Source organism: Pandoraea sp. NPDC087047 (assembly GCF_044745225.1).
Lineage (GTDB): Bacteria > Pseudomonadota > Gammaproteobacteria > Burkholderiales > Burkholderiaceae > Pandoraea.
Genome location: NZ_JBIUZU010000009.1, coordinates 113,228 through 227,658, shown reverse-complemented (window position 1 = coordinate 227,658; position 114,431 = coordinate 113,228). Strand labels below are relative to the sequence as shown.

Annotated in this window: 105 protein-coding genes, 1 tRNA gene and 2 pseudogenes (2 of these 108 running past the window's edge); 48 read left to right on the top strand and 60 right to left on the bottom strand. The window is 63.2% G+C overall.

Annotated elements, in window-relative coordinates; all coding sequences use genetic code 11:
* The 4 genes from secA to ACIPHM_RS18890 form a co-directional block, all read left to right on the top strand.
* Positions 1-1,763, top strand: partial view of a preprotein translocase subunit SecA gene (secA, locus tag ACIPHM_RS18905; protein ID WP_400331406.1) — the 3' portion only. The gene continues 1,033 nt to the left of window position 1, outside the view; 1,763 of the gene's 2,796 nt are visible here — the last part of the coding sequence; the start codon falls outside the window, past its left edge; it ends in the stop codon at positions 1,761-1,763.
* Positions 1,764-1,927: 164 nt separating this feature from the next.
* Positions 1,928-3,157 carry a bifunctional glutamate N-acetyltransferase/amino-acid acetyltransferase ArgJ gene (gene argJ, locus ACIPHM_RS18900; protein WP_400331403.1) on the top strand — a complete coding sequence of 410 codons (1,230 nt, stop codon included), beginning with the start codon at positions 1,928-1,930 and terminating at the stop codon, positions 3,155-3,157.
* A 234-nt stretch (positions 3,158-3,391) separates the two neighbouring features.
* Positions 3,392-4,276, top strand: coding sequence for an ATP-binding protein (locus ACIPHM_RS18895; protein WP_400331401.1), 885 nt, complete (start codon positions 3,392-3,394; stop codon positions 4,274-4,276).
* Positions 4,277-4,343: 67 nt separating this feature from the next.
* A complete protein-coding gene (locus tag ACIPHM_RS18890) occupies positions 4,344-4,778 on the top strand; it encodes an NUDIX domain-containing protein (RefSeq protein ID WP_400331398.1) in 435 nt (144 codons plus the stop codon).
* 159 nt (positions 4,779-4,937) lie between these two features.
* Here ACIPHM_RS18890 and yacG read toward each other — a convergent pair whose 3' ends face one another.
* The 9 genes from yacG to ACIPHM_RS18845 form a co-directional block, all read right to left on the bottom strand.
* Positions 4,938-5,132: a DNA gyrase inhibitor YacG gene (gene yacG / locus ACIPHM_RS18885; RefSeq protein WP_400331395.1), complete on the bottom strand. Its 195-nt coding sequence runs from the start codon at positions 5,130-5,132 to the stop codon at positions 4,938-4,940.
* A 3-nt stretch (positions 5,133-5,135) separates the two neighbouring features.
* Positions 5,136-5,891: a cell division protein ZapD gene (gene zapD / locus ACIPHM_RS18880; protein ID WP_400331392.1), complete on the bottom strand. Its 756-nt coding sequence runs from the start codon at positions 5,889-5,891 to the stop codon at positions 5,136-5,138.
* 161 nt (positions 5,892-6,052) lie between these two features.
* Complete coding sequence (gene coaE, locus ACIPHM_RS18875; protein ID WP_400331390.1) at positions 6,053-6,667, bottom strand: dephospho-CoA kinase; 615 nt, start codon at positions 6,665-6,667, stop codon at positions 6,053-6,055.
* Positions 6,664-7,563: a prepilin peptidase gene (locus ACIPHM_RS18870; RefSeq protein ID WP_400331388.1), complete on the bottom strand. Its 900-nt coding sequence runs from the start codon at positions 7,561-7,563 to the stop codon at positions 6,664-6,666. The genes coaE and ACIPHM_RS18870 overlap by 4 nt, the downstream gene beginning before the upstream one ends.
* Positions 7,560-8,804 carry a type II secretion system F family protein gene (locus ACIPHM_RS18865; RefSeq protein WP_400331385.1) on the bottom strand — a complete coding sequence of 415 codons (1,245 nt, stop codon included), beginning with the start codon at positions 8,802-8,804 and terminating at the stop codon, positions 7,560-7,562. Before ACIPHM_RS18865 ends, ACIPHM_RS18870 begins: the two co-directional genes overlap by 4 nt.
* A 117-nt stretch (positions 8,805-8,921) precedes the next feature.
* Positions 8,922-10,145 (bottom strand): GspE/PulE family protein, encoded by a 1,224-nt coding sequence (locus ACIPHM_RS18860; RefSeq protein ID WP_400331382.1) that lies wholly within the window; start codon positions 10,143-10,145, stop codon positions 8,922-8,924.
* A 115-nt stretch (positions 10,146-10,260) separates the two neighbouring features.
* Positions 10,261-11,553 carry an HlyC/CorC family transporter gene (locus tag ACIPHM_RS18855; protein ID WP_400331379.1) on the bottom strand — a complete coding sequence of 431 codons (1,293 nt, stop codon included), beginning with the start codon at positions 11,551-11,553 and terminating at the stop codon, positions 10,261-10,263.
* A 223-nt stretch (positions 11,554-11,776) separates the two neighbouring features.
* A tRNA-Pro gene (locus tag ACIPHM_RS18850) sits at positions 11,777-11,853 on the bottom strand.
* A 19-nt stretch (positions 11,854-11,872) separates the two neighbouring features.
* Positions 11,873-12,802: a polyprenyl synthetase family protein gene (locus ACIPHM_RS18845; RefSeq protein WP_400331501.1), complete on the bottom strand. Its 930-nt coding sequence runs from the start codon at positions 12,800-12,802 to the stop codon at positions 11,873-11,875.
* Between the two features lie 328 nt (positions 12,803-13,130).
* Here ACIPHM_RS18845 and rplU point away from each other — a divergent pair, with 328 nt between their 5' ends.
* From rplU to proB, 4 genes are all read left to right on the top strand, one after another.
* A complete protein-coding gene (rplU, locus tag ACIPHM_RS18840) occupies positions 13,131-13,442 on the top strand; it encodes a 50S ribosomal protein L21 (protein ID WP_010803930.1) in 312 nt (103 codons plus the stop codon).
* Between the two features lie 28 nt (positions 13,443-13,470).
* Positions 13,471-13,731 carry a 50S ribosomal protein L27 gene (gene rpmA, locus ACIPHM_RS18835; RefSeq protein WP_017234735.1) on the top strand — a complete coding sequence of 87 codons (261 nt, stop codon included), beginning with the start codon at positions 13,471-13,473 and terminating at the stop codon, positions 13,729-13,731.
* Positions 13,732-13,880: 149 nt separating this feature from the next.
* Entirely contained in the window at positions 13,881-15,023 is a 1,143-nt protein-coding gene (gene cgtA, locus ACIPHM_RS18830) for an Obg family GTPase CgtA (RefSeq protein WP_400331376.1), read from the top strand.
* 176 nt (positions 15,024-15,199) lie between these two features.
* The gene (gene proB / locus ACIPHM_RS18825) at positions 15,200-16,333 is read left to right on the top strand and encodes a glutamate 5-kinase (protein ID WP_400331374.1); all 1,134 of its coding nucleotides are present in this window, start codon (positions 15,200-15,202) and stop codon (positions 16,331-16,333) included.
* A gap of 154 nt (positions 16,334-16,487) precedes the next feature.
* Here proB and ACIPHM_RS18820 read toward each other — a convergent pair whose 3' ends face one another.
* The gene (locus ACIPHM_RS18820; RefSeq protein ID WP_400331372.1) at positions 16,488-17,063 is read right to left on the bottom strand and encodes a CNP1-like family protein; all 576 of its coding nucleotides are present in this window, start codon (positions 17,061-17,063) and stop codon (positions 16,488-16,490) included.
* A 145-nt stretch (positions 17,064-17,208) separates the two neighbouring features.
* Positions 17,209-17,883: an RNA pyrophosphohydrolase gene (locus tag ACIPHM_RS18815; RefSeq protein ID WP_400331370.1), complete on the bottom strand. Its 675-nt coding sequence runs from the start codon at positions 17,881-17,883 to the stop codon at positions 17,209-17,211.
* Positions 17,884-18,107: 224 nt separating this feature from the next.
* Between ACIPHM_RS18815 and ACIPHM_RS18810 the strand changes: the two genes are divergently transcribed.
* Together ACIPHM_RS18810 and ACIPHM_RS18805 are read left to right on the top strand one after the other, a co-directional pair.
* Positions 18,108-19,847: a proline--tRNA ligase gene (locus ACIPHM_RS18810; protein WP_400331369.1), complete on the top strand. Its 1,740-nt coding sequence runs from the start codon at positions 18,108-18,110 to the stop codon at positions 19,845-19,847.
* Between the two features lie 129 nt (positions 19,848-19,976).
* The gene (locus tag ACIPHM_RS18805) at positions 19,977-20,570 is read left to right on the top strand and encodes a MarC family protein (protein ID WP_400331368.1); all 594 of its coding nucleotides are present in this window, start codon (positions 19,977-19,979) and stop codon (positions 20,568-20,570) included.
* 114 nt (positions 20,571-20,684) lie between these two features.
* Here the strand turns inward: ACIPHM_RS18805 and ACIPHM_RS18800 are convergent, their stop codons facing one another.
* Both ACIPHM_RS18800 and ffh read right to left on the bottom strand, forming a co-directional pair.
* Positions 20,685-21,233 (bottom strand): hypoxanthine-guanine phosphoribosyltransferase, encoded by a 549-nt coding sequence (locus ACIPHM_RS18800; protein ID WP_400331365.1) that lies wholly within the window; start codon positions 21,231-21,233, stop codon positions 20,685-20,687.
* A gap of 120 nt (positions 21,234-21,353) precedes the next feature.
* The gene (gene ffh, locus ACIPHM_RS18795) at positions 21,354-22,718 is read right to left on the bottom strand and encodes a signal recognition particle protein (RefSeq protein WP_400331364.1); all 1,365 of its coding nucleotides are present in this window, start codon (positions 22,716-22,718) and stop codon (positions 21,354-21,356) included.
* Positions 22,719-22,830: 112 nt separating this feature from the next.
* Between ffh and ACIPHM_RS18790 the strand changes: the two genes are divergently transcribed.
* From ACIPHM_RS18790 to ACIPHM_RS18770, 5 genes are all read left to right on the top strand, one after another.
* Positions 22,831-23,715, top strand: a complete 885-nt coding sequence (locus tag ACIPHM_RS18790) for an inner membrane protein YpjD (protein ID WP_400331363.1) — start codon at positions 22,831-22,833, stop codon at positions 23,713-23,715.
* Between the two features lie 6 nt (positions 23,716-23,721).
* Positions 23,722-24,018: a PP0621 family protein gene (locus tag ACIPHM_RS18785; RefSeq protein ID WP_400331361.1), complete on the top strand. Its 297-nt coding sequence runs from the start codon at positions 23,722-23,724 to the stop codon at positions 24,016-24,018.
* A 215-nt stretch (positions 24,019-24,233) separates the two neighbouring features.
* On the top strand, positions 24,234-24,746 hold the full coding sequence (locus ACIPHM_RS18780) for a DUF1269 domain-containing protein (protein WP_400331498.1): 513 nt from the start codon (positions 24,234-24,236) through the stop codon (positions 24,744-24,746).
* 442 nt (positions 24,747-25,188) lie between these two features.
* Positions 25,189-25,788 (top strand): 1,6-anhydro-N-acetylmuramyl-L-alanine amidase AmpD, encoded by a 600-nt coding sequence (ampD, locus tag ACIPHM_RS18775; protein ID WP_400331359.1) that lies wholly within the window; start codon positions 25,189-25,191, stop codon positions 25,786-25,788.
* 365 nt (positions 25,789-26,153) lie between these two features.
* Entirely contained in the window at positions 26,154-29,105 is a 2,952-nt protein-coding gene (locus ACIPHM_RS18770) for a ribonucleoside-diphosphate reductase subunit alpha (RefSeq protein ID WP_400331356.1), read from the top strand.
* A 142-nt stretch (positions 29,106-29,247) separates the two neighbouring features.
* Here the strand turns inward: ACIPHM_RS18770 and ACIPHM_RS18765 are convergent, their stop codons facing one another.
* Positions 29,248-30,204, bottom strand: a complete 957-nt coding sequence (locus ACIPHM_RS18765; RefSeq protein ID WP_400331353.1) for a hypothetical protein — start codon at positions 30,202-30,204, stop codon at positions 29,248-29,250.
* A 566-nt stretch (positions 30,205-30,770) separates the two neighbouring features.
* Here ACIPHM_RS18765 and ACIPHM_RS18760 point away from each other — a divergent pair.
* From ACIPHM_RS18760 to ACIPHM_RS18750, 3 genes are all read left to right on the top strand, one after another.
* Positions 30,771-31,901 (top strand): ribonucleotide-diphosphate reductase subunit beta, encoded by a 1,131-nt coding sequence (locus ACIPHM_RS18760; RefSeq protein WP_400331350.1) that lies wholly within the window; start codon positions 30,771-30,773, stop codon positions 31,899-31,901.
* Positions 31,902-32,285: 384 nt separating this feature from the next.
* A complete protein-coding gene (locus ACIPHM_RS18755) occupies positions 32,286-32,591 on the top strand; it encodes a hypothetical protein (protein WP_400331348.1) in 306 nt (101 codons plus the stop codon).
* Positions 32,592-32,615: 24 nt separating this feature from the next.
* Complete coding sequence (locus ACIPHM_RS18750; protein WP_400331345.1) at positions 32,616-33,248, top strand: histone H1-like DNA-binding protein; 633 nt, start codon at positions 32,616-32,618, stop codon at positions 33,246-33,248.
* A gap of 259 nt (positions 33,249-33,507) precedes the next feature.
* On the opposite strand, the gene ACIPHM_RS18745 is transcribed toward ACIPHM_RS18750, so the two are convergent.
* From ACIPHM_RS18745 to ACIPHM_RS18700, 10 genes are all read right to left on the bottom strand, one after another.
* Entirely contained in the window at positions 33,508-33,987 is a 480-nt protein-coding gene (locus tag ACIPHM_RS18745; protein WP_400331342.1) for a hypothetical protein, read from the bottom strand.
* 19 nt (positions 33,988-34,006) lie between these two features.
* Entirely contained in the window at positions 34,007-34,942 is a 936-nt protein-coding gene (locus ACIPHM_RS18740; protein WP_400331339.1) for a carbohydrate kinase family protein, read from the bottom strand.
* Positions 34,943-35,198: 256 nt separating this feature from the next.
* The gene (tpx, locus tag ACIPHM_RS18735) at positions 35,199-35,699 is read right to left on the bottom strand and encodes a thiol peroxidase (RefSeq protein ID WP_400331336.1); all 501 of its coding nucleotides are present in this window, start codon (positions 35,697-35,699) and stop codon (positions 35,199-35,201) included.
* Between the two features lie 32 nt (positions 35,700-35,731).
* Positions 35,732-36,928 (bottom strand): DUF3426 domain-containing protein, encoded by a 1,197-nt coding sequence (locus ACIPHM_RS18730; RefSeq protein WP_400331333.1) that lies wholly within the window; start codon positions 36,926-36,928, stop codon positions 35,732-35,734.
* A 33-nt stretch (positions 36,929-36,961) separates the two neighbouring features.
* Entirely contained in the window at positions 36,962-37,855 is an 894-nt protein-coding gene (prmA, locus tag ACIPHM_RS18725; RefSeq protein WP_400331331.1) for a 50S ribosomal protein L11 methyltransferase, read from the bottom strand.
* Between the two features lie 24 nt (positions 37,856-37,879).
* Positions 37,880-39,241, bottom strand: coding sequence for an acetyl-CoA carboxylase biotin carboxylase subunit (gene accC / locus ACIPHM_RS18720; protein WP_400331328.1), 1,362 nt, complete (start codon positions 39,239-39,241; stop codon positions 37,880-37,882).
* A 100-nt stretch (positions 39,242-39,341) separates the two neighbouring features.
* Positions 39,342-39,797 (bottom strand): acetyl-CoA carboxylase biotin carboxyl carrier protein, encoded by a 456-nt coding sequence (gene accB, locus ACIPHM_RS18715; RefSeq protein WP_400331325.1) that lies wholly within the window; start codon positions 39,795-39,797, stop codon positions 39,342-39,344.
* Between the two features lie 71 nt (positions 39,798-39,868).
* A complete protein-coding gene (gene aroQ, locus ACIPHM_RS18710; RefSeq protein WP_400331495.1) occupies positions 39,869-40,315 on the bottom strand; it encodes a type II 3-dehydroquinate dehydratase in 447 nt (148 codons plus the stop codon).
* Positions 40,316-40,447: 132 nt separating this feature from the next.
* Entirely contained in the window at positions 40,448-40,972 is a 525-nt protein-coding gene (locus ACIPHM_RS18705) for a TlpA family protein disulfide reductase (RefSeq protein WP_400331322.1), read from the bottom strand.
* A gap of 119 nt (positions 40,973-41,091) precedes the next feature.
* Positions 41,092-41,748 (bottom strand): UDP-N-acetylmuramate--alanine ligase, encoded by a 657-nt coding sequence (locus tag ACIPHM_RS18700; RefSeq protein WP_400331319.1) that lies wholly within the window; start codon positions 41,746-41,748, stop codon positions 41,092-41,094.
* Between ACIPHM_RS18700 and mpl the strand changes: the two genes are divergently transcribed.
* From mpl to mtgA, 7 genes are all read left to right on the top strand, one after another.
* Complete coding sequence (mpl, locus tag ACIPHM_RS18695; protein ID WP_400331316.1) at positions 41,747-43,249, top strand: UDP-N-acetylmuramate:L-alanyl-gamma-D-glutamyl-meso-diaminopimelate ligase; 1,503 nt, start codon at positions 41,747-41,749, stop codon at positions 43,247-43,249. The genes ACIPHM_RS18700 and mpl overlap by 2 nt on opposite strands.
* Positions 43,250-43,313: 64 nt before the next feature.
* Positions 43,314-43,925, top strand: coding sequence for a YqiA/YcfP family alpha/beta fold hydrolase (locus ACIPHM_RS18690; RefSeq protein WP_400331313.1), 612 nt, complete (start codon positions 43,314-43,316; stop codon positions 43,923-43,925).
* Between the two features lie 85 nt (positions 43,926-44,010).
* The gene (locus ACIPHM_RS18685; protein WP_400331310.1) at positions 44,011-46,239 is read left to right on the top strand and encodes a ribonuclease catalytic domain-containing protein; all 2,229 of its coding nucleotides are present in this window, start codon (positions 44,011-44,013) and stop codon (positions 46,237-46,239) included.
* A complete protein-coding gene (locus ACIPHM_RS18680; protein ID WP_400331307.1) occupies positions 46,233-47,192 on the top strand; it encodes an energy transducer TonB in 960 nt (319 codons plus the stop codon). Before ACIPHM_RS18685 ends, ACIPHM_RS18680 begins: the two co-directional genes overlap by 7 nt.
* A gap of 141 nt (positions 47,193-47,333) precedes the next feature.
* Complete coding sequence (gene lpxO, locus ACIPHM_RS18675) at positions 47,334-48,230, top strand: lipid A hydroxylase LpxO (protein ID WP_400331304.1); 897 nt, start codon at positions 47,334-47,336, stop codon at positions 48,228-48,230.
* Between the two features lie 91 nt (positions 48,231-48,321).
* The gene (aroE, locus tag ACIPHM_RS18670) at positions 48,322-49,194 is read left to right on the top strand and encodes a shikimate dehydrogenase (protein ID WP_400331301.1); all 873 of its coding nucleotides are present in this window, start codon (positions 48,322-48,324) and stop codon (positions 49,192-49,194) included.
* Positions 49,195-49,203: 9 nt separating this feature from the next.
* The gene (gene mtgA / locus ACIPHM_RS18665; protein WP_400331298.1) at positions 49,204-49,962 is read left to right on the top strand and encodes a monofunctional biosynthetic peptidoglycan transglycosylase; all 759 of its coding nucleotides are present in this window, start codon (positions 49,204-49,206) and stop codon (positions 49,960-49,962) included.
* Between the two features lie 69 nt (positions 49,963-50,031).
* On the opposite strand, the gene ACIPHM_RS18660 is transcribed toward mtgA, so the two are convergent.
* Positions 50,032-51,459 carry a hypothetical protein gene (locus tag ACIPHM_RS18660; RefSeq protein WP_400331296.1) on the bottom strand — a complete coding sequence of 476 codons (1,428 nt, stop codon included), beginning with the start codon at positions 51,457-51,459 and terminating at the stop codon, positions 50,032-50,034.
* Between the two features lie 380 nt (positions 51,460-51,839).
* Entirely contained in the window at positions 51,840-52,715 is an 876-nt protein-coding gene (locus tag ACIPHM_RS18655; RefSeq protein WP_400331293.1) for a mechanosensitive ion channel family protein, read from the bottom strand.
* Positions 52,716-52,980: 265 nt separating this feature from the next.
* On the opposite strand from ACIPHM_RS18655, the gene corA reads away from it, so the two are divergent.
* Both corA and pyrF read left to right on the top strand, forming a co-directional pair.
* On the top strand, positions 52,981-53,943 hold the full coding sequence (gene corA / locus ACIPHM_RS18650) for a magnesium/cobalt transporter CorA (RefSeq protein ID WP_400331291.1): 963 nt from the start codon (positions 52,981-52,983) through the stop codon (positions 53,941-53,943).
* A gap of 187 nt (positions 53,944-54,130) precedes the next feature.
* Complete coding sequence (pyrF, locus tag ACIPHM_RS18645; protein WP_400331288.1) at positions 54,131-54,943, top strand: orotidine-5'-phosphate decarboxylase; 813 nt, start codon at positions 54,131-54,133, stop codon at positions 54,941-54,943.
* A gap of 215 nt (positions 54,944-55,158) precedes the next feature.
* On the opposite strand, the gene ACIPHM_RS18640 is transcribed toward pyrF, so the two are convergent.
* From ACIPHM_RS18640 to thiL, 3 genes are all read right to left on the bottom strand, one after another.
* Positions 55,159-55,662 (bottom strand): CinA family protein, encoded by a 504-nt coding sequence (locus tag ACIPHM_RS18640; RefSeq protein WP_400331285.1) that lies wholly within the window; start codon positions 55,660-55,662, stop codon positions 55,159-55,161.
* Positions 55,663-55,856: 194 nt separating this feature from the next.
* The gene (locus ACIPHM_RS18635) at positions 55,857-56,378 is read right to left on the bottom strand and encodes a phosphatidylglycerophosphatase A (RefSeq protein ID WP_400331283.1); all 522 of its coding nucleotides are present in this window, start codon (positions 56,376-56,378) and stop codon (positions 55,857-55,859) included.
* Positions 56,375-57,376 (bottom strand): thiamine-phosphate kinase, encoded by a 1,002-nt coding sequence (gene thiL, locus ACIPHM_RS18630; protein ID WP_400331281.1) that lies wholly within the window; start codon positions 57,374-57,376, stop codon positions 56,375-56,377. Before thiL ends, ACIPHM_RS18635 begins: the two co-directional genes overlap by 4 nt.
* 329 nt (positions 57,377-57,705) lie before the next feature.
* Here thiL and ACIPHM_RS18625 point away from each other — a divergent pair, with 329 nt between their 5' ends.
* The 3 genes from ACIPHM_RS18625 (at position 57,706) to ACIPHM_RS18615 (ending at position 61,264) form a co-directional block, all read left to right on the top strand.
* Positions 57,706-60,009 carry an NADP-dependent malic enzyme gene (locus tag ACIPHM_RS18625; RefSeq protein ID WP_400331279.1) on the top strand — a complete coding sequence of 768 codons (2,304 nt, stop codon included), beginning with the start codon at positions 57,706-57,708 and terminating at the stop codon, positions 60,007-60,009.
* Positions 60,010-60,312: 303 nt separating this feature from the next.
* Positions 60,313-60,708 carry a ribonuclease domain-containing protein gene (locus ACIPHM_RS18620; RefSeq protein ID WP_400331492.1) on the top strand — a complete coding sequence of 132 codons (396 nt, stop codon included), beginning with the start codon at positions 60,313-60,315 and terminating at the stop codon, positions 60,706-60,708.
* A 49-nt stretch (positions 60,709-60,757) separates the two neighbouring features.
* Complete coding sequence (locus ACIPHM_RS18615) at positions 60,758-61,264, top strand: barstar family protein (protein WP_400331276.1); 507 nt, start codon at positions 60,758-60,760, stop codon at positions 61,262-61,264.
* A gap of 136 nt (positions 61,265-61,400) precedes the next feature.
* On the opposite strand, the gene ACIPHM_RS18610 is transcribed toward ACIPHM_RS18615, so the two are convergent.
* The 4 genes from ACIPHM_RS18610 to ACIPHM_RS18595 all read right to left on the bottom strand — a co-directional run bounded on the left by ACIPHM_RS18610 (position 61,401) and on the right by ACIPHM_RS18595 (position 64,406).
* Complete coding sequence (locus ACIPHM_RS18610) at positions 61,401-62,036, bottom strand: YidB family protein (protein ID WP_400331273.1); 636 nt, start codon at positions 62,034-62,036, stop codon at positions 61,401-61,403.
* 49 nt (positions 62,037-62,085) lie between these two features.
* Entirely contained in the window at positions 62,086-62,823 is a 738-nt protein-coding gene (locus ACIPHM_RS18605) for a 16S rRNA (uracil(1498)-N(3))-methyltransferase (RefSeq protein ID WP_400331271.1), read from the bottom strand.
* Between the two features lie 82 nt (positions 62,824-62,905).
* Positions 62,906-63,328 carry a VOC family protein gene (locus ACIPHM_RS18600; protein WP_400331270.1) on the bottom strand — a complete coding sequence of 141 codons (423 nt, stop codon included), beginning with the start codon at positions 63,326-63,328 and terminating at the stop codon, positions 62,906-62,908.
* 145 nt (positions 63,329-63,473) lie between these two features.
* Entirely contained in the window at positions 63,474-64,406 is a 933-nt protein-coding gene (locus ACIPHM_RS18595; protein ID WP_400331268.1) for a polyamine aminopropyltransferase, read from the bottom strand.
* A gap of 197 nt (positions 64,407-64,603) precedes the next feature.
* Here ACIPHM_RS18595 and tkt point away from each other — a divergent pair, with 197 nt between their 5' ends.
* Both tkt and gap read left to right on the top strand, forming a co-directional pair.
* Positions 64,604-66,616, top strand: a complete 2,013-nt coding sequence (gene tkt, locus ACIPHM_RS18590; RefSeq protein ID WP_400331267.1) for a transketolase — start codon at positions 64,604-64,606, stop codon at positions 66,614-66,616.
* Positions 66,617-66,644: 28 nt separating this feature from the next.
* Entirely contained in the window at positions 66,645-67,655 is a 1,011-nt protein-coding gene (gene gap / locus ACIPHM_RS18585) for a type I glyceraldehyde-3-phosphate dehydrogenase (protein WP_400331264.1), read from the top strand.
* A 177-nt stretch (positions 67,656-67,832) separates the two neighbouring features.
* On the opposite strand, the gene fur is transcribed toward gap, so the two are convergent.
* Entirely contained in the window at positions 67,833-68,264 is a 432-nt protein-coding gene (fur, locus tag ACIPHM_RS18580) for a ferric iron uptake transcriptional regulator (RefSeq protein WP_400331262.1), read from the bottom strand.
* 248 nt (positions 68,265-68,512) lie between these two features.
* On the opposite strand from fur, the gene ACIPHM_RS18575 reads away from it, so the two are divergent.
* The 7 genes from ACIPHM_RS18575 to ACIPHM_RS18545 all read left to right on the top strand — a co-directional run bounded on the left by ACIPHM_RS18575 (position 68,513) and on the right by ACIPHM_RS18545 (position 76,714).
* Positions 68,513-69,145: an outer membrane protein assembly factor BamE gene (locus tag ACIPHM_RS18575; RefSeq protein ID WP_400331259.1), complete on the top strand. Its 633-nt coding sequence runs from the start codon at positions 68,513-68,515 to the stop codon at positions 69,143-69,145.
* A 33-nt stretch (positions 69,146-69,178) separates the two neighbouring features.
* On the top strand, positions 69,179-69,976 hold the full coding sequence (gene dapB, locus ACIPHM_RS18570) for a 4-hydroxy-tetrahydrodipicolinate reductase (RefSeq protein ID WP_400331489.1): 798 nt from the start codon (positions 69,179-69,181) through the stop codon (positions 69,974-69,976).
* 321 nt (positions 69,977-70,297) lie between these two features.
* Positions 70,298-72,892: a leucine--tRNA ligase gene (gene leuS, locus ACIPHM_RS18565; protein WP_400331256.1), complete on the top strand. Its 2,595-nt coding sequence runs from the start codon at positions 70,298-70,300 to the stop codon at positions 72,890-72,892.
* Positions 72,893-72,984: 92 nt separating this feature from the next.
* Positions 72,985-73,527 carry an LPS assembly lipoprotein LptE gene (gene lptE / locus ACIPHM_RS18560; RefSeq protein ID WP_400331486.1) on the top strand — a complete coding sequence of 181 codons (543 nt, stop codon included), beginning with the start codon at positions 72,985-72,987 and terminating at the stop codon, positions 73,525-73,527.
* Between the two features lie 37 nt (positions 73,528-73,564).
* Positions 73,565-74,644, top strand: a complete 1,080-nt coding sequence (gene holA / locus ACIPHM_RS18555; RefSeq protein WP_400331253.1) for a DNA polymerase III subunit delta — start codon at positions 73,565-73,567, stop codon at positions 74,642-74,644.
* A 152-nt stretch (positions 74,645-74,796) separates the two neighbouring features.
* Positions 74,797-76,065, top strand: a complete 1,269-nt coding sequence (locus ACIPHM_RS18550) for a glutamate-5-semialdehyde dehydrogenase (RefSeq protein ID WP_400331250.1) — start codon at positions 74,797-74,799, stop codon at positions 76,063-76,065.
* 13 nt (positions 76,066-76,078) lie between these two features.
* Complete coding sequence (locus tag ACIPHM_RS18545) at positions 76,079-76,714, top strand: HutD family protein (RefSeq protein ID WP_400331247.1); 636 nt, start codon at positions 76,079-76,081, stop codon at positions 76,712-76,714.
* Between the two features lie 88 nt (positions 76,715-76,802).
* On the opposite strand, the pseudogene ACIPHM_RS18540 reads toward ACIPHM_RS18545, so the two are convergent.
* From ACIPHM_RS18540 to ACIPHM_RS18505, 8 genes and pseudogenes are all read right to left on the bottom strand, one after another.
* Positions 76,803-77,063 (bottom strand): annotated as a pseudogene (locus ACIPHM_RS18540) (hypothetical protein); the annotation flags it as partial.
* 262 nt (positions 77,064-77,325) lie between these two features.
* Positions 77,326-78,891, bottom strand: a complete 1,566-nt coding sequence (purH, locus tag ACIPHM_RS18535) for a bifunctional phosphoribosylaminoimidazolecarboxamide formyltransferase/IMP cyclohydrolase (protein WP_400331245.1) — start codon at positions 78,889-78,891, stop codon at positions 77,326-77,328.
* Positions 78,892-78,976: 85 nt separating this feature from the next.
* A complete protein-coding gene (locus tag ACIPHM_RS18530) occupies positions 78,977-79,210 on the bottom strand; it encodes a Fis family transcriptional regulator (RefSeq protein WP_400331242.1) in 234 nt (77 codons plus the stop codon).
* Complete coding sequence (gene dusB, locus ACIPHM_RS18525) at positions 79,207-80,235, bottom strand: tRNA dihydrouridine synthase DusB (protein WP_400331239.1); 1,029 nt, start codon at positions 80,233-80,235, stop codon at positions 79,207-79,209. Before dusB ends, ACIPHM_RS18530 begins: the two co-directional genes overlap by 4 nt.
* Before the next feature lie 110 nt (positions 80,236-80,345).
* A complete protein-coding gene (locus tag ACIPHM_RS18520; protein WP_400331483.1) occupies positions 80,346-81,623 on the bottom strand; it encodes a UbiH/UbiF/VisC/COQ6 family ubiquinone biosynthesis hydroxylase in 1,278 nt (425 codons plus the stop codon).
* Positions 81,624-81,660: 37 nt separating this feature from the next.
* Entirely contained in the window at positions 81,661-82,995 is a 1,335-nt protein-coding gene (locus tag ACIPHM_RS18515; RefSeq protein ID WP_400331236.1) for an aminopeptidase P N-terminal domain-containing protein, read from the bottom strand.
* Positions 82,996-83,037: 42 nt separating this feature from the next.
* Entirely contained in the window at positions 83,038-83,778 is a 741-nt protein-coding gene (murU, locus tag ACIPHM_RS18510) for an N-acetylmuramate alpha-1-phosphate uridylyltransferase MurU (RefSeq protein ID WP_400331480.1), read from the bottom strand.
* 19 nt (positions 83,779-83,797) lie between these two features.
* Positions 83,798-84,883: an aminoglycoside phosphotransferase family protein gene (locus ACIPHM_RS18505; protein ID WP_400331233.1), complete on the bottom strand. Its 1,086-nt coding sequence runs from the start codon at positions 84,881-84,883 to the stop codon at positions 83,798-83,800.
* A gap of 85 nt (positions 84,884-84,968) precedes the next feature.
* On the opposite strand from ACIPHM_RS18505, the gene ACIPHM_RS18500 reads away from it, so the two are divergent.
* From ACIPHM_RS18500 to rsmA, 4 genes are read left to right on the top strand one after another with little or no spacing between them, the layout of a single operon-like run.
* On the top strand, positions 84,969-87,410 hold the full coding sequence (locus ACIPHM_RS18500; protein ID WP_400331230.1) for an LPS-assembly protein LptD: 2,442 nt from the start codon (positions 84,969-84,971) through the stop codon (positions 87,408-87,410).
* Positions 87,403-88,770, top strand: a complete 1,368-nt coding sequence (locus ACIPHM_RS18495) for a peptidylprolyl isomerase (protein ID WP_400331228.1) — start codon at positions 87,403-87,405, stop codon at positions 88,768-88,770. Before ACIPHM_RS18500 ends, ACIPHM_RS18495 begins: the two co-directional genes overlap by 8 nt.
* Before the next feature lie 42 nt (positions 88,771-88,812).
* A complete protein-coding gene (gene pdxA / locus ACIPHM_RS18490) occupies positions 88,813-89,919 on the top strand; it encodes a 4-hydroxythreonine-4-phosphate dehydrogenase PdxA (RefSeq protein ID WP_400331226.1) in 1,107 nt (368 codons plus the stop codon).
* A 30-nt stretch (positions 89,920-89,949) separates the two neighbouring features.
* The gene (rsmA, locus tag ACIPHM_RS18485; RefSeq protein WP_400331224.1) at positions 89,950-90,783 is read left to right on the top strand and encodes a 16S rRNA (adenine(1518)-N(6)/adenine(1519)-N(6))-dimethyltransferase RsmA; all 834 of its coding nucleotides are present in this window, start codon (positions 89,950-89,952) and stop codon (positions 90,781-90,783) included.
* On the opposite strand, the gene ACIPHM_RS18480 is transcribed toward rsmA, so the two are convergent.
* The gene (locus ACIPHM_RS18480; protein WP_400331221.1) at positions 90,758-91,648 is read right to left on the bottom strand and encodes a DMT family transporter; all 891 of its coding nucleotides are present in this window, start codon (positions 91,646-91,648) and stop codon (positions 90,758-90,760) included. The genes rsmA and ACIPHM_RS18480 overlap by 26 nt on opposite strands.
* Before the next feature lie 239 nt (positions 91,649-91,887).
* Between ACIPHM_RS18480 and ACIPHM_RS18475 the strand changes: the two genes are divergently transcribed.
* Positions 91,888-92,370, top strand: a complete 483-nt coding sequence (locus ACIPHM_RS18475) for a rubredoxin (RefSeq protein WP_400331219.1) — start codon at positions 91,888-91,890, stop codon at positions 92,368-92,370.
* Between the two features lie 142 nt (positions 92,371-92,512).
* On the opposite strand, the gene gloA is transcribed toward ACIPHM_RS18475, so the two are convergent.
* From gloA to ACIPHM_RS18395, 16 genes and pseudogenes are all read right to left on the bottom strand, one after another.
* The gene (gene gloA / locus ACIPHM_RS18470; protein ID WP_400331217.1) at positions 92,513-92,914 is read right to left on the bottom strand and encodes a lactoylglutathione lyase; all 402 of its coding nucleotides are present in this window, start codon (positions 92,912-92,914) and stop codon (positions 92,513-92,515) included.
* Positions 92,915-93,033: 119 nt separating this feature from the next.
* Complete coding sequence (locus tag ACIPHM_RS18465; RefSeq protein ID WP_400331215.1) at positions 93,034-93,942, bottom strand: M48 family metallopeptidase; 909 nt, start codon at positions 93,940-93,942, stop codon at positions 93,034-93,036.
* A gap of 105 nt (positions 93,943-94,047) precedes the next feature.
* On the bottom strand, positions 94,048-94,824 hold the full coding sequence (locus tag ACIPHM_RS18460) for a lysophospholipid acyltransferase family protein (protein WP_400331213.1): 777 nt from the start codon (positions 94,822-94,824) through the stop codon (positions 94,048-94,050).
* A 44-nt stretch (positions 94,825-94,868) separates the two neighbouring features.
* The gene (gmhB, locus tag ACIPHM_RS18455; protein WP_400331211.1) at positions 94,869-95,453 is read right to left on the bottom strand and encodes a D-glycero-beta-D-manno-heptose 1,7-bisphosphate 7-phosphatase; all 585 of its coding nucleotides are present in this window, start codon (positions 95,451-95,453) and stop codon (positions 94,869-94,871) included.
* Between the two features lie 27 nt (positions 95,454-95,480).
* On the bottom strand, positions 95,481-97,610 hold the full coding sequence (gene glyS, locus ACIPHM_RS18450) for a glycine--tRNA ligase subunit beta (RefSeq protein ID WP_400331209.1): 2,130 nt from the start codon (positions 97,608-97,610) through the stop codon (positions 95,481-95,483).
* Positions 97,607-98,557, bottom strand: a complete 951-nt coding sequence (gene glyQ, locus ACIPHM_RS18445; RefSeq protein WP_400331207.1) for a glycine--tRNA ligase subunit alpha — start codon at positions 98,555-98,557, stop codon at positions 97,607-97,609. Before glyQ ends, glyS begins: the two co-directional genes overlap by 4 nt.
* A gap of 230 nt (positions 98,558-98,787) precedes the next feature.
* Positions 98,788-100,335: an apolipoprotein N-acyltransferase gene (gene lnt, locus ACIPHM_RS18440; protein WP_400331478.1), complete on the bottom strand. Its 1,548-nt coding sequence runs from the start codon at positions 100,333-100,335 to the stop codon at positions 98,788-98,790.
* 26 nt (positions 100,336-100,361) lie between these two features.
* The gene (locus ACIPHM_RS18435; RefSeq protein WP_400331204.1) at positions 100,362-101,237 is read right to left on the bottom strand and encodes an HlyC/CorC family transporter; all 876 of its coding nucleotides are present in this window, start codon (positions 101,235-101,237) and stop codon (positions 100,362-100,364) included.
* A gap of 204 nt (positions 101,238-101,441) precedes the next feature.
* Positions 101,442-102,128 (bottom strand): gamma-glutamylcyclotransferase, encoded by a 687-nt coding sequence (locus ACIPHM_RS18430; protein WP_400331202.1) that lies wholly within the window; start codon positions 102,126-102,128, stop codon positions 101,442-101,444.
* Positions 102,129-102,322: 194 nt separating this feature from the next.
* A pseudogene (gene ybeY, locus ACIPHM_RS18425) lies at positions 102,323-102,787 on the bottom strand (rRNA maturation RNase YbeY); the annotation flags it as partial.
* Positions 102,784-103,845 carry a PhoH family protein gene (locus ACIPHM_RS18420; protein WP_400331200.1) on the bottom strand — a complete coding sequence of 354 codons (1,062 nt, stop codon included), beginning with the start codon at positions 103,843-103,845 and terminating at the stop codon, positions 102,784-102,786. The pseudogene ybeY and the gene ACIPHM_RS18420, both read right to left, overlap by 4 nt.
* A 100-nt stretch (positions 103,846-103,945) precedes the next feature.
* Positions 103,946-105,289, bottom strand: coding sequence for a tRNA (N6-isopentenyl adenosine(37)-C2)-methylthiotransferase MiaB (gene miaB / locus ACIPHM_RS18415; protein WP_400331198.1), 1,344 nt, complete (start codon positions 105,287-105,289; stop codon positions 103,946-103,948).
* A gap of 223 nt (positions 105,290-105,512) precedes the next feature.
* On the bottom strand, positions 105,513-106,382 hold the full coding sequence (locus ACIPHM_RS18410; protein WP_400331196.1) for a metal ABC transporter solute-binding protein, Zn/Mn family: 870 nt from the start codon (positions 106,380-106,382) through the stop codon (positions 105,513-105,515).
* A gap of 101 nt (positions 106,383-106,483) precedes the next feature.
* Positions 106,484-107,347, bottom strand: coding sequence for a metal ABC transporter permease (locus ACIPHM_RS18405; protein WP_400331194.1), 864 nt, complete (start codon positions 107,345-107,347; stop codon positions 106,484-106,486).
* Entirely contained in the window at positions 107,344-108,105 is a 762-nt protein-coding gene (locus tag ACIPHM_RS18400) for a metal ABC transporter ATP-binding protein (RefSeq protein ID WP_400331191.1), read from the bottom strand. Before ACIPHM_RS18400 ends, ACIPHM_RS18405 begins: the two co-directional genes overlap by 4 nt.
* The gene (locus tag ACIPHM_RS18395) at positions 108,102-108,224 is read right to left on the bottom strand and encodes a hypothetical protein (protein WP_400331188.1); all 123 of its coding nucleotides are present in this window, start codon (positions 108,222-108,224) and stop codon (positions 108,102-108,104) included. Before ACIPHM_RS18395 ends, ACIPHM_RS18400 begins: the two co-directional genes overlap by 4 nt.
* A gap of 921 nt (positions 108,225-109,145) precedes the next feature.
* Here ACIPHM_RS18395 and ACIPHM_RS18390 point away from each other — a divergent pair.
* The 4 genes from ACIPHM_RS18390 to ACIPHM_RS18375 are packed head-to-tail and all read left to right on the top strand — an operon-like array spanning position 109,146 to position 114,363.
* The gene (locus ACIPHM_RS18390) at positions 109,146-111,068 is read left to right on the top strand and encodes a PrkA family serine protein kinase (RefSeq protein ID WP_400331186.1); all 1,923 of its coding nucleotides are present in this window, start codon (positions 109,146-109,148) and stop codon (positions 111,066-111,068) included.
* 18 nt (positions 111,069-111,086) lie between these two features.
* Positions 111,087-112,349: a YeaH/YhbH family protein gene (locus ACIPHM_RS18385; RefSeq protein ID WP_400331183.1), complete on the top strand. Its 1,263-nt coding sequence runs from the start codon at positions 111,087-111,089 to the stop codon at positions 112,347-112,349.
* A gap of 45 nt (positions 112,350-112,394) precedes the next feature.
* A complete protein-coding gene (locus ACIPHM_RS18380; RefSeq protein WP_400331181.1) occupies positions 112,395-113,939 on the top strand; it encodes a SpoVR family protein in 1,545 nt (514 codons plus the stop codon).
* A gap of 10 nt (positions 113,940-113,949) precedes the next feature.
* A complete protein-coding gene (locus ACIPHM_RS18375; protein WP_400331178.1) occupies positions 113,950-114,363 on the top strand; it encodes a VOC family protein in 414 nt (137 codons plus the stop codon).
* 15 nt (positions 114,364-114,378) lie between these two features.
* Here ACIPHM_RS18375 and ACIPHM_RS18370 read toward each other — a convergent pair whose 3' ends face one another.
* Positions 114,379-114,431, bottom strand: the 3' portion of a protein-coding gene (locus ACIPHM_RS18370; protein WP_400331175.1) for a diguanylate cyclase domain-containing protein. The gene runs 1,315 nt beyond the window's last position; the window shows 53 of its 1,368 coding nt (coding positions 1,316-1,368); the start codon falls outside the window, past its right edge — the gene reads right to left on this strand; its stop codon occupies positions 114,379-114,381.

Sequence of the window (114,431 nt, the reverse complement as noted above, 5' to 3'; positions counted from 1 at the left end):
GTCTGATGGCTGGCCGCCGCTGGTCCGAAGGCCTGCACCAGGCCGTGGAAGCGAAGGAAGGCGTCAAGATCCAGCACGAGAACCAGACGCTCGCCTCGATCACGTTCCAGAACTACTTCCGCATGTACGCCAAGCTCTCGGGCATGACGGGTACGGCGGATACCGAAGCGTTCGAATTCAACGAAATCTATCGCCTCGAGACGGTGGTGATTCCGACGAACCGGGTGCCCAAGCGCATCGACCGTCAGGATCAGATCTACAAGACGTCGAAAGAGAAGTACGACGCCGTCATTATCGACATCCGCGATTGCGTCGAGCGCGGCCAGCCGGTGCTGGTGGGCACGACCTCGATCGAGACGTCGGAATACCTCTCGCAACTGCTCACGCGCGAGAAGCTGCCGCACCAGGTGCTCAACGCCAAGCAGCACCAGCGTGAAGCCGAGATTGTGGCGCAGGCCGGCCGTCCGGGCGTGATCACCATCGCGACCAACATGGCCGGTCGTGGTACCGACATCGTGCTGGGCGGTAACGTCGAGAAGCAATCGGCCTTCATCGAAGCCGATGAGAGCCTGTCCGACGCCGACAAGCAAGCGCGCATCACGCAATTGCAGGACGAGTGGCAAGGTTTGCACGAGCAGGTGAAGACGGCGGGCGGTCTGCACATCATCGGCACCGAGCGTCACGAATCGCGCCGTATCGACAATCAGTTGCGCGGGCGTTCGGGCCGTCAGGGCGATCCGGGGTCGTCGCGTTTCTACCTGTCGCTGGAAGATCCGCTGCTGCGCATTTTCGCGGGCGACCGCGTGCGCGCGATCATGGACCGGCTGAAGATGCCGGAAGGCGAAGCCATCGAAGCGGGCATCGTCACGCGCTCGATCGAATCGGCGCAACGTAAGGTCGAAGCGCGTAACTTCGACGTGCGTAAGCAACTGCTGGAGTACGACGACGTTGCCAACGATCAGCGCAAGGTGATCTACCAGCAGCGTAACGAACTGCTCGAAGCGCAAGACGTCTCGGAAACCATCGTGGGCATGCGTCAGAGCGTGTTCGAGGATCTGGTGCGTAACTACGTGCCGGCCGGTACCGTCGAAGAACAGTGGGATCTGAAGGGGCTGGAGACGACGCTGCGCGAGGAGTGGCAGCTCGACCTGCCGCTGCAATCGCGTATCGAAGGCTCGGAAGAGATCGACGACGAGGACATCCTCAAGGAAGTGATGGACGCGGCTGAAGCGTCGTACGCTGCCAAGGTGGAGATGGTAGGACGCGAGTCGTTCTCCGGCTTCGAGCGCTCGGTCATGCTCCAGAGCGTGGATTCGAACTGGCGCGAGCACCTGGCGGCGCTGGATCACCTGCGTCAGGGTATCCATCTGCGCGGCTATGCACAGAAGAATCCGAAGCAGGAGTACAAGCGCGAAGCGTTCGAACTGTTTGCCCAGTTGCTCGAGACCATCAAGCTCGAAGTCACGCGCGTCATCATGAACGTGCGCATCCAGTCGCAGGAAGAGCTTGAGCAGGCCACGGAATCGCTCGATGACAATGTGGGCGGTCTGATCAACATCGAGTTCAAGCATGACGAGCTCGAAACCGTGGGCGGCGAGGGCGAGGTCGATGAGGACGCCGGTCGTCCGGTGGTGGCGGCACTTGCCCACGCGGCGGCGGCGGCCGCCGCGGGCGGCGATCTGCAGCCGAAGGTCGGGCGCAACGATCCGTGCCCGTGCGGCAGTGGCAAGAAATTCAAGCACTGCCACGGCAAACTGACTTAAGATGTGAACCGACCGACGCGGCGCCGACTCCTTATCGGCGCCGCGTCGTTTGTAGCGCCGGTTTTTTCGACCGGCCGCACCGATCAACCGCCGCCCCGGCGGAGTGTCGTGCCGACATCGTCTGGGCGGGAGATGCAACCCTTACCTCTCGCGGGCGAACCCTCATGGCCGTCAATTTCCCCTCGATCGAAGCCTCCCAACTGCACGCCGTTCCTGGCGTCGAACTGGGCTGGGCCGAAGCCAATATCCGCAAACCGAATCGCAAGGACGTGCTGGTCATGCGATTGGCCGCCGGCAGCACGGTATCGGGCGTTTTCACGACGAACCGCTTCTGCGCCGCGCCGGTGACGGTGTGCAAGGAGCATCTGGCGGCGCATGCGGGCATTCGTGCGCTCGTCGTCAACACGGGTAACGCCAACGCGGGCACGGGCGAGCCGGGTATGCTCGCCACACGCGCAACGTGCGATGCGCTGGCCAAGCTGCTGTCGGTGTCGTCCAACCAGATCCTGCCGTTCTCGACGGGCGTGATCCTCGAACCGCTGCCGGTTGACCGTCTGGTCGCCGGTCTGCCGCAGGCCATCGCCAATCTGGCGCCCGCGCATTGGTACGAGGCCGCCCAATCGATCATGACGACCGATACGTTGCCGAAGGCCGCGTCGCGTCAGGTCGTGATCGGCGGTCAGACGATCGTGCTCACGGGGATCAGCAAGGGCGCCGGCATGATCAAGCCGAACATGGCGACCATGCTCGGCTTCGTCGGCACCAACGCTCGAGTGGCGCAGCCTGTGCTCGACGCGCTGGTGAAGTACGTGGCCGACCGCTCGTTCAACGCCATCACCATCGACGGCGATACGTCTACCAACGACTCGTTCATCGTCGCCGCCACCGGCCAGACGGAACTGCCGGAAATCGCGAGCACGGATACGCCGGCGTTTGCTGCCCTGCGCGACGCCCTGCTGTCGATCTCGCAAGAGTTGGCGCAGCTCATCGTGCGCGATGGCGAAGGGGCGACCAAGTTCATCACCGTGACGGTCGAAGGCGGCCGTGACGTGGCCGAGTGCCGCCAGATCGCGTACGCCATCGGCCATTCGCCGCTGGTGAAGACAGCGTTTTTTGCGTCCGATCCGAATCTGGGCCGCATTCTGGCGGCGATCGGCTATGCGGGCGTGAACGATCTCGACGTCAGCAAGATCGATCTCTATCTCGACGACGTGCTGGTCGCTCGCGCGGGCGGCCGCAATGCCGAGTACCGTGAAGAAGACGGCCAGCGCGTGATGAAGCAAAGCGAGATCACGGTACGCGTGGTGCTCGGCCGTGGCGACGCTGCGGCAACGCTGTGGACGTGCGACCTGTCGCACGACTACGTGAGCATCAACGCGGATTACCGCTCCTGAACCCCTGACGCGACGGCCTGTGCGCCTCCCACCGGAGGCGAGGGCCGTCGGCGCAGAGCGTCGATGCCTGACCGGTGTCGGCCATGCGCCGGTGGACGTGAGTGGCCGATGGCGTAGACACATCGGGCATATCGCCGGCTGGTGGCAAAAGCACCGTGGCGCACAGCGAAGGGAAACGACAACACCACGAAGCATCGACACAAGCGCCCACGAGCGGCGCGGGGATTTCGAAGCATGGACAAACTTGAACAGTTCCTGACGCGCGCGGAAGGCGTGCTGGCCCGGCTGGAGGCGATGTTGCCCCCGGCTACCCCGGAGATCGACTGGAACGTCGCCACGGCGTTTCGCTGGCGCAAGAAGCAGGGACGCGGCTTCCTGCAACCGGTCGCGCACGTGTCCGCCATTACGCTGGACGATCTGCAAAATATCGAGCGTCAGAAAGCGTTGATCGAGCAGAATACGCGACAGTTCGTGTGTGGCGAGCCGGCCAACAACGTGTTGCTCACCGGGGCTCGCGGCACGGGTAAATCGTCGTTGATCAAGGCGTGCCTGAACCAGTACGCCTCGGAAGGGCTGCGTCTGATCGAAGTCGACAAGGACGATCTGATCGATCTGGGTGACATCGTCGATCTGATTTCGCAGCGTCCCGAGCGTTTTGTGGTGTTCTGTGACGACCTGTCGTTCGAAGACGGCGAGTCGGGCTACAAGGCGCTGAAGGTGGCGCTGGACGGCTCCGTGGCCGCGCAGTCGGACAACGTGCTGATCTACGCCACGTCCAACCGCCGTCACCTGCTGCCGGAGTATATGAAGGACAACGAGAGCTATCGCCACACCCAAGACGGTGAGATTCATCCCGGCGAAGTGATCGAGGAGAAGATCTCGCTGTCCGAGCGTTTCGGGTTGTGGGTGAGCTTCTATCCGTTCAAGCAGGACGACTACCTGACGATCGTCAGCCACTGGTTGCAGCACTTCGGCGTGCCGGCAGACCAGACGGAGAGTGCGCGTCACGAGGCGCTGATCTGGGCGTTGGAGCGCGGTTCGCGCTCGGGCCGGGTGGCGTTCCAGTTCGCACGCGATTGGGCGGGCAAACAGCGTGGGGCTGCCTCACAAGCATCATAACGATCGGGTGGACGCGGCCGTGGCCCGTCCTCCTTATCAGGAAATTCCGCAGGCATTGCGTAGTGATATGACAGACTCGAATCGAATTGCGCCCGATGGGCGTCCCGTTACCGAAGTGGCCGTTGGCGTAATGGTGCGCCCGGATGGCGCGGTGCTGCTCGGCCAGCGTCCCGCGGGCAAGCCTTATGCGGGTTATTGGGAGTTTCCGGGTGGCAAGCTCGAAGCGGGCGAGTCGGTCGCGGCTGCGCTGGCGCGCGAGTTGCACGAGGAACTCGGCGTGACGGTCGAGCGATGCGCCCCGTGGCGCGTGCTGGAGCACGATTACCCGCACGCCTATGTGCGTCTGCATTTCTGCAAGGTGACGGCATGGCAGGGCGAGCCGCACGGCAAGGAAGGGCAGGCGTTGGCCTGGGAGCATCCGCCGGTGAGCGTCGAGCCGTTGCTGCCCGCTGCGCTGCCGCCGTTGACGTGGCTTGCCGAGGAGATGGCGCAGCGGTCGTGATGGACGTCGTCTGACGCGCGGTGCTGTAGTCTGGCTGCACGGGGCGATGTTTGCCGGAATGCTCGCTGAAATGCAAAAGGCACCCGAGAGGTGCCTTTTTCGTTGGCGCTGGCAATTGACCATCCAATTGGCCATCTGCTCACGAGGTGTTGCTGCGCGTCAACGCTGGGTCGGATCGAGCGGCGAGTCCTGCGAGGGATCTTCAGGTGATTCGGACGGGATCGTGTACTTTTCTGCGGCCCACGCGCCCATGTCGATCTGTTTGCAGCGTTCCGAGCAGAACGGACGGAATTTCGCCTGCGGCTCCCAAACCACCTTCTTGCCGCAGGTCGGACAATTGACGACGCTCGGCATGTCTTACAGATTGCAAAGGGTGAGCAGGAACGGCACGTCGCTGTCGACCGGCCGCGGCTTCAGATCGCCATCCTGCGTGGTGAAGCGCACCCACAGCATGTACTTGTTGGCGCTGGCTTCCGGAATGACGCGAAGATCGGCCGCGACACGCACCTGCATGAGTTGGTAGACGCGGCCGGTGAGCATCTGCTGGTAGCTGCCCTGCTGCGCCATCGCCTTGCTGGCATGGCCGGATTCGCGGGCCAGACCCAGCACGATGCCGATGGCGTCGCGAATCGGGAAGAGCGGTCCGATCCACTTGTCGATGTCGTGACGGCGCTGTTCGGCGTCGTTGTGACGCCAGGCGTAATACGACGGCAGGTCGAAGCGGCACGTGCCGCCAGGAATCACCGAGCGGCTGCGAATGCTAGCCAGCCACTCGTTGTCGTTCAGATGCTGGCCGGGTTTGCCGGGAATCTGATTGAGGTTCGCGATGGCCAGCTCGACTTCGCCGATGAATTGTTCGAGCGCGTCGGAGGCGATATCGGGATTGCCGCGATAGATCTGAAGCGTCTGACGCTGCCGGTCGAGTTCCTTGACCAGTTCGTTCTTCAGATCGGTGCGCCCGGCGATGTCGGCAATCTCGAACATCGTGATCAGGGCCGCGTGGTGATCGAGCGGCTGGTCCTGTCCGACGAAAAAGGCGAAGCGCCCGAACAGCTCTTCTAGCCGAAGCAGCGTGCGAATGCGTTCGTTGAGCGGATATTCGTACAGGATCAAGCGCGTTGGCCCATAAGTTGGCGCTTTTCAGCGTAATGGCGACATTCTAATGCGGGAATCTATCGAGGTGCAACGCGAGTGGGCGCTCAATCGAGGGCGGCGTGCATTTCCGGTGCGGGAAATGCGATCCAACCTGCCTTCCGACGCCGAACCTTCGGCGGTTATTCGCCACCCGTTTGCGTCATGAGCCGCAGGTACATCGCATGCAAACGGCCGACTTGCGGGGCCAGCGGCGCGTGCTGCACGTCGTTGTCGATCACGTCATCGGCCGCGGCGAGCCGCTGGGCACGTGAGGCCTGACGCGCCATGATCGCCTGCACCTGCTCGCGCGTGAAGCGATTACGTGACATGACACGCGCGATCTGGGTTTCCTCGGTGCAGTCGACGACGAGCACACGCTGCACACGCTCACGCCAGGTGCCGGATTCCACCAGCAGCGGTACGACGAAAATCAGATACGGCCCTTCGGCTTCGGCCGCCGCACGCTCGCACTCCGTGCGGATGAGCGGATGGGTGATGGCCTCCAAACGCGCCTTTGCGGCGTCGTCCGAAAAGACGGCGTCACGCATGCGAGCGCGATCGAGCGAGCCGTCCGGGGCAACGAAGGCGTCGCCGAACTCGCGGCGAATCGCGGGCATGGCGGCGCCGCCCGGCGCGGTGATGCTGTGCGCGATGGCGTCGGTGTCGATGATCGCGATGCCGTGCGTGGCGAACAGATTGGCGACGGTCGTCTTGCCGCTGCCAATGCCGCCAGTCAGGCCGATGGCGTAAGTCATGGAGTTCCTCCGATCCAGAGCATCAGGCCGTCACCACCGAAGAGCGTGACGATACCTGCGGCGGCGAGAAACGCGCCGAAAGGAAACATTTGATCGCCACGCAGGCGTCCCATCAGCCATGCGCTGCCAGCGACGACGATGGCGAGCACGCAGGCGATCAGCAGGATTTGCGGCAACGCGGTCCAGCCGAACCAGGCGCCCAGCGCGGCATAGAGCTTGAAGTCGCCGAATCCCATTCCCTCGCGACGGCGTACCCACCAATACACCCAATACAACGCCCACAGGCTCATATACCCGGCGGCCGCGCCGATCACGGCGGCAGGGAGCGCCGCGAACCAGTGACCGAGGTTCACGAGCAGCCCCGCCCAGAGCAGCGGCAACGTGAGCATGTCGGGCAGCAGTTGCGTGTCGTGGTCGATATAGGCGAGCGCAATGAGTGTCCAGACGAGCCCGAGTGCGCCAATGCTTTGCCACGTCGGTCCGAAGCGCCATGAGATCGCGACACTCAACACACCGCAGAGCAGCGCCAGTTGCCAGCGGCGCGACGACGTGGCGTCTGCCAACGTGGCGGGGAGTTCGACGCCGCCGACACCGCCCACGCCGCCGGGCATTCCTGTCGCGGACGTGAGGGGCGTGGAGGACATCAGGGGCGTGGCGGAAGCGTGCGCGGACTGTGGCGATGCCGTATGGACGGAGGTGGTGTCTCCTGCGTCGGCGGCGTGCAGTTCTTCGAGCCATGCCCGTTCGATGGCGGCCGGCACACGTCGCACCACAACGTCGATGATCAGCCCGGCGAGCAAGCCCAGCGCCGCGAACAGCGCGAGACGCCAGTGAGGTGCCAGTTGCGCCAGCGCATCGACCAGAAGCAGCTCCGCGTAGCCGTCAATGGTGTTCATGCGACACCGTAACCGAGTTGGAACATCGGCAGATACATGGCGAGGACCATGCCGCCGATCAGCAGGCCGAGAAACGTAATCATCATGGGTTCCAGCGTCGCGCAGGTACTGACCAGCGCATGCGAGGCTTCCTCGTCGAGCAGGCCGGCGGCCTGATTGAGCATGCGCCCGAGTGTACCCGATTCCTCCCCGATCACGGCCAGTTGGGCCACCACCAGCGGCCAGTGTGCGCCGGCTTCGAGCGCCGTTGCCAGACGTGCGCCGCGGGCGACCGCCCGATGCACGCCGTGGGCTGCCTGCTGCATCACGAGATTGCCGCAGGCACTGGCTGCCGCGTCCATCGCATCGGGCAACGGGACCCCGGCATCGAGCAGCGTGCCGAGGGTTCTGGCCCATCGGGCTGCGCTCATCATAAGGATGATCTTGCCGGCCCCCGGCAAGTGCAATATCAGCCGATCCCGCTGCCGTCGCATGCGTGTGCTGCGTCGTAGCGCGGCCGTAACGGCCAATCCCGCAGCACCCACGCAGGCGAGCATCCATGGGCCGCTCGTGAGCGACGCGCGCGAGAGATCGATAAGCCATCGGGTGAGTGGGGGCAGCGGAACGCCGCCGCCGGCCGCGCTGGCGAACAGCCGCTCGAACTCCGGAATCACCCATTGCAGCAGCACTGCCACGACGGCGAGCGCTGCCACCAGCACGGTCACCGGATAGGCCAGTGCGCGTTGCAGTTTGTCGCGTACACCTCGCGTGTGATCGTAGTGCGCACTCAGACGCGCCAGCGTCGGGCCGAGTTGGCCGCTCAGTTCTCCGGCCGCGACCAACTGGCAATCGACGCCGCTGAAGTGGCGGCTGGCGTGCGCCATGGCTTGTGCCAATGGGTGTCCCAGCGCGACGTCCTGCGCAATACCCGACGCCAACCGCTTGAGTCCTCGCGTATGTGCGCCTCGCGCCAGGACGTTCAGTGCCGCCGTGAGCGGCACGCCGGCACCGAGCAGCGTGGCGAGGCGCCGGACGAGGTCGGTGGCGTCGGTGGATCGGGTGCGTCCCGTGGGCAAGTGCCGCCGTCCCGGGCTCAGATGCGTCACGGTCAAGTGCCGATGCCGGTGACGCAACATCAGGCGCGCGGCGGCCTCGCCGTGCGCGATCACTTCTCCGCGTTTGCGTTGTCCGTCGGCATCGCGGCCTTGCCAATGCCAGCGGCGTGGCTGCGTCATGGGCGTCATGCGTGTTGCGCGAGACATGTGACCTCCCCCTTCGATATGGCTCGCCGCAGCCGTTGTCCCGGTCGTGAGTGAGTGCCGCGCCACACGTGATACGACAGGGCGGGTGCGTCGTTGCGCCGGGGCGGTGTCGGAGCGTCAGGCAGGCGTTGTCGCATCGACATCCTCCGCGCTGATGGTGCCGGCTTCGGCATGCCACATTCCGGCTTCGCGCAGTGTCATGACGCCCTCGCTTTTCGCTTGCGCCGCCAATTCGTGCGGACTGCGTGCCTGGGCGATGTTGATGGCCTGCGTAGCGCTGATCGGCATGACTTGAAATGCCCCGATTCGCCCCGCGAAACCACTGCCGTGACAGCGCATGCAGGGATGTCCGCCGCGCGCAGCGTCGTTTGTCGGATGGCCGGGTTGGCATCCCGCGGGGCATCGTCGCCTGAGCAAGCGCTGTGCGCTGATGAGCAGCAATGTCGACGACAGGTTGAACGGTGCGACGCCGAGATCGAAGAGTCGCGCGAGTGTGCTGGGGGCGTCGTTCGCGTGGACCGTCGCGAACACAAGGTGTCCGGTCTGCGCTGCCTGCACCGCGATCTCGGCCGTTTGTGCGTCGCGAATTTCGCCAACGACGAGCACATCGGGATCCTGCCGGAGAAAGGCGCGCAAGGCCGTGGCGAAGTCGAGTCCGGCACGCTCGTTGAGATTGACCTGCGTCACGCCGGGCAAGCGAATTTCCACTGGATCTTCGATGGTGACGATATTGCGCGACGCGTCGTTGAGCCGTCGAAGACAACTGTAGAGTGAGACGGTCTTGCCGCTGCCTGTGGGGCCGGTCAGCAGGATCATGCCGTGCGGGCGCGAAATCGCCTGCGTGAGTGCGAGATATTGCTTCGGTGTGTAGCCGAGACCTTCGAGCGAAAGCGGCACCTTCGCGCCGTCGAGCAAGCGCACCACGAGTTTTTCGCCGTGCAGCGTGGGCAGCGCGCTCACCCGGCACTCGACAGGTTCGCCAGCGTCGCGCCACACCATGCGCCCGTCTTGTGGCAGACGCTTCTGCGCGATGTCCAGATTGGCGAGCACCTTCAGGCGCGAGACGAGCATGTCGCGCCATGGCAGGGGAACGTCGCTGTACTCTTGCAGATAGCCGTCGATACGCAGCCGTACGCGAAAGCGCTGCGCCATCGGTTCGAAATGCACGTCGGACGCGCCCGCCCGAATCGCCTCGCTCAGCATCTGCTCGAGGAATTGCAGCGGTGTGGTGGCTTCCCGGGATGCGCGCGCAGCGCCCGTGGATGAGGGCGACGTGCGGGTGTCGGCAGGCACGTTGGCGTCGACGGATTCGGCGGCGGGAGATTGCGTGACAGAGGGCATGAGAGCGTTCGGCGAGAGCTGCGTGAAGCATCAGTCTCGCCAAATCTCTGTGCCGACTCAATCGGAATTGCCCGAAAAATGGGCGATGTAACGTGCAGTGGACGACCGCGAATCGTCAGTCGTGCGAGGGGGAACCCGGCTTCGGTTTGAACAGGCGCACGGTCTTGATCGCCTGATTGTCGATCTGCACGATTTCCATGCGTACGCCGCTGATTTCGAGACTGACGCTCGCCTCCGGAATTTCGCGCAGCACTTCGAGAATCAGGCCGTTGAGCGTCTTGGGGCCGTCGGTGGGCAGGTGCAGGCCCAGGCGTCGATTCAGATCGCGGAGCCCCAGGCCGCCGCCGACCAGACAATCGTCGTCGGCCGTCCAGCCTGAACGACTGCCCCCGGTGCCGGGCACGCTCGTCGTGAACTCGCCAATGAGTTCTTCAATGATGTCTTCGGTCGTGACCAATCCTTCGACCTCGCCGTACTCGTTGACGACAAGGCCGACGCGGCGCTGGTTCTCCTGGAAGTATTGCAACTGCCGCAATGCCGGGGTGTCGCTCGGAATGAAGTACGGCTCGACGAGCAACGCGCGCAGCGTGTCGACCGAAAGATCGTCCGGGTGCCGCAGCGCAGAGAGCGTACGACGCACCGGCAGAATGCCGACGATGCGATCGATGTCGCGGTCGTAGACGGGCAGCTTGTTGTGATAGCAGGTCTCGAGTTGCGAGAGGATCGTGTCGAGCGGTGCCGAGATGTCGAGCGCCTCGATGCGCGCGCGCGGCACCATCACGTCGTCGACGGCGATGTTTTCGAGATCAAGCAGATTCAGCAACACACTGCGCGGCTTGGTCGGCATGTAGTTGCTCGCCTCCAGCACGATGGTACGCAGCTCTTCCGTCGAAAGACGCGCTTCGCTTGCCGCCCGGCGGGTGTCGATGCGCAGCACGCGCAGCATGCCACGCACGAAACTGTTGAGCACCCAGACCAGCGGCGTCGCTACGGTGACGATGGGTCTGAGCGGGGTGCTGATCGAGAGTGCGATGCGCTCCGGGTACGTCGCACCAACAATCTTCGGGCCGATTTCCGCAAAGATGATGATGAGCAACGCGATGAGCGCGGTCGCGATCGAGAGCGTGACGGCGTCGTTGCCGAAGTAGCGCACTGCTATCGATGTGGTGAGGACCGGAACGACGGTATTGATGACGTTATTGCCGACGAGAATCGTCGAGAGCAGGTCTTCGGTGCGGGAGAGCAGCCCCTGTGTTGCTTTGGCACCGTGTACGTTCATGCGTACCAGATGCTTCAGGCGATGGCGGTTGAGCGCCATCATGCTCGTTTCGGAAATGGAGAAGAATCCCGAGCAGATGATCAGGAGGGCGACGGCGCAAATCTGCGCCCATAAGGGCAAGGCGTCCAAGCTTTTTGGGTGTGCGAAAGGCACGGGGGTGGCAATGAGTCGCCACTATATCAGAGGGGATAACGGTGTCAGTCGCGTCGCAGGGCTGGCGTCTGCCGGACGGGATGGACTACAGACGTTCGGGCGAAGGTGATGCAAACAGATCGGAAAATGCCGCAGAAATAAAAAAACCGACGGACATGTCCGTCGGTTTTTTTGCTTTGCTCGAGAGCAAAGTAAATCCTGGTCGGGGTGAGAGGATTCGAACCTCCGGCCTCTACGTCCCGAACGTAGCGCTCTACCAGGCTAAGCTACACCCCGCTTCGATACTGCTACTTCGCTAAGTGCGTCGCGCTATCGAGTAAGAACATAATTCTAGCAGGCTATCTTTGTAATGGGAAGAGGGGAGTACAGAAATAATTTGTTCTGCCGCATCGGCCTCTTCTTTTGCGCGTTTGAGCGTGTGGTCGAGTGCCTTCGTGCGCGTGATTGCGGCGAGGATCGGTTCGAACTTGTCGGTGCCGCCATTCTCGATGGCTTCGCGTACCAGCGCGCGCTCTGCCTTCGTGCCATGTTGCAGCACGTAGATCAGCGGCAGCGTCGGTTTGCCTTCACGCAAATCGTCGCCCGCGTTCTTGCCCATCTCGTCGGTGTCGCCCGCGTAGTCGAGCCAGTCGTCCATCAACTGGAATGCCGTGCCCAGGCGTCTACCGTATTCACATACGGCCGTTTCGGTCTGCTTGTCGGCGTTGGCGAGCACGGCAGCGAGTTGCGTTGCCGCCTCGAACAGCGTCGCGGTCTTGTATTTGATGACCTGCAGGTAACGCGCTTCGTCCACGTCCGGGTCGTGCATGTTCAGCAGTTGCAGCACTTCGCCTTCGGCAATGATGTTGGTGGCGCGCGAAAGGATCTGCATCACGCGCATGTTGTCCACGCTCACCATCATTTCGAAGGAGCGGGAGTAAAGGAAGTCGCCGACCAGCACCGACGCCGCATTGCCGAACAGCGCATTGGCCGTCTGCTTGCCGCGGCGCAGGTCGGATTCGTCCACGACATCGTCGTGCAGCAGCGTCGAGGTGTGGATGAATTCGATGACCGCCGCGAGCTCGAAGCGGGCGGGCGAGGTAACGCCGAGCGCGCCGGATACCAGCAGCAGGAGTGCCGGGCGCAGCCGTTTGCCGCCCGAATTGATGATGTACTCCGAGATCTGATTGATCAGGACCACCTTGGAGGCCAACTGTATGCGGATACGCTCGTCGACGGCACGCATGTCGTCGGCGATGGTGGCCAGTACGTTCTGGGGAGAAGTCGAAGCAGTCAAGACAAGGCTCGGGTGAGGAAAAATTCGCCCCAAATTATATAGTGGGTGCGGCCACTTTCGGGCACCAGGGCAGTGGAATGCCTTGTGTCACGGAAGTCTTTGACGCAAAAGGGGAAAGTCTGTATAATCCCCGGTTTTCGTGCGCGCATTCGTTGCACCTGGTCCGAAAATACTCCGGTATGACGGGCTGCGGCGGTGCGATCGACCGGTAAGTCGAGTCCTTTCAGGGCCCTCGGTCTGCATGAAAAATTCTCTTGTTTATGAGTGAGGTTCAACAATGTACGCGGTCATAAAAACCGGCGGTAAGCAATATAAGGTTGCTGCTGGCGAAAAGCTCAAAGTAGAACAGATACCGGCTGACATTGGCGCTGAAATCACCATCGACCAGGTTCTCGCCGTTGGCGAGGGCGAATCGATTAAGTTCGGTGCGCCGTTGGTCAGTGGGGCTTCCGTCAAGGCTACCGTTATCGCCCAGGGTCGTCACCCCAAGGTGAAGATTTTCAAGATGCGCCGTCGCAAGCACTACCAAAAGCGTCAAGGCCATCGCCAAAACTACACCGAGCTGCGTATCGACAGCATCAACGGCTAATCGATCGAGCTAGGTAAGGAGTTAAGTCATGGCACACAAAAAAGCAGGCGGATCGTCCCGTAACGGCCGCGATTCCGAGTCGAAGCGCCTCGGCGTGAAGGTGTACGGCGGTCAGGCAATCCTGGCTGGCGGCATCATCGTTCGCCAACGTGGGACTCGTATGCATGCCGGCGAAAACGTCGGTATCGGTAAGGACCATACGCTGTTTGCACTGGCCGATGGCCACGTGCAATTCGCCATCAAGGGCGCAGCGAAGAAGCAAGTGGTTAGCGTGGTGCCGGCAGCGTAAGCTAAGCCTTTTGCCACCAAAAGGCTCCGCTCTCATGCGGAGCCTTTTTTGTTTGTCTCGCCTGCGCGCAGCGGAAAACCGCGCCCGGAGCGGGACATTGAACAGTATTCCGATCGTCTGCGGACGGTCATCAAGCGGGACGGACCCACATGAAATTCATTGACGCAGCACGAATCGAGGTGATCGCCGGGAACGGCGGCAACGGCTCGGCATCGATGCGCCGTGAGAAATTCGTGCCGTTCGGCGGACCTGACGGCGGCGACGGCGGTCGCGGCGGCAGCGTGTTTGCCGTGGCGGATCGCAACATCAACACCCTGATCGATTACCGTTATTCGAAGAAGCATCTGGCGAAGAACGGGGAATCCGGTCGCGGCTCGGATTGCTACGGCAAGGGCGGCGAGGACATCTTCCTGCGCATGCCGGTCGGCACCATCATCAGCGATATGGAGACCGGCGAGACCATCGCCGACCTGACCGAACACGCTCAGGAAGTCGTGCTCGCTCAAGGTGGCGCGGGCGGTCTGGGCAACCTCCATTTCAAATCGAGCACGAACCGCGCGCCCCGTCAGAAGACGGACGGCAAGCCTGGCGAGCGCCGCATGCTCCAGCTCGAGCTCAAAGTGCTCGCGGACATCGGCCTGCTCGGCATGCCCAATGCGGGCAAGTCGACGTTTATCGCGTCGGTGTCGAACGCGCGTCCGAAGATCGCCGACTATCCGTTCACGACGTTGCACCCCAATCTGGGTGTCGTGCGTACCGCGCCGGGCAAGAGCTTCGTCATCGCCGACATTCCGGGGCTGATCGAAGGCGCTGCCGAAGGTGCCGGTCTGGGTCACCAGTTCCTGCGTCACTTGCAGCGCACCGGCTTGCTGCTGCATATCGTGGACATTGCCCCGTTCGACGAAGGCGTCGATCCGGTGGCTGACGCCCAGGCCATCGTGCTCGAACTGCAAAAGTACGACGAAGCGCTGTTCCAGAAGCCCCGTTGGCTGGTGCTCAACAAGGTCGACATGGTGCCGGAAGCGGAGCGTGCCGAGCGCGTGGCCGACTTTCAGAAGCGCTTCGGCTGGGACGGCCCGACCTTCCAGATCTCGGCATTGACGGGCGAAGGCTGCGAGAAGCTGTGCCTGGCAGTCCAGGAATATCTGTACCAGCAACGCGGTGCCGTCGAAGAAGCCATCGAAGACGCCGCGGCGGATCCGCGTTTCCGCGCGGGTAGTGCCACCCCGGCCACCCCTGCGGTCGACGCCGCTGCGCCACAAACCCCAACGGACGACACGCCAAAGGCGTAAACTCCACATCACTCAAACGCTGGCGCTGACGTCTCGCACACACGCGCCAACGCCAGCGATCCGGCTGCTGAGGCCAGGCGTGAGACGAAGGATGGCGACCATGCCGTTTCCTTCGCATCGTCCAGGCGATTGCAACAGTCCGTCTTCCCAATACATCCGCAGGAGAATCCAGGTCCATGCGTTCGGTCATCGCCGATGCCAAGCGGCTCGTGGTGAAAGTGGGCTCCAGTCTCGTGACCAACGACGGTCGCGGGCTGGATGATGTCGCTATTGCGCGTTGGGCGCAGCAGATCGCCGCGTTGCGGCATGGGGGCGACGGACGTTCGCCAAAGCAGGTCGTGCTCGTGAGTTCAGGCGCGATTGCGGAGGGGATGCAGCGTCTGGGCTGGGCACGCCGCCCGAAGGCCATCGACGAATTACAGGCCGCCGCCGCTGTCGGCCAGATGGGCCTCGCGCAGGTCTACGAGACTCGCTTCGCCGAGCATGGCGTGCGGACCGCACAGATTCTTCTCACGCATGCCGATCTGGCCGACCGCGAACGCTATCTGAACGCGCGCACGACGTTGCTGACATTGCTGCGTCTGGGCGTGGTGCCGATCATCAACGAGAACGACACGGTCGTGACCGACGAAATCAAGTTCGGTGACAACGACACCCTCGGGGCGCTCGTCACCAATCTGATCGACGGCGACGCGCTGGTGATCCTGACCGACCAATCGGGCCTGTACACGGCCGATCCGCGCAAGAACCCCGATGCCGAGTTCGTGCACGAGGCCGAGGCGGGCGACGAACGTCTTGAGGCGATGGCCGGCGGCGCGGGCACCAACATCGGCCGCGGCGGCATGCTGACCAAGATTCTGGCCGCCAAGCGTGCGGCGACGAGCGGTGCGCACACCGTTATCGCATCGGGGCGCGAGGCTGACGTGCTGGTGCGTCTGGCCGGCGGCGAAGCCATCGGCACGCAGTTGGTGGCACGCACGGCCGTGCTCACCGCCCGCAAGCAGTGGATGGCCGATCATTTGCAGGTGCGCGGACGCGTGGTGATCGACGCGGGCGCTTGCAAGAAGCTGATGGAAGAGGGCAAGAGTCTGCTGCCGATCGGTGTGATCGACGTCGAAGGCACGTTCGCGCGCGGTGAGGTCATCGCCTGTCTGGACGAAGCCGGTCACGAGATCGCACGGGGACTGTCGAACTACAGCGCGTCGGAGACACGCCTCATTCGTCGCCATCCGAGCAGCGATATCGAGCAGGTGCTGGGCTTCGCGAACGAGCCCGAACTGATCCATCGCGATAATCTGATTTTGCGGTAAACCGCCGTGCGCTGAACTGCGGGGCGAGCGTTTTGCGTCCGTCAGCGGTTCGTCGACGGTCCGTCAGAAGCCAAAAAACGCCGGCACGACAATCGTGACCGGCGTTTTTCATTGCATTGACGTTGTGTGTGGACGATGCGTGTCCACCGCAGCCTCAGCGATAGTTCGGATTGGTTGTCGGATAGCGCAGGTTCTGCACGATGTCCTTGGCGCTGCCGTACGGGGTCTTGTCCTGGCAGAGATAGTCGCGGTACAGAATGCCCTGATAGGCCGTCGAACCGTACGGGCGAATCGGACGCCATTCGCTGTTGCGCGCCGGTGCCCAGGTGCCGTCCGGGCGGCCGGTGGCGTACAGACGCGTCTCGAACGTCGAGCAATGCATGCCTTCGTACGAGACGTTGCGCGCCCCTTCCTTGCTGCGGATGACAGCGATGTAGCGAACCACGCCATCTTCCTTCGTGACCTGGATCGACTTCACGTCGATGGCGTAATCCAGCGTGGCGTTCGGCGTCGTGGGGAAGCTCACCAGATCTGCGTCCTGCGGAGCTGTCGTCGGCAGGGTGACATCTGCTTCCTTCCACTTGCTCTTGCTGGCTTCTTGCTGAGCCAGGTATTCGTCAAAGTCTTGTACGGGTTGCGACGTGCTGCTGCAAGCCGCGATCAGCGCGAGAGCGGCCAGGGAGACAAGCGTGGCCAGGCGCGGGGCGCGGCGGGCAATGGAAGGACGCATGGAATGTGGTCGAGAAGTCGGTTGGACGGCAGATGAACGAAAGCGGGCTATCCGCGCGGTGTCCCGAAGGACACTGGGTCAAAAAAATCGGGCGCAGGCATGATGCCCGCGTCCGGTGTTGGGACAGGCCGGCAGCCGCGCCGGTTCAGTGCTCCCGGCGGTGCTGTACGTCGGCGCTGACGCCCGTCTCGGCATTGGCTGCCGGTTCGGTCGCGTCGTCATCACCATCGCCGCTGCCGTAGCCGTCGTCGTGCTCGTGCGACGCATCCGTGGCACCCGGCGGCATCTCGCCGAGGCGAGCCCCGGCGCGCGGAAACCGCCGCCGATCCTGCTGGGTGCGCGTTGCCGAGCGTCGCAGATACCGCGAGAGTTCGTTCAAAGCGAGTTGATAGACCTCGCGCTTGAACTCGATCACGGCGTCGAGCGGCACCCAGTACTCGTTCCAGCGCCACGCATCGAACTCGGGATGATCGGTGGCGCGCAGGCAGATATCGCAGTCACGACCGACCATGCGCAGCAGGAACCAGATCTGCTTCTGGCCCCGGTAATGTCCGCGCACTTCGCGTTTGATGAACTTGTCCGGCACCTCGTAACGCAGCCAGTCGCGTGTGCGACCGATGATTTTGACGTGTTCTGGCTTTAGCCCGGTTTCCTCGTGCAATTCTCGGAACATGGCCTGTTCTGGCGTTTCGCCGTACTTGATGCCGCCTTGCGGGAACTGCCAGGAGTGCTCGCCCAGCCGCTTGCCCCAGAACACTTCATTGCGTGCGTTTAAGAGGATGATGCCGACGTTCGGGCGAAAGCCTTCACGGTCCAGCATACAACCACCCTTGAATCCTTTAAAATTGCTTCGATTATAAACAGATAATCACCGGCGCGGCGGCCGGCGGCGGCTCGGGCAACCGGGGCGGCGCGTATGGCCGGCGGGTGTCTCGGGGGCTGCGACGACGTCCGGTGACGTTATCAGGCTCCCCCGGCCCCGCGCCCGGCAACAGACCGAACCGCCGTGCGCGCCGTTGACCCTCATTTTTCCCGGAAATCTGCATGAAAGCCTCTCGTTTCTTCATCGGCACCCTCAAGGAAGCCCCCGCCGACGCCGAAATCGTCAGCCACAAGCTGATGATGCGCGCCGGCATGATTCGCCGCGTTGCCGGCGGTATCTACGATTACCTGCCGATCGGCCTGCGCTCGATCCGCAAGGTCGAAGCCATCGTCCGTGAAGAAATGAACCGCGCCGGTGCGCTCGAACTGCTCATGCCGGCCGTGCAGCCGGCCGAACTGTGGCAGGAATCGGGCCGCTGGGAGAAGTACGGCCCGGAACTGCTGCGTCTGAAAGATCGCAACGACCGCGAATTCGTCGTCGGCCCGACCCACGAAGAAGTGGTGACGGACATCGCCCGTCGCGAAATCAAGAGCTACCGCCAACTGCCGGTGAACTTCTATCAGGTGCAGACGAAGTTCCGTGACGAGATTCGTCCGCGTTTCGGCGTAATGCGTGGCCGCGAATTCATCATGAAGGACGCCTACTCCTTCGATAAGGATCGTGCCGGCTTGCAGGTTTCCTACCAGAAGATGTTCGACGCCTACGTGCGCATCTTCACTCGCCTGGGCCTGGAATTCCGTGCCGTGGTGGCCGATAACGGCTCCATCGGCGGCTCGGGTTCGCACGAGTTCCACGTGATCGCCGAGACCGGTGAAGACGCCATCGCCTACTGCCCGACGTCGGACTACGCGGCCAACGTTGAGATGGCCGAGGCGCTGGCGCCGCAAGGCGAGCGAGCCGCACCGGCCGAGGCGATGACCAGGACCGCCACGCCGGGCAAGGCCAAGTGCGAAGCCGTCGCGGAGCTGCTCTCGATTCCGCTTGAGCGCACCGTCAAGTCGATCGTGCTCGCGACCGACAGCGAAGACACGGGCACGACCGTCTGGCTGTTGCTGCTGCGCGGCGATCACGAACTCAACGAGATCAAGGCAAGCAAGGTGCCGGGTCTGGCCGGCCTGCGCTTCGCCAGCGAAGCGGAGATCGTCGAATGGTTCGGCACGCCGCCGGGCTACCTGGGCCCGATCGGCACGAAGAAGCCGGTGAAGCTCGTGGTCGATCGCAGCGTCGCGCAGATGAGCGACTTTGTCGTCGGCGCGAACGAAGCCGATTTCCACATCACGGGCGTGAACTGGGGCCGCGATCTGCCGGCACCGGAAGTCGTGGCCGATCTGCGCAACATCGTGCCGGGCGACGCGTCGCCGGACGGCAAGGGCGAGATCGCGCTGTGCCGCGGTATCGAAGTCGGTCACGTGTTCCAATTGGGGACGAAGTACTCGGATGCCATGAACGCCACGTTCCTCGACGAGACCGGCAAGCCGGCGCCGATGGAAATGGGCTGCTACGGCATTGGGATTACGCGTATTCTCGGCGCGGCCATCGAGCAGAACTTCGACGATCGCGGCATCATCTGGCCTGAGTCCATTGCGCCGTTCGAAGTGGTGCTGTGCCCGATGGGTTACGACCGTAGCGACGCCGTGCGTGCGGCGGCCGACACGCTGTACGAGGAACTGCTGGCCGCAGGCGTCGACGTGATTCTGGATGACCGTGGCGAGCGCCCTGGCGTGATGTTCGCCGATTGGGAGCTGATCGGCGTGCCGCATCGTGTGGTGATCGGCGATCGTGGCCTGAAGGACGGCAAGATCGAGTATCAGGGCCGTCGCGACACCGAAGCCCAACTGCTCGACGCCGCCAGCGTCGCAGAAGTCGTCACCGGCAAGGTGCGCACCGCCAAGGCGGTCTGAGCAAAGCCGCATGTGACGTGCCGCCGGTGAGTTGCCGGCGACGCGTCGCAGGGCGCTCATCCCGAACGGCATTCTCTGACGGCAGTCGCCCCGGCGGCTGCCGTTGTCATATCTGAAAGCGTTGTCTGTATGGAATATACGTTCGCGTCAGCGACAGTGCTGTTGCTGCTCATCACCGATCCGTTCGGCAATATCCCCATTTTTGTGAATGCACTGAAAAATGTGCCGGCCCATCGACGCCCGCGCGTGATCGTGCGCGAGGTGCTGATTGCGTTCGCGATCCTGCTGCTCTTCATGCTGGTGGGCGAGCGGTTCCTGCGCATGATGAGTCTCACCGACCTGTCGTTGCAATTGGCCGGCGGCATTGTGCTGTTCCTGATCGCATTGCGAATGATCTTTCCACGACCTGACAGCGGTTCGTTGCCCGACGCCGGCGAGCCGCTCATCGTGCCGCTCGCGATTCCGGCGCTGGCTGGACCGTCGGCGCTCGCGACCGTCATGCTGCTCGTGTCGCAGCAACCGGGACGTATGCTCGAATGGATCACCGCGCTGTGTGTGACGATGGCCGTCTGCGCAGTCGTGCTGCTGCTCGCCGATCGTATCGAGCGATGGGTGGGCTCGCGCGTAGTGACGGCGTTCGAGCGTCTGATGGGGCTGATTCTGGTGGCGATCTCGGTGGAGATGATCCTCAAGGGCGTGAGGGCCTTCGTGCACCAGTTCTGATCGGCAGACCGACAGACGGACGATGCAAAAGAAGAGGGACCTTGTGCTTGCACAGGCCCCTTTCTCTATTTGCGGGATGCCGTCCCCGCGGCGGCGCTACGCCTGACGTCGCGATTAACGCGGCGTCGTCAGCGCGCGGATCGCGGGCAGGTTACGCCAGTAACCCTTGGCGTCCATGCCGCAGCCGAACACATAACGATCCGGCACGGTGAAGCCACAGAAATCCGGATGCGACGGCTTGTCCTTCGCCAGGATCTTCTCGCACAGCACGGCGCTGTAGAACTTCGATGCACCCATCTCCAGAATCCGGTCGCGAATCGCGGCCATGGTGGCGCCTTCGTCGAGGATGTCGTCGAGCACGAGCACCACGCGATCGCGCACCGAGTCGCGCGGCGCCACGCGCCACTGCATCGCACCACCGGTGGTGGTGTTGTTGTAGCGCGAGAGGTGGATGTAGTCGAACTCGAGCGGGAAGTCGAGGCGCGGCAGCAGCATGCCGGTAAAGACGGCCGCGCCGCCCATGACCGACAGCACCATCGGGAATTCGTCGCCAATGGCTTGCTTGATGGCCGTAGCCATCGTGTCGACGGATCGGTTGACCTCGTCGGCGGAGACGATTTCTTCGGAATTACGGAATACTTCGAGCGCTTCTTCGCGGTTCATATGGGGCGACCCTGTGAAACGATGTTGCGGGGGGATATCGCTTATGCGGCCCGGAGTATATCTGGAAAACGTAGCGCAAAGCCCGCACGTTCGACCGGACCGCGACCGGATGAGACCAAATCAGCGCATGCCGGGCATCATGCCCTTCATGCTGCGCATCATCTTCATCATGCCACCGCCTTTGAGTTTCTTCATCATGGTGCGCATCTGATCGTACTGATTGAGCATGCGGTTGACCTCCTGCACCTGAACGCCGGCGCCGGCGGCGATACGGCGCTTGCGGCTCGCCTTGATCAGTTCCGGCTTGGCGCGCTCGGCGGGCGTCATCGAATTGATGATGCCTTCCATGCGGCGCACCTGCTTCTCGGCCTGATCCATGTTCGTCTGGCTGGCGGCGGCCTGGAACTGGGCAGGCAGCTTGTCCATGAGCGACGACAGGCCGCCCATCTTCTTCATCTGCCCGATCTGCGCCTTGAAGTCGTTCAAGTCGAAGGCGCCGCCTTTCTTGACCTTCTCGGCGAGCTTCTGTGCGGCTTGGACGTCAACGCCGCGTTGCGCCTCCTCGACGAGCGCGAGAATGTCGCCCATGCCGAGAATCCGGTTCGCCATGCGGTCCGGGTGGAAGACTTCGAGGCCGTCGAGCTTTTCACCGACGCCAACGAACTTGATCGGCTTGCCAGTGATGTGCCGCACCGACAGCGCTGCGCCGCCGCGCGAGTCGCCGTCGAGCTTGGTGAGCACCACGCCGGTGAGCGGCAGCGCGTCGTTGAAGGCGCGGGCGGTGTTCACGGCGTCTTGACCGAGCATGGCATCGACGACGAAAAGCGTTTCGATCGGTTTCAGTTCGGCGTGCAGGGCGCTGATTTCCTGCATCATCACTTCGTCGATACCGAGACGGCCGGCCGTGTCGACGAGCAGCACTTCGTGGTGATGGCGACGCGCCCAGTCGACGGCCGCGCGGGCGATGTCGACCGGCTTCTGATCGGGTTGCGACGGGAAGAAGTCGGCGTCGACCTGCTTCGTCACCGTCTCCAGCTGCGCGATAGCGGCGGGACGGTAGACGTCGGTGGAGACCGTGAGGACTTTCTTCTTCTGGGCGCGCAGCAGCTTGGCGAGCTTACCGACGGTGGTCGTCTTACCGGCACCTTGCAGACCGGCCATCAGAATGATGGCAGGCGGGGTGGTGGCAAGATCGAGTTCCGCGGCGCGGCCTTCGTAATCGCCGCCCATGAGTGCCGTGAGTTCGCGCTGCACCACGCCCACGAGGGCCTGGCCGGGCGAGAGGCTGGAGATGACTTCCTCGCCGAGGGCCTTTTCCTTCACCTTGGCGATGAAATCGCGCACCACCGGCAGGGCGACGTCGGCCTCGAGCAGGGCGAGACGCACTTCGCGCAGCATTTCCTGCGTGTTGGCCTCGGTCAGTCGGGCTTCGCCGCGCAGCGTCTTGACGACCTTGGCAAGGCGCGTAGTGAGATTGTCGAGCATGAAACGTATCCTGTAAGACCTGCTGCGGCCTTGTGGGCCTGCCCTCCCTGCCTTGGCAAGGCAGTGGCAGGCACGGCAGCGCGCCCCTCATGGGCTGGTGTAAACTTCAAACATGACTATTTTACTGTATGCGCTGACCGCCATCCTCTACGCCGGGTTGGCGGTTTGTTCGTGGCAAGGGTACCGGCGCGACGCCGCGCTCGCACTCGCGGGCGGGCAGGTCGCGCCTGCGCCTGTCGCGGGCACGCCCTCACGCTGGACGATGCAGCTTTCGCTGTTCGCCGCGCTCTTGCTGCACGGGGTGTTGCTGCATCAGACGATCTTCCGCGCAGACAGTATGCACTTCGGTTTCGCGTACATGCTCTCGGCCATGTTGTGGCTCTCGGTGGGCATCTACTGGATCGAAAGTTTTTTCTTCCCGCTCGACAGCCTGCGACTGATGGTCACACCCGTGGCCGCCGTCGCCTGCCTGCTGCCGATGATTTTTCCGGATGTGCGCATTCTCGGCTTTGCGGCGGATCCGATCTTCAAGGCGCACTTCATCATCGCCAACATGGCCTACGGTCTGTTCGCGCTCGCGGCGCTGCACGCGTTGCTGATGATCTATGCCGAGCGGCAGTTGCATCCGTCGCGCAGCAACGAGGCGACCGGTTGGCTGTCTCGCTGGCTTGAGACGCTGCCGCCGCTGCTCACGATGGAAAAGCTGCTGTTCAGGCTGATCGGCGCGGGGTTCGTGCTGCTGACCCTGACGCTGATCTCGGGCGTGATGTTCTCCGAGGCGCTCTTCGGGCGCGCGGTGCGCATCGATCACAAGACCGTGTTCGCAGTGGTGTCGTGGCTGATGTTCGGCGCGGTGCTGCTCGGACGGCATTTTTACGGGTGGCGCGGCAAGGTCGCGCTGCGTTGGGTTCTGGCGTCGTTCGTGGCGCTTTTGCTGGCGTATGTCGGTTCTCGCTTCGTGCTAGAGGTGGTGCTGCATCGCATGACGGAGACTTGAAGCGCGATGCGCAATATCCTGCTGTTACTTCTGCTCTTGATCGCCGGGACGTGGTGGATGCGTCACAACGAGCGCAAGCGCAATACGGAACGTCCAGAGCGCAATGAGCGCATGCGTACGCCGCCCGGAAGCGGCGCGCGTACGACGGCGAGTCAGTCGCTCCCGCCTGCCGAGCGCATGGTGCGTTGCAGTGAGTGCGATACCTATCTTCCCGAGAGCGAAGCCATCGCGGGCGTCGACGGCAAGCATTTTTGCAGCGGCGCGCATCGCGACGCCCATCTCGCGCGCGAACGCCGCGCCTGAGTCCCGCTGCGCGACCACACCGCGCAGCGATTCGGCATTCGTGGCCCTCTCCCAGCCTCCTTCGGGCCTTCTTCCGGCCGCTCCCCTCATGCCTGCCGGCGCTCATCGGGCGCCCCGGCTTGCGCATGGCTGTCGCATGCACTAAAACACAGTAACGGACCCCGTCCCCAAGAACACCAACGAAGGGGCGCGACCACAGGAGGCGCAATATGCTAATGCGCAGACGGATGTATTTTCTTCTTCCGGATCTGGCCAGTGCCCAGCGCACGATGAGCGATCTGTTGCTCGCCCGGGTCGAGGAGCGTCACATCCACTTTATGGCACGTGACGAAATGGAACTGGAGGGACTGCACGAGGCTAACCTGCTACAGACTTCCGATATCGTGCACGGCGCAGAAGCCGGGCTCGTGATCGGGGGCTTCTGTGGTCTGGCAGTCGGTGCAGTCGCCGCGTTTTTCCCCATCGTGGGCACGCGTCCCCAGTGGGAGTTGATGATCGTGACCGCACCGCTGGGCGCCCTGTTCGGCGCGTGGGTGTCGAGCATGATCGGAGTTTCGGTGCCGAACTCGCGCCTCAAAGCGTTTCGTGAACCGCTCGAGCGCGGCATGATTTTGCTGATGGTGGATGTGCGCGAAGGGCGGGTCGACGAGATTCGCGAGATGCTCAAGGAGCATCATCCCGAGGCGCATATGGAAGGCGTCGAGGCGGCGATTCCGGCATTTCCGTGATCGCGGCGTAAATCGGAGGGGAATGAGATCGACGACGGGGTGGACGCGGGAGACAAGTTTCACTGGCCGGCAACGGCCATTGGCGTCGCCCCTGTGAGCGGCGCGGGATGGTGCGTGTGTTGATTGACATGAGCGCGATGCCATCCCCGGGCGTGGTCACGCCCACGGAAGCCTCTCGGCTAAGTCGGGCGAGGGGCTTCTTCTTTGGATGGCGCCCAATATGACGCTGCCAACCCGTCAACCCGGTGCAAGCCCCCGCCAGACCGGCTGCCGGCGACTTCACGCCAAGTGGGCTACAATGCCACCCCTCGCTCTACGGGAGTTCGTTGGTGCCCGTCATGCTCCAGTCATCTGCGTCCCCTAACGTTGCCCTCCGGTCGTTTGACCTGCCTGGCCAGTGCGGCCCGGCCGACAAGTGCGCCTTGCTGTCGCGAGGTGACGCATGAACGCGCCGGATCAACTGCCAGCATTCACGCTCGACACCGACGGCTGGATACGGGAAGCCGAGCGTGCGCCTTCGCCGAACTTCGACGTTCGTCCGGACGGTATGCCGATTGGCCTGCTCGTGGTGCACAACATCTCGCTGCCGCCGGGGCAATTCGGTGGCGACGAAATCCCCGCGTTCTTCCAGAACCGGCTCGACCACGATGCGCATCCGTTCTTCGACGAGATCCGCGGCGTGCAGGTCTCGGCGCACTTTCTGGTGCGTCGCGATGGTGCGTTGCAGCAGTTCGTGTCGTGCGATGCACGGGCGTGGCACGCAGGGACTTCGTCGTTCGAGGGGCGTACGCGCTGCAACGATTTCTCAATCGGCGTTGAACTGGAAGGGACGGACGACCTGCCGTTTACTACGGCGCAGTACATCACGCTGGCGGCGCTCACGCGTGTTTTGCGTGAGCATTATCCGATTCAAGCCGTGGCCGGGCATGCCGATATAGCACCTGGTCGGAAGACGGACCCGGGACCGCATTTCGAGTGGCGGAGATTGCGTCGGATGGCGGGGCTGGAAGCGGGCGATTTGCCATTTCAGGCAGCCGATTAACCCTCACCCGAGGACAGGTTTTGCTTGACATGGCGATGGCACGGGGCTTCCCGGCGACAGAAATTTTTGATTTTGCGGAGTGCGTCATCTCCACTATACTTAGTGCCAATCCGGCCACCAACCACTATATGTAGTGGTCGACGACCGGAAGCAATATCCATCAATACCGTGCTTGCCCCGCGGCGTTTTGTGGGGCGGTACAGCAGCAAAGCCGTGCAGCGGACACCTCGAACCCTTGGCCGTCCGTCGGTCGTGCGGTGTTCAGCACTTCGCTCCATCGGCGCCCCCAGGGCGCATTTTTGCCGACTGTAGTAGCTGGTAGAAACGCGCTAACAGCACCATCTCATTGGAACGGGAGTTTTTACATGCAGACTAACGAAAACCTCACCCGCCCGAACCCGACGCCCGCCGCGAATGTCGGCAGTGGCACGGGTGCGTCGGCGCCCCAGACGACGGGCGCATTCGAGCCGGCCACCAACGCCGACTTCAAAGTGATCCGACGCAACGGCACGGTGGTGGGTTTCGAGCCGTCGAAGATCGCGATCGCCGTGACTAAGGCGTTCCTGGCTGTGAACGGCGGTCAGGGTGCGGCTTCGGCGCGCGTACGTGAGCTCGTGGAGCAATTGACGGAAAACGTCGTGCGCGCATTGGTGCGCAGCCGCCCGAACGGCGGTACGTTCCACATCGAAGACATTCAGGATCAGGTCGAACTCGCGCTCATGCGCGAAGGCGAGCACAACGTGGCTCGCGCCTATGTGCTGTACCGCGAGAAGCGTTCGCAAGAGCGCGCTCACGCCGTCGAGACCACGCAAGAGGCGGCAACGCCCGACGCCCCGGTGTTGCATGTCACCGACAACGGCGTGACGCGTGCGCTCGATATGGGCGTGCTGCGTGGCGTGGTGCAGGCCGCTTGTGAGAACCTCGGTAGCGAAGTCGACGCCGAGCCGATCCTGACCGAGACCATCAAGAACCTGTACGACGGCGTGCCGCTGTCGCAGGTCTACGATTCCGCCATCCTCGCTTCGCGTACCCTCATCGAGAAGGAACCGGCATACAGCCAGGTCACCGCGCGTATCCTGATGCACACCATCCGCCGCGAAATCCTCGGCGAAGAAGTGCCGCAGGGCGAAATGGCTGCGCGATACATCGAGTACTTCCCGCGCTTCATCAAGCAAGGCGTTGACGCCGAACTGCTCGACGAGCAACTGCTCTCGTTCGATCTGGTCAAGCTGGCCGCTGCGCTCGACGCGTCGCGCGACCTGCAGTTCAACTACCTTGGCCTGCAAACGCTGTACGACCGCTACTTCCTGCACATCGACAGCCATCGCATCGAAATGCCGCAGGCGTTCTACATGCGCGTGGCGATGGGGCTGGCGCTGAACGAAGTCGAGCGCGAAGCGCGTGCGATCGAGTTCTATCAGATCCTGTCGAGCTTCGACTTCATGAGCTCGACGCCGACGCTGTTCAACTCGGGCACGCGCCGCTCGCAGCTCTCGTCGTGCTACCTGACGACCGTCTCGGACGATCTGGAAGGCATTTACGAAGCCCTCAAGGAAAACGCGCTGCTCTCGAAGTTCGCCGGCGGTCTGGGCAACGACTGGACGCAGGTTCGCGCGCTCGGCTCGCACATCAAGGGCACGAACGGCAAGAGCCAGGGCGTGGTGCCGTTCCTGAAAGTGGTCAATGACACGGCTGTGGCCGTGAACCAGGGCGGCAAGCGCAAGGGCGCGGTTTGCGCCTATCTGGAAACGTGGCACCTGGACATCGAAGAATTCCTGGAGCTGCGCAAGAACACGGGCGACGACCGTCGCCGCACGCACGACATGAACACGGCGAACTGGATTCCCGATCTGTTCATGAAGCGTGTGATGGAAGGTGCGGAATGGACGCTGTTCTCGCCGTCGACCTGCCCGGATCTGCACGACAAGTACGGCAAGGCGTTCGAACAGGCTTACACGGCTTACGAAGAGAAGGCTGCGCGCGGCGAGATCAAGCTGTTCAAGAAGGTGCCGGCACAAGCCCTGTGGCGCAAGATGCTGGGCATGCTGTTCGAAACCGGCCATCCGTGGATCACGTTCAAGGATCCGTGCAACATCCGCTCGCCGCAGCAACACGTGGGCGTGGTGCACTCGTCGAACCTGTGCACGGAAATCACGCTCAATACGAGCGAGACCGAAATCGCCGTGTGTAACCTCGGCTCGGTGAACCTCGTGGCTCACCTGAAGCAGACGGCGAACGGCTACGAACTGGATCACGACAAGCTGCAACGCACCATTCGTGTGGCGATGCGCATGCTCGACAACGTCATCGACATCAATTACTACGCGGTGGCGAAGGCGCGCAATTCGAACCTGCATCACCGTCCGGTGGGCATGGGCATCATGGGTTTCCAGGACTGCCTGCACCTGCTGCGCACGCCGTATGCGTCGAACGCTGCTGTCGAGTTCGCCGACCGCTCGATGGAAGCCGTTTGCTACTACGCTTACTGGGCGTCGACCGAGCTGGCCAAGGAACGCGGTCAGTACTCGTCGTACAAGGGCTCGCTGTGGGATCGTGGCATCCTGCCGCAAGACTCGCTCAAGCTGCTGGCCGAAGAGCGCGGTGGTTACGTCGACGTTGACCTCTCGAGCACGCTCGAGTGGGACAGCCTGCGCAAGCACATCGCAGCGCACGGCATGCGCAACTCGAACTGCGTGGCGATCGCGCCGACCGCAACGATCTCGAACATCATCGGCGTCTCGGCCTGTATCGAGCCGACGTTCCAGAACCTGTACGTGAAGTCGAACCTGTCGGGCGAGTTCACGGTCGTCAACGAGTATCTGGTGCGTGACCTGAAGGCCCGGGGTCTGTGGGACGAAGTGATGGTCGCCGACCTGAAGTACTTCGACGGCTCGCTCGCTCGTATCGACCGCGTACCGGCCGATCTGCGCGAGATCTATGCCACGGCGTTCGAAGTCGAGCCGAAGTGGCTGGTCGAGGCGGCGTCGCGTCGTCAAAAGTGGATCGATCAGGCGCAGTCGCTCAACATCTATATGGCCGGTGCATCGGGCAAGAAGCTCGACGAGACGTACAAGCTGGCCTGGACGCGTGCACTCAAGACCACGTACTACCTGCGTACGATGGCCGCGACGCACGTCGAGAAGTCGACGGTGAGCCACGGCGCGCTGAACGCGGTGCCGAGCTCGGGCGGTGTGTCGGGTGGCTTCTCGGCCGAGCCGACCTCGCCGCTGGCGCAGCCGATGCCGGAAGCCGAAGGCGCTGTCTGCACGATGCGTCCGGGCGACCCCGGCTTCGAAGAGTGCGAAGCGTGCCAGTAAGCTGAGTGTGATGCGGTGCCGCATGCGACATGCGGCACTCGCCATCGGGAAAACCCCGTCGGCCCGCAAGGGCGACGGGGTTTTTCTTTTGCGACGTTGGGTTGTGCGGCGCTCAGGCCCGGTCAGACCCGATCAGGCGAGATCAGGCCAGGTCGATGCGCATCGACAGATCGAGCGTCTCGCCGTGGGCGAGCACGACATGATCGTCGTCGAACTCGCCCACGCGGTGCGTCGACGGCTCCAGGCACAGATAGGGGCGCCCGGCGGGCGAGTGCAGCACGAGCCAGGTGGCGTCGTCGCTGCGTACCGTTGCGCTGCGCAGGCCGCCCGCATAGTCGATACGTGCGTCGAAGCGTCCCGATTCGGCGGGCACTTCGGCGAACCAGGTCGAGCGTCCGCCGGTATCGAGGCCGCCGCCGACCGACACCACTTCCATCGCCCCGACATGCACGCGTTGCTCGCTCGGCCAGCGAATGTCCTCCGACGGTGAGCGCCAGACGGCCTCGGACTCGAACGTCAGGCGAGCGCCCGCGGGCCAGCGGAAGTAGGGGTGCAAACCGAGCCCGGCCGGCATCTCCTGCGTTGACAGATTGGTGAGCGACAGTTGCATGTCGACGCCATGCTCGTCGAGCGTCACCGCGAGATACGCCTGATAGTGCCAGGGCCATTCCGGCTGGGCGGGGCAGTCGAGTTGCAGCACGCAGCAGTGCGGGCTTTCGTCGACGACGTCCCACACACGCCGCAGCCCCCAGCCGTGCAGCGAACTCGACGCCGCCGGCGACTCGTGAACGGCAATCGCGCGCTCGCGCCAGTGCAGCGTGTCGTCGCGCAGCATATTGGTATAGGGCAGCATCGGAAACGCACCCGCTTTGGGCCATTCGTCAGACGAGAACGGCTCGGTGCCGAGCGGCACGAGGTAGTCGAACAGATCGCCGCGGGTGTCGCGGCGAGCGAGTCGCGAGAGGCGGGCGCCGCAACCGGGCTGTACCTCGGCGACGAGGGGGCCCTTGGCGAGGCGGATCGGTTTGCCGGGCGTGAGGATCAGGGGTGTCGGGCCCGCGTGCCCTGCCTGTACGCCGTCGGCGAGTGGGGATGTCATCGTCAGTTCTCCTTTATTGGCGTCGGGAGGTGGCGCGCGCCGGAATCTTCCGCTCCGGTCTGCCGCGCAGTGACGCTTGCCGCACAGGATACGCCAATGCGCGGGCGCGTCGTTTTGATGCACTGCAAACCCTGTCGTGCGGCGTCGATTCATGGCAAGATGCCGGTCCCGCCAGACCGGAAGTCATTCGGCGGTGGAATGCTAGCAAACACTAGGTATAGTGGTGCTCGCATAATTCGACACAATATATAGTGTCGATTGACTGGAATGAGTGACGGTATTGTGCTAAATTGGAGTCATTCGATCGACGTCGGGAGGTCATGATGTTGCAAGTCAGAGATTGCAGCTTCGGAATCGACGCGATCGTTCAACTCAGCGCGAAAGCGCATCTGCCGCACCCCCAATACCAAGCATTGCCACTCGCGGATTTTCCGCCGTCATCGATACGCTGACGGCTGCACTATCGCAATTTTTTCGTCGGCCTTCGCATGCGAACGGCTGATCTGTCGCTTCGGCGATGCGCGCCCCACGCGTGTATCGCATCAACCTGAACGGACTGAGACCCTATGCTTAACTGGGAAGAAGACACCTCCGCTGCCAAGCCGGCAGCCCCTGCCGCCGCGCCGAACATTCTGGGCACGCAAGACGATACGCCGGCCACGATCGCTTCGGCGTCGACGCGTCGCGTGAGCGCATCGGACAAGCGCGTGATCAACGGCACGACGGACGTGAACCAACTGGTGCCGTTCAAGTACAAGTGGGCATGGGAAAAGTATCTGGCCGGTTGCGCAAACCACTGGATGCCGCAGGAAATCAACATGTCGCGCGACATCGCCTTGTGGAAAGACCCGAATGGTCTGACCGAAGACGAGCGCCGCATCATCAAGCGCAACCTCGGTTTCTTCGTGACGGCCGACTCGCTCGCAGCGAACAACATCGTGCTGGGCACCTATCGCCACATCACCGCGCCGGAGTGCCGTCAGTTCCTGCTGCGTCAGGCGTTTGAAGAGGCGATCCACACGCACGCTTATCAGTACATCGTCGAGAGCCTGGGTTTGGACGAAGGCGAGATCTTCAACGCATATCACGAAGTGCCGTCGATTCGCGACAAGGACGAGTTCCTGCTGCCGTTCATCGAAGTGGTTGCCGACCCGTCGTTCAAGACAGGCACGCAGGAAGCCGACCAGAAACTGCTGCGCTCGCTGATCGTGTTCGCCTGCATCATGGAAGGTCTGTTCTTCTACGTCGGCTTCACGCAGATTCTGGCGCTGGGCCGTCAGAACAAGATGACGGGTGCTGCGGAGCAATATCAGTACATCCTTCGCGACGAGTCGATGCACTGCAACTTCGGCATCGACCTCATCAACCAGGTGAAGCTGGAAAACCCGAACCTGTGGACGCCGGAGTTCCGCGAAGAGATTCGCGAGCTGTTCAAGAAGGCCGTCGAGCTTGAGTATCGCTATGCTGAAGACACGATGCCGCGCGGCGTGCTCGGTCTGAACGCTGCCATGTTCAAGAGCTATCTGCGCTTCATCGCGAACCGTCGTTGTGCCCAAATCGGTCTCGAGGCGCTCTACCCGAACGAAGAAAATCCGTTCCCGTGGATGAGCGAGATGATCGACTTGAAGAAGGAGCGCAACTTCTTCGAGACGCGAGTGATCGAGTACCAGACGGGTGGTGCATTGAGCTGGGACTAAGCATTGAGGGAAAAATGGATGCTCCGCGCAAAGCAAGCATCCATGCGGGTTTCGAGAGGGTGGTGTGTGTGGGCGTGGCACACGTGAGTGGCAGCAAGAGAAGTCGAAGAAGACGCGCTGCTCACACCCATCCTCCTCACTCGCGCGTTGAAGTTGTCGCTTCGCAAACGCATCGCACGCATCGACATGCGAGTGCGATGTGCATCAAAACAACAGATTGACTTCTTCGCGACGATTGATGTGCGCTTTTTTATGCACAAAGTATTAACATCGCATCACAAAAGAATTATTATTCGCTCAAATAAATTGCAGTCTCGATGAACACGCGAAAGCGCATTGCTTTCCTCCCGCACAGAGAGCTGGTAGTTACGGAGCGTAAAAACCTTGGTGCATAGCAAGCAGTATCGCTTATCCGCTATCGCAATCTCCTCCATCCCGATGACGGGACAGGCAAGCTACCCCCCGAAGAATCTGGCGAATTTCCTTTCTCAAGACAATCGAATTGCTGGCGGCAATGTCGCCGGCAATTTTTTTGCGCGCGTGAGCACTCATGGTTCGCATCACGCACGCAGCGCCGAATTCATTAGCGTAAGCCGTCGATGTCCGATGCGTACGCCGATGAATAGCCCGCTCGCCGGCGGTTCGCCGCACGGTGGTCGGGTTTCCTTCTCAGGTGGTTTGTTTGAGTGATCTCTCACGTTAAGGAGCAAAGTGATGGCTACTACTGCTAAGAAAAAACCCGCAGCCAAGAAGGCTGTTGCCAAGAAGTCGGCTGCAAAGAAGGCCGTTGCTGCCAAGAAGCCGGCAGTAAAGAAGGTTGCTGCCAAGAAGGTTGCAAAGCCGGCAGCGAAGAAGGCCGCAGTGAAGAAGGTTGCAAAGCCGGCAGCGAAGAAGGCCGCAGTGAAGAAGGTTGCGAAGCCGGCAGCGAAGAAGGCCGCAGTGAAGAAGGTTGCGAAGCCGGCAGCGAAGAAGGCCGCAGTGAAGAAGGTTGCAAAGCCGGCAGCGAAGAAGGCCGCAGTGAAGAAGGTTGCGAAGCCGGCAGCCAAGAAGGCGGCAGTGAAGAAGGCTGCCGCCAGGAAGCCGGCAGCCAAAAAGCCGGCAGCGAAGAAGGCCGCCGCCAAGCCTGCTGCGAAGAAGGCTGTTGCCAAGAAGCCGGCAGCGAAGCCTGCAGCGAAGAAGGCCGCTGCGAAGCCCGCTGCCAAGAAGCCTGCTGCTGCCAAGAAGCCGGCAGTGAAGAAGGTCGCTGCCAAGCCGGCAACGCCGGCTCCGGCCACGACGCCGGCAGCTGCGAAGACGACGCTGAACCCGGCAGCGGCATGGCCGTTCCCGACCGGCAGCCGTCCGTAATTCGAGTGCCGATGCAGGAACCAAGGCACTTAGGTGTCTTTTGATCGAGTAGGGCTACTCGATCCGAAACCCGCTGTGATGAGCGATCGTCACAGCGGGTTTTTTCATGGCGGAAATGAAAACGGGCGACTTGAGTCGCCCGCTTGCCCTGCTTGCCCGAATGTCCGATGACATCCGAGCGATGCTTGCGCCTGAAGCCCGGCAATACGCGATGGCGTGCTCGCCAGCGATGCGTGTGGGGCTTCGGCGCACCGCTGACTTAGTGCGTCACGCGGGTCACGCCGCCGCTCGAGAGCAGACGAACGCGCTGGCCCGGCTGGAATGCATCGTCGGCATCTTGCGTGATCGCGCGCAACTCGCCGTTGTCCAGACGTACCGTGATCTCCAGACCAGCCTTCTTGCTCACGCGGCTTTCGATGGCCTGGCCGGCTACCGCGCCGATCAGACCGCCGACGATACCCGTCGCAATCGAGCCGCGACCGCCGCCGAGGGCGCTGCCGCCGATCGCGCCCAGCGCACCGCCGCCTGCGATACCCAGAATGCCCGGGTCGCCGTTGCTGCTGTCGATCGTGACAGGACGTACCGATTCGACCGTGCCCATGCGCACAACCTGCTCGCGTTGTGCCTGGCGGCTGCTATAGACGCTCGCGGAGTTGCTCGGGCCGAATGCCGTACAGGCGGACAGCGTAAGCGAAGCCGCAGCGGTGAGAATGATGAGCGGAGTGGTCAGTCGTGCCATCGTGGTGTCTTTCCTTAAATCATTCGAAGCGGTGGCCGAACGCTTCTTCATATTGCGTCTCGATATCGGAGCGCGTCGGTGCGTAAGTCTGCGGGCCTTGCTCGGCAATCTTGAGCGAACCCATCAGGCTGGCCAGGCGGCCGGTAGTCGGCCAGTCGAGGCCCTTTTCGATGCCATACAGCAAACCGCCACGGAATGCGTCGCCGCACCCGGTGGGGTCGACGACACGCTTGGCAGTCACGGCAGGAATGTCGTGTTGCTTGCCGCCGGCGAAGATCTGGGCCCCGTGCTCTCCGCGCGTGACGACAAGTGCCTCGACACGCGACTGGAGGTCTTCCAACGACATTCCGGTCTTCGTGCTGAGGAGCTTGGCTTCGTAGTCGTTGACCGCCAGATACGTGGCGAGTTCCACCATGCGACGCAGTGCCTCAGGCGAGAGCAACGGCAGGCCCTGACCCGGATCGAACACGAACGGCACGCCCGCTGCGGCGAAGCCTTCGGCGTGGGCGAGCATGGCGTCGGGGGCATCCGGGGCGACGATGCCGAGCTTGGCGCCCTTTGCATCGGCCACGCGGTTGCGCGACGAGAACATCATTGCGCCCGGGTGGAAGGCGGTGATCTGGTTGTTGTCCAGATCGGTGGTGATCATGGCGTTGGCCGTCATGCTGTCCGCGACCGTACGCACGAACTCCGTCGTCATGCCAAGCGACTTGAAACGCTCGATGTAGGCGGCGCCGTCTTCACCAACAGTGGCCATGACCACCGGCGCGCCGCCCAGCAGATGCAGGCTGTAGCCGATGTTGCCGGCGCAGCCGCCGAAGTTGCGGCGCATCGTCGGCACGAGGAAGCTGACGTTCAGGATGTGCACCTGATCAGGCAGGATGTGCTCGCCGAAGCGCCCTTCGAACGTCATGATGTTGTCGTAGGCCAGCGAGCCGCAGATCACGGTAGTCACGGGAAAATCCTTGAGAAAGTAATCGGGGGAGAGCCAACGGGCGACGACAGACGGCGATGTGCCGTTGCGCGGTCTTTTGCCGCTGGACAAAAACGGGCCGGGGCATGTCGTGGCTCCGGCCGGGGAACGGCAAGTACGGCACTCACTGCATTCGCTGCGACCGGCCCGCACTGGACCGGATGGCACATTCGGTCGGGACAGATCGCAGCGATGACCGGCTACCCGATGAGGACATCAGGCATTCCGGGGTCAGGAATTACGACAGGGCGGCGAGCGCTGCGTCGTAATTCGGTTCGTTCTTGATCTCCGGCACGAGTTCGGCGTGCACGACACGGTTATCCGCATCGAGCACAACCACGGCGCGAGCCGACACGCCGGCGAGCGGGCCGGTCGTGATAGCGACACCATAGTTCTTGAGGAACTCGCGACCGCGCATGGTCGAGAGCGTGACGACGTTGTTCAGGCCTTCGGTGGCGCAGAAGCGGCTCATGGCGAACGGCAGGTCGGCCGAAATCACGAGCACGACGGTGTTATCGAGCTTGCCCGCGGCTTCGTTGAACTTGCGGGTCGACGTGGCGCACGTCGGCGTGTCGAGGCTCGGCACAATATTGAGGACTTTGCGCTTGCCAGCGAAGTCGTCGAGCGTGACGTCCTGCAATTTGGCATTGACCAGCGACAGGGCCGGTGCGGTCTGACCCTTCTGCGGGAACTGGCCGTCGACTTCGATGGGGTTGCCCCCGAGCGTGACTTGAGACATCTATCTCTCCTAGGTTGAGTGCAACAGCGCTATCAGGGATAGAACGCGAGCACCCGGTAATTACTGGCTAGCGCTGCCTGCGCCGACAATCGTAACCGAATCGTGCGCTCATTGCGTGGTGCAAGCCCCGCATTGCGCGTCGTTGCTTCAGTGACGTATTCGTTGGCTGAAAAAACGCGACGCACCACCGGCTTGCCGTCAATGTCCGACAGCGTCAGCTCAAGCGATGGCCATGCCAGCGCGTAGTCCGCCTGATTGCGGATGAAGACCGTGAGCGTCATCGGCACGGTGTCGCCGGGCGTGGCGGCGGTGGCGGCGCTGGCAGTGTCGGCGTCCTGGCTCGCACCGGCTTCGTCGGTGACGAGCGTCACGCTCGAAATCCGAATCATGTCCGGCTGACGAGGTAGCGCGATTGTCACGTGCACCGGACGGCCGATCGCCGCAAACACGCCATGCAAAGCAGGAATGCGGTCGACGAGCGCGGCGCGTTCGAGCCACGCCCATTGACCGAGCAGACCGAGGACGGCCAACGCCATCAGCACGCGCCAGACGATGCGCGCTGCGCCGGGGCGTTTGTCTTTGTTTTGCTTCGCGACGGCAGCGGCCGACGCGTCCGCCGAGGGCGATGCTGTGGGCGCGGGCAGCACCGTGGGATCGTCGTCCATATAGCGCCCCGGGCCGTGCCGCATGCGGGCGCGGCTCTCGTCGGGTGAGCCGAGCAGCGCCGCGATGGCCGTGGGCGTGAGCATCTCCGGCACAGGCTTTCCGCCTGCCGAGGGTGACAAGGGTGTCACGGACTCCTGGGCCGACGCCAATGCGGGCGATGGGGACGACAACGGTGTCGCGTTCGGCGCTGCGTTGGGCGAAGGCGATGTCTCGTCAGGCGTGACACCAAGCGAGGACGATAGCGGTGTCGTGTGCGGTATCGCGTCAGACGAGGGTGAGGACGATGCCGATATCGGGCTGGGCGTTACATCGTTGCCGGTGCGATCGGCCACCGTGGTGCCGCTGACGGGCTCCACGCCCCCCCTGGCGCTCGCCGCTGGGCTCGTCGACGTTTCCTTTTCCTCTGCGGGGGGATCGCAAAGATGGGCGCGTCCGTCGAACACTTCACGGCAATGGCCGCAGCGCACGAGGCCGTCGCGCAGCTTGAGCTGATCCGCGACGACGCGAAAGACGGTGTGACAGTGAGGGCAGCGGGTAGCGAGAACGCGCGAGGACTGGGTCATGGGACTCGGGGGACTCGGCGCGTTGTGCGCAGTTTAACCGGCGGCCTGCCCGTGCAGGCAGACCCAGCCGTCGTGAGCGCGCCAGACCGACATCTTCATATAGGGCGCATAAGCCGCGATCACCTCGTCGGCCTGCCGTTCCAGCACGCCGGACAGCGCGAGCCGGCCGCCGGGCGCCACGCGCGACGTCAGCATCGACGCGAGCAGCTTGAGCGGATTCGACAGGATGTTGGCGACCACGATGTTGAACTGACCGTCGCGCAGGTCGTCGGGCAATCCGTACTCGACCGGCGCGTGATTGCGTTCGCTGTTGTAGCGGGCGGATTCCACGGCTTGCGGGTCGATGTCGATACCGATGACGGGATCGGCGCCGCACTTGCGCGCGAGAATCGCCAGAATGCCCGAGCCGCAGCCGTAGTCGAGCAGCGACTGACCCGGTTGCACGTGCTGTTCGAGCCACTCCATGCAAAGGCGCGTGGTCGGATGGCTGCCGGTGCCGAAGGCCAGACCCGGATCGAGTTCGAGAATGAGGGCGTCGGTGTCTGGGGCGTCGTGCCACGAGGGGACGACCCAGATCCGTTGGCCGATCTGCATCGGCTCGAACTGCGATTGCGTCAGACGCACCCAGTCCTGTTCCTCCACGTCACGCAACGTGAAAGCAGGCGACTCGGCGAGCCCCAGCTCGTTGACAGCCGCCGCGAGCAGCACGGCGGCGTCCTGATCCTCCCCCACCAGTGCGACCACGCGCGAGCGTTGCCACGCGGTGTCCGGCGGGGTGAGACCCGGCTCGCCGAACATCGGTTGCTCGTCGGGCGTGTCGGCGTCTGCGTCTTCCACGGAGACCGACAGCACGCCCAGGTCGAGCAGGGCGTCCGACAGGGCCTCGGCTTGGGCGCGGGCAACTTCTACGACGAGTTCGCGATACATGGCGAGTGATTCCAATTGACGTGCTTAATTACCGCCGACGGCAGACTTCTGCGCCAGCTTGTGTTCCAGATAATGGATGCTCGTGCCGCCTTCGACGAACTTGGCGTCGAGCATCAGTTCCCGGTGCAGCGGAATGTTCGTCTGGATACCTTCGACCACGATTTCCGACAGTGCCACGCGCATGCGGCGAATCGCCTGCTCGCGCGTTGCGCCGTAAGCGATCAGCTTGCCGATCATGGAATCGTAGTTAGGCGGCACGAAATAGCCGTTGTAAGCGTGCGTGTCGACGCGAATGCCGGGGCCGCCAGGCATATGCCAGGCGGTGATGCGGCCCGGCGACGGCGTGAACTTGAACGGATCTTCGGCGTTGATACGGCACTCGATGGCGTGACCCTGGAACTGAATGTCGCGCTGACGGTAAGCGAGCTTCTCGCCGGCCGCAATGCGGATCTGCTCCTGCACGATATCGACACCCGTGATCATTTCCGTGACCGGGTGTTCGACCTGCACGCGCGTGTTCATTTCGATGAAGTAGAACTCGCCGTTCTCGTACAGGAATTCGAACGTACCGGCGCCGAGGTAACCCATCTTCTTGCAGGCGTCGGCGCAACGATCGCCGATGCGCTCGATCAGACGGCGCGGAATCAGCGGTGCGGTCGCCTCTTCGATCACCTTCTGGTGACGGCGTTGCATCGAGCAGTCGCGCTCACCCAGCCAGATGGCCTGCTTGTGCTTGTCGGCGAGCACCTGGATTTCGATATGGCGCGGGTTCTCGAGGAACTTCTCCATATAGACTTCCGGGTTGCCGAAGGCACGGCCGGCTTCTTCGCGGGTCATGTTGACCGCGTTCACGAGCGCCGCTTCCGTGTGCACCACGCGCATGCCGCGACCGCCGCCGCCGCCTGCTGCCTTGATGATCACCGGATAGCCGACCTGACGTGCAATACGCACGATTTCCTTCGGATCGTCGGGCAATGCGCCTTCCGAGCCCGGCACGCAGGGCACGCCGGTCTTGATCATGGTCTGCTTGGCCGACACCTTGTCGCCCATCAGACGAATGGTTTCGGGGCGCGGGCCGATGAACGTGAAGCCCGATTGCTCGACGCGCTCGGCGAAGTCGGCGTTCTCGGAGAGGAAGCCGTAACCCGGGTGGATGGCCTGGGCGTCGGTGACTTCCGCCGCGCTGATGAGCGCGGGCATGTTCAGATAGCTGAGCGGCGAGGGGGCGGGGCCGATACAGACCGATTCGTCGGCGAGCTTGACGTACTTCGCTTCCTTGTCGGCTTCGGAGTAGACGACCACGGTCTTGATGCCCATCTCGCGGCACGCGCGCTGAACGCGCAGAGCGATTTCGCCGCGGTTGGCGATGAGAATTTTTTCAAACATTATGTGCAGTCCTGCCCGTAAGGGGAGAGGAGCGGGGCCGGGCGCCGCATGCGGCCACGCGGCGTGAGAGCCGCGCGGGCGGGGCGTCCGACAACCGGCATTAGCCGATCACGAACAGCGGTTGACCGTATTCCACGGCCTGACCGTTCTCGACGAGGATTTCCTTGATCACGCCGGTCTTGTCCGACTCGATCTCGTTGAGCAACTTCATCGCTTCGATGATGCACAGCGTCTGGCCTTCCTTGACCGAGTCGCCGACTTGCGCGAACGGATCGGCACCCGGCGACGGCGCGCGGTAGAACGTACCGACCATCGGCGAGGGCACGATATGACCTTGCGGCACGGCCGGCGTTGCCGGTGCGGTGCCAATAGCGGCGGGAACTTGCGCAGCGACCTGCGGCATGGCGGCCGGCATGGCCATCTGCATCGGGGCCGCGATCACTTGCGGCGGCGCCTTGACGATGCGGACCTTGCCTTCGCCTTCCGTGACTTCGAGCTCGGAAATACCCGATTCGGCCACGAGGTCGATCAACGTCTTGAGTTTGCGCAAATCCATGAAGGAAGCTCCTTGATTCTGTATCGACGCGGGCGCAACGTCCCGCGAGAGGAAATGGGGATGTGAGAGGACTACCCGCCGGCGAGTCGCCGCAGGGCAAAATCGAGTGCGTAGGTGTACCCGCGCCAGCCCAGGCCGCAGATCACGCCTTGCGCAATATCGGAAACGTACGAGTGATGCCGGAAGGCTTCGCGCGCATGAACGTTCGAGAGGTGAACTTCGACGAACGGGATGCCTACCCCGGCCAATGCGTCGCGAATTGCCACGCTGGTGTGAGTATAGGCAGCAGGGTTGATGACGATGAAGTCGATCGACTCACCGCGCGCCGCCTGAATCCGGTCAACCAGTGCGCCTTCGTGATTACTCTGGAATGTCGCCACCTCGGCACCCGCCGTCCGGGCCTGCTCCGCAAGGGCGGAGTCGATGTCGGCCAGCGTCGTGCGGCCATACACCTCCGGCTCGCGAGTACCGAGCAGGTTCAGGTTAGGGCCGTGGAGCACGAGAATGCGGTGAGGCATCGGCGAATCAAATTTCACGAAATTGGGCGCAATTAAACGCCAGTTGGTGGATTTTGTCCAGTGGGGCGAAAAAATGGCCGCGCCGGTCACGTCTGGCGGGGCTTCCCGGCATGCCCGTTTCCGTCGCTGGGGTCAGATGAGCGGTTTGAGGGCTGCACGGACCTCGTCCGACGTGATGCGGCCGAGCTTCTCATAGTGTAGACGGCCCTGCGGGTCGACCACCACGGTGAAGGGCAACGCCCCGGCCTTGTTGCCGAGCGCGCGGGCGAGGTCGGTGCCGGCGTAGCCCGCCACCAGCAGCGGGTAATCGACCTTCACCTTTTGCTCGAATGCGATCATGTTCTGAGCGGTATCTATGCCAATTCCCAAAAATTGAACGTTTTTACTGCTGAATTCGGTAGAAAGTGCCTGCAGATCGGGCATTTCCTCGACGCAGGGCCCGCACCACGGTGCCCAGAAGTTTACGACCAGTGTTTTGCCGCGCCATTGCGATAGCGCCTGATCGTTGCCTTTGAGGTCGGGCAGGCGCGTGGCGAGCAATTGGGCGACGGCCGCATCCGATGCGTCGGTCGATGGCTGGTTTCGGTGGCCGAGCCAGAAGCCGGCCGCCAATCCCGCGAGTGCCAGAATCGCCAGAATAACAATGCGTTTTGCCATGATGGTGGGGGCGGAAGATCCGGGAATAGACGGTATACGAAAGAGGAACGGTAATTGCGAAGAATCAGTGGCGATTTTGACGTGAATCGGCAGCGATTGTGCGGCGATCTGCCGGAAGGTCAGTGGCTGGGTTCTTGGCTGGCGGTCTGGGCTTCGGCGATCAGGGCGCGCAAGCCGTCGGCGTCGGTACGCACCGGCCGGCCATTGCCGTCGGATGCCTTGAGCGCCCCTCGCATGTCATCCATGGAATACAAAGACAGGTGGACCCCCGCCGGCTCACCGCGCTGACGACGCTCGCGCCAGAGGAAGCTCAGCGTCTCGACCATGCCCCGGCCGTTGAAATGGCGGCCCTCGGACACTTCGTAATCGATGCCCCGGTTGAGCAGATCGATGGCGACTTCCTTCGGGTTATCGCAAAAAGCCTGCAAATAGATATCAGATAGCGCTGTCGCGGTGCCGTTATAGACCGCGCCGGTGATATACGGCCGATAGCATGCCAGCTCGGTCATGACCGTCAGGGCGACCTCTCGCAGGTGGGCCAGCTCAGTCGGCTGCGAGTCGGAGAGGAATGTCTGCACGTACTCACGGACTTCCGCTTCGATCTGGTCGTTATCGGGCAGTAATTCGCCGGCAATTCGCGTCTCTCCCGTGACCTGCTTCGCCGCCTTGCGCTTCGCGGTGGCGTAGTCGGCGCCCTCCTCGGCAATGAGGCGGGCGGCCGCCAGGGCGATTGCTTCGCGCAGGCGTTGGGCGTCGGTCCAGGATTTGCGTGTCATGCGGACGATGATACCCGAAAGGCATTGCGGATCACGCCGCAGGTACAATGGAGCCCTTGGCTTTTCGGCACTCCATTTCCCGCACGGGTTCGGCCCGTTCTCACCACGCTCCCCATCCATGCATATTCATATTCTTGGCATCTGCGGCACGTTTATGGGCGGTCTGGCAGTCCTCGCGCGTCAGGCCGGTCACACCGTCACGGGTTGCGACGCCAACGTCTACCCGCCGATGAGCACGCAGCTCGAGGCACAAGGCATTCGTCTGATCGAGGGCTTCGACGCCGACCAGGTCTCGCTCGAACCCGATCTGTTCGTTATCGGTAACGTCGTCTCGCGTGGCAACCCGCTGATGGAAGAGATTCTGAACCGGAATCTGCCTTACACGTCGGGCCCGCAATGGCTGGGCGAGCATGTGCTGTCGAAAAAGTGGGTATTGGCGGTGGCGGGCACGCATGGCAAGACGACCACGACGTCGATGCTGACGTGGATTCTCGAAGACGCGGGCTACAACCCCGGTTTCCTCGTCGGCGGCGTGCCGATGAACTTCGGTATCTCGGCGCGGCTGACGAATAGCGATTTTTTCGTGATCGAGGCCGACGAGTACGACACGGCTTTCTTCGACAAGCGTTCCAAATTCGTCCATTACCACCCGCGCACGGCGATTCTGAACAATCTCGAGTTCGATCACGCCGATATCTTCCCGGATCTGACGGCCATCGAGACGCAATTCCATCATCTCGTTCGCACGGTACCCGGGCAGGGTCGTCTGATCGTAAACGGTCGCGAAGCGGCACTGGAGCGAGTGCTTGAGCGCGGCTGCTGGAGCGAAGTCGAGCGTTTCGGGGTGGCCGACGGCTGGCATGTGGCCCAGGCGAACGACGCACTCGCTCCCGGCCAGGAATCTTTCTGGGCCCATCACGGCCCGAAGGCCGCGGGGGAAGTGAAGTGGTCGCTGCAGGGCGAACACAACCGGATGAATGCACTGGCCGCGTTGGCGGCCGCCCGTCATGTGGGGGTGCCGCCCGAGCAGGGCGCGGCGTCGCTGGGCAAGTTCCAGAATGTGAAGCGTCGTATGGAAGTGCGCGGCGAGGCCGCTGGCGTGACCGTCTACGACGACTTTGCCCACCACCCGACCGCGATCCAGACGACGCTTGCCGGACTTCGCCGCCGCGCGGGAAGTGCGCGCATTCTGGCGGTGCTCGAACCGCGCTCCAACACGATGAAGCTGGGCGTGATGAAGGCGCAATTGCCCGCGAGTCTGGCCGATGCCGATCTGGTGTTCGGCTACGGCGCACCGTCGGGCAAGGACGCCCTCGGCTGGAATCTCGCCGAAGCGCTCGCCCCGCTGGGTGCGCGTGGGCAGGCGTTCAGCGATATCGACGGGCTGGTGCGCGCCGTGAGCGCTGCGGCCCAGCCGGGCGATCAGATCGTGGTGATGAGTAATGGCGGCTTCGGTGGCATTCACCAGAAACTGCTCGACGCATTGGCTGCACGCGCCTGATGCGGCGCTTCGCGGCTGTTTTGGCCGTTGGCAAACAACTGACCTGGTTTTATCGGGGGCTCACATGATTCTCTATTTGCACGGCTTCCGTTCGTCGCCGCGCTCCTTCAAGGCGCAATTGATGGCCGCGCGCATGCACCGGCTGGGCCTCGGGCATGCCTGGGCATGCCCGCAACTGCCGCCGTCGCCGCTGGCTGCCGTCGTCGATGCGCAGCGCCTGCTCACTGGCGTCAGTGCTGACGAGTTGACCATCGTGGGCAGCTCGCTGGGCGGGTACTACGCCACCTACCTCGCAGAGAAGCTGGGTTGCCGCGCGGTGGTGCTCAATCCGGCGACCCGTCCGTACGACGATCTCGGCAAATGGCTCGGTGAGCAGCCGATGTGGCACGGCGGTGGGTCCATCGTCGTCGAGCCCCGTCATCTGGACGAATTGCGCATGATCGATGTGGCGCAGATCACGCGTCCCGAGCGCTATTACCTCGTGGCCGCGACCGGCGACCAGACGCTGGATTACCGTGACATGGTGGCGAAGTATCCCGGCGCCAAGCTCACGCTGATCGAGGGGAGCGACCACGGGATTTCCGATTTTGTCGACTATATGGACGACGTGCTGCGCTTTGCAGGCATCGACGTGCCCCCTTCGCCGGGCACGGCAAGCGCGTTCGCCGGCGAATAACGCGCAGGCCCGTTTGCCTCTTCTGTCCTAAACCGCCGCACATTGGCGGGCTACAATATCGCCTATTGCGATCGATGGCTGTTTCATGAACATTTTTTTTGAGGAATCCGGCGGCTTCAAGGCTGGCACGGTGTTGTCGCAGCAGGGCGAGTCGTATCAGGTGGAGTTGCCTGGCGGGCGTCGCAGCAAGATCAAGGGGCGCGACGTCCTGTTGCGTTTCGAATCCCCCACGCCCGCCGAGTTGATCGCGCAGGCACAGGCCGCGGCACAGGACATCGACATGAGTTTCCTGTGGGAATGCGCGCCTGCCGACGAGTTTCCGTTCCCCGTACTTGCCACCGAGTATTTCGGTGAAGGCGCGAGCGTTGCGCAACAGGCCGGACTGGCGCTGGCGTTGCAGGCTTCGCCGATCTACTTCCGTCGCAAGGGGCGTGGTCAGTATCAGCGCGCCGCGCAGGAGCAGTTGCAAGCCGCGCTCGCCGGACTGGCCCGCAAACAGCAACAGGCGGAGTTGCAGGCGTCGTATGCCGATCAACTGATCGCGGGCACGCTGCCGGATGCGCTCAAGGGCAAGGAACTGACGCTGCTGTTCCGTGCCGACAAGAACGCCATCGAATGGAAAGCGCTCGACGCCGCGGCCATCGCGCTGGGCAAGACCCACGCTGAAGTCATGCTCGCTTGCGGCGGTATTGCGTCGCCGCGCGCGTATCACGAGGCGGCGTTCCTTTACGAATACTTCCCGCGTGGCACCGGTTTCCCCGATGTGGGGCCGACGCCGTTGCCGGGCGACGATTTGCCGCTGGCCGACGTTCAGGCGTTCTCCATCGACGATTCGACGACGACGGAAATCGACGACGCCCTCTCGGTGCAAGTGCTGCCCGACGGTCTGCTGCGCGTGGGCATCCACATCGCAGCCCCGGCGCTGGGCATCACCCGTGGCGACGCCATCGACGAGATCGCCCGTGTGCGCCTGTCGACGGTCTACTCGCCGGGCGAGAAGATCACGATGCTCCCCGATTCGGTGGTCGAGGCTTATACGCTCGCCGAGGGCGGTGCACGTCCGGCACTGTCGCTTTACGTGGTCGTCCAGGCCGACACGTATGAGATCGTGACGACCGAGACGCGTGCGGAGCGGGTGCCAATCTCCGCGAACCTGCGTCACAACGAACTCGACTCGACCATCACGGCCGAAACGCTGGCCGACGGCAGCGGCGACTATCCGCACAAGGAAGAGTTGCGTTTGCTGTGGCCGTTTGCGCAGTCGCTGTACGACAAGCGTCAGGCCGCGCGCGTGGGTTACGGCCTGCGACCGGAAGTGCAGAACAAGACCGACTTCAATTTCTATGTCGATGGCGAACACGTCACGATCAAGCAACGCCTGCGTGGCGCGCCGCTCGATCTGATCGTCGCCGAGATGGCGATTCTCGCGAACAGCCGCTGGGGGCGATTGCTTGCCGAATGCGGCGTGCCGGGCATCTATCGTGCACAGCGCGCGTATGGCGTGAACCGCACGCGCATGCAGACGTCGCCCGCACCGCACGAGGGCCTCGGTGTCGAACAGTACGCGTGGAGCACGTCGCCGCTGCGTCGTTACGTCGATCTGGTGAACCAGTGGCAGTTGATCGCCTGCGTGCGTCACGGTGTTGCGGCCAAGCTGGCGGCGCCCTTCAAGCCGAAGGACGCCGACCTGTACGTTACCGTGTCGAGCTTTGAGGCGGCCTATGCGGCCTACGCCGAGCACCAGACCCGCATGGAGCGGTATTGGTGCCTGCGCTGGCTGATTCAGGAAAACAAGTCGCAGGTGCAGGCGAGCGTGATCAAGGGCGATACCGTTCGTCTGAACGACATTCCGCTCACGCTGATCGTGCCGGGTCTCGGTCTGCACGCGCGCGGTACGCAGATCATGCTCGACGTGCTGTCGTTCGACGTCGTTACGCTGAGCATTTCGGTACGCATCTCGCAGGTGCTCGACGCCAGCCAGACCGTGCTTGGCGACGACGATGACGAAGGCGAGGGCGGTTCCGGCGACGGGGGTGAAGGTGGTGGCGAGGGCGGCGAAGGTAACGACGCGGCTGATGGCGCCGAGGGTGCCGATAGCGTCGACGATCCCGCGGGTTCCGCGGGCGACGCCGATGCTGAAAGCGAGCCTGAGCGCGACGACGGCAGCCGTGGCGCGGCTAGCGACGACAGCGCCAACACCGCGCAAGCACCGCAATCCGCCCCCTCCGGCAATGGCGCTTCCGACGCATCGCCGCTCGCTGCTGCGTTGATGGCGGCGGGGGCACGGGACGCGTCGGCCAACCCCGCGTGCTGAAACCTGCAATGGCCGCCGGCAATCTGAGCGCGGCGCGTCGCCGCGGCTGGTCGCTCATGCGCGAGCATCCGCTCGCCACGGGCCTCGTCTTTTCAGCGCTGGTGCATTTGCTCGCGCTGGCGGTCCATTTCGTGGTCCCCGATAGCTTCCGGTTGCACAGCGCGGACACGCCGCTCGAAGTCGTTCTCGTCAACGCGAAGTCTGCGAACGCGCCGGACAAGGCGACTGCGCTCGCCCAGGCCAACCTCGTCGGTGGCGGTGAGCACGATGGCGAGCGTGCTACGTCGCCATTGCCCTCGCGCGCGATCGAGCGTGACGGGGCGCCTGTCGCGCAGATTCAGCGCAACGTGAGCGATCTGGAGGCCATGCAGGAGAAGCTGCTCTCGCAGGTACGCAGCCAGTACGCGGCAATGCCGGAAGCACAGCGCAAACGCGCCGACACGCCGCAGCGCGGGCAGGGGCTCGACGATCAGACCGTCGACCAGCAGATCTCGCGCCTGCAGGCCGAGATCGACAAGCAATTGCGCGCTTACCAGACCCGCCCCAAACGCGGTCAGGTCACGGCGAACACGCGCGAAGTGGCATATGCACGGTATTTCGACACGCTGCGCCATCGTGTCGAGCGTTACGGCACCGAGCACTTTCCCCAAATTGGTAACGATCGTCTTTATGGCGAACTCATCGTCACGCTAAACGTAAATCAACGAGGCGGGCTTGGGTATCACAAGGACGGCTGGGACGTTGTCGGCGTGGAAGTGACGCGCAGTTCCGGCAACCGCGATCTGGACCGTCGGGCGGTCGCCATCGTGCAGGCGAGCGCACCGTTCGGCGACTTCTCGTCAGAGATGAAGCAGCGTTACGACATCCTCGAAATCGTGACTCGCATGACGTTCTCGCGTCAGGGCGTGCAAGCGCAGACCCTCGCAATGCCGGCGAGCGGCGCGGCGCAATAACGCGCGGCAAGTCCGGTAAATCGCAGGTCAAACACAGCGCAAACGACAGCGCAGGACATCGCCGTCCGTCAGGGACGTGCCCGGTAAAACTTTCCAAATATTTCTATAATTACCGGGTTTCCCGAACTGGAAAAGTCCACCATGAAATGGATTGTTCTGGCGATTATTGCTGCTTGTGCTGTATACGTGCATTGCCGCGGTAAGGTTCGTCATAAATTCTTCCGCCAACTGTCTGACCATTCGACGTTTCTGTCGCCCCTGAACGTGTTCATGTACGCGTTCTCCCGTGTGCCGACGACGCCCTATCTGAAGACAGACAACTTCCCCGAGCTCGAGCTGTTGCGCCAGAACTGGGAAGCGATTCGTGCCGAAGCGGTGTCGCTGCTCGACGCAAGCCGCATCACGGCCTCCGACCAATTCAACGACGTCGGCTTCAACTCATTCTTCAAAACCGGATGGAAGCGCTTCTACCTGAAGTGGTATGACGACGCGCATCCGTCTGCCGAGGGACTGTGCCCGGTGACGACCGGTCTCGTGCGTCAGATCCCGACGATCAAGGCCGCGATGTTTGCCGAATTGCCGCACGGTAGCCGTCTGGTGCGACATCGCGATCCGTTTGCCGGATCGCTGCGCTATCACCTCGGACTAGTGACGCCGAACGACGATCGGTGTTACATCGACGTTGACGGTCAGCGCTACAGTTGGCGCGACGGTGAGGGGGTGGTATTCGACGAAACGTACATCCACTACGCCGAGAATCAGAGCGGCCGCAACCGCATCATCCTGTTCTGCGACGTGGAACGCCCGATGAAGTACCGCTGGACGCAGGCCGTCAACCATTGGTTCGGCCGTCATCTGGTGGGTGCGGCGGCGTCGCCGAACGAGTCGGGCGACCGCACCGGGGGCCTGAACAAGGCGTTCAAGTATATTTACGCGATCCGCATCGTCGGCAAGCGCCTCAAGGCGTGGAACCGCTACGTGTACTATGCGGTGAAATGGGCGTTGTTCGGCGGCATTGCACTGTGGATATTCTGGTGATCGACGTCTGCTGAACCGCGGCCCGGGCCGTATTTTCTGCATGAAAAAAGCGGCGCCTGAGCGAAAGCCAGGCGCCGCGTCTTTGAAAACGATGACAAACCAAACGCCTGCCGGGGAATCGCCGGCCGATCGCTACGCCGTGATCGGTCATCCTGTCGAACACAGTCAGTCGCCGTTCATTCACGCCGAGTTTGCGCGCGCGACGGGACAGCATCTTACTTATGAGCGTCTGCTCGCACCGCTCGATGCCTTTGCCGCCACAGTACGCACGTTCGTCGAGCAAGGCGCGCGCGGCGCCAACGTGACCGTGCCGTTCAAGCTCGAAGCCCACGCGCTGGCGGATCGCCTGACCGAACGCGCGCAAGCGGCGGGCGCCGTCAACACGCTGGTGTTCGACGCGCAGGGCATCACCGGCGACAACACCGATGGCGTCGGGCTTGTGCGTGACATTGAAGGCCCGCTCGGTGTCTCGCTTGCCGGCCATCGCGTGCTGCTGTTGGGGGCAGGCGGTGCGTCGCGCGGCGCGATGCTGCCGTTGATCGAAGCGAACCCGGCGGCGCTTTTCATCGCCAATCGCACGGCCTCGCGTGCCGACGAACTCGTTGCTCGATTTACCGACGCAGCGAGGCGTCACGGTGTCGCGCTGGCCGGTGGCGGCTGGGACGCCGTGCCTGCCAGTTTCGATGTCGTGATCAATGCCACGGCCGGCAGTCTTCAGGGAGACGTGCCCCCGCTGCCTGCGCTTACCTTTGCGGCGGGATCGCTGGCGTACGACATGATGTACGGCGCGCAGCCGACCGTCTTCATGACGCATGCGTTGTCGGCCGGCGCGGCGCGCGCATCAGACGGCCTGGGCATGCTTGTCGAGCAGGCGGCCGAAGCGTTCTGCGTGTGGCGCGACGTGCGACCGTCGACCGATGTCGTGCGTGCCGCGCTGCGTGCCCGGCTCACGGCAAAAGGTTGATCGATTCCAATGACTGCGCAGCGACGCACCTCGCGCACTTCACGCACCATGAGTGCCTCCCGAAAACGTGCCTGGGGTCCATGGCAGTGGACGGGCTATGTGATCACGTTGCTGATCGTGGGTGTACTCGCTACGCAGCTCTATTACTTCCTGCAAATCGGCTGGTGGGTGCACTTCAACCCGCAGTCGACGGCGTTCATGCGCGCAGCCGAGGCGCGTCTGCGCGACACCGATCCCAGCGCGACGCTCAAGCATGAATGGGTGCCGTACGACCAGATTTCGCGCAATCTGAAACGCGCCATCATCGCCAGCGAAGATGCGAACTTCGTCAATCACGACGGCTACGAAATCGACGCCATGCTCGGCGCGTGGGAGAAGAATCAGAAGAAGGGACGCATCGTCGCGGGCGGCTCGACCCTCTCGCAGCAACTTGCCAAAAACCTGTTCCTCTCGAGCGAGAAGAGTTACCTGCGCAAGGCCGAAGAATTCACCATCACATGGATGCTCGAATTCTGGATGGACAAGCAGCGTATCTTCGAGATCTATCTGAACTCGGTGGAATGGGGTGAGGGCGTGTTCGGCGCTGAGGCGGCGTCGCGTTACTACTACGGTATCCCCGCGTCGAAACTCTCGCCCTGGCAGGCGGCGCGCCTGGCGGTCATGCTGCCGAGGCCGCGCTACTTCGATACCCATCGCAACTCACCGTATCTCTCGCAACGCGCCGGAGTGATTGCGCGTCGCATGGGCGCGGCGGAATTGCCGCAGTAATCCGCGTCGGCCTGTCGCCGGGCGGCCCGCCATGCATCAGCGTGCCGCCGGTGACGGATTCGGAACGTTTCACTCCGGCAACTTCTCGACCTGAATTTCTGCGCTGTTGTAGTTTTCGGATACCAAACGGATTCTGAAGCCGGATAGCGTGTCGTCAAATGCGCGAGACTTCATCAGCGGCGCGTCGCTCATCGACGTACCGCTATTGGGTGTCATGTTGACCAGCGTGTTGGTGATGGTGTTATTCGAGTATTTGGCGATGTAGACGATGAGTCCGTTGACGAACGGATCTTCCTCCCACCAGGTTTCGAACGGCTGACTGGGCTTACGGAATTCGAGGAACAGCACCGAACCATCCGAGCGCCGCAGGCGATAGCCCTGCGCCGCGTTCCCGCGCTTCCATAGCGGATCGAGTTTGTAGGTGCCTGCGGTGTGGATCCAGGGCACATCCTTATCGTCCTGCCAGCCGACAAAGTGCAGGTAAGGGAGGGGGAACTGCGACGCACCGCCACCGCCCATCGGGTCGGTCGGCACCTTGCCCCAATCGTATGACTGGCACTGGTTATCGAGCCGGGTAACATCGTTTTCCTGCGTGCATCCGTAAAGAATCTTGGCGTGATAAGCGCCCATGGCGTGGCCGAACTCATGGGACCATGTCCAGAACTTATGCGCGGCACCGCCATTCGCCAGCACCCAGCGACCCGGCACGCTCGCCAGCCCGGCCCAACTGCATGCGCCCCATTGATTGATGCTGACAAACAGGTAGTCGTAGTCCTTCGGGTCGACTTGCCGCTCGGTGGCGGCTTTGCGCGCGGCGTTCAACAGGGTATTCGAATCGCAAGACGCCGGGCGAGCGCCGATGTTGACCTCTTCGAGAAACTTCCACTGTGTGGCGAGCTTGCCTCCGGATGTCTGCGTCAGGTAGTTTTTGAACGACTTGTCTTCATACCACGGGGCATAGTCCTCGCCCATCACGGTCTTTTTGACTTGTGCCGATCCGGCCGCCGTTTCGTCGCTGAAGTGCGTGGCCATGAGCAACACCTTCTTCGTGCCCGTTACCGGAAACTGGGGCGTCGGCATGTCGATGCCGTAGTGCCAGACGTCCAGTGTCTTGCCGTCGGGTACCGTCAGTCCGACCGCCTTGCTCTGCGCATTGACGCTCACCGTTTTCCATTGGCCGAGATCCCTGCTGTACACGTTCCATAGGCGAATTTCGTTGTTGCGCCCCACTGAGATTTCCCACGAACGCATACTCGTGTAGCCGCTCATGTCGCGATCAAGTGCGATCGACGTTGCTCCGCCGTAGGTTCGCAAATACCGCTTATCCCCGAAGACTTCGTTGGTGATGGAATATCGATTGCTTCCCGAGGAGGTCAGCTTCCAGTTCTGCAACTTGGACTTGTCGTCGCATTTGAGCGGGTAGACGTATTGCCAGCCTTTCGCTTCGTCCCCGCTTGGCGTCAGGCAAAGTTCCTCGTCGCCGACTTTCATTTTCAAGGGAGCATATTCGCGGGGGGCGTCGGTGTTGGTCGCGCCAACGGCGGCACCCGACGAAATTGCCAGAGACATCAATTGCAAAATGACCACGGGTTTCATTCGAGATCCTTGCAGAGGTGACGGAACCTGCGAACTATAGGAATCGAATGGGGTCCGTTTCACGAAACGGGTTCATGTTTGGGTATTCGACCCTGCTTTTTCGTGAGTTAATTCCCATTGCGACCAGAAAGGCCGGGGCGGAAGCCGTTTTGCCAAATCGATCGACGAAAAAAAAGCGGCACGAAAATCGTGCCGCTGGAGGTGCTGTTTCCGTGGGGCCAACCCCACGTTCTATGCTACGGGGTTCGATGCAATGGCGTGTGCCGAATCGGCCTGCGTGCTCAGTGTCGCGGTTGCGCGGCGTCCGGAATCGTTGGTGTCGGCACCTGCATGACGGTGCGCGTCGGGTATGGCAACGAGCAACCCACGCCCTCGACCGTCTCCTTCACGTTGCGTTGCATATCCCAGTACAGGCTCCAGTAGTTGGCAAGCAGTGACCAGACGCGCACATTCACGATCACGGCGCTGTCGCTGACCTGTTTGACCATGATTTCGGGGGCGGGTTTGTCGAGCACGCGTTTGTCGGCCGCGACATGCTGACGCAACGCGTTCATGGCGGCGTCCAGATCGTCGTCGAGTGCGATGCCCACGGTAATTTCCATGCGACGTGTGGCATTGCGGCTGTAGTTGGTGATCGGCTGTCCCCAGATCTGATTGTTCGGCACGCACACATAAATGCCATCGGCATTCGTGAGCGTGGTCGTGAACAGGCCGATCTCTTCCACGGTACCCGCGACCGATGCGCCGGCCATCACATAGTCGCCGTTGCGAAACGGTCGGAGTACCAGCAGCATCGTGCCGGCTGCGATGTTCTGCAACGTACCTTGCAAAGCCAGCCCGATGGCCAGACCTGCCGCGCCCAGTACCGCGATGATGCTGGCTGTCTGCACGCCGAACTGCGCGAGTACGGCGATGATCGTGATGATGCGCACCGACCACAGCACGACCGACTCGATGAGCGGCTTGAGCGTGGCGTCGAAGTTCGGCGAGCGGCTGAGCGTGGCGTGAAAGAATCGGGCGAGTCGTCGCGCGATCCAGAAGCCGATCACGAGGATCAGCACGGCCTGCACGAACGATAAGCCGTAGCGGATCGCGTTGGCGGCCAGAAACCCCATCACGGCGTCGACGGACGCGAGCGGGGTCGTGACTTCAGTCATTGATGGATCTCCCTGTCGGTTGACGTTTCAACACAAAACGTCGATACCGAAGTTGACGCAAAGTGCGTTGATTGGTTCGCCAAGGTTGCCACCGTTGGCAGCCAAATCCTTGAGTATCGTGGATTTTCAGACGGGTCCTACGAACAATTCGCGAGTCCTCTGACGCGGTGCGACGCGCGTGTCATAACGCGCAGGGCGCCGCCATTGGCGTGACTGTGGCGCGGCTGCTACACTTGGCGTCGCTTTGTAGCAGGGAGACCTTCGTTTGATCAATGCCTTCGTCATCCATCACGGCCGCCTGCAACAGGTCAGCTGTGAGCAGCCCAGTGACCTCATGAGTGCCGCCCCCGTCTGGGTCGATTTGCATAGCGGATCGGAGGAGGAGCGCCGCTGGGTCGAAGAGACCTACAAGGTCAAACTGCCGTCACGCGACGAAGTGACCGACATCGAGGCATCGGCACGTTATTACGAAGACGATGACGGTGTGTTGCATATCCGTACCGATTTCCTTCTCGAAGACGAAGAGCAGTCGCGCAACGTGCCGGTGGCGTTTCTTGTCATCAAGGATCTGCTGATTTCCATCCACGATGAGAATTTGCCGGTGTTCCGGCTGGTGCGCATGCGTGCGCGCACGCGTCCCGGTTCGGTGCGTGATGCGATGGATGTATTGCTCGACCTCTATTCGACCGACGCGGAATACTCCGCCGACTCGCTCGAAGGGGTGTACGCCGCGCTCGAGGAAGTGAGCAAGAGCGTGCTTGGCAAGAACCTCTCGGATGCGGACGCAGCCAAAGCGCTCGAGAGCATTGCCGCGCAGGAAGACTTGAACGGGCGCATTCGCCGTAACGTGATGGATACGCGTCGTGCCGTGTCGTTCCTCATGCGCGCCCGTATGCTCAAGGACGAGCAGTATCAGGAAGGCAAGCAGATCATGCGCGATATCGAGTCGCTCGATAATCACACAGCGTATCTGTTCGACAAGATCAACTTCCTGATGGACGCCACCATCGGCTTCATCAACATCAACCAGAACAAGATCATCAAGATCTTCTCGGTGGCGGCCGTGGCGTTTCTGCCGCCGACGCTCATCGCCAGTATTTACGGCATGAATTTCCAGATGATGCCGGAACTGGCATGGGAGGCGGGCTATCCGTTCGCCATTGGTCTGATGATCCTGTCGGCGATAGCACCGTTCCTGTATTTCCGTCATCGCGGCTGGCTTGACTGATTCGACGCATGGCCGCAGACGCGAGCATGAGCACGGTGGCGTGAAAGGCCATGCAATGACGGTGATCGGAAAGACTGCACGGGGCGAGCGCGCCGAGCAGGTAAAATGGCGGCCATTGCTCAATGGAATCAGCCTTGAATCCTCTGCTGGCGGTTGACCGCCGCCGGCACCCCGCCGGAATACCGTCATGACATTCACCGAAGTTCTCAACGCCGCCTGGACGCGCAACAACTCGCTGCTGTGCGTGGGCCTCGATCCCGAGCCCTCGCGCATTCCCACGCATTTGCAGGGCAAGCCGGACGCGATTTTCGAGTTCTGCCGCCAGATCGTCGACGCGACCGCGCCCTACGCCAGCGCGTTCAAACCGCAGATCGCCTACTTCGCCGCGCATCGCGCCGAAGACCAGCTCGAACAGCTCATCGCGCACATCCACGCCAATCATCCGGGGTTGCCGGTGATACTGGATGCCAAGCGCGGTGATATCGGCAGCACCGCTGAACAGTACGCGCGTGAAGCGTTCGAGCGCTATCGTGTCGACGCCGTGACCGTGAACCCGTACATGGGCTTCGATTCGCTGGAGCCGTATCTGGCGCACAAGGAGCGGGGCGTGATCGTGCTGTGCCGGACGTCAAATCCGGGCGGCAGCGATCTGCAATTCCTCGATGTCGACGGCAAACCGCTTTATCAGACGGTGGCGCGTCTCGCAGCCGGGCCGTGGAACACGAGTGGTCAGATTGGTCTGGTGGTCGGTGCCACGTTCCCGGCGGAAATCGCCACCGTGCGCAGCATCGTCGGCGATATGCCGTTGCTGATTCCGGGCGTTGGCGCTCAGGGCGGCGATGTCGAGGCGACGGTCCGGGCCGGACGCACCGCCAATGGCACGGGCATGATGATCAACTCCTCGCGTGCCATCATCTATGCAGGTCGCGACGAGCATTTCGCCGAAGCCGCTGCCGTCGCCGCTCAGAAGACGCGCGACAGCATCAACGCCTATCGCTGATCGATACGCCGGCCGGCGCGTGTATGACACGCGTCGCGTCCGCTATCGGGATGCCGCGAACCAAAACAGCGCCTCGCGAAATTCGCAGGCGCTGTTTTTTTGGGCCGCGCGTCGCGTCGTTTTGGCGCGGTGTCAGTGGCTGAGGGGGGGCGGGGCGCTGTCCGGCAGCGCTACCGACGCTGCCAGCGATAACGGCGTTACCCGCGTTACGGGACTTACGCTTCGGCTTTGTCGAGCAATTCGATGACACCGCGCAACGCATATTGCGCCGCTTGGCTGCGAACCTGTGTGCGGTCGCCCTTGAAGTGCTTCGTCTCGACGAGGGTCGTCACACGATTGCTCCAACCGAAGCAGACCATGCCCACGGGCTTGTCGAGTGTACCGCCACCGGGGCCAGCCACGCCGGTGATCGACAGCGAGATTTGCGCACGGCTGTTCAGAAGCGCGCCTTCGGCCATGGCGCGAGCCACCGGTTCGCTCACGGCGCCATGCTTTTCGATCAACTCGGGCGGCACGCCGATCATCTCGGACTTGGCTTGGTTCGAGTAAGTCACGAAGCCGCGCTCGAACCAGTTGCTGCTGCCGGAAATATCGGTCACCGCAGCGGCCACGAGGCCGCCAGTGCACGACTCGGCCGTCGTCAGCATCAAACGTTCGTCACGCAGACGGTTGCCGACTTTTACCGACAGTTGGGCAAGAAGATTTTGTTCGGAGACCACGGGACGACGCCTTCAAGAAGTCTATGCAACGAATACATAACGGGTGAGCTGCGGCGGGGCGACGGACACTCGGCAGCCTATTCACCGGCAGTCCGACATCCAGCGATTAGCGCGCGGCCACCCGTCGTGAGGCAACAGCAAACAGCAAACAGCAAACAGCAAACAGCAAACAGCAAATCCGTTAGCCGTGTCGCTCAGATGGAGCGCCACAGCGCAATCACGAGCAGCGTACAGAACGCGGCCACGAGATCGTCCAGCATGATGCCGAGGCCGCCCTTGACGGTCCGGTCGAAATAGCGGATCGGCGGCGGTTTGACGGCATCGAAGAAACGAAACAATACGAACGCCACCAGTTGGCCGATGAAGCTCGCGGGCGTGATGAGCAGCAATACGATCCAGAAGGCGACGATTTCATCCCAGACGATCGCGCTCGGATCCTGGATGCCGAGCTTTCGCGCCGTGTAGCCGCAAATCCAGATGCCGCCGACGATGGACGCGGCGATCAGTACCGCCCAGCCCGTGACCGTCAGATACAGGTTGAGCACCAGATACGATGCCCAGCCGAAAAGCGTTCCCACGGTGCCGGGCGCGAACGACGACAGGCCCGTGCCGAAGCCGAGCGAAAACAGGTGCGCGGGGTGCGACAGCAGGAAGCGCGAGTTCGGCCGGCGCGGGCCGCTGCCCGGATTGGCGGCGGCCATTTGATCAGTGCTCATTGGAAATGGTCGAAACTTTTGAAATCGGCAGCGACGAACGCGCCAGTATTGTCATGGAGATGCAGCATCGTTTGGCGTCCGTCGGGAAGCGCTATTGTACCGATACGCGTGACGCGTATGCCGAGTTCGTCGCCAATCGCCTCGATCCGGGGGCGTTGGACGGGGTCGGCGCAAAAACATAATTGGTAGTCGTCGCCCCCCCCGAGGGTACACAGCCGTTGAATCTCGGGCGATTGCGTCGCGAGCAGCGGTGAGCGCGGTAACGCGTCGACATTGATCTGTGCGCTCATCGACGAGCGTTCCAGAATGTGACCGAGGTCGCCCAGCAGGCCATCGGAGATGTCGAGCGCGGCGCGGGCAACGCCGCGCAGCGCCAGGCCGAGCGCCACTTGTGGTTCCGGCCAGTCCATTGCGCGACGCGCCTGGGCGAGGGCGCCGTCCGGTAATGTCCATTCCTTTCGTAACGCGCCGAGCGCCAGCCGGGCGTCTCCCAGTGTGCCGGAGACCCAGATGTCGTCGCCCGGTTGTGCGGCGTCGCGACGCAAGGCGTGAGCCCCCGGCACGCTGCCGAAGACCGTCACACAAAGATTGCGCGGGCCTCGTGTGGTGTCCCCGCCGATCAGCGGGCAGGCGTGGCGGTCGGCCAGTTCGGCCAGCCCCTCGGCAAACGGTGCGAGCCATGCCGGATCGCTGTCCGGCAACGCCAGTGCCAGCGTGAATCCGAGCGGGCGAGCGCCCATAGCCGCCAAATCCGAGAGATTGACGGCGAGGGTCTTATGGCCGAGGGCGCGCGGGTCGCCGTCCGCAAAGAAATGCCGACCTTCCACGAGCATGTCGGTGGAAATGGCAAGCTGCTCACCCGCGGGCGGACGCAACAGGGCGCAATCGTCCCCGATGCCGAGCGCGACCTGCTCCCCCTGACGCGTCGCATGGGCGAAGAAGCGGTCGATCAGCGAGAACTCGGACAGTGGCGAGGCGGACGAGGATGTGGTGGTCATGAGCAACGGCGGGTGGCGCAACGCAAAACCCTATTCTAAGAGGCGGTTGCGGCTTTCCCAAGCAGGCAAACGGGTTTGTGCTCCGATTTCAGACCACTTCTCATGTCCTTCTAGGACAACACCTGATGCGCGATTCATCCGTTGTCTGAAAATGCGGGCGATGGTGCAATGCAGCGTTGAATTTGCGCAGGATTTTCACCACTATCGATCAGGAAATGCTTCAGCGCAGGTGCGGCCCTTATCCGTTTTTTGCATAAATGACGTGAATAAATGGGGCTACAATTCGCACTGAAATTTTGACCCCTTCTGTTCGCCAAGAGCTTCCCCTCATGCCCACGCCGATCGATCCGAAACTGCGCGAAGCTGCGCTCGAATATCACGAATTCCCCACCCCCGGCAAAATCGCCATCGCGCCGACCAAGCAGTTGCTCAACCAGCGCGATCTGGCGCTGGCGTACTCGCCGGGCGTTGCTGCTGCGTGTGAGGAAATCGTGGTCGACCCGCTCAATGCGTCGCGCTATACGGCACGTGGCAATCTGGTCGGCGTGATCACGAACGGCACGGCCGTGCTTGGACTGGGCGATATCGGTCCGCTGGCGTCCAAGCCGGTGATGGAAGGCAAGGGCGTGCTCTTCAAGAAGTTCGCCAATATCGACGTGTTCGATATCGAAATCGACGAAAAGGACCCTGAGAAGCTGGTCGACATCATCGCCGCGCTGGAGCCGACGTTCGGTGCGATCAACCTTGAGGACATCAAGGCGCCCGAGTGTTTCATCGTGGAGCGCAAGCTGCGCGAGCGCATGAAGATTCCGGTCTTTCACGACGATCAGCACGGCACGGCTATCGTGGTCGCAGCTGCGCTCATTAACGGTCTGAAGGTCGTGGGCAAGGACCTGGCGTCGGTCAAGGTGGTGACGTCCGGCGCCGGCGCTGCTGCGCTCGCGTGTCTGGACCTGCTCGTCGACATGGGGCTGCCCCTGGAGAACATCTGGGTGACTGACCTCGCGGGCGTGGTGTACGAGGGCCGTACCGAGTTGATGGATCCGGAAAAGATTCGTTTCTCGCAAAAGACGGACGCGCGCGGACTGGCCGACGTGATCGGCGGTGCCGACGTGTTCCTCGGCCTGTCGGCCGCCGGTGTGCTCAAGCCGGAAATGGTCAAGACGATGGCCGACAAGCCGCTGATCTTCGCTCTGGCCAATCCGAACCCGGAAATCACGCCGGAACTCGCGAAGGAAGTGCGTCCGGATTGCGTGATGGCCACGGGCCGCACGGACTATCCGAACCAGGTCAACAACGTGCTGTGCTTCCCGTTCATCTTCCGCGGTGCGATCGATGTGGGCGCAACCACGATCACACGCTCGATGGAAATCGCCGCGGTGAACGCGCTGGCCGAACTGGCGCGTCAGGAGCAGAGCGATATCGTCGCGTCGGCTTACGGCATCAAGAATCTGTCGTTCGGCCCGGAGTACCTGATTCCGAAGCCCTTCGATCCGCGTTTGCTGGTCAAGGTCGCCACGGCGGTTGCCGAGGCGGCAATGGCTGCGGGTGTCGCAACGCGTCCGCTCGCGGATGTCGACGCCTACTCGCAGTCGCTCCAGCAGTTCGTGTATCACAGCGGCGGTCTGATGAAGCCGCTGTTCTCGGTGGCGCGCAGCGTGGCCGCTGACAAGAAGCGCATTGCCTTCGCGGAAGGTGAAGAGGAGCGCGTCCTGCGCGCCGTGCAGGTGCTCGTGGACGAGCGCGTAGCCACGCCGATTCTGGTGGGCCGTCCCGCCGTGATCGAGCATCGCATCGAGCAATACGGTCTGCGTCTGACGCCGGGTGTCGACTTCACCATCGTCAACCCGGAACACGACGAGCGTTATCGCGATTACTGGGAGACCTACCATCGCCTAACGAACCGTAAGGGCGTGACGGCTTCGTACGCGCGTGTCGAGATGCGCCGCCGTACTACGCTGATCGCGGCCATGCTGGTGAGCAAGGGCGAGGCGGACGGTTTGATCTGCGGTACGGTGTCCACGCCGGGCCGTCACCTGCACTTCATCGATCGCGTGATCGGCAAGCGCGAAGGTGGCAATGTGTACGGCGCGATGAACGCGCTGATTCTGCCGAACCGTCAGATCTTCCTGGTCGACACGCACATCAACCAGGATCCGAGCGCCGAAGAATTGGCCGAAATCACGCTGATGGCCGCCGAAGAGATTCGCCGTTTCGGCATTCAGCCGAAGGTGGCGCTGCTCTCGCACTCGAACTTCGGCACGAGCGAAGCGAATTGCGCCCGCAAGATGCGTGAAACGCTGGCGATTCTGCAGGATCGTGCGCCAGAGCTGGAAGTTGACGGCGAAATGCACGGAGATTGCGCATTGGACCCGGAGTTGCGCGCACGCATCATGCCGGATTCGACGCTGACCGGTGCAGCCAATCTGCTGGTCATGCCGAACATCGACGCTGCCAATATTGCCTACAACCTGCTCAAGACGGCTGCGGGCAATAACGTGGCGATCGGGCCGATCCTGCTGGGGGCGGCCAAACCGGTGCATATCCTGACCGAGTCCGCGACGGTACGTCGTATCATCAACATGGCCGCGCTGGTGGTGGCCGATGCGGCGGCGCAACAAGAAGGTCGATGATCCGGTAAGCGCCGCGGGCAGTTCGCCGCCGTTTCGCGCACGTTAGCCGACAAAATGAACAAAACGCCGCACCTTTCGGAGCGGCGTTTTGTCTTTCGGGCGTTGCGTTTTGTGCATCGTATATTGCCATGTGTGCGCTTACTGTCGGGAAAAAGCCTTTGTTTTCATGAATTTGTCGAACGGTTTGGTTGCAAAATGTAAGCCGACATTGATTCTCGGGAGCAATAGCGATAACCTTACGGCTTCACCCACCAGAACGGGCCCGCAGCGCACATAGGCGCCGGGCGACAGCTAGCTATGACAATGGCACGTTGGCTTCACCGGAGCATCGTGGCACTGACTGCGGCGGGTAGTGTCTTTCTGGGGGCCAATGCTGTGGCGCGTGAAATCGCGCCATACGTCACGGATCAAACAGCAACAGTATCCGTTGCCGAGTTGCCTCGCGAAGCGCAGCGCACGCTGTCGCTGATTGCCCAGGGCGGGCCGTTTCCCTATGCCAAGGATGGCATCACGTTCGGGAACTACGAAAAGCGCCTGCCCAAAATGCCGCGTGGCTATTACCATGAATACACGGTGCCGACTCCCGGTGCCCGCAATAGAGGTGCCAGGCGCATCATCTGCGGCGGTGACCAACGTGCGGTAGATCCGTGTTACTTCACCCAAGACCACTACAACAGCTTTAGACGCATAAGGGAATGACAGCAGCATGAGTGAGCCGGTTTTCGCACAAGAACGCGGGAAAGATCTTATGGCAGATCCATTCGGTGCGGGCGAGGGCAACTTGTTCAAGCAGGTGCTGGGCCTGCATGCTGTAGCGCGGGCCGGCCACCGCCGTACCTTATCGGAAGAGGGAGATATGAGTCTTTTCAAGACCGTCAGGCCGAATATCGTGCAGTCGATCCGCGCATTCCGCGTGCCGGAACTGGCCGCAGAGGCCGAGCGACTCGGGCAGCACTTCCTGTACGCCAATTGTTCGCAGGCGCAGAGCAAGGCCGAGGTGCTGGAGACGATCGCCACATCGTTCCTGTTTCCGAAGCATTTCGGCAAGAACTACGACGCGTTGCACGATTGTCTGACCGATTTGGTGAGTCACTGCGGCCCGCAGCCGGGTTTCGTTGTCGTGCTCGAAGGCTTGCCGGTTGTCACGAAATTCGACAAGGATGGCCGCGAAACGCTGCTCGAAGTCTTCCGCGATGCGGCAGAGTTCTGGAGCGAACGGCGCGTGAGTTTCCGCGTTTTCTACTCGTTCGCTTAAGTTCGGCAGATCGTTCGTATAACGTTTGCGAAAGTGACGGGGTGCGGGATGCCGGGAACGGCTGTCGCGAAGAAAAAAGGTCCGCATTGCGGACCTTTTTTATGGGCTGACGAAGCGTGCCCGTCGATCAGATCGATCAGGTCTTATGGCCGCCGAGAAATTGCTGGGCCAGTGAAGCCAGATCGAGTTGTCCCTCGGGGAGCGCACCGTTCGGCGTGAGGTGATTGATGACCTGCGGCAGAAGTGATGACAGCTCCTGTGCGGCCTCGCCCTCGGACACACCTGCGGTGCTGGCCAGTTGCTGCAATTGACCGCCGGGCCCCAGGGCCTGCGTCACCTGATCGGGGCTGACCGGTTGATTGTCCCCAGTGCCGACCCAGGACTTCACGGCCTCGCCCAAACCACCCTGATTCAGCATTTGCGTCAGACCGCCCAGGCCGCCGAGCGCGCCGACCAGGTCGCCGGGGGAAGTCGTCGGGGTGCCGGCGCCGGCCGACTGGGATTGCGCGCCGCCGAGCAATCCGCCCAGCAGACCGCCGAGCCCACCGGCACCACCCGCTCCCGCGCCACCACCCAGCACGCCGCCAAGGGCGCCACCGAGAGAGCCGAGCAAACCGCCGCCCTCGCCGCCTTGTCCCTGCGCATTGCTCGAGCGGCTGGCAATCATCGCCAGCAAGCCCATCAGTAGCATCGTCTTCGTACTGAAGCCGCCGCTGCCACCACCGGCTTGATTGCCGGACCCACCACCGAGAATGTTGTCGAGGATACCCATGACGATTGCTCCTTTAGGCTTGTGAGGCCATTTTTCGAATCATCGATGCTTACCAACCGCCCCAGCGGGCGGCCAATGCAGCGAGTACCGCAATGCCCGCCGTTTCGGTTCTGAGGATACGTTCTCCGAGACGAATCGCCGTGAATCCGGCCTGCTGCGCGAACGCCTCTTCCTGCGGTGCCAGCCCGCCTTCCGGGCCGAAGAGCAACACGCCAGGCTGAGACGGCGCTTCCCGCGGGAGTGAATCGAATCCGCAGTCTGCTCTGGGTGACAATAGCACACGCCATGCGTCGCTTTTGATGACATCCCGATCACCCAGCCAGGCGTTGATCGGACGAATCGGCAACACCCGAGGCACCCGGTTTCGTCCGCATTGTTCGCATGCGGCCTGCACCAGCGCTTGCCAATGCGCAACGCGCTTTGCGGCACGTTCTCCGTCAAGACGAATGACCGAACGCTCAGTGGAGAGCGGTTGAATCTCCGTCACCCCAAGTTCGATGGCCTTCTCGATGAGCCAGTCCATCTTGTCGCCGCCCGCGATGCCCTGTGCCAGGGTGATGCGATAGGGTGTCTCGGCTTCACGCGCGTCGTGCTCGCCGAGCTGCGCCGTCGCATGACGCTTTTCCAGCGTAGTCAGCACTGCCGGATATTCGCCGCCGGTGCCATTGAATAGCGTAAGCGCATCGCCGGTTTTGAGGCGCAATACTTGAGCGTGGCGAACGACGGTCTCGGGAAGGTCGAGGAGGGCGCCGGCATGCAGCGGCGCATCGATAAAAAAGCGAGGCATTCGGGCGATAGAGGAAGAAGGGCTGCCGGTCACGACGTCGGGGACAGAAGCATACCCCAACGCAGATCCGGCACGGACTGAGTTAGCTACGCGGCGCGATCGGCCGGGCGAAGCCCCAGCGATACCCATCAGGGTCTTCCAACTGACAGAAACGATCGCCCCAGAACTGGTCGCTAGGCGGCATCAGTCCCTTGGCGCCAGCAGCCGTGGCGCGGGCATAAAGCGCATCGACGTCCTCCGTATACACATAGAAACTCTGCGGCGCTTCGACGCCCGAAGTCCGCGGCGTGCGTGCTGTGCTCCCGAATGCGCCTTCCGGGGCGAACATCAGGATCAACTGTCCCTGATAGAACATTTCCACATGCATGACGGCACCGTCGTCGTCCACTATGTCGTGCACGGTGAAGCCGAATGCCTGCGCGTAGAACGTCGCGGCCGCCCGAGCGTCGCGCACGGTCAGATAGGGCGTCAGCCAAGGCACATGGGACGGGCGGGGATCGGACATGACAGTGCTCCGTTGAGTCCGTCGGCGAGGAGGGTCGAAGGAACACGCCGACTGTCGTGACAAGTGCTCAATATACAAGGAACGCGTGTCCGCTTCATCCGTGCTGGCCGCTTGCGCCGTGCAAGAGGATATCGAACGGTGTCGACTATCGACGTGCAGGCATGTTTTCTCCGAGGATGGCGCGCAATTCGGGGGAGATGTCGAAAAGTACGGCATGCCGCGATGGCGCGTAGTGCCGCAAGCCGTTCAGCCCAGTTGGGAGTGTGCCGGCGGTGAGGGCATCGATGTCGCGCATGTCGAGCGAGTCGCTGGCCAGCGCGAGCGCCCACTGCGCGCCATACAGCGGCACGTAGGCGGTCATTGGCCGGACGAACGTGAATACCGAGCGTAGCGCATCGAGCATGCGGCGTACCTGAAGGCCTTCGAACCACGGCGCGCCGAGTTGCAGGGTGATGCCGCCGCGTGGGCCCAGCAAGGTGCGCACTTTGGCGAAGAACGGCGCATCGTGCAGCGACGCCGCGTCGCCATCCGCTTCCGTCAGATCGAAAATCACGGCGTCGAATCGTTCGCCGCGCGCGAGCGCCGCGTCGACCAGATCGCGGGCGTCGCCGATGACAAGCGTGGTGCGCGGATCGTCGAACGCCCCGTTTGCCAATGCCGGCATGTGCTGCAGGATCGTGGCGGGCACCTGCGGGTCGAGCTCTGCGACGACGACTTCGCTAACGCTCGCGTGACGCAGGGCCTCGCGTGCCGAGCCGCCGTCTCCGCCGCCGAGTATCAGCACCCGGCGGGCGTTGCCGTGCGCGAGCAATAACGGATGCACCATGCATTCGTGGCAGATGTGTGCGTCGGCCAGCGAGGCCATGAAGCGGCCGTCGAGCCGGTATGCCCGCCCCAGTTCGCCGAACGCCGGCAAGTCCACGACTTCAATGTGTTGATGAGACGACGTCGTGGCAAATACAGGGTGCGCGGCGAACGTATAACCGGCCCATTGTCCGATGTTGGCGCTGTAAGGCCGGGTGGACGGGGGTGTCGGCAAGTCGGATTTGCCTGCGGGGGGGATACGTTTTTCGGACATTGGCAGGGCAACTTTCTCTAATTTGGGTCGATCGCGTCACTTCTTCGCATGATTCCACGTTCCCGTCAGTTGAGGAAGTTCGCCGTGAACGACCCGGGCGAGGGTCGATTCTGGTAAAATCCCGGTCTTTTCCCGCATTTGAATTTCGCGCGGCAGCTCGCGGCATCGGGGCACGCCCGCTCTTCCGGCTGGTCACCATGACGAACTCCTCTCCTGCTACGGCTGCGCTGATGGCCTCTGCCATTCGCGTCCTCTCCATGGACGCGGTCCAACAGGCCAACTCCGGTCACCCTGGCGCGCCGATGGGCATGGCTGATATCGCGGTCGCTCTCTGGGGCCGCCATCTCAAGCACAATCCCGTGAACCCGCATTGGGCCGATCGCGACCGCTTCGTGCTGTCGAACGGCCACGGCTCGATGCTGATCTACTCGTTGCTGCATCTGACGGGTTACGACTTGCCGATCGAAGAGCTCAAGCACTTCCGTCAACTGCACAGCAAGACGCCAGGTCACCCCGAAGTGGGTATCACGCCGGGCGTCGAGACGACCACGGGTCCGCTGGGTCAAGGCATTACCAATGCCGTCGGCTTCGCGCTCGCCGAGGCGCTGCTCGCCAAGGAATTCAACCGTCCGGGCAACGACATCGTCGATCACTATACGTACGCGTTCCTCGGCGACGGTTGCCTGATGGAAGGCATCTCGCACGAAGCCTGCTCGCTGGCCGGCACGCTGCGTCTGAACAAACTCATCGCACTGTACGACGACAACGGCATCTCGATCGACGGTGACGTCGAATACTGGTTTGCCGACGACACGCCGAAGCGCTTCGAAGCGTATGGCTGGAACGTGATTCGCGGCATCGACGGCCATGACGCCGACGCCGTGGACGCCGCCATCGCACAAGCCAAGACGTCCGATCGTCCGACGCTGATCTGCTGCAAGACGCTGATCGGCAAGGGCGCACCGAACAAGGAAGGCGGTCACGACGTGCACGGCGCGCCGCTGGGTGCCGATGAAATCGCGGCAACGCGCGCTGCGCTGGGCTGGAAACTGCCGCCGTTCGAAGTGCCGGACGACGTCTACGCTGCGTGGGACGCCAAGGCCGCCGGTCAGCAAGCCGAAGCCGCGTGGAACGAGCGTTTTGCCGCGTATCGCAGCCAGTTCCCGGTCGAAGCCGCAGAGTTCGAGCGTCGTATGAAGGGCGAACTGCCGGGCGACTTCAAGTCGGCTGCCGCCGCGCTGATCGCCAAGACCAACGAGAAAGCCGAGACGGTGGCGACCCGCAAGGCGTCGCAACTCGCCATCGAAGGGCTCGCCGCCGTGCTGCCGGAATTCCTGGGCGGCTCGGCCGACCTGACCGGCTCGAACCTCACGAACTGGAAGGCCAGCAAGGCCGTGCGTGCAAACGCAGAAGGCGTGCAGTTCGGCAACCACATCAACTACGGCGTGCGTGAGTTCGGCATGAGCGCCATCATGAACGGCATTGCGCTGCACGGCGGTTATATCCCGTTCGGCGGCACGTTCCTGACGTTCTCCGACTACAGCCGCAATGCGCTGCGTATGGCGGCGCTCATGAAGCTGCGCTCGATCTTCGTGTTCACGCACGATTCGATCGGTCTGGGCGAAGACGGCCCGACGCACCAGTCGATCGAGCATGTCTCGAGCCTGCGCCTGATTCCGCAGATGGACCTGTGGCGTCCGTGCGATACGACCGAAACGGCTGCCGCGTGGGTGGCTGCCGTGGAGCGTCATGATGGCCCGTCGAGCCTGGTGCTCAGCCGTCAGAATCTGCCGTTCGTCTCGCGCAGCGATGCGCAGATCGCCGATATCCGTCGTGGCGGCTACGTGCTGCGCGATGTGGCCAATCCGCAGATCGTGCTGATCGCGACCGGCTCGGAAATGGATCTGGCGCTCAAGGGTGCCGAAGCGCTGGCGGCCGAAGGGATTGCGGTGCGCGTCGTGTCCATGCCGTCGACCAACGTGTTCGATCGTCAGGACAAGGCCTACCGCGAGAGCGTGCTGCCGCGCGGTGTGCCGCGTGTGGCTGTCGAAGCCGGTGTGACGGCGTTCTGGCATAAGTACGTCGGCCTGGAAGGCGGCGTGGTCGGCATCGACACCTTTGGCGAGTCGGCCCCGGCCGGCGTGCTGTTCAAACACTTCGGCTTCACCGTCGACCACGTGGTCGCGACGGTCAAGTCCGTGCTTGGCTGATTTCGTTAGACCTTACGGAGATACCCCCATGACCATTCGCGTCGCTATCAACGGCTACGGCCGTATCGGCCGCAACGTACTGCGTGCCCACTACGAAGGTGGCAAGAAGCACGATATCGAAATCGTCGCTATCAACGATCTCGGCAATGCACAGACGAACGCTCACCTGACGCAATACGACACGGCGCACGGCAAGTTCCCGGGCACCGTGACGGTCGACGGCGATTACATGGTCGTCAACGGCGACAAGATTCGCGTGTTGGCCAACCGCAACCCGGCCGAACTGCCGTGGGGCGAGTTGGGTGTGGACGTCGTGCTCGAGTGCACGGGCTTCTTCACCACGAAGGAAAAGGCCAGTGCCCACTTGAAGGGCGGCGCGAAGAAGGTCATCATCTCGGCCCCGGGCGGCAAGGATGTGGACGCGACGATCGTGTTCGGCGTGAACGAAGGCGTGCTCAAGTCGACCGATACGGTCATCTCGAACGCTTCGTGCACTACGAACTGCTTGGCACCGCTGGTCAAGCCGCTGCATGACGCGATCGGTCTGGAAACGGGCCTGATGACCACCGTTCACGCTTACACCAACGACCAGGTGCTGACGGACGTCTACCACGAAGACCTGCGTCGCGCCCGCTCGGCCACGATGAGCATGATCCCGACGAAGACGGGCGCTGCCTCGGCCGTCGGTCTGGTGCTGCCGGAACTCAATGGCAAGCTCGACGGCTATGCCATCCGCGTTCCGACGATCAACGTGTCGATCGTCGACCTGTCGTTCGTTGCCAAGCGCGACACGACGGTGGACGAAGTGAACGCGATCCTGAAGGAAGCGGCCGAAGGCCCGCTCAAGGCCATCGCTACGTACACCACGGCACCGCTGGTGTCGGTCGACTTCAACCACAACCCGGCTTCGTCGAACTTCGACGGCACGCTGACCAAGGTGTCGGGCCGTCTGGTGAAGGTCGGTTCGTGGTACGACAACGAGTGGGGTTTCTCGAACCGCATGCTCGACACGACCGTTGCGCTGATGGCTGCCAAGTAAGTTGCGGTAAGCCGATCGCTGCGATCAACGAAAAACGCCCGATGGAGACCATCGGGCGTTTTTCTTTTGTGCATCGATCCGCGAGATGCGGAACGCAACGATTTCGGCAGAGGCCAGCATTCGCTGTGCCGTTGTGCGACTTCCTAAAACTTACGTTGCAGGGCGTCGCGCAACCGCTCAGCTTTTCTGACGATGCGGGCAGGGATCCTTCGAGCAGCTACCGTACATCGCCAGCGAGTGCTCCTGGAGCGCGAAGCCGCGTTCCTTGGCAATCAGTTTCTGACGGCGTTCGATTTCGGCGTCGAAGAACTCTTCGACACGGCCGCAGTCCAGACACACCAGGTGATCGTGGTGATGCCCTTCGTTAAGTTCGAAAACGGCCTTGCCGGATTCAAAGTTGCTGCGCGACAATAGCCCGGCTTGCTCGAATTGCGTCAGCACACGGTAGACCGTGGCCAGGCCGATATCGAGATTTTCACCGAGCAGATGACGATAAACGTCTTCGGCGGTCAAATGGCGCACCTCGCTGTTCTGGAAAATCTCCAGAATTTTGAGGCGCGGAAGCGTGGCTTTCAGTCCGATATTTTTCAAATCGGCGGGATTCGGCATCGCTCTACGTCCCTAGAGTACAATACAGCCCCAATAATAATGCCTTTTTGCCTTGCCCGGGCGCAAACCGGGGCAAACGGGACGGTTGTGCCGTCAACGGGGGCGATGTGGCGGCGCGCCCGGCGTGCCGGATCAAGTTCGATTTTTTTGAAAGCGAGTCAGATTTGCGTCGTTATCTCTCCCTTCCGTTCTCTGTCTGCGCAGCGGCAGCCTTCCTGGCTCTGGCCGGCTGCTCGACGTATGACAGCATGACCGACAAAGTGATCGGCGTTGTTACGCCGTATCGAATCAACATCGTGCAAGGCAACTTCGTCTCGAAGGAAGCCTACGATCAGCTCAAGGCCGGCATGACGCGCGATCAGGTGCGTCAACTGCTCGGTACGCCGCTGTTGACGGACATTTTCCATGCGAACCGCTGGGATTACGTCTTCTACTTCAAGCGTGGCAACGCTTCGGTGGTGCAAGAGCGCCACCTGAAGGTGTACTTCGAAGGCGATGAGCTGGCCCGTTGGGAAGGCGGCGAGAATCTGCCGACCGAGTACCAACTGGTGCAGGAAATCGACGGCCAGAAGGGCAAGACCGTGAAGACGGAAGCTCCGGCACCGTCGACCGCCAGCGCGGCTGCCGCCGAGGCGGCTGCACCGTCGCCGGATGCCGCAGCCGCTGCGCCGACGGCCACGCCTGCTGAGACCAACGCTGCCACCGTGTCGACGGACGCCGCCGCCAACGTGGCTGCCGCTGCCAAGCCCGCCGCACAACCCTCGCCGTCCCCCGCGCCTGCCGCCGGTAACGGCACCTCGGGTGGCACGGGTACGGGCACCGGGCTTGTCCCATCGCCGCGCGTGACCTCCGGTGGCGGCCTGTTCTCGATGCCTCAGTAAGCCTGTCAGAAAGAAGACGAAAGAATCACCATGATGAAGATTGCGATTGCTGGCGCCTCCGGCCGTATGGGCAGGATGCTGATCGAAACCGTGCTGGCGGCTGACGATGCCGAACTGGTCGGCGCCCTCGACCGTGAGGGCAGCCCGGCACTCGGGATCGATGCCGGCGCTTTCCTGGGCCGCGACACCGGCGTGAAGATCACCGCCGATCTCGACGCTGCGCTTGCCAATGCCGAATACCTGATCGACTTCACGCGTCCGGAAGGCACACTGGCGCATCTGGCTGCCGCGCAAAAGCACGGCGTGAAGATGATCGTCGGCACCACCGGCTTCTCGGAAGACGACAAGGCGCGTCTCGCGAAGGGCGCCGAGCGCGTGGCCGTGGTGTTCGCACCGAATATGAGCGTGGGCGTGAACGCCACGTTCAAGCTGCTCGAAGTCGCGGCAAAGATCCTGAGCACGGGCTACGACATCGAAATCATCGAGGCGCACCATCGTCACAAGGTCGATGCCCCGTCGGGCACGGCATTGCGCATGGGCGAAGTCGTGGCCGAGGCACTGGGTCGCGATCTGAAGGAATGCGCCGTCTATGGCCGTGAAGGTGTGACCGGCGAGCGCGATCCGTCGACCATCGGTTTCGCGACCGTGCGCGGTGGCGATATTGTTGGCGATCACACGGTGCTGTTTGCCGGCATCGGCGAGCGCATCGAGATCACGCACAAGTCGTCGAGCCGTCTGTCGTATGCACAGGGTTCGCTGCGTGCCGCCCGCTTCCTCGCCCAACACGAGACGGGCCTGTTCGACATGCAGGACGTGCTGGGTCTACGCTGATCCGGCGCCGGGTCGCCGGTGGAGCGTGGGGTGTCGATTGAGACGCCGAGCGCTGCGCCGGGCGGCACTGGGTGGCGCCGGAACGCATCCGAGGCCGCCCTCGCGGCATGTTCCGCCGCAGGTCGCACAACGCGCCTGCGGGGCCGGAAGCCAAAGCGACCCAAAGGCTTTACCCCTCGCCAACGTCACGCCGAATCCACTCCCGGCGGCGTTATAATCATCGTTTTCCCCGGATCTGCCCTGTAATTCCTGCGTGCTGCGCACCCGATGCGGCGCGCCAATGGGGCCGGAGCCGAGCCGAATCCTATCCGCCGACCCATCATGCAAGAAAAATACGTTCCCGCCGACGTCGAAGCCTCCGCCCAGTCCCACTGGCAGGCCATCGATGCCTACAAGACCACCGAGCGCGCGGACAAACAGAAATTCTATTGCGTCTCGATGCTGCCGTATCCGTCGGGCAAGCTGCATATGGGGCACGTGCGCAACTACACCATCAACGACGTGATGTACCGTCAGATGCGCATGCGCGGCTTCAACGTGCTCATGCCGATGGGCTGGGACGCGTTCGGCATGCCGGCGGAAAACGCGGCAATGGCCAACGCCGTTCCCCCGGCCAAGTGGACGTACGACAATATCGATTACATGAAGAAGCAGATGCAGGCCATGGGCCTGGCGATCGATTGGTCGCGCGAAATCGCCACCTGCAAGCCTGAGTACTACCGCTGGAACCAGTGGCTGTTCCTGAAGATGCTCGAGAAGGGCGTCGTCTATCTGAAGACCGGTACGGTGAACTGGGATCCGATCGATCAGACCGTGCTCGCCAACGAGCAGGTGATCGACGGCCGCGGCTGGCGCTCGGGCGCGCTGGTCGAGAAGCGTGAAATCCCGATGTACTACATGCGCATCACCGAGTACGCCGACGAACTGCTCGGCGACCTGGACGACCTCGGCTGGCCCGAGCGCGTGAAGGTGATGCAACAGAACTGGATCGGCAAGAGCTTCGGCGTGAACTTCGGCTTCCCGTATGAACTCGACGGCGAGCAAAAGCTGCTGCGCGTGTTCACCACGCGCGCCGACACGATCATGGGCGTGACTTTCGCCGCAATCGCCGCCGAGCATCCGCTGGCAACGCGTCTGGCCGCCGATCGCCCGGACTTGCAGGCGTTCATCGCCGAGTGCAAGCAGGGCGGCGTGGCCGAGGCCGACATCGCCACGATGGAAAAGAAGGGCATGCCGACGGGCTTCTTCGTCACGCATCCGCTCACGGGCGACAAGGTCGAAGTGTGGATCGGCAACTATGTGCTGATGGGTTACGGCGAAGGCGCCGTAATGGGCGTGCCGGCACACGACGAGCGCGATTTCGCGTTCGCGCGCAAGTACGGCCTGCCGATCAAGCAGGTCGTGGCCGTGGAAGGCGAGACGTACTCGACCGACGCCTGGCAAGCCTGGTACGGCGACAAGGAAGGCGGCAAGCTCGTCAATAGCGGCAAGTACGACGGTCTGGGCTTCGCGGCCGCCATCGACGCCATCGCGGCCGACCTCAAGGCGCAGGGCGCCGGCGACAAGCAGGTCACGTTCCGTCTGCGCGACTGGGGTATCTCCCGTCAGCGTTACTGGGGCACGCCGATCCCGATCATCCATTGCGAGACGTGCGGCCCGGTGCCCGTCCCCGAGAAGGATCTGCCGGTCGTGCTGCCGGAAGACCTCGTGCCGGACGGCACCGGCAACCCGCTGGCGAAGTCCGAAGCGTTCCTCAAGTGCGATTGTCCGAAGTGCGGCAAGCCCGCACGTCGCGAGACCGACACGATGGACACGTTCGTGGACTCGTCGTGGTACTTCTCGCGCTACGCCTGCCCGGACGCCGAGACCATGGTCGACGAGCGCACCGATTACTGGATGCCGATGGATCAGTACATCGGCGGCATCGAGCACGCGATCCTGCACTTGCTGTACTCGCGCTTCTGGACCAAGGTCATGCGCGATCTGGGGCTGGTGAGCTTCAAGGAGCCGGCGCAAAACCTGCTCACGCAGGGCATGGTGCTCAACGAAACGTTCTATCGCGAAGACGTGTCGGGCAAGAAGACGTGGTTCAACCCGCTCGACGTGCAAGTGCAGTTCGACGACAAGGGCCGCCCGGCGGGCGCCACGTCGAAGGCTGACGGCGCCGACGTGACGCTCGGTGGCATCGAAAAGATGTCGAAGTCGAAGAACAACGGTGTGGATCCGCAATCGCTGATCGATCAGTACGGTGCCGATACGGCTCGTTTGTTCGTGATGTTCGCCGCACCGCCCGAGCAACAGCTCGAATGGTCGGGCGCCGGTGTGGAGGGCGCGAGTCGTTTCCTGCGTCGTCTGTGGGGCTTCGGGCAGTCGCAGGCTGCGCTGCTGCGTCAGGCGGACGCCGCCATCGACACGGCCAATCCGGCGGCTCAGGCGCTGCGCCTCGAGATTCACAGTGTGCTCAAGCAGGCCAATTACGACTACCAGCGTGTGCAGTACAACACGGTCGTGTCGGCGGCGATGAAGATGCTCAACGCCATCGAAAGCGACAAGGGCGCGGCGGGTGCCGGTGCGGTGCGCGAGTGCTACGGCATTCTGCTGCGCGTGCTGTACCCGGTCGTGCCGCACGTCACCCACGGTCTGTGGGTGGCGCTCGGCTACGCGGCACAATCCGGCGATCTGCTCGACGCATCGTGGCCGGAAGTCGACGAAGCGGCGCTGGTGCAGGACGAAATCGAACTCGTGTTGCAAGTGGCGGGCAAGGTCCGTGGTGCTGTGCGTGTGGCGAAGGACGCCTCGCGCGAAGCCATCGAGCAGGCCGCACTCGCGCACGAAATGACCGCCAAGTTCGGCGAAGGCAAGCCGGTGAAGAAGGTGATCGTCGTGCCGGGCCGTCTCGTGAACGTGGTGGTCTGAGCCGTAGGCTGAGCTGAGGATCCGGGGCGGTAGCGATTGCCGCCGTCGACGATTTGATGACGTTTGGTGACAAGAGGGCACATTTCGTGCAAATGACATCCGGGCAACGAGGCGTCGGTGCGACGCGCAGGATTTTCGGCTGGATCGCGCTGCTGGGCTGCGCGCTGGTGCTTTCCGCCTGCGGCTTCCAGCTGCGCGGCTCGAGCGAGTACGCGTTCCATCGCCTGTACATTTCGGGCGGCGGCCAGATGGCCACCGATATCTCGCGTTATATCCGCTATGGCAGCAAGGGGACGGTCGTGGTGACCAATCCCAAGGACGCCGATGCGCGTCTCGAGATCGTCAACACCACGGCTTCGCGTACGGCGGTCAGTCTCGATTCGAACGGACAGGCACGTGAGTACGAAATGCGCAGCTCCTATACCTTCCAGCTCGTGACGCCGGATGGCAGGCCGATCATTGCGTTGAACACGATCCGTCTCACGCGTAACCTGCCGTATAGCGATAGCGAATCGACCGCGCGCGATGCGGAAGCCGCGCTGCTCAATCGCGACATGCAGAAGGACGCCGTCGACCAGATCATCCGCCGCATGGAAGCGGTGAAGTCCATGCCGGCGCTGAAGCCGGAAGAGTAACCCCCGAACCGCTCTCAGGAAGCCTGCGCTCACTGCCATGCAACTGCGTCCCGACGCGCTCGACGCGCACCTCGCCAAGACCCTCTCGCCGATCTATACGATCTACGGCGACGAGAGCCTGCTCGTGCAGGAGGCGGTGGATCGCGTGCGCGCGGCGGCGCGTGCCGGCGGTTACACCGAGCGCGACGTGCTCAGCGTCGAGCGCGGCTTCGATTGGGGCGCACTCATCAACGCCGGGCAGTCGATGTCGCTGTTCGGTGATCGCAAGCTCATCGAATTGCGCGTGCCGGGCGGCAAGCCGGGCAAGGAGGGTGGCGCGGCGCTCAAGGCGCATGCCGACGCCGTGAACGGCGACGTCCTGACCATCATCACGCTGCCCAGGCTCGATGCCGCCGCCAGCAAATCCGATTGGTTCACGGCGCTCGATCGCGCGGGTGTGACGCTCAAGATCGATCCGGTCGAACGTCATCGTCTGCCGGACTGGATCGCGCAGCGTCTCGGCGCGCAGGGACAACGTGTCGAGGCCGGCGAGCCGGGACGACGCGTGTTGCAGTTCATCTCCGATCGCGTCGAGGGCAATCTGCTCGCGGCGCATCAGGAAATTCAGAAGCTCGGCTTGCTGTATCCTCCGGGCGCGCTCGCGTTCGAACAGGTGCAGGACGCCGTGCTCAATGTCGCGCGTTACGACGTCTTCAAACTCAGCGAAGCGGTGCTGGCGGGCGATGTGGCGCGTCTGGTGCGCATGCTCGACGGATTGCGCGGCGAAGGCGAGGCCGCTCCGCTCGTGCTGTGGGCGCTGACCGAAGAGGTTCGCACGCTCGCCAAGATTACGCGTGGTATGGCGTCGGGCAAACCGCTCGCCATGCTGTTGCGCGAATACCGTGTCTGGGGGCCGCGCGAACGCCTGATGGAACAGGCGGTCAATCGCGTCACTGCCCCCATGCTGGCGCAGGCTTTGCAGTTGGCCGCGCGTCTGGACCGGCAAGTCAAAGGGCTGCGGGCCGACGGCCTGCCCGGCGATCCGTGGGACGGCATGCTGCAACTCGGCCTGCTGCTCGCCGGCGAGCGACCGCCGATGGCGCGTTCCGCTCGCGCACCGCGTCCGGTGCACGCGTAGACCGCGCCCCGAATTCTCTGCCGAAGCCGTGCCTCTCGAGGCACGGGAGCCGCGCCAGCAAGATGTCCCCAATTGACGGACAATCTGGCGCATCACCGGCGACAGAAACATCCACCATAAGCCGATAAGCAAGCCGACAAGCCTCCGACGATATGGATATCAAAGCCTACATGCAATCGCTGGGCCAGCGTGCCCGTGAGGCGTCGCGCGCCATGGCGCGTGCCGACACCGCAGCCAAGAATCGCGCGTTGCTCGCGATTGCCGACGCCATCGAGCGCGACGGTGCGAAATTGCAGGAAGTGAACCAGCGGGATCTCGAACGCGCTCGTGCCAATGGGCAGGACGCCGCGTTTATCGACCGTCTCACGCTCTCCGACAAAGCGTTGCGCACGATGATCGAAGGCCTGCGTCAGATCGCCGGTCTGTCCGATCCCATCGGTGAAATCAGCAACGTGCGCGTGCAGCCGAGCGGCATCCAGGTCGGCCAGATGCGCGTGCCGCTGGGTGTCATCGGCATCATTTACGAATCGCGTCCGAACGTGACCATCGACGCCGCAGCGCTTTGCCTCAAGTCGGGCAACGCGACCATTCTGCGCGGCGGCTCGGAGGCCATCGAAAGCAATACGGCGCTGGCGGCGCTCATTGCCGGCGCGCTCGCCGCGAGCGGCTTGCCCGGCGACGCCGTGCAGGTAGTGAGCACGCCCGATCGCGCTGCGGTCGGCGAACTCATCACGATGACCGAGTATGTCGACGTGATCGTGCCGCGCGGCGGCAAGAGCCTGATCGCGCGCCTGATGCAGGATGCGCGCGTACCGATGATCAAGCACCTCGACGGCATCTGCCACGTGTATGTCGACGGCCGCGCCGATCCGGTCAAGGCGCTGGCCATCTGCGAGAACGCGAAGACGCACCGCTACGGCACGTGCAACACGATGGAGACGTTGCTCGTCGATCAGCAAGCCATTGGTCAGTTGCCGGCCATTGCCCGCATGTTCCAGGGCAAGCAAGTCGAACTGCGCGGTTGCGAGCGCACGCTCGCCGTGCTCGCCGAGGCGGGCGTGAGCGGTGCGATTGCCGCGACCGAGGAAGACTGGTCGACCGAGTATCTGGCGCCGGTGCTGGCCATCAAGATCGTCGACGGCATGGCCCCGGCCATCGCCCACATCAATCGCTACGGTTCGCATCACACCGATGCCATCGTCACCGAGAGCTACACCGACGCCATGCAATTCCTGCGTGAAGTCGATTCGGCGAGCGTGATGATCAACGCGAGCACGCGTTTCGCGGACGGTTTCGAATTCGGGCTGGGCGCTGAGATCGGCATCTCGAACGACAAGTTGCATGCCCGCGGTCCGGTGGGTCTCGAAGGGCTGACGAGTCTGAAGTACGTCGTGTTCGGGCACGGCGAAGTCCGCAAATAAGCGCGCGCCTCGCATGGAACTGCAAGCACTCGGCCCGGCCGATTTTCAGAAGATGCCGTGGAAGAACGGCTTGGGCGTGACGACGGAACTTGCCGTCGCACGACGTCCCGGCGAAGACGGCTTCGATTGGCGTATCAGCACCGCGACCGTTGCGGCGCCGGGGCCGTTCTCGGTATTTGCGGGCATCGACCGTTCGCTGGCGATTGTCCGCGGCGGAACGCTCGCGCTCAAGGTCGAAGGCCGTCCGGACGTTACGCTCACAACGCGCACGCCGCCGTACGCCTTCGGTGGCGAACTGGCGGTGAGCAGTACCCCGTCGCTCGAGACGGCCGGTGTGCCTATCGACGACTTCAACGTCATGACGCGCCGCACCGACTGGCAGCACACGCTCGCGCAGCATCGCCTTGAAGGTGAGGGGCTGACGTGGACGCTGCCGGCAGGAAGCAATGCCATCGCGTTCCTGTACTGCGCGCACGGGCAAGTGCGGGTGACTTTTCTCGATGGCCGGACGCTGAGCGTGCCTGCGCACCACGCGCTTCGCGTAGACGGCATGCAAGACATCGACGGTGGCACCGTGTGTGAGCTGCAAGCCGACGCGAGCCCCACCGACGTCTTCCTGACCACGCTCTCGCGTCTCGCGCGTAGCTGAGTGCTAGCGCAGCCTGTGCGCGGCTCGACCGACCGCACAGGCTCGCAGGAGAACAAAAAGGACACCCTCGGGTGTAATGCCGTTCAGTTAAGGTCTTTTTGAGGTGCCGGACGGTATAGCGAAATGGCCTGGACTTGACGACCCGAGCGCAACTGCGCCCGGGTCGTTTTTCGTTGGGAAGTTGTTTAAGCCGCTCGCGCAGGCGAGTGAGCAGTGCGGGAAGTTTGCCGTATGAGCGCGTGACTGCCGCCTTGAACCGTCTGCGATCACTTAGCGAAGTCCGCAGTACCCGCTGTCGGCCACGCCTATCGACAGCCAATACCACTCGGGTTTGCCAGAACTCCGGCACTGCCGCTGGCGTGCGCCGTATGCACAATCCATTCGTAGGGCAGAGGCTGCCCGAGCCGACTCCAATCGAGCGGCGGTTGCGATTCGACAAGAGGGCGTAGGTCATCGAGCAGCATGGCGATGAAAGCTAACATCGCTGCGCGCTGCTTACAATCGCCATGCCCATAAAAAAGGCCGTTCAGTGGCTTAACTGAACGGCATTACACCCGAGGTTGGCCTTTTTATCGACGGATGACCCCGGCGAGGGCCATCACGGCGAAGGCTTAGTGACGGAAGTGACGCGTGCCCGTCATCAGCATGGCGACGTTGTGCTCGTCGGCTGCGGCGATGACTTCTTCGTCGCGCATCGAGCCGCCCGGGTGAATCACGCAGGTAGCGCCGGCGGCGACCACCACGTCGAGGCCGTCACGGAACGGGAAGAACGCGTCCGACGCCACGGCCGAGCCCTTCAGCGACAGACCGGCATTCTGTGCCTTGATGCTGGCGATACGGGCCGAATCCACACGGCTCATCTGACCAGCACCCACGCCCAGCGTCATGCCGCCCGCGCAGAACACGATGGCGTTCGACTTGACGTACTTCGCCACGCGCCAGGCGAACAGCAGATCGTCCATTTCCTTCGGCGTCGGATGACGCTTCGTGACCACGCGCAATTCGTGCGGCGCCACGTTCTTTGCATCCGGCGATTGGACCAGCAGGCCACCGCCAACACGCTTGAAGTCGTACTGATTCACGCCGTTGCCCAGCGGCACTTCCAGCAGGCGCACGTTCTGCTTCGCGGCGAAGACCTGCTTCGCGGCTGCGCTGAACGACGGGGCGAGCAGCACCTCCACGAATTGCTTGGCCACGGCTTGCGCGGCGGCTTCGTCGACTTCGCGGTTAAAGGCGATGATGCCGCCGAAAGCCGACGTCGGATCGGTCTGGAACGCCTTCGCGTAGGCGTCGGCCGCCGAAGCCGCCACGGCCACGCCGCACGGATTCGCGTGCTTGATGATGACGCAGGCCGGCGCTTCGAACGTTTTCACGCATTCCCACGCCGCATCGGCGTCGGCGATGTTGTTGTACGACAGTTCCTTGCCCTGCAACTGGCGATAGTTCGCGAGCGCGCCGTCGGGCGTGGCGATGTCGCGGTAGAACGCAGCGCTCTGATGCGGGTTCTCGCCGTAGCGCATGTCCTGCACCTTGGTGTACGCAAGGTTCAGGGTGGCCGGGTAGGCCGAGCGCTCGCTGTGACGCAGCGATTCGCCCAGGCTCGTCAGGTAGTTCGTGATCGCGCCGTCGTACTGGGCGGTGTGGGCGAATACCTTGGTGGCCAGACGGAAGTTCGTGGCGTAACCGACGGTGTTGCCGTTCGCCTTCATTTCGTCGAGCACCACGGCGTAGTCGGCCGGGTCGACGATGACGGTGACGTCGCGGTGGTTCTTCGCTGCCGAGCGCAGCATGGTCGGGCCGCCGATGTCGATGTTCTCGATGGCGTCTTCGAGCGAGCAATCGTCCTTGGCCACCGTCTGCACGAACGGATACAGGTTCACGACGAGCAGGTCGATCGTCGGAATGCCGTGCGTGTCGAGCGCGGCCATGTGCTCGGGCAGATCGCGACGCGCCAGAATGCCGCCGTGAACTTTCGGATGCAGCGTCTTCACGCGCCCGTCGAGCATTTCCGGGAAGCCGGTGTAGTCGGCCACTTCGGTCACTTTCAGACCAGCGTCAGCCAGCAGTTTGGCGGTGCCGCCAGTGGAGAGAATCGACACGCCCTGAGCAGCGAGCGACTTGGCGAAGTCGACGATGCCGGTCTTGTCGGAGACGGAGATGAGAGCTTGCTTGATCATGACGGACGATAGTGAAGCGGCAAAAACGGACGGGTGGGCGCGAAGAGACCGGGGCGGTCAGGGCTGCGAAGGGCGAATGCCGTCCTTATAGCAGGCCGTGTTGCTGCAACTTCTTGCGCAGCGTGTTGCGGTTGATCCCCAGATAATCCGCGGCGAGCGACTGGTTGCCCTCTGCCCTGTTGAGCACGAACTCGAGCAGGGGTTTTTCGACGGCCAGGACGACCATATCGTAGACATCGGTTGGTTGGGCGCCGTCCAGATCCTGGAAATACGCATCCAGACTGTCGCGCACACATTGTTCTATGATGGTTCTGCTCATGCGGCTAATAGCTCCCTCGGAGATTCTTGTTCATAGCAGAGGCGGTCCGAGTGCGCCTTCTGCTGTTCGAAAAACTCGTTGACCACAGCCAACTGTTCCTGCGTGGTGTCGAGCGTATTCATACGCTGGCGGAACGCGGCTGCCCCCGGCAGGCCACGCGAATACCACGCGATATGTTTCCGCGCGGTCCGCACACCGGTGTACTCCCCGTAAAACTCGTAATGGTCTTCGAGGTGTTCGTTCATGATCTGCTGGATCTCGTCGACGCGCGGCGGCAACGCGATCTCGCCCGTCGTGAGAAAGAGTTCGATGTCACGGAACAACCAGGGACGTCCCTGCGCCGCCCGGCCGATCATGATGGCGTCGGCGCCCGTGACTTCGAGCACATGCCTGGCCTTCTGCGCCGACGCGATATCCCCGTTGGCGACAACCGGAATGCGCGCGGCGGCCTTCACGGCGGCGATGGTCTCGTATTCGGCGTCGCCGTGATACAGATCGGCGCGCGTACGGCCGTGCACGGTAAGCATGCTGATGCCGCAGTCTTCGGCGATACGCGCGACGGTGAGCGCGTTCTTATGCTCGCGATCCCAGCCCGTGCGAATCTTCAGCGTAACGGGCACGACATCGCCCACGGCACCCACGACGGCGGACACGATCCGGGCGACCAGCGGCTCGTTCTGCAACAGCGCTGAGCCGGCGGCCACATTACAGACCTTCTTGGCCGGACATCCCATGTTGATGTCGATGATCTGCGCACCGCGCTCGACGTTGTGACGCGCGGCTTCGGCCATCATGGCCGGGTCGGCGCCTGCGATCTGCACCGAGATCGGGGCGACTTCGCCCGCGTGATTGGCGCGGCGCATGGTCTTCTCGCTCTTCCACAACTGCGCGTTGGAGGCCACCATTTCCGAGACGGCATAGCCCGCCCCCAGTCGTTTGCACAACTGGCGGAATGGCCGATCCGTCACACCCGCCATGGGGGCGACGAACAGGTTATTGCGGAGTTCGTGGGGGCCGATACGCACGATGAAGGGGAAAAGCCGGGAAAAAGATCGCTATTTTACTGCGAAAACCCGTCCTCGTCGCCTAAAAATTGTGCAATATTCCCGGCGGTCCCGCCGGGAAGGCCGCCGGTTCAGCCGCGTTGGCCGAACATCATCTGACGGGCGAATGCCGTCTTGAGCGGGGGGACGAGGTCCAGACCGGCGAGCGCCATGCCGCGCAGGAGGGCGACCGGTGTGGCGTCGATGCCGAAGATGCGGGGCAGCAGATCGGTGATGCGGATCGTGAGACCCCGGTCGGCGCGACGGCGGCGAGCGAAGGCGGTGAGGGCGGCCGGACCGGGCACGCCCTGGTGGGTCGTGGCGGTGCGGGCGTCGTGTATGAGGGTGTCGGCCAGGTCGAAGGCGTCGCGCAGGCCGAGGTTCAGGCCCTGTCCGGCCACCGGATGGAGGGTCTGCGCCGCATTGCCGATGGCGGCGACGCGCCCGTCGACCGGATGCCCGAGGGCGTTCAGGCCGAGCGGGAAGCCGGCGCGACCCGTAATCGACGTGAACTGGCCCATGCGGTCCCCGAACGCTTTGTGAAGCGCCCCAAGGAACAGCGCGTCGTCCATTTCGCGACGGCGTTTCGCTTCGTCATGCGAACAGCACCACACCAGCGCATAGCCGTTTTCCTGCGGCAACAGCGCAAGTGGGCCGTCGGACGTGAAACGCTCCCACGCCCAGCCCGGACGCGGCCGTTCGCAGGTGACGAAGCCGACCAGCGCCGTCTGCCCGTAATCGCGAGCCCGCGCACGGGACGTCTGTCCCTCGAAAAGCCCTCCCTCGGCGTTCACGGCGAGCGTGGCGTGCAGCGTGTGGGCATGATCGTCGCTCGACGTGCCGAGCGTGATCGTGACTTGCTGCGAGTCCTGACGCAGCGCAATCGCGCGATAGGGACGGAAGTGATGCAGGCCCGCGGTGTCTACGTCCAGCGTGTCGGGCGACGACACGTGCGGTGCGTGCTCGAAGCGTGCGGGCAACTGCGCCGTTGCGGTGTCCAGCGCCCGCATCAGCGCGCCGTATCGCACGACGTAACCCAAAGCGGGCACGGCGTGATCGCGCGCGTCGATTTCGGTGCTGCCGAAGCGCTGCGCCTGCGACACGTGGATATGCTGAATCGGCGTGCCGTTCAGTGCGCCGCGATCGTGCGGCCAGGCGCCGGCGCGCGTCAGGATCTCGCGGCTGCCATGCGAGAGAGCCAGCGTGCGCGGGTCGTCGTAACCGGACTGCGGGCCGCGAGCGTCCACCAGAGCGATACGCAACTGCGGCGCGCGTTGCGCCAGCAGCAGGGCGAGCGCCGTGCCGACCGGACCGGCGCCGACGATGGCGACGTCGAAACGACCGGCGCAACGCTCGTTCGCAGGGCGCATGTCGGAAGCGCAAACCTGAGCGGTTGTCATCGAACGCTTATCGATCGCGCATGAGCGCTTCGATTTCGTCGGCGTCGACCGGCACGTCGCGCGTGAGCAGCGTGCAGCCGTCGGCGTTCACAACGGCATCGTCTTCGATACGGATACCGATGTTCCAGTAACGCTCGTCGATGTCCGGTGCCGGACGCACGTAAATGCCCGGCTCGATGGTCGTCACCATGTTCGCTGCCAGCGTGCGCCACGGACGCTCGCCGTTCGGGCCGTCTTCACGGTATTCGCCGCAGTCGTGCACATCCATGCCGATCCAGTGCCCGGTGCGGTGCATGTAGAAGCGGCTGTAAGACTTGTTGGCGATGACATCGTCGAGACTGCCAACGGCGTCGCGCTTGAGCAGGCCCGTGTCGAGCATGCCCTGGGCGAGCACGCGAACGGCGGCTTCGTGCGGTGCGTCGAAGCGCACGCCTGCGCGGGTCGCGTCGATGGCCACCTGCTGCGAGGCGAGCACGATGTCGTACAGCTCGCGCTGCGCCGGGGTGAACTTGCCGTTGGCGGGGAACGTGCGGGTGATGTCCGAAGCGTAACCGTCCAGCTCGCAGGCGGCATCGATCAGCACCAGATCGCCGTCGCGCAACTCGGCGTCGCCGGCGCGATAGTGCAGCACGGTCGCATTTGCGCCGGTGGCGACGATCGAACCGTACGCGGGAAACTGCGAGCCGTTGCGGCGGAATTCGTAGAGCAGCTCGGCTTCCAGATGGTATTCACGCAGGCCGACGCGCGACGCCTTCATCGCACGCACGTGGGCGTCGGCGGAAATCTTGCCCGCGCGGGCCATGATGTCGAGTTCGGTGCTGTCCTTGACCAGACGCATCTCGTCGAGAATCGTGCGGATATCGCGTGCGGCAGACGGCGCCGACACGCCGGTGCGGCTTTGTGCACGCACGGCGCTCAGCCAGTGGCGCACCTGACGATCCTGCTGCGCCGATGCGCCGAGCGCGTAGAACAGGGCCGGGGCGTCGGCCAGCAGTTGCGGCAGACGCGTGTCGATCTCGTCGATGGGATAGGCGGCGTCGAAGCCGAAGGCCTCGCGCGCGGCATCGGGGCCGAAGCGGTAACCGTCCCAGATCTCGCGCTCTTCGTTCTTGGCGCGGCAGAACAGGATCGAATGCCCCGTGCGGCTGTCGAGCACGACAACCGCTTCGGGTTCCGTGAAGCCCGACAGGTAATAGAAATAGCTGTCGTGACGATACGGGTAGTCGCTGTCGCGGTTGCGCGGCACTTCCGGCGCCGTGGGCAGGATGGCGACACCGCCACCGGCCTTGCGCATCTGTTCGATGACTCGCTCGCGGCGGGCACGGTACGGGGAATCAGACATCGCGGGCTCCATTTCGGGGTTTTGTTCGATTTTCAGGCGTGTTCAGGCGATTCTACTGCCGGGGGCGACGTCGTGCCGGGCGCGCACTTCGGCGTCTAGCGCGGCAAGCTGCGCCGGTGTGCCGACATTTTCCCAAATGCCGTCGAAACGCTCGCCGCTCGCCTGTCCGGCGGCAATCGAGCGCTGGTACAGCGGCGTGAGCGCCATGCGCGTGCCGGGGGCGATGCCGTCGAAGAGCCGCAGGTCGTACAGCGCGATGCTGCCGAACGTGAGCGACTCGGCCGCCGCGGGCGCGTCGTCGCGCAGATGGAGACGGCCTGCCGCATCGAGCGCGAAGTCGCCCGTCGGATGAAACGACGGATTCGGCACCATCACCAGATGCATCTGCGGCGCTGCCTGCGTAGCCATGTGCGCAGCGTGCGGGCGCAAGGTCGCGAAGTCGAACGAGGTGAACACGTCGCCCGCAATGGCCAGAAAGATATTCCCGGCCCCTTCGAGCAGCGCTCGCGCCTGCGCGATGCCACCTGCCGTTTCGAGCGCTTCGGACTCGGCGGAGTAGGCCAGTCGCACGCCGAACGCGCTGCCGTCGCCGAGCGTGGCTTCGATCTGCGCGCCCAGCCACGCGTGATTGATGACGATGTCCGTGAACCCCGCGCGCGCAAGCGCCTCGATCTGCCAGACGATGAGCGGCTTGCCGCCGACGGCGAGCAGGGGTTTCGGCGCGGCGTCCGTGAGCGGGCGCATGCGCTCGCCGCGTCCGGCGGCGAAGATCATCGCCTTCATGGCAGTCATCGGCGACGCCTCAGAACGTGTAGCCGACGTCGACCTGCTGGCCGGTCAGCTCGTCGAGCAATTTGGCCAGCGGGCGCAGCGGCGCGTAGCGATCGGCGACCTTGCGGGCGTATTCGATGAATCGGGGCGTGTCGGCCAGATAACGCGGTTTGCCGTCGCGATAGTTGATGCGCGCGAAAATGCCGAGCACCTTGAGGTGACGCTGCAGCCCCATCCATTCGGCCTGACGATAGAACTCGCCGAAGTCGGCGTCGACCGGCAGACCGGCCTTGCGCGCGCGCTCCCAGTAGTACGCCAGCCAGTCGAGCTGACGTTCTTCGTCCCAACTGAGGAACGCGTCGCGCATGAGCGAGATCACGTCGTACGTGAGCGGGCCGTAGACCGCATCCTGGAAGTCGAGAATGCCGGGGCCGCTGGTGCCAGGCAGTCCCGGCATCAGATTGCGCGGCATGTAATCGCGATGCACGAAGACCCTGGGCTGCGCGAGCGCACTGTCGATGAGCAACTGATTGATGCGATCGAGCGTTGCACGCTGCGATTCGCTCAGCGCCACTTTCAGATGCTTACCGATGTACCAGTCAGGGAACAGATCGAGCTCGCGCTGGAGCAGCGCCGTGTCGTAGGCGGGTAGGACATCCGGGCGGGAGCTCTTCTGCCAGACGATCAGCGCATCGAGCGCGGCGCGCATCAGGCCACGCGCGTTGTCTTCGTCGAGCACGTCGAGATACGTCTTGCGTCCCAGGTCCGTGAGCAGCAGGAAACCCTGCGCGAGATCCTCGGCGAGCACCTTCGGGGCTTGCAGCCCGGCGTCTTGCAGCAACCCGGCGATATGCACGAAGGGGCGGCAATCCTCCTGCGGCGGCGGCGCGTCCATCACGATCAGGCTCGAATGCGCGGGATCGTGGCTGCCGATGCGGAAGTAGCGCCGGAAGCTCGCGTCGGCCGATGCCGGGGCCCATTGCGCCATGTCGAGCGAGAATGGGGCGGCCACGCTGGAGAGCCAGTCGCGAAGGGCTTGCAGGCGCGGATCGTGCGTGTCGGCGAGGGCGTTGGAAGCGTCGGAAACACTCGCGTGGGCGGTGGGGTGTGAGGTCATGATGGGGGCGGTAAACGTCTTGCCATATAATACCCGATCATGTTTTCCAGACGCCCTGTTTCTCGACCTCGATCGACCGTCCCGAATGTCCCGGCAACGCCCGGTGGACAAGCGGGATTGGCTGCCCGCAAGCGGCGCCACGATTGTCACGCTGTTTGCGTACATGCCGGATAAACAAGTCCATACGAATGATGTCTCTTCGCTGCGGCGCATGATGCGCACGCGACGCAAGCCGCTGGCACTCCTGCTCTCCCTGCCGGGGGTGTGGTGTTCGCTCGCCGGTGCGCAGGAAGCTCCCCCGCCCGATATTGCCAAGAGCGACGGCCTCGTGCTGCGCACGGTGCCCGCGCTCGTCGATAACCCGCTGGGTGACGGCGAGGACGTGCCGACGTATCTGCGCGGCATGCACCTCACGGGCCGAACCAACGTGGACACAACGGTCGACGACAATGCCGAGGCGCGCAAATACCGCTCGTTCGTCAAAGGCGACCGCCTGACCTACGATCAGGATACGGACGAGATCGTGGCGCGCGGCAATGCGCGGCTCTCGCAAGGCGGCAATCTCTTCACCGGCCCCGAAGCTCATATGTATACCGGCGCGGGCGATGGCTACATGCTCACGCCGACCTACCGGCTCGTGACGGGCGGTGGCGGCAAGTCGGAGCGTGCGGATATCGAGGCGAGCAATGTCGTGACGTTGCAGCACGGCACGTATTCGGGCTGCGCTGTATGCGCGGAAGACGGCAAGACGCCCGCGTGGTACATCAAGGCGTCCGAGTTCGAGTTCGATCAGGAGCAACAGGAAGGCACGGCGTACAACGGCATTCTGTTCTTCCAGGGCGTGCCGATTTTCGCCAGCCCGTATCTGTCGTTTCCGACGTCCAACGAGCGCCATTCGGGGTTCCTGGCGCCGACGTTTACGCAGTCGAGCCGCACCGGTTTCGAACTGGTCACGCCTTACTACATCAACATCGCGCCGAACCGCGACCTGACCCTCACGCCTCGCTTCATGACCAAGCGCGGCGTAATGCTCAACGCCGACTTCCGGTATCTGGAGCCAACCTATTCCGGGTTGTTCCATCTCGAATACCTGCCGAAGGACCGGGTGACGGGGGACGCACGTTATACGTTCACCTTCCAGCACAGCCAGGCGCTGGGCTATGGCGTGAACTTCTACGTCAATTACTCCAAGGTGTCGGATGACACCTATCCGGACGATTTCGGCTCCGGCACGAACTTCCAGACCGGCGTTCAGCGTGTGTATAACCGAGAAGCCGGCCTGACGTGGAGTTATGGCGACTGGTCGTTCCTCGCACGCGTGCTGAAATATCAGACGCTCGCACCCAGCACGCCGCAGTACGAATCGGTGCCGGAACTGTCCGCGACGTACAACAAGCTGGACTTCCACGGCTTCGACTTCACGATGCCGATCCGGTACAACCGGTTCCAGATCGCGTCATGGACGGGGCAGCCCAACGGTGAGCGGATTTACGCGCAACCGACGCTGAGCTATCCGATTCTGACGCCCGGCTACTTTGTCGTGCCGAAGGTAATCTTCAATGCGGCGTCGTACAACGTCGACTATCCGAGTGGATCGATGATGCAGTCGTCGATCACGCGCACGGTGCCGACGGTCAGTCTCGATACCGGGCTGACGTTCGAGCGCTCGCTGAACCTGTTCGGCTCGGCCATGAAGCAGACGTTGGAACCGCGCCTGTTCTACGTCTACACGCCGTACCGCAATCAGAATTCGATTCCGATTTTCGACAGCGCGACGGCCGACTTCAACCTCGCGGAAATTTTCAGCGAAAACTCATTTATCGGCGTCGACCGCATTCAGGATGCGAACCGTATCACGGCGGCGCTGACCTCGCGCCTGATCGACGCGGATACCGGGGTGGAGCGCGCGCGGGTGTGGTACGCACAGCGCTATAACATTACGCAGTCGCTCGTGACGATGCCGGGCGGCGTGCCGGAAGACGCCGGCGTATCCGATTTCCTGGTCGGCGGCTCGGCGCTGCTTTATCAGAACGTCACGTTCAGCACCGCTGTGCAGTACAGCCCGAGCACGTCGCAGTTCAATCGCTCGGATATCGGCGTGACGTGGCGTCCGGGCGAGCGCAGGGTGTTCAACCTGTACTACCGCTACCTGCGCAATCCGCCGCCGGTGGTGGGGCAAACCGCGCTGACCGTCACGCCGATCAATCAAATCGAACTTTCCGGTCAGTGGCCGATCACACCGCGGTTCGGCATTGTTGGCCGCCTGAACTACAGCATTACCGACAAGACGTTCATCGATGCCCTGGCGGGTTTCGAGTATGATGCCGACTGCTGGGCCTTCCGGGTGGGGCTCCAGCGCTATGCAACCAATGCCACCACGACAACGTCGCGCATCTTCGCGCAGTTGGAGTTGAAGGGCTTGACCAAGTCCGGCAACAGCGCCACAGAAGCCTTCAAGGTCGGGGTGCCGGGTTACCAGCCGCCGCCGACGAACCAGATTCCTTCTCGATTCAGCAACTATGAATGACATGTTTGTGAAGCGTGCCTCGCTGCTGGCGAGCCTGTGTCTCGCCGCCGGGGTGGCGGTGGCCCAGCCGGCGCCGGTCAGCGCCAACGTCGCCGGTGCACCCGCGTCGTCCGCGCGCGCGGTCGATTCCATCGTGGCCGTGGTCAACGACAGCGTGATCACCCGCAAGGAACTCGACACGCGTATCGATGAGGCCAAGCATCAACTGACGCTCGCCAAGCGTCCGATTCCGGACGCTGACCTGTTGCAGCGTCAGGTGCTCGAACAGATGATCGTCACGCAGGTGCAGCTCCAGCGCGCCAAGGAAGACGGCATTGTCGTGAAAGACGCCGACGTCGAACAGGCCTTGCAGCGCATCGCCGCAGACAATCGTCTGAGCGTCGATCAGTACAAGGCGCGTCTGTCGCAAGCCGGTGTGCCCTGGGACGCTTTCCGCAAGGAAGTGCGCGAGCAGATCATTCTGGCGCGCCTGCGCGATCGCGAAGTCGACAGCCAGGTGCAGGTGAGCGACTCGGAAATCAACACCTATCTCGCCGCGCAGCGCGGCGCCTCGGCGACCCCGGCGGAGACGGAGTACCGTCTGAGCGAAATTCTCGTGAAGCTGCCGGACGGCGCCACGCCCGATCAGGTCAGCGACGCGCAGAAGAAGGCTAGCGAAGCACTCGACAAGGCGAAGGCCGGTGGCGATTTCGCCGCACTCGCGAAGCAGTATTCGGATGCGTCCGATGCGGCCAGCGGTGGCGACATGGGCTTCCGCATTCCCGAGCGTATTCCCGATCTTTACCTGAATCAGGTCCAGAAGCTGCAACCGGGCACCGTGGTGCCGCAGGTGCTTCGCAGCAACAACGGATTCCACGTCATCAAGCTGGTCGAAACCCGCAAGCAGGGTGGCGATCAGGGCATGACCGTGCCGCAGATTCACGCACGTCACATCCTGATCCGGGTGGGCGACGGTGTCTCGGAAGCGCAGGCTCGTCAGAAGTTGCTCGACATCAAGGCGCAGGTCGAATCGGGCAAGGGCGACTTCGCCGATTTCGCCCGCAAGTTCTCGGTGGACGGCTCGGCCTCGCAGGGCGGCGATCTCGGCTGGATTTCGCCGGGTGAGACGGTGCCGGCCTTCGAGCGCGCCATGTCGGAGCTCAAGGACGGTCAGATCAGCGATCCCGTGCGCTCGGAGTATGGCTATCACCTGATTCAGGTGCTGGGCCATCGCGAGTCGCAGGTGTCGGGCGATCAGGAGCGCAACCTCGCCATGCAGGAACTGCGCAGCCGCAAGGCCGAGCAGCAGTACCGCGACTGGTTGCAGCAATTGCGCGACAGCGCTTATGTCGACTATCGTCTGAGCAGCGCGCAGCAGTAAGCGCTGCGTGAGACGTTTCTCGATCCTCCTCTCCTTTCAGGCATGACTCCCGACCGGTCCTTCGTCCTCGCCATCACCACCGGTGAACCGGCGGGCGTCGGGCCGGAGTTGACGGTGCAGGCACTGGTGAAGTGTCTCGCCGCGCCGGGAGCGGCCGTCGACGCGTCTGTTTTTTCCTCTGGCGCTTCTGCCGCTACCACCAATTCCCCGCTAGCCAACTGCCGCTTCGCCGTGCTCGGTGATGCCTCGCTGCTCGCTGCCCGCGCGCAAGCTGTGGGACTGGGAGACGCCTGGCAGGCATTGCTGGCCGGGGGACGAGTGCGTGTCGTGCATCACCCGCTCGCGGTGACGGCACAGCCGGGGCAGCTTGATGCCGCCAACGGTCGCTATGTGCTGGCCTTGCTTGACGACGCCATCGACGGCGCCGTCGCGGGCACCTACGACGCCATCGTCACGGCGCCCCTGCAGAAGAGCACGATCAACGACTGTGGCGTGGCCTTCACCGGGCACACTGAATATCTCGCCGAGCGCACGGGCACACCGCGCGTGGTGATGATGCTCGCCGGCGGCGGGTTGCGCGTGGCGCTTGCCACTACGCATCTGCCGCTCGCGCAGGTGCCGGGCGCGATTCGTCGCGACGATCTGCTGGAAACGCTCATCCTCCTCAATCAGGATCTGATGCGTCACTTCGGCCTGACGCGTCCGCGCATTCTCGTAACGGGACTCAACCCGCATGCGGGGGAGTCGGGGTATCTCGGTCGCGAGGAAATCGACGTCATCACCCCCGCGCTGGACGATGCGCGCGCCGCCGGTATCGATGCGCGCGGCCCGTATCCCGCAGACACCCTGTTCCAGCCGCGTCATCTTGAAGGCGCCGACGCCGTGCTCGCGATGTACCACGATCAGGGGCTGCCGGTGCTCAAGTACGCCAGCTTCGGCGCTGGCGTGAATATCACGCTCGGCTTGCCGATCATCCGTACCTCCGTCGATCATGGCACCGCGCTCGATCTCGCGGGCACGGGTCAGGCCGAAAGCGGCAGTCTGCTCGAAGCGTTGCGCACCGCCGCGACCATGGCGGCCAATGCTGCGACGCACGCACAACAGACCGCAGCGAGCGGCGATCCGCACGCCGCTCAGCCGCGTCCATAGGCGTGCATAAGCGTTCATAAGGAATCTCACATGAGTAGCGCATCGAAGCGCACGGGCGTCCAACAGGGCCACGTGGCGCGCAAACGTTTTGGTCAGAACTTTCTCGTCGACATGGGCGTGATCGATGCGATCGTGAGCGCCATTTCGCCGCGCACCGACGACCTGATGGTAGAAATCGGCCCGGGTCTCGGCGCTTTGACGACACCGCTCACCGAATGGCTCGCGCATCTGCATGTGGTCGAACTCGACCGCGATCTGGTCGCGCGTCTCACGCGCAAGTTCGGTGACCGCGTGAGTGTTCACGCGGGCGACGCCCTCGACTTCGACTTCGGCTCGCTCGTGCCGGAAGACCGTCGCGACGAAGCGCCGCTGCGCATCGTGGGCAACTTGCCGTACAACATCTCCAGTCCGCTGCTGTTCCATCTGATGCGCTACGCCGCGTTCGTGCGCGATCAGCATTTCATGTTGCAGGACGAAGTGGTCGAGCGCATGGTTGCCCCGGCCGGGTCGAGCAATTACAGCCGGTTGTCGGTCATGCTTCAGTACCGCTACTGGATGGACAAAGTGCTCCACGTGCCGCCGGACGCCTTCAACCCGCCGCCGAAAGTCGACTCGGCCGTGGTGCGGATGATTCCGCGCGCAGTGGCCGATCTGCCGCAGGTCGATCTCGACGTGTTCGAAGCGGTGGTGGCGCAGGCCTTCTCGCAGCGCCGCAAGATGCTGCGCAACACGCTGCACAGCTATCGTGACCGGGTCGATTTCGACGCGCTCGGTTTCGACCTGACGCGTCGCGCCGAAGATGTGCCGGTCGACGAATACGTGAGCCTGTCGCGCGCGATCAGCGGCGCCGGTTCACAAGGCTGATTCCGGCAAACACGAGCACGACGGCGCCCCCGAAGCGCCAGCCGACCGATTCCCCGAGAATCAGCACGCCGAACGTCACGCCGAAAAGCGGACTCAGGAACGAGAACGACGCGAGGGGGCCGGCGCGGTAGCGCGTGAGCAGCCCGAACCAGATCAGATAACTCGCGAACGCCACCCCGACGGATTGGTAGACGAGGCTGACCCATGTTGTGGCCGACATCGGTCCGACGTGCACATTGCCCGTAGCCAGCGCCAGCACACACAGCAGGACTGCCGAGACCGCGAGTTGGTAGAGCAGCGTCTTCGACGGCGCCGCCGTGGCCAGACGCGACGCACGCACGACCACCGTCGTCATTCCCCAGAACATGCCCGCGGCGATGGCCAGCAGATCGCCGGGCCATGTCTTCGCGAGATCCGTGCCGCTGCCGTCGGAGAACGCCACCACGATGCCGCAGAAGGCCAGCGCCATGCCGAGCCATTGCATCGGGCGCAGTCGTTCGCTGGGCACGGCCCAGTGCAGGCCGATGGCGGTAAAGCAGGGTGCCGAGTACAGGAAGACGGCCATGCGCGAGGCGCTCGTGTACGTGAGGCCGACGAAGATACAGAGGAATTCCAGCGAAAACAGCACGCCCGCGAGAATCCCGGCGGGCAGCGTGCCGTCGCCGGTGATCAGGCGCTGGCGCCGCCACAGCATCCACGCACCGACGAGCACCATGGCCACGACCGAGCGCAAGCCCGCCTGCAAGACGGCGGGCACAACCGGTACGGCGAGTTTGACGGCGACTTGCTGACCTCCCCAGACCATGCACAAGCCCAGCATGATGGCGAGTGCGGTGGCATCGATCGGACGTGGTGTAGTTGTCATGGCGTTGATTCGGATGGCGATGCATCGGGGGGGCGATGCGCAGTACCGGCCATTGTGACCGATCCCAAAACGGCGTGCATCATACTGGTGCAGCTAACGCGGGTAATCGACGCGCTCGCGAGCGCACCCATTGTTGCGTCGTGCGGCACAATGTCTCCCCCGTGGCGCGGTTTATTCCGCCAAAGCACGTGGCTACAATGCTCCGCGAGGGATTTTTTCCGTATTCAGCACCCAGGCGTATGTACAAGAAAGGCTCGGCCGTCGAATTGCAGTTCTCTCCGTCGCGACTCAATGACGGGGCTGGCGATCCTTACTGGATCGATCTCACGCGCGACGAAGCGCAGGCATTGCTTGCCGCGCTGCAATCGCATCTGAGCCGGCAGGGGCAAGAGGCCTCGGACATCGCCGGCATCGAATCCCCGTGGGTCTTCACGCTGCTCGATCCGGGCGCGGCTCAGGCTTCGGAAAAAGCGCAGGGCGAGCACGTTGCCGCAGCGTCTGCCGATGAGGCATCGAGTGAGGCCGAGGGTGAGGCCCGAAATGAGACCGAAGCGGCATCGCGTCAGTGGGTCTGCGTGATCTGCGGATGGATTTACGACGAAGCGACGGGCTATCCCGAAGACGGCATTGCGCCGGGAACCCGATGGGAAGACGTGCCGGAAGACTGGCGTTGCCCGTTGTGCGACGTGGGCAAAGAAGATTTTGCGATGGTGGAGTTCTGACGCGTCGCGCCGGTCCGGGCGAGCCCGATCGGCAGATTGCCGAACCGGCACGAGGTTGCGCGGCAAGTGCCGGCAATGACACGGCCACCGCGCAACGGTGGCCGTCACATCGCATTGCGCTGGTCGAGCGCGTCAGCCTGTCTTACAGACCGCCCTTGGCCGAGTGCTTCTGGATCAGTTCGATCTTGTAGCCGTCCGGATCTTCCACGAAGGCGATGACCGTGGTGCCGCCCTTGACCGGACCGGCTTCGCGCGAGACCTTGCCACCGGCGGCGCGGATCGTGTCGCAGGCGAGGTAGGCGTCTTCGACTTCGACGGCCAGATGACCGAACGCGGTGCCGATTTCGTACTTTTCCACGCCCCAGTTATAGGTCAGTTCGAGCACGGTGTTCTCCGACTCGGACCCATAGCCGACGAACGCCAGCGTGTACTTGTACTCGGGGTTCTCGCTCTGTCGCAGCAATTGCATGCCGAGCACGCGCGTGTAGAAATCAATCGAGCGCTGCAGGTCGCCGACGCGCAGCATGGTATGGAGCATTCGCATGGTGTTTTTGAGTGTGGGGACAACGAAAACTCAATTGTACCCGCGACCACGAGAATGAACATCGTTCATGCAGCGTTGAACAATTCTGTTATTGAGACGTCACGAGAGGCGACATTTGCTCAAAATTCCGGCAACCACTCGGAGGCGTGGGATTTGAGCGTGTCGCGGGCCGTTTCGAACTCCGGGAAGATCGACGCCACGGCCTGCCAGAAACGCGGCCCGTGGTTCATCTCCTTCAAGTGCGCCAGTTCGTGCGCGACCACGTAATCGATCACGCTCAGCGGGAAGTGGATCAGCCGCCAGTTCAGGCGAATGCGTCCGTCGGCGCCGCAACTGCCCCAACGCGTGGTGGCCGACGACAGTCCCAAGGCCGTATGGCGCACGCCAAGCCGCTCGCCATACACTTCCAGCCGCGTGGTGAAGAGTTTCCGGGCTTCCTGTTGCAGCCAGCCCTGCACGCGGTCGCGCATCTGCTCGGGTGCCGCCTGCGGCGGCAGTTCGAGCCACAGCGTATGCGTATGGATGTCGTATTGCACGGCCCCGCCACGGCCGCCCAGGCGCACGGTCAGCGTATGGCCGAGATACGGCAACGTCGCGCCGTCGACCCAGGTCACGCGTGGAATGACGCGTCGCGCCGCCCGTTCGCGAAACTCGGCGATCTTGGTGAAGATCCAGCGCCTTTTCTCGATGACGGCCGCTTCGACGTCTGCGATCGTGACCCAGCGAGGCGCCGTTACGGCCAACCCGGACTCGTCGATCATGAATCCGATGGTGCGGCGTGACGAGCGTTTGAAACGGTAGTAGAGCGCGTGGCCGTCGAGCATGATGACGCGCTCACCGGCGACAGGTGCGCGACGCGGCACGGTCCCCGGTGCGGGCGTGTCGGTGGCGGAGGGGCTGAGCGGGCTGACCGAGTTCAGTGGCGCGGCAGCGCCGGCCGAGGCGGCCGGTGCGACATAAGCGTTCGGCGCGTCGGTCGCTACGCCATTGGCTTCGGCAGCGGGGGCGCCGAACAGGTCGAGTTCCATTTGGGGAGCTGGGGTCTCATGCCGGGAGTGACGCTCGCGTGAATCGCGGCTGTCGCGAGTGGCGGGTTGGGCTTTCGGCATGAGACGGTCTCGCGTGAGGCGCAGTCAGGTCCGTGGCGTGGCGTCGGTGGTATCCGACGCGCCCGTCCTCGGTTTCGACGTATAGGCGGTGGGGTCGATGCGTATCATCTCGCGCTCGATCCATTCGGCAACATCGGCATTGACGGCCTCGGGCGTGCGGCCTTCCGTCTGGATGACCGGTCCGATCGAGACGATCACTTCCCCGGGATATTTCATGAACGAGTTGCGCGGCCAGACGCGTCCGGCGTTGTGCGCGACGGGCACGACAGGCGTGCCGGTCGTGGCCGCAAGCCGCGCGCCGCCCGACTTGTACTTGTTGCGCGAGCCGGTTTTCGTGCGTGTGCCTTCCGGGAACATGATGATCCACGACCCTTCGGCCAGACGCTCACGGCCTTGCCTGACGACCGACGCGAAGGCGTCGGTGCCCTTGCGGCGGTCGATGTGAATCATGCTCAGCAGACCCAGCGCCCAGCCGAAGAACGGCACATAGAGCAACTCGCGCTTGAACACGTAGCACAGCGGACGCGGCATCAGCGCAGGCATGGCCACCGTCTCCCACGCCGATTGGTGCTTCGAGAGAATGACGGCAGGTGTCTGCGGCAAATTCTCCCAGCCGATCACGCGATAGCGCATGCCGCACAGTTTGTCGCCCACGCGTATCACGACTTTGCACCAACCCGCGGCGAACCAGTAACGCTGTACGCGCGACAGGAACGGGAAGGAGAGGATGCACGCGATGGCGTAGGGAATCGTCCAGGTAATCTGGAAGATGAAGAAGAGAATCGAGCGAAGTTGCAGCATGGGGTCCTGGCCTGAATTCGGTTGCCGGTGCGTGGGGCGTGCGCTTACGCTTTGCCGTCGGCGAGCAGGTCGTTGACGAAAGCTGCGAGACTGTCGTGAACACGCGTGCCTTCGGGCAGGTTGCCCGCGGCAAGTGTCTGCTTGCCCTTGCCGGTGAGCACCAGATGCGGCAGCGCACCCACGGCGGCGGCGGCCTGCAAATCGCGCAACGAATCGCCCACGGCCGGCGCACCGGTCAGGTCGACTTCATAGCGTCGCGCGATTTCCTGGAACAGGCCGGGCTTCGGCTTGCGGCAGTCGCAGGCGTCGACCGCCGTGTGCGGGCAGAAGAACACCGCGTCGATGCGTCCGCCGGCGGCGGCCGCCAGCTTCGACATCTTCGCGTGCATGGCGCCGAGCGTCGCCATGTCGAAAAGTCCGCGCCCCACGCCCGACTGGTTCGTCGCCACGACAACCCGGTAGCCGGCCTGATTCAGCCGGCCAATGGCCTCGAGACTGCCGGGCAGCGGCACCCACTCGTCCGTCGACTTGATGAATTGATCCGAGTCGACGTTGATGACGCCGTCCCGATCCAGAATCACGAGTTTGCGGGCGGCGGGGCCGGGGGTGCGATCTTTGCGCGAATCCATGAGGGGCTCAGTTGACTCGGTGGAACATCAGGTGGCGAGCTTCGAGAGATCGGCCACGCGGTTCATCTGGAAGTGCAGGTTGTTCAGCAACGTGAGGCGGTTGTTGCGCAGCGCCTCGTCGTCGGCCATCACCATCACGTCGTTGAAGAACGCGTCGACCGCTTCGCGCAGTTCGGCCAGCGCGGAGAGCGCCTGCGCATACTCGCGTGCCTCGAACTTCTGCTGCACGACCGGCGTGACCTTTTCGAGTGCGGTGGCGAGCGCTTTCTCGGCCGGTTCGATCAGCAGCGCGGGCGCAATCGTGCCGTCGCGCGGCGGCGCCGTCTTCTTCAGAATGTTGCCGATACGCTTGTTCGCGGCGGCGAGCGCTTCGGCTTGCGGCAGTGCCGAGAACGCGCGCACGGCGTCCAGACGCTCGATCAGATCGCCCAGATACTCCGGCTGGTCGGCCAGCACGGCTTCGATCTCGTTGGCGGCGTAGCCACGCTCACGCAGATAACCGCGCAGGCGGTCGAGCACGAACTGGTAGACGTCGTTCAGATAAGCGGCGTCCGCCACGCCGGTCGTGAACTGCTGATACGCCACCGTGAGCAGTGCCGGCAGCATCAACGGCAGACGCTTCTCGATGAGCATGCGCACGATACCGAGTGCATGACGACGCAGCGCGAACGGATCCTTCTCGCCCGTCGGTTGCAGGCCGATACCCCAGATGCCGACGAGCGTTTCGAGCTTGTCGGCGAGGGCCACGGCAATGCTGGTGTCGGTGGTCGGCAGGGCGTCGCCAGCGAAACGCGGCTGGTAGTGTTCCGAGCAGGCCAGCGCGACGTCTTCCGGCTCGCCGTCGTGGCGCGCGTAGTACGTCCCCATCGTGCCTTGCAGCTCAGGGAACTCGCCGACCATATCGGTCAGCAAGTCGGCCTTGGCCAACTCGGCGGCGCGCACGGCCAGGTTGGCCCTGGCTTCGCGGGTCGCGGCATCGGCGCGGACTTCCTCGATCGCCTTGGCGATCCCCATCAAACGCTTCGTGCGCTCGAATTGCGAGCCCAGTTTGTTGTGATAGACAACGTTCGCGAGCAGCGGCACGCGCGCTTCGAGTTTCTTCTTCTTGTCCTGCTCGAAGAAGAACTTGGCATCCGCGAGACGCGGGCGCACCACGCGCTCGTTACCCGTCACGATCTGTTCGGGCTTCGCGGTCTCGATATTGGAGACGATCAGGAAGCGGTTCGTCAGACGGCCACCCTCGGCGAGCGGCTTGTCGGTGAGCGCGAAGTACTTCTGGTTCGTCTGCATCGTGAGAATCAGACATTCCTGCGGCACAGCCAGGAATTCCTTCTCGAAATGGCAGCCGTAGATCGCGGGCCATTCGACGAGTGCGGTTACTTCGTCGAGCAGCGAGTCCGGCATCACCACGTGATCGTTGCCGGCGGCGGCGAGCAATTGCGTGCGGATGGCATCGCGACGCCCCGAGAAACTGGCCAGCACTTTGCCTTCGGTTTCCAGCACGGCGGCGTAGGCGTCGGCATTGGCGACGGTGACTTCGCCCGTCGACAGGAAGCGGTGACCCTGCGTTGTGTTACCCGAGGACAGGCCGATGGCCGTGGCGGGCACGAGCGCGTCGCCGTGCAGTGCGATCAGGCCGTGGACCGGGCGCACGAACTGCACCGTCTCGCCGTCCGGGCGCTGATAGCTCATGACCTTCGGAATCGGCAGCTTGCCCAGCGTTTCGTCGAGCGAGGCTTGCAGCGCGTCGGCCAGTTGGGCGCCTGCGGCGGTGTAGGTGTGGAAGAAGGCTTCGGCCTTGCCGTCCATGGCGCGCTCGAGGCTGGCGACCGGCAGGTCGGCAAAGCCCATGGCGGCGAGTTTCTTCGCCAGCGGCGGCGTGGGGTTGCCGTTGGCGTCGAGGGCGACGGACACCGGCAGCACCTTGGCGCGAATGGTCGCGTCCGGGGCGCGCTCGAGCACGTGCGAGATCGTGACGGCCAGACGGCGCGGCGTGGCGTACGGCGTGACGACGCTGGCGTCGGTGGTCAGGCCGCGCGTGCGCAGGCCGTTGGCAATGCCCTCGGCGAACGCGTCGCCCAGACGCGCCAGTGCCTTCGGCGGCAGTTCTTCGGTCAGCAGTTCGACCAGCAGGGTGCGTTGTGCGGTGCTCATCATGCGGGTTGCGTTTGGGCTGATGTTTGGATCGGGGCGGCGGGGGCGTTCAGCATCGGGAAGCCGAGCTTCTCGCGCGAGGCGTAGTAGGCCTGTGCGATCAGGCGCGACAGCGCCCGGATGCGGCCAATATACGCCGCACGTTCGGTCACCGAGATGGCGCCGCGCGCGTCGAGCAGGTTGAAGGTGTGCGCGGCCTTGAGAATCATCTCGTAGGCGGGCAGCGCCAGTTCGGCTTCGATGAGACGCTTCGCTTCGCTCTCGTAGTTGTCGAAGAAGCCGAACAGCATCGGCTGGTTCGAGTGCTCGAAGTTGTACGTCGACTGTTCGACTTCGTTCTGATGGAACACGTCGCCGTAGGTCAGGCGGCGCTTGACCGGGCCGTCAGCCGTTTGCTCTTCCCACTCCGTCCACACGAGGTCGTAGACGTTCTCGACCTGTTGCAGATACATGGCCAGACGCTCGATGCCGTACGTGATTTCGCCAAGCACCGGCTTGCAGTCGAGGCCGCCGACCTGCTGGAAGTAGGTGAACTGCGTCACTTCCATGCCGTTGAGCCACACTTCCCAGCCCAGGCCCCAGGCGCCGAGCGTCGGGTTTTCCCAGTCGTCTTCCACGAAGCGCACGTCGTTTTCGGTCAGGTCGAGACCGAGCGCGCGCAGTGAACCGAGGTACAGGTCGAGAATGTTCTCCGGGGCCGGCTTGAGCACCACCTGGTACTGGTAGTAGTGCTGCATGCGGTTCGGATTCTCACCGTAACGGCCATCCTTGGGACGGCGCGACGGCTGCACATAGGCAGCGCGCCACGGCTCCGGACCGATCGCGCGCAGGAACGTGGCAGTGTGCGAGGTACCGGCGCCGACCTCCATGTCGTAAGGCTGGAGCAACGCACAGCCTTGCTTGTCCCAGTAATCCTGCAACGTCAGGATGACTTGTTGAAAGGTAAGCATGATGAATTCGCGCGGACGAACAGGAAAAAATGCGGATTTTGCGCAGTCTTTTGGCCCGGCCGCGAGCGCGCCCAAAAGACTAAAACGTTGAATTTTAGCGGGAATTCGACCCGAACGGGGCGTTGATGCCCTTGGGGTGGCACGACGGGGGGATTTTCACGTCCCCCCGGTTTCTTCCGTGTGCCGTTTTGACGGGGTCGGCGTCACCCGTCACCCGGCCCGCCTTTGGCTCAGCGTGCCCGGCGCGTCATTGCCAGACCGAGGCCCAGCGCGACGAGCGCCAGCACCAGCGCGGGCACATTGCCGAAGCGCACGTAGGGCGTGAGGCCGGTGTACGGCTGCACGTGCCCCGTGAGGGCGCCGACGGTCATGGCCGGCAGACGCCCCTGCACACGGCCGTGCGCGTCGATGATGGCCGTGGTCCCCGTGTTCGTGGCGCGCAGCATCGGACGCCCCGTCTCCAGCGTGCGCATGCGTGCGATCTGCAAATGCTGGTCGAGCGCAATGGTGTCGCCGAACCAGGCGAGGTTGGTCGAGTTGGCGAGCACCGTGGCGGGCTGCGGCATGCTGCGCAGCGCCTGCGCGATCTCCTCGCCGAACAGATCCTCGTAGCAGATGTCGAGCGCCACACGCTGATCGCGCACCGGGAAACCGGTCGGCGTGGCCGTGCCGCGCAGGAAGTCGCCCAGCGGGATATGCATCATGTCGACGAACCAGCGAAAGCCCCACGGGACGAATTCACCAAAGGGCACGAGATGGTGCTTGTCGTAGCGATAGAGCGTCGGATCGCGCGGCGTCACACCGAACAGGCTGTTGGTGAGGTCGGTGGGGCCGCGCTCGGTGAGCGTGGCGCCCACGGCGCCCAGCACCACGTGCGAGCCGGTGCGGTCCACGAATTCGCGAATCGGCTCGGCGACTTCCGGCGCAATGCCTTGCAGCAGCACCGGGAATGCCGTCTCCGGCGTGATGATGAGATCGGCGGGGGCGGCCACGATCATGTCGCGATAGAGCGCCATCGCGTGCTCGATGCCCGCGCGCTCGAACTTCATGTCCTGCGCCACGTTGCCTTGCAGCAGCCGCACGGTGAGCGGTTTGCCCGAGGGCGTTGTCCATGTGTGACGGGCCAGTCCTGCGCCCGCGCCAAGCAGCGCCAGCACCCCGACGACCGCCGCCAGACGCCGTGTCGCGCGCACCGTCGCCGCGACCGGCAGCACCGCACGCGCGAGCCATGCGGCAGCGAGCGCGGCGAGTCCGCCGATGCCATACACGCCGATGAGCGGTGCAAAGCCGGCGAGCGGGCCGTCGACATGGGCGTAACCGGGCGAGAGCCACGGGAAGCCGGTGAAGACGGTGCCGCGCAGCCATTCGGCGAGTGTCCAGGCGCCCGCGAACGCGAAGACGCGCCACGGGCCGACGACCGGCACCGCACGCGTGACGAACGCCGCCAGCGCCGGATAGATCGCCAGATAGATCGAGAACAGCACGACGGCGGCACCTGCCATGACAGCGGGCATGCCGCCGTAGGTGTGCATGCTGATGTAGAGCCACCAGATGCCGCTCGCGAACGAGGCGACACCGAAGCTGCCGCCGAGCCAAAAGGCGCTGCGACGCGAGGCGCTGCGCTCGACGAGCGCGAACAGTCCCGCCATGGCGAGCAGTTGCAGCCACCAGAGATCGCGCGGGGCGAAGGCCAGCGTTTGCGCAATACCGGCCAGACCGGCGAGCGCACGGGCACGCCAGGCCGGCCACGAGCGCCGCTCGGGCGCGTGGACGGTCATTTCCTGCATGGATCGGATGGGGTTGATTACTCGGGCTGAACGGCAGGTACCGGCTCCACGCGCCGCAACAGCAGCATGTGGACCTGACGGCCGTCGGCGCGCAGCACTTCGAACACGAGATTGCCGATGCGCACACGCTCACCACGGCGCGGCACGCGGCCGAACTGGTGCGTGATCATACCGCCGATCGTGTCGTTCTCGTCATCATGGAACTGCGTGCCGAACGCTTCGTTGAATTGCTCGATTTCCGTGAGCGCACGAATGCGGTACGTGCCGTCGGGCGCGGCGATGATGTTGTCTTCTTCCTCATCGAAGTCGTACTCGTCTTCGATGTCGCCGACGATCTGTTCGAGCACGTCTTCAATCGTGATGAGACCGGCCACGCCGCCGTATTCGTCCACGACGATGGCGATGTGATTGCGATTGACGCGGAAGTCGTGCAGCAGCACGTTCAGACGCTTCGACTCCGGAATGAACACGGCCGGGCGCAGCATGTCGCGCACGTCGAAATCGTGATTGGCGTAGTAACGCAGCAGATCCTTCGCGAGCAGAATGCCGATGATGTTGTCGCGATTGCCCTCGTAGACCGGATAGCGCGAGTGCGCCTGTTCCAGCACGAAGGGGACAAATGCGTCGGGCGTCTGTTCGATGTTGATGGCGTCCATTTGCGCGCGCGGCACCATGATGTCGCGGGCGCACAGATCGGCCACCTGGAATACGCCCTCGATCATCGCCAGAGAATCGGCGTCCATCAGGTTGCGGGCGTGGGCGTCTTGCAGAATTTCGAGCAACTCTGCACGCGACTCCGGTTCCGGGGAAATCAGATCGGTGAGGCGTTCGAGCAGAGAGCGAGGTTTTTCGGGGCTTTTTCGACCGGGTCGACTGGGATAAGGGTCGTTCATGACGGCGCGTCCAAGTTGGGCGGACGCCGAGCTGTTACAGGAACCCCAAGGATACACCAGATGTGCGGCATTCCCGAGGCAGCCCAAGCGCGTAACACCGCTGGCTCGCGGGCCGTGGCCGCCTCGCATGTTTCAGGAGATTTCAAGATGGTTTGACGCCTCGTGCGCGCTGTCCGTCTGCATCCGCTCGCGTCGTCTTTTCCTTTACTTCGCACCGCAGCGGTGCAGCACGGCCTCGAGCGCCGGATCGGGCATGCCCGCTTCGCGCAGCGCCTTGACCGTGCGCGCGACGTAATCGCGCGTGGTGCCATAGCGTCCCTGTGCCTGATCGAAGACCTGACGGATGATGTCGTCGGGCAGGCGTCCGGCGTAGCTCATCGCCTCGCGCCGCATGACGAACGCCAGCCCCGGCTTGGTACGGCCATCCGCCAACTGGCAATTGAGCCATGTCGGGCGATACGACCCCATCGCCATCTCGCGATACCAGAGCGTCTCCAGCTCGGCGCGCGCGTGGGCGGCCGAGAGCCGCATCGCCACGCCCGCGCACGAACCGCCGCGGTCGAGCGCCAGCACGAGTCCCGGTTGCTCCGGTGTGCCGCGGTTCACGCGCGACCACAAATACAGCCCGCGGTGATAGCCGTGCACGCGAGCGCGATGGCTTTCTTCGACGGGCATGCCGGGATTCCAGATGAGCGACCCGTACGCAAAGATCCAGAGATCTTCGCGGCCGTCCCAGTCGACGAGGGCCTTGTCGAGCGATCCGGAGAGTTCTTCCTGCGTCAGATGGCGGGACACGCCGAGGTCCGGCGGGTACCGATGGCATCCGGGACCGCTCGAGACGCTGGTCTGTGCAGTGCCGGGGGCGGTCGGTCGATCGGAGAGACGGTCCATACGTTGTCGGCTCAGGCGCGGCGCGATTTGGCGGTGGCCGGCGCTTTTCGGGGGGAAGGAGGCGCCTTCGCGGCCGGGGCCGGACGGGCGGGCTTGGCACGCGGGGTGGACTTCAGCGTCGCGGGGGCATTTGCGTCATCTACGGCAGCCGTGGCCTTCGCGGCATCAGCGGCTTTCGGCGACTTCTCCGCTGCGTAAGGATCGGCGTAACCGAGACCGGCGAGAATCTCCGTCTCCAGGCTTTCCATTTCCTGCGCTTCGTCGTCTTCCTCGTGATCGTAGCCTTGCGCATGCAGCACGCCGTGCACGATCAGGTGTGCGTAATGCGCTTCGAGCGTGATGTCCTGCTCGTTCGCTTCGCGCTCGACCACGGGGCAGCACAGCACGATGTCGCCCGTCACCGGATCGCTCTCGTCTTGCGCGTAGGCGAACGTCAGCACATTGGTGGCGTAGTCCTTGCCGCGATACCCCCGGTTGAGCGTTTGTCCTTCTTCGGCGTCGACGAAGCGCAGCGTGAGCTCGGCGTCGGCCAGCAGCGCGGCCTGCACCCAACGGCGCACGGCGGTGCGCGAGAGCAACGCCTTGTGCGTGGCGAACGCCGGGCCCGCCACGAACTGGCTCGTCAGCGTGAGCGAGTGACGCGGTGCCCGCTCGCTCATGCCTTGCCTCCGGCCGCGCGAGGGGATTGCGGCGCGCGCACGCGCTGGGGCGCGGGCAGATCCAGTCCGGCTTCGGTGTGCTGCGCGTGCTCGTCGTACGCTTCGACGATGCGCGCGACCAGCGGGTGACGCACCACGTCGACGCTGGTAAAGCGCGTCAGGGCAATGCCGCGAACGTTTTTCAGCACGACTTGCGCTTCCATCAGGCCGCTCTTCTGACCGCGCGGCAGATCGACCTGCGTGGTGTCGCCCGTCACGACAGCCTTGCTGCCGAAGCCGATACGCGTGAGGAACATCTTCATCTGTTCGGGCGTAGTGTTCTGCGCCTCGTCCAGAATGATGAACGCGTGATTGAGCGTGCGCCCGCGCATGTACGCGAGCGGCGCGATCTCGATCATCTGCTTCTCGAAATACTTCTGTGTCTTGTCGAAGCCGAGCAGGTCGTAGAGGGCGTCGTAGAGCGGACGCAGGTACGGATCGACCTTCTGGGCCAGATCGCCGGGCAGGAAGCCCAGACGCTCACCGGCTTCGACCGCGGGGCGCGTGAGCACAATGCGCTTGACCGCGTCGCGCTCCAGCGCGTCGACGGCACAGGCCACGGCGAGATACGTCTTGCCGGTACCGGCCGGGCCGATGCCGAACGTCACATCGTGCGACAGGATCTGCTTGAGGTAGTCGCGCTGTGCGGGCGTGCGGCCATGCAGGTCGCTGCGGCGCGTGTGCAGCACGGGCGAGCCGTCCTGCGTCTCGCCGGCGGCGAATGGGTTGTCGTCGCCATGCCGCACGAGGGGCGCGAGGCCCTGACGCGTCTCAACCAGACCCAACTGGATATCGTCGACGGACAGTGCCTCGGTCGCCCGGTTGTAGAAGCTCTCGAGCGCCTGCGTGGCAACTTCGGCGCTCTTGCCGCGAACGGAGAAGCGATGGCCGCGGCGGGTGATCGAGACGTCGAGCGCCTGTTCGATCTGGCGCAGGTTTTCGTCGAGCGGGCCGCAGAGGTTGGCCAGACGGCGGTTGTCGTCGCGGGGGGCGGTGAATTCTTGGGCGGGTGCTTTCAAGATGATCCGGTCGGTTGCCTGTTCAGGTCATTCGATGGCGTCTCGGAGGCGGCGGGATCGGGGCGCGGCCCCGCCGGTCCGTTCAGGTTCGCTGCTTCATTCAGTGCGTGGCGACCAGTTCGCCGCGCAGCGAGTGCGGGTAGGCGAAGGTGATCACAACATCGGTCATCTGGCCGATCAGGCCCGCGCGTTGTGCTTCGGGTGCCGGGAAGTTGACCACGCGGTTGTTCTCGGTGCGGCCTTGCAGCTCGTTCGGGTCTTTGCGCGACACACCCTCGACGAGAATACGCTGACGCGAGCCGACCATGCTCTGGCTGATGCGCGCGGCGTTCTCCTCGATCACGGCCTGCAAATGCTGTAAACGGCGCAGCTTCACTTCGCGCGGCGTGTCGTCCGGCAGGTTGGCGGCAGGCGTGCCGGGGCGCGGGCTGTAGATGAACGAGAAGCTGGTGTCGTAGCCGATGTCGTGGATCATCGCCATGAGCTTGTCGAAGTCCTCTTGCGTCTCGCCGGGGAAGCCCACGATGAAGTCCGACGACATCGACATCTCCGGGCGCACCTGACGCAGACGCCGGATGATCGACTTGTACTCCAGCACGGTGTAGCCGCGCTTCATGGCCGAGAGTACGCGGTCGGCGCCGTGCTGCACGGGCAGGTGCAGATGGCTCACGAGCTTGGGCACCTTGGCGTACGTGTCGATCAGACGCTGCGTGAATTCCTTCGGATGGCTGGTGGTGTAGCGAATGCGCTCGATACCCGGGACTTCGGCCACGTATTCGATGAGCAGCGCGAAGTCGGCGATTTCGCCGTCGGCCATCAGGCCGCGATAGGCGTTGACGTTCTGGCCCAGCAGCGTGATTTCGCGCACGCCCTGCTCCGCCAGACCGGCGATCTCCGTGAGCACATCTTCGAACGGACGCGAGACTTCGTCGCCACGGGTGTACGGCACCACGCAGTAGCTGCAATATTTTGAGCAGCCTTCCATGATCGACACGAACGCGGTCGCGCCCTCGACCTTGGCCGGCGGGAGGTGATCGAATTTCTCGATTTCCGGGAAGGAGATGTCGACTTGCGAGCGGCCGGTCGAGCGGCGCGCTTCGAGCATTTGCGGCAGACGGTGCAGCGTTTGCGGACCGAACACCACGTCCACGTACGGCGCGCGCTGCACGATGGCGGCACCTTCCTGGCTGGCGACGCAGCCACCAACGCCAATGACCAGGTCCGGCTTGATTTCCTTGAGCGCGCGCATGCGGCCCAGGTCCGAGAACACTTTTTCCTGTGCCTTTTCGCGCACGGAGCAGGTGTTGAACAGGATGACGTCTGCGTCTTCGGGAGTGTCGGTCTTCTCGAGACCTTCGGCTGCGCCGAGCACGTCCGCCATCTTGTCGGAGTCGTACTCGTTCATCTGACAGCCGAACGTCTTGATGTAAATCTTCTTAGCCATTGAGTGTGCGCCGTTCGCAGTGATTAACCTGGGGGCGTCCGTAATAATGAATGAGTGAATTCAGGGAGGTTTCTGGGGTTCAGTATCCGGCCGCACGAGAAAGGGGCGGCCCAAACGCAAAAGCCGGCATGGCCGGCCTGTCCGGACCTCCGTAGCGGGGCCGGTGTGTGGTGCACGCATTATACCGCGTGCACCGAGGGGGAGCGCGGGAGCCTGAGCGCGATCAGCGGTTGTCCTTCATCGCGGCGGCAATGGCGCGGATGTTGTGTTGGAACAGCTGGAGGTAGGTCGTGGCTTCCGGATTCTGCGACAGGGCGTCGGAGTAGAGCTTGCCGTCGACGGTCACCTTGGCGTCGTGGGCGATGCGCTGCACCAGACGTGGGTTGGAGATGTTCTCCATGAACACCGCCTTGATGCCCGTGCGACGGATCACACGAATCAGATTCGCCACATCCTTGGCGCTGGCTTCGCTCTCCGTGGACACGCCTTCCGGGGCGAGGAACCTGATGTCGAAGCGCTGGCCGAGATAGCCGAAGGCGTCATGCGAGGTCAGCACGACACGGCGCGACTGCGGGATCGGGGCGAGCTGCTTGTTGGCCCAGACGATCAGGTCGTCCAGCGCGCCGCGATAGTTCCTGGCGCGCTCGGCATAGTAGCTGGCGCCGGCCGGATCGGCTTGCGACAGTGCGGCGGCAATGTTGTCCACCATCGTCTTCACACGCTCGGGGTCCTGGAACATGTGCGGATCGGTCACGGTCTTGCCGTCGTCGACCATCGTGCGGGGCTTGAGACCCTTCGTGACCGTGACGAGCGTGCCGGGGTAGTGGCTCGACTTCATCAGGCGCGGCAGCCAGCCTTCGAAGCCCAGACCGTTCACGAAGAAGAGTTTGGTGCTCGAGAGCTTGGCGACGTCTGCCGGCGTGGGTTCATAAGTGTGCGTGTCCTGATCCGGACCGACGAGCGTGGTGACGTCGACCCGGTCGCCGCCGACCACCTTCACGATGTCGGACAGAATGCTGAAGCTCACGCCCACGGGCAGGCGCGTGTCCTGCGCGCGTGCCGGGCTGGCGACCGCCAGCGCCAAGGCAAACATTGCGGTGAATAATCCTGCGCCACGCCACACGGTGCGGCCCCACGACTGGCGGCCCCACGAATCACGGCGCCATTTAACCGATCCGAACATGTCTTCCTCTCTTAAAGCGCCGGTGCCTTCGCAGCGTTGGCGTTGCCCGGCGAAACAAGCAGCGCGCCCAGATAGGCGACGCCTGCCGTCAAAACGATGGCCGGCCCGGATGGGCAAGCCAGATAATACGAAATCAGCAGCCCGATCACGCTCGACGCGCTTGCCACCACCCACGCGGTGAGCAGCATGCCCGGCAGCGTACGGGCGAGGAGCCGGGCAGTGGCCGCCGGCAACATCATCAGCCCCACGGCCATGAGCGTGCCCATCGCCTGGAACCCTGCAACGAGGTTCATGACCGTCAGCACGGTGAAGCCCAGGTGGTAGCGCATCACGCCCTTGCCCTGACCGTGGCCGAGGAACGTCGGGTCGGCGCTGTCGAGCACCAGTCCGCGGTAATGCCAGCCGAACCACAGCAGCGTGACCGTGGTGATGCCGGCCACGAGGATCAGCGACGGATCGTCCACCGCGAGCACCGAGCCGAACAGCAGATTCATCAGATCGACGCTGTTGCCCCACTTCGAGACGATGACCACGCCGCCCGCGAGCGCCAGCAAATAGAAGCCGGCGAACGACGCGCCTTCGTCCAGCCGCGTGCGGCGGCTCGACAGCCCGGCGAGCAGGGCGACGAGCAGGCCGGCCACCATGCCGCCTCCCGCCATCCACGGCAACGACAGGCCGCCGATGAGATAGCCGACGGCCGCCCCTGGCAGCACTGCGTGCGAGAGCGAATCGCCCATCAGGCTCATGCGGCGCAGCAGCAGGAACACGCCCACCGGGGTGCAGCCGAGCGCCAGCGCCAGACTGCCGACCAGGGCGTGCCGCATGAAATCGAATTCCCAGAACGGGCCGACGATAAGGTTCAGCAAAGCACTCACCGATGGCCTCCCGGCGTGGGCGCTCCCGGATTCGCAGCGAAAGCGGTATAGCCGCCCGCGCCCGACAGGCCGGTATGCGTGCCGCCGATCGCACTGTCGGCGCTCGGGAATCCGCCATGCAGACATGAGGACGGCGTGCCCGACGCCACCAGCCGGCCCGCCATGACGGCGACGTGCGCGAAGCGCTCAAGTACCAGCGGCAGATCATGGAGTACGGTCACGACGGTGCGACCCTCGTTGCGCCATTGATCCAGCAATGCCAGCAACAGTTCCGCCGAGGGCACGTCGATGCCGGTGAGTGGTTCGTCCAGTAAAACGATCGGAGCGTCTTCGACAATCAGGCGCGCGAAGCGGGCGCGCTGCCATTGACCGCCGGACAAGACTTCCAGCGCCTGCGCACGCTTCTCGGCGAGGCCGACGCGGGTGAGGGCATCGAGTGCGCGGTCGAATTCTTCGCGCGCAAGGCGACGAGCGTCGCCGGTGCGCCGCCAGGTGCCGGTCAGCACATACTCTTCGACGCACATCGGGAAACGATGATCGGTTTCGGGGCGCTGCGACAGATAGGCCACCGGCCCGTCGCAGACGATTTTGCCCGTCGAGGCCTTTTGCAGCCCCGCAAGCGCGCGCAGGAGGGTGGTCTTGCCGCCGCCATTGGGGCCGACGACCGCCGAGAGCACGCCGGGCGCGAACGTGGCGCTCACACCCTCCAGCGCCATATTCGGTCCGAACCGGACCGAGAGATTCTGGCAACCGATCACGAGGCCACCCCTTTGAGCGCCCAGAAGACGAGCGCCCACAGCGGTACGAGCACGAGCAGTGTGAGTGCTGTGCGTTCCCAGCCTGCGAGACGGTAGAGCCAAACGGAGAAACGAATCATGGACGAGTTGGGCTATGCCCGGACACAGTTTGCAACTGTGTAATAAATGCAACAAAGTTGCATTATTGCATGAAACCGTCGGCGGGTGCGGCCGGGCGGCGCTGCGCCGAGTCACAAGGCGTTACACAACGCGTTACATATCCGCGCAGCAGATTTTGGTGAACCGGCGTAACATGTTTTCACGCCCGGTCGTCTGGCACGCTGTTCGCTTCATTCCAGAGATCGGCAATATGCAAGGAGGAGGTTAGCCCGTTCAGACATCCTGCCCTCGTCGACTTTCCGCACGTGACACGCATGCGCCGGCGCATGCCGATCGCACGACCTTCGCGACTTTGCGCAGTCGCGACGCCTCGATAGGAAAGCGCCCATCTCGCGCCCACGTCTTCGCCTTCGTCGACGTCGTTGGGCCGCCCACTTTTTTTCCTGAGAATACTGCACGGTGTGCGTCGAAAAATTGTGTGAAATTTCCCTTAATGAATAGGATTCCTTAATAAATGAGGGGGGTAGATAAACGTGATTGAATGCAGGCAAACCCGAGTGCGCTGTGCGTGACGTCATGCCGGGAAAATCGCTCGATTATTGACATGAATCGCCTGACGTGCGCAATGCGTAGAGCGTGTGGAAACCCTTGTGGAATGCGGGTTATCGAGAATGCTTAGCGCTGCGGAAAATATCTAGCGACAGTTTTTTTGTTTGTGCATATGATGAGTTAACGGTTGCAATTTTCACTGACAAGTTTAAAGTCAACCTAAACCGATTTTGAGTCGTTCATGTAAGGGAGGGGACAGTGCGAAAGGTTTCGCGTCAGTCGCTCCGGCATGCAGTGAGCCAGGTCGAAACCATTGCGCAGTCTTCCGGGTCTTAGGCAACAGAGCGGGCATCGCATTGCGGTGTTTTCCGATGAAGCGGGGGGTGAGGCATATGGATATTTTCAGCCACTACACGACACGTTTCGAAGCACGCAGGGAAGAGGAATACAGCATCCAGGAATATCTGGAGATCTGTAAGAAGGATTCGACTGCGTATGCATCGGCAGCCGAGCGCATGTTGCGCGCGATCGGTGAGCCTGAGCTTATCGACACGCATCACGACCCGCGACTCTCGCGGCTGTTCTCCAATAAGATCATCAAGATCTATCCTGCCTTCCGTGACTTCTACGGCATGGAAGACACGATCGAGCAGATCGTCTCGTTCTTCAAGCACGCGGCGCAGGGTCTCGAAGAGCGCAAACAGATCCTGTATCTGCTCGGGCCCCCGGGCGGCGGCAAGTCGTCGCTGGCCGAGAAGCTCAAGATATTGATGGAAGACGTCCCCATCTATTGCCTGAAGGGATCGCCGGTGCACGAGTCGCCTCTGGGCCTGTTCTCCTCGGAGGAAGACGGCAAGATTCTGGAAGAGGACTTCGGCATTCCGCTGCGGTATCTCAATACGATTCCGTCGCCGTGGGCCACCAAACGTCTGAATGAATTCAACGGCGATATCACCAAGTTCCGTGTGGTGAAAGTGCGGCCATCGGTGCTGCAACAGATCGCTATCGCCAAGACCGAGCCGGGGGACGAGAACAATCAGGACATTTCGTCGCTCGTCGGCAAGGTCGATATCCGCAAGCTCGAGGAATATCCGCAGGACGACCCGGACGCCTACTCCTACTCCGGTGGCCTGTGCCTGGCCAACCGCGGCCTGCTCGAATTCGTGGAAATGTTCAAGGCGCCGATCAAGGTGCTCCACCCGTTGCTGACCGCCACGCAGGAAGGCAACTACAAGGGCACGGAAGGGTTTGGTGCGATTCCGTTCGACGGTATCGTGCTCGCCCACTCGAACGAGGCGGAGTGGCAGAGTTTCAAGGGCAACCGTAACAACGAGGCTTTCCTCGATCGTATCTATATCGTGAAGGTGCCGTACTGCCTGCGCGTGACCGACGAGGTGAAGATCTACGAGAAGCTCGTGAAGAACAGCTCGCTCGCCAACGCGCCGCGCGCGCCGAACGTGCTCAAGATGCTCGCTCAGTTCGCGGTGCTCACGCGTCTGAAAGAGCCCGAGAATTCCAACATCTTCTCGAAGGTGCGTGTCTACGACGGTGAAAACCTCAAAGACATCGACCCGAAGGCCAAGTCGTACCAGGAGTATCGCGACTACGCCGGGGTGGACGAAGGGATGACGGGCATGTCCACGCGTTTCGCCTTCAAGGTGCTCTCGAAGGTCTTCAACTTCGACAACACCGAAGTGGCGGCCAACCCGGTGCACATGCTGTATGTGCTCGAACAACAGATCGAGCGCGAACAGTATGCGGGTGAAGTCGAGAAACGCTATCTCGCCTACATCAAGGAGTATCTGACCGCGCCGTTCGTGGAGTTCATCGGCAAGGAGATTCAGACCGCTTACCTCGAATCGTATTCGGAGTACGGTCAGAACATCTTCGATCGCTACGTGAACTTTGCGGATCTCTGGATTCAGGATCAGGAGTATCGCGATCCGAATACCGGTGAGATTCTCGATCGCACGGCGCTCAACGACGAACTGGAGAAAGTCGAAAAGCCGGCCGGGATCACCAACCCGAAGGACTTCCGCAACGAGATCGTCAACTTCGTTCTGCGCGCGCGCGCCAACAACGCGGGCAAGAATCCGCTCTGGACGAGTTACGAGAAGCTGCGTGCGGTCATTGAGAAGCGCATGTTCTCGACCACCGAGGATTTGTTGCCGGTGATTTCGTTTAACGCGAAGTCGTCCAAGGAGGATCAGGAAAAGCACGCCAACTTCGTCAACCGTATGGTGGAAAAGGGCTATACCCCGAAGCAGGTTCGCCTGCTTGTGGAATGGTATCTGCGCGTGCGCAAATCCTCGTAGCAACCAATCGGGGCCACTATGTCAGCAATCATCGACAGACGGCAAAACGGCAAGAACAAAAGCGCCATCAATCAGCAGCGTTTCATCAAACGCTATCGCGATCAGATTCGTCGCGCGGTAGCGAAGGCAGTGGCTGGGCGCAAGATTACCGATATCGATGGCAGCGGACAGGTCTCGATCCCGGTCAAGGACATTTCGGAGCCGTTGTTCCACCACGGGCCCGGCGGGCGGCGGGAGATGATTCATCCCGGCAATCGCGAGTTCGTGGTGGGCGACAACTTCGAGCGTCCGCCATCGGGGTCTGGCGGCGGCGGAAGCCGCGCCAGCGACTCGGGAGAGGGCGAGGACGATTTCGTCTTCAACCTCTCGCGCGAGGAATTCCTGAAGTTCTTCTTCGAGGACATGGCGCTGCCGGACCTCGCCAAACGTCGTCTCGCGCAGATTCCCGAGTTCCGCAAGGTTCGTGCGGGCTATTCGATCGACGGCACACCGTCGAACCTCAACGTCATTCGCACGATGCGCAGCTCGCTGGGCCGGCGCATCGCACTCACGGCCCCGTATCGCAAGCAATTGCGCGAGCTCGAAGCGGAGTATGAGGACCTCGTCTCGCGTGAGGGCGATACGTCCCCGCGTGCGCTGGCGCTCGCCCATGAGATCACGCATCTTCGTACGCGCGTCGAAGCGATTCCGTACATCGAGAAGCTCGATCTGCGGTATTCGAACCGGATCATGCAGCCGCGCCCGCAAGCGCAGGCCGTCATGTTCTGTCTGATGGACGTCTCCGGGTCGATGGACCAGAGCCGCAAGGATCTCGCCAAGCGCTTCTTCATGCTGCTCTACCTCTTCCTGCGGCATAACTACGAGCGTATCGATCTGGTGCTCATCCGCCATCACACCACGGCGAAGGAAGTCAACGAAGACGACTTCTTCTACGCCCGCGAATCCGGCGGTACGGTGGTCTCCAGTGCGCTTAAGCTGATGAGCGAAATCATTGCGGATCGTTACTCGCCGAGCGACTGGAACATCTACGGGGCGCAGGTCTCCGACGGCGACAACTGGGACGGCGATTCGCCCATTTGCCGCGATATTCTGATGCAGTCGATCATGCCGGCCGTGCAGTACTTCGCGTATGTGGAGGTCGCGAGCGCCGAGCCGCAGAACCTGTGGAACGAATACCTGTCGGTCAAGCAGCAGCATCCGAATTTCGCGATGCAACGCATCATGGAAGCGGCCGAGATCTATCCGGTGCTGCACGACCTGTTCAAGAAGAAGGCGGCCTGAAACGGTCCCGCGTCGATACCCCAACGAGGGCAACGAGGACGCATCATGGCGTATATATCCACCGGATCGGAATGGACCTTCGAACTGATTCAGCGCTATGAGCATGAGATCGCGCGCATTGCCGCGAACTTCAAGCTCGATACGTACCCGAATCAGATCGAGATCATCACCGCCGAGCAAATGCTCGACGCTTATGCGACCGTCGGCTTGCCCATCGGCTATCACCACTGGTCGTATGGCAAGCACTTCCTGTCGTCCGAGCGCGGTTACAAGCGCGGGCAGATGGGGCTCGCTTACGAGATCGTCATCAATTCGAACCCCTGCATCGCCTATCTGATGGAGGAAAACAGCATGACCATGCAGGCGTTGACCATCGCGCACGCCAGCTACGGTCACAACTCGTTCTTCAAGGGGAATTACCTCTTTCGCACGTGGACCAGCGCTGACGCCATCGTCGATTACCTGCTGTTCGCGCGCAACTACATCACCGAGTGCGAGCAACGCTACGGCGAGCAGTCCGTGGAGTTGCTGCTCGACTCCTGCCACGCGCTCATGAACTACGGCGTGGATCGCTACAAGCGACCCAAGCGGCTGTCGCTCGCGCAGGAGCAGGCGCGCCAGAAAGAGCGCGAGAACTATCTGCAATTGCAGATCAACGACCTGTGGCGCACGTTGCCGCATCATGCACTGCATGACGACGACGAGGACGACGGGCTCGATCCCACCGACTCGGACGAACCGCCGTTCCCGGGCGAGCCGCAGGAGAACCTGCTGTACTTCTTCGAGAAGAACGCCCCGAAGCTGGCGCCCTGGCAGCGCGAGATCGTGCGGATCGTGCGCAAGCTCGCTCAGTACTTCTATCCGCAGCGTCAGACCAAGGTGATGAACGAAGGCTGGGCGACGTTCTGGCACTACACGATTCTTCAGCAGCTCTACAAGGAGAAGCTCGTCAACGACGCCTTCATGATGGAGTTCCTGCACGCGCATACGAACGTGGTGTATCAACCGTCGTTCGACAGTCCGTATTACAGCGGTCTGAATCCGTATGCGCTGGGCTTCGCGATGTTCCAGGACATTCGCCGCATGTGCGAGGCGCCCACGGAGGAAGATCGCCACTGGGCACCGGATATCGCGGGCACCGACTGGATCAAGACGCTCGACTTTGCCATGCGCAACTTCAAGGACGAGAGCTTCATCCAGCAATTCCTCTCACCCAAGGTCATCCGCGATCTGAAACTGTTCGCTGTGCTCGACGACGACCGTGACAGCCGTTTGCGTGTCACCGCCATCCACAACGACACCGGCTATCGCGAGATTCGCGAGATGCTCGCGCAGCAGTACAACCTCAGTCAGCTCGAACCCAATATTCAAGTCGCGCATGTGGACCTGCACGGCGACCGTTCGCTCACGCTGCGTCACGTGCAAAGCGAGCGCAAGCCGCTCGACGACAGCTTCGAGGAGGTGCTCAAGCACGTGGCGCGTCTGTGGGGATTCACGGTGCGGCTGGAGACGGTATTCGAAGACGGCCGCAGCGAGGTGACGCACGAGACCAAGGTCGAGAAACGGCGGCGCTATGCGCTGAGTGCCTGACGGGCGCGCGATGAAGATCCCCTTCGTCGCGCTCGATCATGTGGTGTTGCGCACCTGCGATGTGGCCAGATTGCAGCACTTCTATATCGACGTGCTGGGCTGCACGCTGGAAAAGGTGCAGGCGGACATCGGGCTGGTGCAACTGCGCGCGGGCGACGCCCTGATCGATCTGGTCGACGTTGCCGGCGCGATAGGCCGACAGGGCGGCGCGGCCCCCGGCCCCGAAGGCCGCAATCTCGATCACTTCTGCCTGCGCGTCGAACCGTTCGACGACGAGGCTATCCGCAAGGGGCTGGCCTCGCATGGTGTGACGTTGGGAGAGGTGGTGCAGCGCTACGGCGCGCACGGCGAAGGGCCGTCGTGTTATCTCAACGATCCGGATGGTAATACCGTCGAATTGAAGGGGCCGCCGTCGCGCGCTTGACGATGGGTGGCAACCTTACGCCGCTATCTGCCCCAGCACGCTCTGATCGCGTCCCTTGTGCTTGGCCT

Bases quoted from the DNA above. Each gene is read 5' to 3' on its own strand.
- accC (WP_400331328.1), bottom strand. From the start codon at position 39,241: ATGTTTGAAAAAATTCTCATCGCCAACCGCGGCGAAATCGCTCTGCGC.
- rplU (WP_010803930.1), top strand. From the start codon at position 13,131: ATGTACGCGGTCATAAAAACCGGCGGTAAGCAATATAAGGTTGCTGCT.
- proB (WP_400331374.1), top strand. From the start codon at position 15,200: ATGCGTTCGGTCATCGCCGATGCCAAGCGGCTCGTGGTGAAAGTGGGC.
- purH (WP_400331245.1), bottom strand. From the start codon at position 78,891: ATGATCAAGCAAGCTCTCATCTCCGTCTCCGACAAGACCGGCATCGTC.
- yacG (WP_400331395.1), bottom strand. From the start codon at position 5,132: ATGCCGAGCGTCGTCAATTGTCCGACCTGCGGCAAGAAGGTGGTTTGG.
- ACIPHM_RS18790 (WP_400331363.1), top strand. From the start codon at position 22,831: ATGACTATTTTACTGTATGCGCTGACCGCCATCCTCTACGCCGGGTTG.
- ACIPHM_RS18760 (WP_400331350.1), top strand. From the start codon at position 30,771: ATGCTTAACTGGGAAGAAGACACCTCCGCTGCCAAGCCGGCAGCCCCT.
- ACIPHM_RS18815 (WP_400331370.1), bottom strand. From the start codon at position 17,883: ATGCTGGACCGTGAAGGCTTTCGCCCGAACGTCGGCATCATCCTCTTA.
- ffh (WP_400331364.1), bottom strand. From the start codon at position 22,718: ATGCTCGACAATCTCACTACGCGCCTTGCCAAGGTCGTCAAGACGCTG.
- ACIPHM_RS18395 (WP_400331188.1), bottom strand. From the start codon at position 108,224: ATGATTCGTTTCTCCGTTTGGCTCTACCGTCTCGCAGGCTGGGAACGC.
- ACIPHM_RS18655 (WP_400331293.1), bottom strand. From the start codon at position 52,715: ATGACTGAAGTCACGACCCCGCTCGCGTCCGTCGACGCCGTGATGGGG.
- ACIPHM_RS18890 (WP_400331398.1), top strand. From the start codon at position 4,344: ATGACAGACTCGAATCGAATTGCGCCCGATGGGCGTCCCGTTACCGAA.
- ACIPHM_RS18805 (WP_400331368.1), top strand. From the start codon at position 19,977: ATGGAATATACGTTCGCGTCAGCGACAGTGCTGTTGCTGCTCATCACC.
- tpx (WP_400331336.1), bottom strand. From the start codon at position 35,699: ATGTCTCAAGTCACGCTCGGGGGCAACCCCATCGAAGTCGACGGCCAG.
- accB (WP_400331325.1), bottom strand. From the start codon at position 39,797: ATGGATTTGCGCAAACTCAAGACGTTGATCGACCTCGTGGCCGAATCG.
- glyQ (WP_400331207.1), bottom strand. From the start codon at position 98,557: ATGCTTACCTTTCAACAAGTCATCCTGACGTTGCAGGATTACTGGGAC.
- argJ (WP_400331403.1), top strand. From the start codon at position 1,928: ATGGCCGTCAATTTCCCCTCGATCGAAGCCTCCCAACTGCACGCCGTT.
- leuS (WP_400331256.1), top strand. From the start codon at position 70,298: ATGCAAGAAAAATACGTTCCCGCCGACGTCGAAGCCTCCGCCCAGTCC.
- aroQ (WP_400331495.1), bottom strand. From the start codon at position 40,315: ATGCCTCACCGCATTCTCGTGCTCCACGGCCCTAACCTGAACCTGCTC.
- ACIPHM_RS18690 (WP_400331313.1), top strand. From the start codon at position 43,314: ATGATTCTCTATTTGCACGGCTTCCGTTCGTCGCCGCGCTCCTTCAAG.
- ampD (WP_400331359.1), top strand. From the start codon at position 25,189: ATGAACGCGCCGGATCAACTGCCAGCATTCACGCTCGACACCGACGGC.
- ACIPHM_RS18820 (WP_400331372.1), bottom strand. From the start codon at position 17,063: ATGCGTCCTTCCATTGCCCGCCGCGCCCCGCGCCTGGCCACGCTTGTC.
- ACIPHM_RS18605 (WP_400331271.1), bottom strand. From the start codon at position 62,823: ATGCCTCGCTTTTTTATCGATGCGCCGCTGCATGCCGGCGCCCTCCTC.
- prmA (WP_400331331.1), bottom strand. From the start codon at position 37,855: ATGTATCGCGAACTCGTCGTAGAAGTTGCCCGCGCCCAAGCCGAGGCC.
- dapB (WP_400331489.1), top strand. From the start codon at position 69,179: ATGAAGATTGCGATTGCTGGCGCCTCCGGCCGTATGGGCAGGATGCTG.
- ACIPHM_RS18785 (WP_400331361.1), top strand. From the start codon at position 23,722: ATGCGCAATATCCTGCTGTTACTTCTGCTCTTGATCGCCGGGACGTGG.
- ACIPHM_RS18515 (WP_400331236.1), bottom strand. From the start codon at position 82,995: ATGTCTGATTCCCCGTACCGTGCCCGCCGCGAGCGAGTCATCGAACAG.
- lptE (WP_400331486.1), top strand. From the start codon at position 72,985: ATGACATCCGGGCAACGAGGCGTCGGTGCGACGCGCAGGATTTTCGGC.
- murU (WP_400331480.1), bottom strand. From the start codon at position 83,778: ATGAAGGCGATGATCTTCGCCGCCGGACGCGGCGAGCGCATGCGCCCG.
- ACIPHM_RS18380 (WP_400331181.1), top strand. From the start codon at position 112,395: ATGGCGTATATATCCACCGGATCGGAATGGACCTTCGAACTGATTCAG.
- gloA (WP_400331217.1), bottom strand. From the start codon at position 92,914: ATGCGAATGCTCCATACCATGCTGCGCGTCGGCGACCTGCAGCGCTCG.
- ACIPHM_RS18865 (WP_400331385.1), bottom strand. From the start codon at position 8,804: ATGTCTCGCGCAACACGCATGACGCCCATGACGCAGCCACGCCGCTGG.
- ACIPHM_RS18550 (WP_400331250.1), top strand. From the start codon at position 74,797: ATGGATATCAAAGCCTACATGCAATCGCTGGGCCAGCGTGCCCGTGAG.
- ACIPHM_RS18610 (WP_400331273.1), bottom strand. From the start codon at position 62,036: ATGGGTATCCTCGACAACATTCTCGGTGGTGGGTCCGGCAATCAAGCC.
- ACIPHM_RS18460 (WP_400331213.1), bottom strand. From the start codon at position 94,824: ATGCTGCAACTTCGCTCGATTCTCTTCTTCATCTTCCAGATTACCTGG.
- ACIPHM_RS18595 (WP_400331268.1), bottom strand. From the start codon at position 64,406: ATGTCCGAAAAACGTATCCCCCCCGCAGGCAAATCCGACTTGCCGACA.
- ACIPHM_RS18730 (WP_400331333.1), bottom strand. From the start codon at position 36,928: ATGACCCAGTCCTCGCGCGTTCTCGCTACCCGCTGCCCTCACTGTCAC.
- ACIPHM_RS18545 (WP_400331247.1), top strand. From the start codon at position 76,079: ATGGAACTGCAAGCACTCGGCCCGGCCGATTTTCAGAAGATGCCGTGG.
- gmhB (WP_400331211.1), bottom strand. From the start codon at position 95,453: ATGGATTCGCGCAAAGATCGCACCCCCGGCCCCGCCGCCCGCAAACTC.
- ACIPHM_RS18500 (WP_400331230.1), top strand. From the start codon at position 84,969: ATGTCCCGGCAACGCCCGGTGGACAAGCGGGATTGGCTGCCCGCAAGC.
- lnt (WP_400331478.1), bottom strand. From the start codon at position 100,335: ATGACCGTCCACGCGCCCGAGCGGCGCTCGTGGCCGGCCTGGCGTGCC.
- ACIPHM_RS18375 (WP_400331178.1), top strand. From the start codon at position 113,950: ATGAAGATCCCCTTCGTCGCGCTCGATCATGTGGTGTTGCGCACCTGC.
- ACIPHM_RS18635 (WP_400331283.1), bottom strand. From the start codon at position 56,378: ATGAGCACTGATCAAATGGCCGCCGCCAATCCGGGCAGCGGCCCGCGC.
- ACIPHM_RS18870 (WP_400331388.1), bottom strand. From the start codon at position 7,563: ATGAACACCATTGACGGCTACGCGGAGCTGCTTCTGGTCGATGCGCTG.
- ACIPHM_RS18750 (WP_400331345.1), top strand. From the start codon at position 32,616: ATGGCTACTACTGCTAAGAAAAAACCCGCAGCCAAGAAGGCTGTTGCC.
- aroE (WP_400331301.1), top strand. From the start codon at position 48,322: ATGACAAACCAAACGCCTGCCGGGGAATCGCCGGCCGATCGCTACGCC.
- rpmA (WP_017234735.1), top strand. From the start codon at position 13,471: ATGGCACACAAAAAAGCAGGCGGATCGTCCCGTAACGGCCGCGATTCC.
- ACIPHM_RS18700 (WP_400331319.1), bottom strand. From the start codon at position 41,748: ATGACACGCAAATCCTGGACCGACGCCCAACGCCTGCGCGAAGCAATC.
- ACIPHM_RS18780 (WP_400331498.1), top strand. From the start codon at position 24,234: ATGCGCAGACGGATGTATTTTCTTCTTCCGGATCTGGCCAGTGCCCAG.
- ACIPHM_RS18495 (WP_400331228.1), top strand. From the start codon at position 87,403: ATGAATGACATGTTTGTGAAGCGTGCCTCGCTGCTGGCGAGCCTGTGT.
- gap (WP_400331264.1), top strand. From the start codon at position 66,645: ATGACCATTCGCGTCGCTATCAACGGCTACGGCCGTATCGGCCGCAAC.
- mtgA (WP_400331298.1), top strand. From the start codon at position 49,204: ATGACTGCGCAGCGACGCACCTCGCGCACTTCACGCACCATGAGTGCC.
- ACIPHM_RS18435 (WP_400331204.1), bottom strand. From the start codon at position 101,237: ATGAACGACCCTTATCCCAGTCGACCCGGTCGAAAAAGCCCCGAAAAA.
- ACIPHM_RS18810 (WP_400331369.1), top strand. From the start codon at position 18,108: ATGAAAGCCTCTCGTTTCTTCATCGGCACCCTCAAGGAAGCCCCCGCC.
- ACIPHM_RS18895 (WP_400331401.1), top strand. From the start codon at position 3,392: ATGGACAAACTTGAACAGTTCCTGACGCGCGCGGAAGGCGTGCTGGCC.
- lpxO (WP_400331304.1), top strand. From the start codon at position 47,334: ATGAAATGGATTGTTCTGGCGATTATTGCTGCTTGTGCTGTATACGTG.
- mpl (WP_400331316.1), top strand. From the start codon at position 41,747: ATGCGGACGATGATACCCGAAAGGCATTGCGGATCACGCCGCAGGTAC.
- ACIPHM_RS18475 (WP_400331219.1), top strand. From the start codon at position 91,888: ATGTACAAGAAAGGCTCGGCCGTCGAATTGCAGTTCTCTCCGTCGCGA.
- thiL (WP_400331281.1), bottom strand. From the start codon at position 57,376: ATGACCACCACATCCTCGTCCGCCTCGCCACTGTCCGAGTTCTCGCTG.
- ACIPHM_RS18505 (WP_400331233.1), bottom strand. From the start codon at position 84,883: ATGACCTCACACCCCACCGCCCACGCGAGTGTTTCCGACGCTTCCAAC.
- ACIPHM_RS18800 (WP_400331365.1), bottom strand. From the start codon at position 21,233: ATGAACCGCGAAGAAGCGCTCGAAGTATTCCGTAATTCCGAAGAAATC.
- ACIPHM_RS18860 (WP_400331382.1), bottom strand. From the start codon at position 10,145: ATGCCCTCTGTCACGCAATCTCCCGCCGCCGAATCCGTCGACGCCAAC.
- ACIPHM_RS18575 (WP_400331259.1), top strand. From the start codon at position 68,513: ATGACCGACAAAGTGATCGGCGTTGTTACGCCGTATCGAATCAACATC.
- ACIPHM_RS18685 (WP_400331310.1), top strand. From the start codon at position 44,011: ATGAACATTTTTTTTGAGGAATCCGGCGGCTTCAAGGCTGGCACGGTG.
- ACIPHM_RS18745 (WP_400331342.1), bottom strand. From the start codon at position 33,987: ATGGCACGACTGACCACTCCGCTCATCATTCTCACCGCTGCGGCTTCG.
- ACIPHM_RS18705 (WP_400331322.1), bottom strand. From the start codon at position 40,972: ATGGCAAAACGCATTGTTATTCTGGCGATTCTGGCACTCGCGGGATTG.
- ACIPHM_RS18620 (WP_400331492.1), top strand. From the start codon at position 60,313: ATGGCACGTTGGCTTCACCGGAGCATCGTGGCACTGACTGCGGCGGGT.
- ACIPHM_RS18845 (WP_400331501.1), bottom strand. From the start codon at position 12,802: ATGCGTGCCGTCGACGAGCGTATCCGCATACAGTTGGCCTCCAAGGTG.
- miaB (WP_400331198.1), bottom strand. From the start codon at position 105,289: ATGGCTAAGAAGATTTACATCAAGACGTTCGGCTGTCAGATGAACGAG.
- cgtA (WP_400331376.1), top strand. From the start codon at position 13,881: ATGAAATTCATTGACGCAGCACGAATCGAGGTGATCGCCGGGAACGGC.
- ACIPHM_RS18480 (WP_400331221.1), bottom strand. From the start codon at position 91,648: ATGACAACTACACCACGTCCGATCGATGCCACCGCACTCGCCATCATG.
- ACIPHM_RS18390 (WP_400331186.1), top strand. From the start codon at position 109,146: ATGGATATTTTCAGCCACTACACGACACGTTTCGAAGCACGCAGGGAA.
- ACIPHM_RS18615 (WP_400331276.1), top strand. From the start codon at position 60,758: ATGGCAGATCCATTCGGTGCGGGCGAGGGCAACTTGTTCAAGCAGGTG.
- pyrF (WP_400331288.1), top strand. From the start codon at position 54,131: ATGACATTCACCGAAGTTCTCAACGCCGCCTGGACGCGCAACAACTCG.
- holA (WP_400331253.1), top strand. From the start codon at position 73,565: ATGCAACTGCGTCCCGACGCGCTCGACGCGCACCTCGCCAAGACCCTC.
- ACIPHM_RS18520 (WP_400331483.1), bottom strand. From the start codon at position 81,623: ATGCGCCCTGCGAACGAGCGTTGCGCCGGTCGTTTCGACGTCGCCATC.
- ACIPHM_RS18770 (WP_400331356.1), top strand. From the start codon at position 26,154: ATGCAGACTAACGAAAACCTCACCCGCCCGAACCCGACGCCCGCCGCG.
- ACIPHM_RS18430 (WP_400331202.1), bottom strand. From the start codon at position 102,128: ATGGACCGTCTCTCCGATCGACCGACCGCCCCCGGCACTGCACAGACC.
- ACIPHM_RS18625 (WP_400331279.1), top strand. From the start codon at position 57,706: ATGCCCACGCCGATCGATCCGAAACTGCGCGAAGCTGCGCTCGAATAT.
- glyS (WP_400331209.1), bottom strand. From the start codon at position 97,610: ATGATGAGCACCGCACAACGCACCCTGCTGGTCGAACTGCTGACCGAA.
- coaE (WP_400331390.1), bottom strand. From the start codon at position 6,667: ATGACTTACGCCATCGGCCTGACTGGCGGCATTGGCAGCGGCAAGACG.
- tkt (WP_400331267.1), top strand. From the start codon at position 64,604: ATGACGAACTCCTCTCCTGCTACGGCTGCGCTGATGGCCTCTGCCATT.
- ACIPHM_RS18410 (WP_400331196.1), bottom strand. From the start codon at position 106,382: ATGTTTGCCTTGGCGCTGGCGGTCGCCAGCCCGGCACGCGCGCAGGAC.
- rsmA (WP_400331224.1), top strand. From the start codon at position 89,950: ATGAGTAGCGCATCGAAGCGCACGGGCGTCCAACAGGGCCACGTGGCG.
- pdxA (WP_400331226.1), top strand. From the start codon at position 88,813: ATGACTCCCGACCGGTCCTTCGTCCTCGCCATCACCACCGGTGAACCG.
- ACIPHM_RS18385 (WP_400331183.1), top strand. From the start codon at position 111,087: ATGTCAGCAATCATCGACAGACGGCAAAACGGCAAGAACAAAAGCGCC.
- ACIPHM_RS18600 (WP_400331270.1), bottom strand. From the start codon at position 63,328: ATGTCCGATCCCCGCCCGTCCCATGTGCCTTGGCTGACGCCCTATCTG.
- fur (WP_400331262.1), bottom strand. From the start codon at position 68,264: ATGCCGAATCCCGCCGATTTGAAAAATATCGGACTGAAAGCCACGCTT.
- ACIPHM_RS18465 (WP_400331215.1), bottom strand. From the start codon at position 93,942: ATGGAACTCGACCTGTTCGGCGCCCCCGCTGCCGAAGCCAATGGCGTA.
- ACIPHM_RS18530 (WP_400331242.1), bottom strand. From the start codon at position 79,210: ATGAGCAGAACCATCATAGAACAATGTGTGCGCGACAGTCTGGATGCG.
- ACIPHM_RS18765 (WP_400331353.1), bottom strand. From the start codon at position 30,204: ATGACATCCCCACTCGCCGACGGCGTACAGGCAGGGCACGCGGGCCCG.